Raw genomic sequence first — 115,343 nt, 5'->3', positions numbered from 1 at the left:
TATAGACCAACTCATCATCGGACCATAGGTCCTTTCCTTTTAAATACTCAATGAACAAGCCCGAATAATAATCCGTTTTATGTTGCCCTCTGGCCAGGTCTTTTTCCGATATAATATAAAGCGCCTTCTCCGCCCTTGTTAAGGCTACATATAATAGGTTAAGCGCATCCAATTCCATTTTATGCTCCTCCTCAGAATAAATTTGAGCCGCTTCCTCCCCATAATTCTCTACTTCCTTTTTTTCGGTGATTAGAATTTCTTCAAATCCGTTAAACGCATCGGCATTTAGAGGAAGCCACATTTTTTTGTCCATCCTTTTATAGATATGTTCATTGGCAAAAGGAAAAATAACAATGGAAAACTCAAGGCCTTTAGACTTATGAACGGTCATAATTCGCACGGCATCTATATTATCAGGAGCGGAAATACTCAGTTTGCCCTTTTTCTTTTCCCAGAGGTTCAAGAACGCCTGAATCCCCGTACCTTCTTTCTGTTCCGTTTCAAGCACAAAATCCATAAAAAAAGTAACATAGGCATCTGAACCTTCAACCAGGTTACATTGACGAATAGCTCTTTCCATACCATCGTAAACGGATAGTTGTTTTAGCTCCTCAACGTCTAGTTGATATTCCTTTAATAAAAGATGTTCTACATTTTTTAAGTTCTCATATATATATTGATGTCTATTCTCCCCGCCCTTAGAAAGATAAGTCAGCAACTCATAGGCTATCTGTAAATTAGTAGGATTACCAATGTATGCCATAAGATTTGCCAGAAACCGAACCTTATCACTACTGTTCAGCAATAAACTTTCAGATGAAATGGTTGGAATTTCCTGTTGTGTAAGAAAATCAGCTAATAAAACTCCCTGCCTATTTCCCCTAACCAAAATACAAATGTCTTCATAGCCGTAATCCTTTTCAATTACAGTTTGTATAGTGTTCAATACTTCCGTACAGTACTGCTCATCCCTACTTTTTTCTTCATCTTTTTCAATAAATTTGAGCTGTACGGTTCCGCCTTGTTTTGAATTATACCCTTGCCTGTTTCCTTCTACGAACATGTTATTGTACATGGCGTTATTCAGAAACGGACTGGTAGCGGTAAAAAAGTCGTTGTTGAACTTAATGACCTCATCATAGCTACGCCAATTGGTTGGCAGGGATTCTGTTTGGGCGGGAATTGCAAAGGGACTTTCAGATTCATTTACTAAATCTAAAAATTGTTCGGCACGACCACCTCGCCAACGATAAATAGCTTGCTTGGCATCGCCCACTAAAAAAAGAGATCCTCTGTTGCCTTGCAAATCTTCCCCCTCTAAAGCATGTCCAATAAGTGGTATTAGGTTATTCCACTGCAGTGTAGATGTATCCTGAAATTCATCCACAAAATAATGACGATACTTCTCGCCTAAACGTTCATATATAAAAGGTGCCGGCTGGTTTTTTATTTCTTTGGATATGATGGTGTTGAACTCTGCAATAGAAAGCTGATCACGTTCATTCTGCAGATTCTTTACTTCTCTTTGAATTGCATTAAGAACCGTTAACGGCACTAAATTAGCATATGTATTCTTCAAAAAAGAAAGCTCATAAAAAGCCTGTTTTATCTTATTGAAAATTTCAGAAAATTGCGGGTGTAACTCGTTTAAAGTTGCCTTTGTAGCATCTGCTGTGGATTTATTATAAAGAACGGTATCATCAAAATTTTGCTTCCACCCGGCCTTAAAATCGATTGCCATATCTCCAGCTGAAATTTTTTCCATGAATTTTGGAAAATACCCCCTCGTAAAATCTGAAAATTCAAGTCCATTTTGTTCTATCAATTGCAACGCAAGTGTTGCAAAGCCAATAAGACTTTCCTCCGTAGCTGTAATCCGAGAGCGCACGGTTTTCTTCAGCTCTACAAAATCTGATATATTCTTATCCTTTAAGTTTTGTAGGTGTTCTGCATGGTTTTCCCTAAAAAGCAACTTGCCCATATTACCTAGATCATAGGCAATGTCCCAACTTTTATCATCATCAATTTTTTCAAGGGCAAACTCCAGCAATACCTGAGTAAGCTGCTTGTCCGTTCCTGCCTTATGGACCAATTTGGCAACAGCTTCATCTAGTAACAAATCAGTATCTAGAACAACTTCAAAATTTTGAGGTAGCTTTAAATCTTTTGCGAATGTCCTAATTAGGCGATGCGTAAACTTATCAATTGTAGAAATATCAAAAAAAGCATAATTATGCAGAATTTCCTTTAAAGTTTGCTTAGAGCGTTGCCGTAATGTGGCCGCGTCTACACCAAGCTCCTTCATTAAATCTAAAAAAAGTGGAGGAGCGGTGGCTTCATTTTCAACTTTACCAAATTTTGAAAGGCTTTCCAAAATACGATGCTTCATTTCGTTTACCGCCTTGTTGGTAAATGTAATGGCCAAAATTTTACTGAAACGATTGCTTGATGAAAGAACTATTTTAAGGTATTCTTTCGTTAAGGTATGTGTCTTTCCTGAGCCGGCAGAAGCGTTATATATTTTAAAAGTGCTGTGTTGCAAGTGCTTTTTTATGCAAAATACTAATTCTAAAAAGGTTCTTAACAAATTATTTAGTGAATTTGTATGTTAAAAAATGTAAATTTGACTTCACTAAGTTTTAATCTAAAAACACACAGAAAATGGCTTTTGAACTACCAAAATTACCTTATGCATATGATGCATTGGAACCACATATTGATGCTAGAACAATGGAAATTCACCATACAAAACACCATAATGGTTACACAACCAAATTAAATGGCGCTATTGAAGGTACTTCCTTGGAAGGCAAATCTATAGAAGATATATTAGAGAACTTGGACATGTCCAACGGTGCTGTTAGAAACAATGGAGGCGGTTTTTACAACCACTCTCTTTTTTGGGAAATTATGTCTCCTAATGGAGGAGGAACCCCATCTGGCGAACTTGCGACTGCAATAGACAGCGCTTTTGGTTCTTTTGAAGCATTTAAAGAGAAATTTAGCGGTGCTGCCGGTACTCGTTTTGGTTCTGGTTGGGCGTGGCTTTGCGTTCATAAAGGAGGTAAAGTAGAAGTTTGTTCTACACCTAACCAAGACAACCCATTAATGCCAGAAACTGGTTGCGAAGGTTTTCCTATTTTAGGTCTTGATGTTTGGGAACATGCCTACTACCTAAACTATCAAAACAAGAGACCTGATTACATTAATGCATTTTTTAATGTAATCAATTGGGGTAAAGTTTCTGAACTATATGCTGCCAATAAATAAGGCGACCTATATTTCTAAATTAAATTTAAAAAAGCCCGCTCAGAACTAGTTCTGAGCGGGCTTTTTTATACCTTTTTAAAATAGAAAAGGGCGGAGAAATCTCCACCCTTTTCGTCCCAAATCTTACCATAAACTTAACCTACTTATGCTATGGCGATACTAAAATACTGGTATTGTGTTAAATAAAAAAGAAATATGTAGGGTTTTTTTTTAACGAGATTGTTGATAAAAACAGTTGAACATGCCGTAAACCCGCGTGTTTGCGAGGATTTTGCCAATAAAAAAGGCGGAGCATAGCTCCACCTTTTTTCCCCAAATCTTACCATGAACTTAACCTACTTATGCTATGGTCCTCCAAAAGTAGAGTAACATGGCTCTTAAAAAAAAGGTTTTGGACAAACGAACAAAACACTAGTTGAAATACAATTTGGATGGGTATAACGTCTTTCTTAAATTAAAAAATAAGGATTGGAAATATCAGAGGTATTTGTACCGAAGAGACCTATTGGATTTGAAATTATGGCAAATAAAAAGGCGGAGTTAAACTCCGCCTTTTTCCCCAAATCTTACCATGAACTTAACCTACTTATGCTATGGTCCTCCAAATATACAGCAGCATTAAGCCTTACGAAAACATCTTTGCCAAACCGTATAAAAATCGGTTAAAAGGGTTCCAGTTTATAGAATACATATGAAAATAGGGAACAACAAAAATGACTACAGGAGAATACTTATATATTGTGAAGCGCAATAAACAAAGAGAATACTTCTAAAAGTATTAAAAAATAAAAAGGTGGAGTAAACTCCACCTTTTTGCCCCAAATCTTACCATGAACTTAACCTACTTATGCTATGGCAAGACCAAATGTAACCTCACCTTCGTCCAAGCGGTCAAAAAAACGCTAAATAGCGCATATTATCGATGAAATACATATTTCATGCATTTCATCGATAAGCTCAATTAATACGCACGTTCATTCTTACCTTCATAAAAATTGATAAAAGCCTTATTCACCACTCTATTCCCTCCTGGGGTTGGATAATCTCCTGTAAAGTACCAATCTCCTAAATTCTTAGGACAAGCTTCATGAAGTGCCTCTACGCTTTGATAAATGATCTCTACCTCGGCCTTAATTTCTTCCGGACTAAGCAGTTCGCCTATTTTGGCGGATATCTCTTCAGCCGTAAAAGGTGCGTAGAATTCCCTTACGTAATTGACTACATCTTTATCCTTATTATTAACCTGCTCCAAACACTTGTCATAAATGTCATCAACCACATTCATTGTCAAACGCTCTTCATGCAATGCAAGTGCAGCTCTAAATGCGATAAAATCTTCCAATTTGGCCATATCTATACCATAACAATCAGGATATCTAATTTGTGGTGCAGATGATACAACTATTATTTTTTTAGGGGACAGCCGGTCTAAAATACGAAGTATACTTTTCTTTAACGTAGTTCCCCTAACGATACTATCATCAATAATAACCAAGTTATCTCCCTTCTTAACCGAACCATAGGAAATATCATAAACGTGGGTCACCAAATCGTCGCGGCTACTATCTTGTGTAATAAAAGTTCGTAGCTTGGCATCTTTAATAGCTACTTTCTCAATTCGTGGGCGAACTTCTAAAATTTCATGAAGCTCTTCACTGGTGATTTTTGAACCGATGGAAAGTATTTGCTCTTCTTTTCTTTTGTTCAAATAATTTTGAGCCTCTTTCACCATTCCAAAGAAAGACGTTTCTGCCGTATTTGGGATATAGGAGAAGACAGTGTTCTTTATGTCATGATCTATAGACTTAAGTATTTGCGGAAAAAGAAGTCTACCCAGCATCTTTCGTTCTTGGTAAATTTCCTTATCGCTTCCCCTAGAAAAATAAATACGTTCAAAAGAGCATGCTTTTCGCTCTGCGGGCTCTAAAATTTGATTTATAGAAGACGTTCCATCCTTTTTAATAATGATGGCGCTACCTGGATCAAGTTCCTTTACTTCTTCGTAAGGCACATTGAAAACAGTTTGTATAGCCGGTCTTTCAGAAGCTACGACTACAACCTCATCATCTTGATAATAATATGTTGGCCTAATACCCGCAGGATCTCTAAGAACAAAGGCGTCTCCATGCCCTAAAAGACCCGCCATAGCGTAACCACCATCCCAGTTTTTAGCGGCTCTTCTTAATATCTTATGGACTTTAAGACGCTCAGCTATAATAGGCGAAGCTTCTTGTTTTGTATATCCTTCTTTCTTAATCTGCTTATACAGTTTAGCAACGGCATCATCTAAAAAATGACCTATTTTCTCCATTACGGTTACCGTATCCGCCATTTCTTTGGGGTGCTGTCCAATCTGAATTAAATTATCAAACAACTCATGAACATTGGTCATATTAAAGTTACCTGCAACAATAATATTACGGTGCATCCAGTTATTCTGCCTTAAGAAAGGGTGAACACTCTCAATACTATTCTTACCAAATGTACCATAACGCACGTGACCTAAAAGTACTTCCCCTATATAAGGAATGTTCTTTTTTTGTGCAGCAACATCATCTACATACTCCGGGTGTTGTTGTAACGTGGTGTTGATGCGATCATTAATCTGAGCAAAAATATCCTGTATAGGCTGTTGGGCAATTGACCGCACCCTACTCATATAACGCTCTCCGGGAGCCACATCTAGTTTAATACTTGCAAAGCCCGCACCGTCTTGGCCGCGATTGTGCTGCTTTTCCATCATTAAGTACATCTTATTTACCCCGTAAAAGGCTGTACCGTACTTCTCTTTGTAATACTCCAACGGTTTCAACAACCGTATTACCGAAATACCACATTCATGTTTGATCGCGTCACTCATTATAAATCTAGGTATTAAAAAAGCCCCTAATATAGGGGCGTGTCATTATTTTAATTCTATATCAAACTGGGTCAAGGCTTTAAATTGATGCAACCTTTTATTGACCTCTTCCTTTTTTAAGTTTTGCATACGCTCGGTTCCAAACCGTTCTACACAGAACGATGCTAAATTAGAACCGTGTATGACCGCATTCTTCATATTATTGAACGAAAGGTCATTGCTCGCAGCCAAATACCCTGCAAACCCACCTGCAAACGTATCTCCAGCTCCCGTTGGGTCAAAAACCTCTTCCAATGGTAAAGCAGGTGCAAAAAAGATTTTCTCTTCATGAAACAAAAGCGCCCCATTCTCACCTTTCTTTATCACCAAATACTTAGGGCCCATTTCCCGAATAGCTTTCGCCGCCTTTACCAATGAATACTCATTAGTTAACTGCCTTGCTTCTTCATCATTAATAGTAAGAACATCTATATGCTTAATAACCTCCATCAACTCAGGTAAAGCATTATCCATCCAAAAATTCATAGTATCCAATACTATCAACTTTGGTCGTTTTTCCATCTGATTGATTACACTCAATTGCGTACTTGGATGAAGATTTCCAAGCATTACCACATCCGCATCTTTAAACCCTTCTGACACCTCTGGGCTAAAGTCCGCAAGTGTATTGAGCTCAGTTGCTAAGGTATCTCTTGAATTAAGGTCGTTATGGTACTTTCCTTTCCAGTAAAAAGTTTTTCCTCCTTTAACGATTTCCAAAGAACTAAGATCAATGTTCTTATCCTTTAAAATATCTATATACGCTTGTGGAAGGTCTTCACCCACTATAGAAACGATTCCAGATTCTACGTTGTTATATTGGGAGGCTGCCAAACCAATAAAGGTAGCTGCACCACCCAAAATCTTATCGGTTTTCCCGAAAGGAGTTTCAATTTCGTCAAAGGCAACCGTGCCTACGATTAGAAGTTTACCCATGCAATTTTTAGTTTAAGCTGCAAATATACGTTTTTGTAACGCTATTACATGCAAATATACCCTTACAAAAAAAGCCTAGGAATATTACCTTTCCAAATTTTTAAGACGCTTATAAAACAGTTTTCTGAAAAGCAATGTGTTATACCAATAGGAATATAGACTGTAAAGAATTATAAGAAAACGCGCCGGGCCTGTATAACATTACTTACGACCAAAATCTGCAGGAATCTCGCCCCAAACTTTGGTTTCCCATTTAACGATCGGAGTGCTGTAAGAATTATTTTTCAACCATATTAAGGCCCTGCGTATCAAATCAAAAACTTCCTTGTTCTTAGCAGTCTCCTGAAGTTTAGTATTACAGTTTTTTTTACGCACCCAACTCATTGCGGTTCGTGAATCCGTATAAATTACTCTATCACTTTTGTTATTCTTCAAAAAGGCAAGACCGTGCACAATAGCCAAAAACTCACCAATATTATTGGTGCCTTGAGCAAATGGACCCTGTTTAAAAAGCTTTTTGCCTGTTTTTGTATCCACGCCTTGATACTCCATAATTCCGGGATTTCCACTAGATGCCGCATCAACCGAAATAGAATGGTAATTTGGTGTTCCGAATCTTTGTATTTGTTCCGCGGTTAGTACTGGCTTTCCTTTTTTCTTCCCTTTAAAGTCATCATAGTTGCCATTAAATGCTTTCTTGGCTTGAGCAAAAGTTTCAAAAGATTTATACTGAGCCCCTTTGTACCCTGTAATAGCCGCTTTACAAGCCGACCAAGAATCATATATTCCAGGTTTTTTGCCCTTCCAAACCGTATAAAATTTTCCTTTTTTTGCCATTACTACACTTCTAATAATTGCGCAATTACCTTGGGAAAGTATTCGTATTCAAGTGCATGCACTTTTTTTGCAATATCGTCGGAAGAATCTTCGGAAGAAACAGCTGTTTTTACCTGCCGAATTACCGCTCCTTCGTCATAATTCTCATTAATATAATGGATAGTAATACCGGTTTCGGTCTCATTATTCGCCCGCACAGCTTCATGGACTTTATTACCGTACATACCTTTGCCACCATATTTTGGCAAAAGTGCGGGGTGAATATTTACAATTTTATCAGGAAAATTCGCAACCAAATTTTCAGGCACTTTCCATAGAAAGCCCGCCAACACAATAAGGTCCGGTTTTAAAGATTTTAGAATATTCAACACACAATCAGTCTCGTAGAAGGCATTTCTATTAAAGTATAATCCGTTAATCTTAAGCCTATTACACCTATCCAAAACTTTAGCCTGGGTTTTATTGGACAATACCGCAGAAATATGGACTTCAGGATTTCCTTGAAAGTACTCAACAATATTTTCAACATTAGACCCTGAACCGGAAGCAAATAATACAATGTTTTTCATGTGGCTTTAAACGTTACTGACTGCAAAATATTTAGGCCAAAAATACCGCTCTTATCCTGAAATTTTATAAATTACAAGACATTTTAACGACAAATAGTGGATTTAGTCCAAAGTTTTTTATTTTTGCAACCAATTTAATTTTTTAAAAACAATATTATTATGTCAGACATTGCATCAAGAGTAAAAGCTATCATCGTTGATAAATTAGGTGTGGATGAGAACGAAGTAGTAACGGAAGCTAGCTTTACTAACGACCTAGGCGCAGATTCATTGGATACCGTGGAGTTGATCATGGAATTCGAGAAGGAATTTGATATTCAGATTCCAGACGATCAAGCTGAGAACATCGCAACAGTTGGCCAAGCCATTAGCTATATAGAAGAAGCGAAGTAATCTTTATGATTTCTTGAACGAGATTCAAAATTATCCATGTGGTAACCATTATCGCATGGATAATTTTTTTAATTTACGCTTGACTTACTAAGTAAACCAAAAATTTAGGTTCAATGCAATTAAAGCGAGTTGTAGTTACGGGGTTGGGTGCGTTGACACCCATAGGTAACAATATTGATGAATATTGGGAAGGTCTTAAAAACGGAAAGAGCGGTTCTGCTCCCGTGACCTATTACGATACTGAAAAATTTAAGGTGAAATTTGCCTGTGAGCTGAAAAATTTCGACCCTCTTGAGCATTTTGACCGCAAAGAGGCTAGAAAACTAGATAAGTTTGCACAATACGCCATGGTTTCTTCCGATGAAGCAATTGTGGACTCTGGGCTTAACCTAGAGGAAGTAGACAAATTTCGTGTTGGAGTTATCTGGGGCGCCGGTATTGGTGGTCTAGAGACTTTTCAAAACGAGGTTATGAACTTTGCCGAAGGCGATGGCACACCAAGATTCAACCCTTTCTTTATACCCAAAATGATTGCAGATATCGCCCCTGGGCATATCTCTATCAAACATGGTTTTATGGGACCCAATTATACCACGGTTTCCGCCTGTGCATCTTCTGCAAACGCTATGATCGATGCTTTAAACTATATTCGTTTAGGCCATTGTGACGTAGTCGTTACCGGAGGTAGCGAAGCGGCCGTAACCATTGCCGGTATGGGTGGTTTTGGTGCTATGCATGCCCTATCTACTAGAAATGATAGTCCAGAAACTGCATCTAGACCTTTTGATGCAACCCGTGATGGATTTGTATTGGGCGAAGGAGCTGGAGCTTTAATATTGGAAGAATACGAACACGCCAAAGCGCGTGGTGCAAAAATATATGCCGAAGTTGCCGGTGGCGGACTTTCGAGCGATGCTTACCACATGACTGCTCCCCATCCAGATGGAATTGGAGTGGTACAAGTAATGAAGAACTGTTTAAGGGATGCCGGACTAAAACCGGAAGATGTAGATACCATAAATACCCATGGAACTTCTACTCCCCTAGGAGATGTGGCAGAGCTAAAGGCTATTAGTGAAGTCTTTGGAGACCACGCCCCAAATATCAATATCAATTCTACAAAGTCAATGACCGGTCACTTATTAGGTGCTGCCGGAGCTATTGAAGCTATCGCTTCAATTTTAGCTATGCAACATAGTTTGGTTCCGCCAACTATTAACCATACGACTGTAGATGAGAATATAGATCCTAAACTAAACCTTACCCTGAACAAAGCTCAAAAACGCGATGTAAATGTTGCATTGAGCAATACTTTTGGGTTTGGCGGTCACAATGCCTGCGTAATTTTCAAAAAATTTAGCGAGTAATACAATATGGGTTTTCCATCCAATATATTCAATTCCCATCCTAAAGAGGATGGGGATTTTTTTGGAGGAATGACTTCTATTTTAGGTTTTAAGCCCAAAAGCCTAACTATTTACAAAAAAGCTTTCGTACACCGTTCAGCAAACGAAAAGGATAAAGATGGAAATCCTTTAAACTATGAGCGCCTTGAGTTTTTAGGAGACTCTATGTTAGGAACCATAATCTCCAAACATTTGTATGACCAGGTTCCGGAAGGGGATGAAGGTTATCTTACCAAGATGCGTTCTAAGATAGTAAGCAGAAAACACCTCAACCAACTTGGTAAGGATCTAGGTCTCATTAATTATGTGAAAAGCCGCATACCAAAATCGCACTTTGGTGAAAACATACATGGCAACGTTTTTGAGGCATTGGTAGGCGCAATTTATCTAGATCGCGGCTACAAGTATTGTGAAAAATTTATCAGTCAAAAAGTTATAGAGCCTTACGTAGATATAGAACAATTAGAAGGTAAGGTCATAAGTTATAAGAGCCTTGTAATTGAATGGTGCCAAAAGCAGAAAAAAACGTTTGACTATGACGTTTATGATGACACGGGCAACGATGCACTAAAACATTTTGCAGTAAAGCTAACTATTGCAGATACTGTTGTGGCAAAAGCCAGGGCCACATCTAAAAAGAAAGCAGAAGAACGAGCTTCCAAAAGGGCATATTATGCGCTTCAAGACAAAATGGATAAGTCTTAAATCGTAATTTTATGTAACCAAAATGTTATAGTTTGTTCTAAAATAGTATTAGCCTTGTCTAATCTAGGCGTTGTACGGTATTAATATTATCTTTACCACTTTGTGCCCCTATGGTAGCAGTACATAAAATTACGAACGACTTTTACGAAGATCCATTCGATTTAGTTGCATTGCATAGTAGCCTTGAAGATTATGCCATAGCCTACGCTCTCAATCTTCATTTAAAATCGAACTTTAAAAGGTCTGAAATAGACCTTGACCTTACCGGTCATATTACTGTTCCTATTTTTGAATGGAAGGATGATATTAACGATAGGTACTGGACCTTATTTACCAACAATGGTTTAGTGGAGGACACTATGAGCCGAAAAGGGCTATTTAAGGATGAGCCGTCATTCACAACATTTCACATGGTGCCCGAACACCGAGATGTGGATTATTTTTTAAAAATAGAACAAGATGGCTTCATAAATATGGAAAACCTTGTAAAAACACTACAAAACATACCCAAAATTATAACGGCTTACGCCATAGAAACTGACAAACTCAAATCTAAGAACAATTTAATTTTTTGATAAATGCCGATTAATAAAAAGACAAAAATTGTAGCCACCCTAGGGCCGGCCACAAGTAAAAAGGAAGTGCTTAAGGATATGATGGAAGCTGGTGTGGATGTCTTTCGCATCAACTTTTCACATGCAGATTACAGTGATGTTACAGAGCGCGTAGAAATGATACGGGAACTTAACGAAGAAACCGGTCGGAATACCTCTATCCTTGCAGATTTGCAAGGTCCTAAACTAAGGGTTGGTGTTATGGCAAGTGAAGTAGTTGTTGCCCCTGGTGATGAAATTACCTTTGTTACAGGTGAACCTTTTGAAGGAACTGCCGAAAGGGTATATATGAATTATGACGCATTCCCTCAAGATGTTAAGCCTGGTGAGCGCATTTTGCTAGATGATGGAAAATTAATGTTCGAAGTAGTTGAGACTAACGGTACAACCGAAGTTAAGACCAAAGTAATACAAGGTGGACCGCTACGCTCCAAGAAAGGAGTTAACCTTCCAAATACAAACATCTCGTTACCTGCATTAACGGAAAAAGATGTAAAAGATGCTATTTTTGCAATTTCCTTAAAGGTAGATTGGATCGCTCTTTCATTTGTTCGTTTTAGCCAAGATCTTATTGATCTTCAAGCCATTATTAAAGAACATGCAGAAGATAAAATTCCGATTATCGCAAAAATAGAAAAGCCGGAAGCTGTAGAAAATATAGATAAAATTGTTGCTTATTGTGACGGGCTAATGGTTGCCCGTGGCGACTTAGGTGTTGAAGTTCCGGCACAGGAAGTTCCGTTAATTCAAAAACAATTGGTTCTTAGAGCCAAGAAAGCTCGTATACCGGTAATTATCGCTACACAAATGATGGAAACGATGATCACCAGCCTTACACCAACACGTGCAGAGGTAAACGACGTGGCCAACTCGGTTATGGACGGTGCTGATGCCGTTATGCTTTCTGGAGAGACTTCCGTGGGTAACTACCCAGTACAAGTAATTGAAAAGATGTCCAGTATTCTGCGAAGCGTAGAGGGGTCAGAGCTAATTCAAGTACCACATGACCCACCACACATTCGTACTAAAAGATATATTACCAAATCTATTTGTTACCATGCGGCCATCATGGCCAATGAAATTAAAGCGAAAGCTATTTCCACATTGACCAATAGTGGGTATACTGCATTTCAGATTTCCGCTTGGCGACCAAGTGCACACATTTTAGTATTTACCTCAAACAGACGCATTTTAACCCAGTTGAATCTGCTTTGGGGAGTTCAAGCATTTCACTACGATAAAAATGTTTCTACCGATGAAACTATTGATGACGTAAATAAAATGGCTTGTGACAAAGGCCTTTTAGAGGAAGGTGATATGCTTATCAGTTTAGCGGCCATGCCTATGAAAGAAAAAGGTATGGTAAACACTTTACGTGTAACCGAAATTGAAAACAAATAATATTATTGTAGATATGTCTTAAAAGAAGTGGTCTTAGGCCACTTCTTTTTCAAAGGCAATAAAGTTGACGAGTTGTCCTCGATTATTAAATATGGGCTCTGCCTTTATTTGACAATTATAGGTACTCCCGTCCTTTTTATAATTAATAAGAACGGCCTCAAAAGGAATTTTTCTTTCGATGGCCGTTCTTATTTTTACCAGTGTTTCTTGGCTGGTTTTCTTTCCTTGAAATATTTTAGGAGATTTCCCTATCACTTCTTCGGATTTATATCCTGTCATGGAAACAATATTGCTTGTAGCGTGAACAATAGTCAATTTTATATCGGTAATAACAACAACGCCGGTATCTTGTGCGGATAAACTATCCAGTTTGTCATAAACCCATCTATTACGCTGGGCTATATTCTGAATAGAAATTACATCTTTGCTATTCATACAGAGTTCCTGAAAATTAAGACTATAAATATCCCAGGAAACCAACGGAACCGGAACTATATCCAATTTACCTAAAAACTCACCTGCTGCCTCATCGTACGCCTTCATACCATTATAGTTAAGAGAACTAACTCTTCTGATTTTCTTTGTCAATAGTACAAAAAGACTTCTTGCCTGACAAACAGTTAGAATCGTTTAACACTAAGCATTCATCTTTCTTAATCTCACATAAGGTAAGGTTACCGCTTCTAAAGAGACTAAACAGACCAAAACAATCCAACCAGTTACAGATGAAATTTGAGTTCAATGATGCAAAACTAGGCTCTCATTTAGGGTTTACAAATGATATTAAAACGTATAAGAATCAATTTTCAGTAAGTTCGGGAAATATTTGCATGCTCTGGAACCGAAATACGGATCCCCTTGAATTATATATTGATGGTATGTCCGTAACGCTGTTACCGGATCAATTGGTCACAACTACCTACCTCCAAAACGTTTCATACGAAAAGACCATTTTGCCATTAACAGCATTTCACTTTAATAGAGAATTTTACTGTATAAAAGATCATGATCACGAAGTATCCTGTAACGGCATCTTATTTTTTGGCACTCAAGACTTGCCCATCATATCCATTCCGCCAGAGCAAAAACGTAAGTTTGAAACACTTTACGAGGTCTTCCAAGATGAATTCTCCACGCCTGACGGTATACAAGGAGATATGCTCCAAATGTTATTAAAACGACTGATAATCATCTGCACTCGTCTGGCCAAGGAGCAGCTTATCGTCAAAAAGCTAGATAATGAACAAGTTGAAATTATAAGAAAGTTCAATGTTCTTGTAGATACGCACTACAAAACAAAAAGGAAGGTAAGCGACTATGCAGAGCTCTTATTTAAGAGTCCAAAAACACTCTCCAATCTTTTTTCCATATACAACCAAAAATCTCCACAGCAGATTATTTTAGATCGCTTGGCTCTTGAAGCAAAGCGATTGATAAATTTCACGGACAAACAAAACCAAGAAATTGCATACGAGCTAGGTTTTAACGACCCCGCACATTTTAGTCGGTTTTTCAAAAAAATGACGGGTACTTCTCCCTCACAATACCGCGAAATAGCCCCAATTTCTTCGTAACGGGAAATTTCTACAAGCGGTCGGGCAATCGCGCCTAACAAACAAGCTTACTTCATTCGCATCTTTGCATTGTAATTAAAACACAACGCAAGATGAACTTAAAACATATATCCCTTTTTAACCTTATAGAGATATTCTCTCGCCCAACTAGGCAATTACAAACTGTAGATGCCGAAACCCATTGTGAGCAAAAACATCATCATGATTTTTATTGTGATGCTGAAAAACCTCACGTAGAATTTTAAAATAATAACAAATTAATAACGGTCAAAGAACTGATGTAGCCTACACAGTTGTATGACATAAAACTTAGAAATCATGAGCAAATTTAATGTACCCAAAAGAGAAGAAGTAAGCACAAGCAATCAAGCAATTTTTGACAACTTGGAAAAAGCAGTAGGTTTTGTACCTAACCTTTATGCAACATATGCCTATTCTGAAAACGCCTTAGCGAACTATTTAGCTTTGAGCAGTGCAAATACATCTTTGACCGCCAAACAAAAAGAAGTAGTGAACCTAGCAGTTAGTCAGGTAAACGAATGTACTTACTGTCTTTCCGCCCATACAGCTATTGGTAAAATGAACGGTTTTAACGACTCAGAAATTCTAGAGCTTAGAGCCGGCAAAGCCTCATTTGACCCAAAATTAGATGCACTTGCCGCTCTTGCAAAAAACATTACAGAAAATCGTGGTGCAACAGATGAAGCAGTAATTGAAAGATTTTTTAACGCAGGATGGACCAAGGAAAACCTAATTGATACCATTGTGCTAGTGGGAGACAAAACAATCTCTAACTACATTCACAAAACCACCGATGTTCCCGTAGATTTTCCTGTTGCAGCACCATTACAAAGCGTAGAGGCATAGAACTTATCCTATGTAATCTAAGGTTGTACAGGCCCGTTAATACAATTTAATAGTTAACCCTTTAATAATCCGTCTTTTCAAAATAAACAAAAGACACAAACTAAAAATTATGAAAAATATATTAGCAGCAGTAGTATTGATTTTTACAGTAGCATTTTCAGCAAATGCCCAAGACAAGATGGTAAAAAAAGAAGTAAGAACAATTGCATTAGTTCAAACACCCGGTGAGTTTACTCAAAAATCATTGACAGTTTCTCCCGGTACTTACGTTTTTGATATTGAGAATAAAGGAGTGGGCCATGATGTTGGTTTTGTTCTTGTAAAAAAGGGTGAAGACATTAGCAAACCTGAAAACCACATCCAGACTGCCTATGTGACAGAAGTAGTTGCCACTGGTAAAACACAATCATCCAAACCAACCGTATTGGAGGCTGGGGAGTATGTATATTTTTGCCCTATGAACCCTACAGCTACTGATAATACTATACTAGTGCAGTAGTTAGTTTATACAATTTCTAAATTGTACATCATAAAAAAAGGGAACCTTAAAAGGTTCCCTTTTCTGTATTTAAAAGACCTGAACTACTTGTTGTCTTCTAGTTTGATGACTTCAGTTCGTGCATCATTGTTGTTTTCTTCCTCTAGCTCATCAGCAATATCTTCCAATTCAGATTTTACGCTGCATGAAAAAGCTGTCACTGACACAAAAGCAAATAAAAATAGTTTAGCAAATAAAGATTTCATAGGTTAAAAGTTTTGGTTGTTAAATATGTATAGTCTAAAACTCAGATAGATAGATAATATTGCACCACTCAACGAATAGTTAAAAAGTGTTAAAAGGAACAACGTACTTTTGAGCGGCACAATTTTTGGAATTATTTATGAGTTCAGATGGTGCTTAAACCCCATGTATTAGTAGTTTAGCCCTTCCAAAAAAATAACTGTGATTATAGATTTTATTATTGCCATTTTATGGAGCCTTTCTCCCTTTGGAGAAGCTAAGGTGGGTATTCCCTATGGGTTGCTAAATGGTCTTAATATATATTTGGTGTTTGTTCTATGTTTTGCGGCAAACGTGTTGGTATTCCCTTTGATGATTTTCTTTTTGGAAAAAGTTAATCGGTATTTCCTGAAGTGGGGCTTCTACAAGAAATCTGCCATATTTGTTGCCCGCAGGGCCAAAACGGGCTCCGGAGATAAAATAAAACGCTATGGCTTTTGGGGACTCATATTTTTTGTAATGTTACCTGTACCGGGCACGGGTGTTTATGCCGGTAGTATTGCGTCTTATCTCTTTAAAATTGAAAAGACAAAAGCCTTTTGGGCCAATACCATTGGTATTTTTCTTTCATCTTTAATCGTTTGGTCGGCAACCTTGGCTTCAATGAAAGGAATTGGATAGTAATTACTTCTATTTTATTTCAATAATTTTTATTTCTTGGTTATTAAAACTAACCGTATCCCCTACCTTTTTGGCAAATAATAATTTGGCTATGGGTGTTGCTGCAGATATGCAATAAACACTTCTATCCATCTCTTTGAATTCACCTGCGGAAATAGCCAGAAAATATTCGGCTTTTGAAGTAATGACCCAACTACCAAGACCAATCACCTTATTAGATGCCTCCTTAGGCACTTTAGACAGTACTTGCTTCATCTTTTCGGCCTCGGCCAACTGTTGTCCTAATTTCTCCCGCTCAAGCTGTAACATAGCCCTACCTGTTTCGTGCTTATCACCTGCACTACTTTTTGTTTCTGAGGATAATGAGGTTTGAACATCTTCAATATTCTTATGAATTCTTGAAATCCGTTCCGTAACGAATGTCAAACAAAACTGATGCAACTCTTCTTTTTCTATCATGCTACTAATGCAAATCTCTATCTACCTTAGATCCTGAACCACCTACCAAAAAATCCAAATCAGCTCCTTTATGCGCTTGCTCTACATGATCTATGTACATTTTTACATATCCTCTATCCGCCAAGGGTTTGGGAGCAATCCAAGCATTTTTCCGTCTTATAAGCTCCTCTTCCGAAACCTCTAAATGAAGGCTTCTATTCTCAACATCCAAGGTAATTAGATCATTGTTTTGAACTAAAGCCAAAGTACCGCCTACGGTTGATTCCGGGGAAACATGTAAAATTACGGTGCCTGCAGCCGTACCGCTCATACGACCATCAGAAATCCGAACCATATCCGTAACCCCTTGCAATAATAATTTCTTCGGAAGGTCTACGTTGCCCACTTCTGGCATACCCGGATACCCTTTTGGCCCCACACCTTTTAAAACAATAACGCTATTCTTGTCTATATCTAAATCCGGAGCGTCAATTCGGGTATGATAATCTTCCATACTTTCAAAAACAACAGCTTTACCCGTATGCTTCATTAGCTTTTTTGACGCCGCCGAAGGTTTTATTACCGCTCCGTTTTCACAAAGATTCCCCTTAAGTACGGCAATACCGGCATTCTGCTGAACAGGTTGTTTTATGGAAGCTATGACATCGTTATCATAACAGACCGCTTCAGAATAATTTTCTGTGATAAATTTTCCGTTTACCGTAAGGGCATCGCCATGAAGTTTGGGTTTTAATTCTTTCATAACAACAGGAAGTCCACCCGCATAGAAAAAATCTTCCATTAGATGTTTTCCGGAAGGTTTTAGGTTTACCAATAGCGGCACTTTGCTTCCTAAAGTATCAAAATCTTCTAAGTTCAATTCTACTCCTATTCTACCTGCAATGGCAGTCAAATGAATAATGAGATTGGTTGAACCTCCAACAGCCGCATTAGTAATAATGGCATTCTCAAAGGCTTGACGCGTTAATACTTTTGATAGTTTTAAATCTTCTTTTACCATTTCCACAATACGTCTTCCCGAAAGTTGTGCGAACAATTTCTTACGCGAATCTACTGCGGGAATAGATGAAAACCCCGGTAAAGTAAGACCTAAAGCTTCCACCATGGTGGCCATTGTTGAAGCCGTACCCATGGTGTTGCAATGCCCGATGCTTCTGGCAACACAGACTTCCGCTTCGGTAAAATCGGCATCACTAAAACCGTCTACGTTTCGTTTCTCCTTAATCAACCAGTTCATAGAGCCGGAGCCCATTTTTTCTCCTCTAAACCTCCCACTCAACATGGGACCGCCGGGAACAACAATAGTGGGTAAATCTACGCTACAGGCCCCCATTACCGTACTAGGTGTAGTCTTATCACAACCTGTCAATAGAACAATGCCGTCCAGTGGATTGGCGCGTATGGACTCTTCCGTATCCATACTCGCCAAATTGCGAAAAAGCATGGATGTGGGCCTCATAATAGTTTCGCCCAAAGACATCACCGGAAACTCCATGGGAAAACCGCCAGCTTCCAAAATACCCCGTTTTACCACCTCGGCAAAATCACGTAAATGACCATTACAGGGCGTTAATTCCGACCATGTGTTACAAATGCCAATAACGGGTTTACCAGTAAAGTAATCATCCGGATATCCTTGGTTTCTTAGCCATGAACGGTGTACAAAACCCATTTTATCTTTGCCACCAAACCATTCACTACTGCGCAGGTGTTTCTTGTCTTTCATAAATTGAAAAGAAATATATTCAAAGTAGTTAAAGTAGCGAATATAGCCCAGTTAGCAAAAATCCACGAAACAAAGACTATGTTAGGTCTGCGAGATTATGGCCCACAATGCTTCCTATTGCAATTCCCATACCTCCTAAGCGCACACCACAATAGACATGATTGGAGGTTTGCCTGATAATGGGTTTCTTATGCTCGCCAGTTCCCATTATGCCACTCCATTTATGTTCAATTTTATGAGGCGTTCTAGGTAAGATTACCTCTTTTAGTAATTTCTCCAAATGTTTTTGAATGTGATGAGAACACCCAAATTCGCTAGTTTCTTCACCTTTAAAATCAAGATTTCTACCTCCTCCGAACAATATGCGGTTATTTATATTTCTAAAATAGTAATAGCCTTCATCAAAATGGAAAGTTCCTTTTATGGATAAATTTTCAATTGGTTCGGTAATCAGAACTTGCGCTCTGGCCGGTTTAACCTTTTCATTAATTAAATCTGTGGCAAAACCGTTGGTAGCAATCAGTAATTTTTTAGTTTTAAATTCAAATCGATTTGTTTTTACTTCTACCTGTGTCCCAATTTCAGTAAAGTTTTCAACTGTTATGGAGTTCAGGATGGTGATACCTGCATCCTGAACTAATTTCAATAGCGAATTCATCATTTTACCGGTATCCAATTGTCCTTCAAAAACATTGGTAATGTAATTTTCCTTCACTCCATCAAAACCAAAAGTATTAGGGCTCATGCTAAATGCATCCCCACTATAAACAGATTGCAATAGCTTGTTAACTTCAGATAGCTGATCTAAACATTTCTCATATAGTTTTTGGGCGGAACCTAGAAACAATTCGTGTCCGCCATTTTCTTGAAAATCGAAGTTTGCATCACCAACTTTCTGCCGGAGCAATTTTATTCCCTGCCAACGCTGAGCTACCAAATCCAACACCTCCTGCTCAGTGTGGCGCTCTAAATCTGCCAAAACCTCTGAAATGCTTCCAAAACACGCAAAACCGGCATTTTTGGTACTAGCTCCTTGAGGTAAAAATCCTTTTTCTAGAATAAGGATTCTAGCTTTTGGAAAGCACTCATGTAACCGCAAGGCACAGTTAAGTCCTACGATGCCACTGCCAACAATAGTAAAATCGATGTTTGACAACCAAGTTTTATATTCCCAATAACTTAAGTTCATATTCTTCCATAAAAAAACCCCAATACAAATTGGGGTTTTATTCTTATTCCGCTGGCGGAGGATCCATTTTAAAGTCTTCCATAAACTTGGTAGTATAATTACCTGCCAAATAATCTGGATGATCCATTAACTGCCTGTGAAACGGAATCGTAGTTTTAATACCTTCGATTACGAATTCATCTAGCGCTCTTTTCATCTTATTAATAGCCTCTTCTCGTGTTTGCGCAGTTGTAATCAACTTGGCAATCATAGAGTCGTAATTAGGTGGAATACTGTATCCACTATATACGTGAGTGTCCATACGAACTCCGTGACCACCTGGTGTATGCAAAGTAGTAATTCTACCCGGTGAAGGTCTAAAGTTATTGTAAGGGTCTTCGGCGTTTATTCTACATTCAATAGAGTGTAGTTTTGGCAAATAGTTCTTTCCTGAAATGGGAACACCACCTGCTACCAATATTTGCTCACGTATTAAATCATAATCAATTACCTGTTCTGTAATTGGGTGCTCTACCTGAATACGGGTATTCATTTCCATAAAGTAGAAATTTCGGTGTTTATCTACCAAAAACTCTATAGTACCGGCTCCTTCATATTTTATGTACTCAGCAGCTTTTACCGCGGCCGCACCCATTTCCTCACGAAGCTTATCTGTCATGAACGGAGATGGTGTTTCTTCCGTAAGTTTTTGATGTCTACGTTGAACGGAACAATCTCTTTCTGAAAGGTGACATGCCTTACCATATTGGTCACCAACAACTTGGATTTCAATATGTCTTGGCTCCTCGATTAACTTTTCCATATACATACCACCGTTGCCAAAGGCTGCAGTAGCTTCTTGTACGGCACTTTCGAAAAGGTCTTCCATTTCCTCTTCTTTCCAAACAGCGCGCATACCTTTACCACCACCACCGGCAGTTGCTTTTATCATAACGGGGTAGCCCATTTTCTTCGCTGTCTTGATAGCATCGGCCACATCTTTCAACAAACCATCTGAGCCAGGAACGGTAGGAACACCGGCCTCTTTCATTGTTTTCTTAGCGGAAGCTTTATCTCCCATACGGTCTATATGCTCGCCAGATGCACCTATAAATTTAATGTCGTGCTCTGCACAGATTTTAGAGAATTTAGAATTCTCTGAAAGAAATCCATAACCTGGGTGAATAGCATCTGCATTTGTAATCTCTGCAGCAGCAATAATATTGGGTATTTTTAGGTACGACTCGCTACTGGGTGCCGGACCAATACAGACAGCTTCATCGGCAAAACGAACATGCAAACTCTCTTCATCTGCCTTAGAATAGACGGCTACGGTTTTTATACCCATTTCTTTACAGGTGCGTATAACACGAAGCGCAATCTCTCCTCTATTTGCAATTAATATTTTCTTGAACATACGTTTTTCAATTTAAATTCTAAAATCCAAGTACCAAACATTATTCCCGTTACCGGAAATTTATTTGAGATTCAGAATTTACATTTATGATGGATCTACCAAAAATAAAGGCTGATCAAACTCTACAGGAGAAGAATCCTCAACTAAAATCTTAACGATTTTACCAGAAACCTCAGACTCAATATCATTAAAAAGTTTCATGGCTTCAATAACACAAAGCACATCTCCTTTTCCGATAGAGGTACCAACTTCTACGAACGCACTCTTATCTGGAGAGGGTTTTCTATAGAAAGTACCAATAATAGGTGACTTAATGGTAATATATTTAGAGTCATCTTCTTTCTTTTCTGCTTTTGCGGCATCACCTGCGGCCGTTTCAACAGTCTGCGGTGGTGCCTGAGAAGGCATCATCTGAGCTTGCGGCATTGGGATCTGCTGCACGTAGGTCGTTTCGTTTCCAGAGTCTGAGGTACCTGTTTTAATGGTGATTTTTAAATCCTCCATTTCCAACTTTACTTCACTGGCACCTGATTTTGCTACAAACTTAATCAGGGTTTGAATTTCTTTAATATCCATGGAATGTTATTTATTTAAGTAATCGGTATTTAATTAGTACGCCCATTTTAGGTAAATGGAACCCCAGGTAAAACCTCCGCCAAAAGCGGCAAAAACTAGGTTATCACCCTTTTTCAATTGGCCCTCAAAATCGGCCAATAACAACGGTAATGTTGCCGATGTGGTGTTACCGTATCTTTCTATGTTCATTAAAACCTTAGAGCTGTCCAGACCCATTCTATTGGCCGTAGCATCTATGATTCTTTTATTGGCTTGGTGTGGCACCAACCATGAAACATCAGTGTCTTTAAGGTCGTTACGTTGCATAATTTTTTCAGCCACGTCTGCCATGTTAGACACAGCAAATTTAAACACTGTTCTACCATCTTGGTAAATAAAGTGTTTCCTGTTTTTAACCGTTTCTTCGGTTGCGGGCATTAAAGAGCCACCTGCATCCATGCCTAAAAACTGTCTTCCAGCCCCATCTGCCCGTAGGTATTCATCTTGTAGGCCCAAACCTTCTTCATTAGGCTCGAACAATGCCGCACCTGCACCATCACCAAAAATAATGCAAGTAGTACGATCTGTATAATCTATTATTGAAGACATTTTATCCGCCCCGATCAATAGTACTTTTTTATACCTGCCAGATTCTATATAACTGGCCGCGGTAGACATTCCGAACAAAAAACTAGAACATGCCGCCAAAAGATCATAGGCAAATGCATTTACCGCTCCTATTTCAGACGCTACAAAAGCCGCTGTTGAGGCCACCATGCTATCTGGTGTAGCCGTAGCGATCATTATAAGATCTATTTCTTTTGGGTCTATATTTTTCTTTTGGATAAGGTCTTGTGCCGCCTTTATAGCCAAGTACGAAGTACCTTCTCCTTCTTCAGGTTTCAACACCCGTCTTTCTTTAATTCCTGTTCTAGAGACGATCCATTCATCATTTGTCTCTACCATATCCTCCAGCATGTTGTTGGTTAGAACAAATTCTGGAACATAGCCTCCTACAGCTGTAATTGCTGCTGTTGTTTTACTCATCTTAAAGTCGATTTGATATCAGAAACCTTCAAAAATGCCTCAAAATTGGTGAAAATTAATCAATTTTTACCAATTTTTCCTGTAAAACTATGCGTTTTTGAGATTTGAGTACTAGAAATAAAAAACTCCCGTCAATATATACGGGAGTCGTGAATTCATTATAAGATAACCGATACGTTTATGCTTCGGCTTCTTCAGTCTTGTCGATCAAAATCTGACCTTTATAGTAAAGTTTACCTTCATGCCAATGTGCTCTGTGGAACAAGTGCATTTCACCAGTAGTTGGGTCAGTAGCCAAAGTTGGTGCTACCGCTTTGTAATGTGTTCTTCTTTTATCCCTTCTGGTTTTCGATATTTTTCTCTTAGGATGTGCCATTTAAAACTTATTTATCCGTTAACAGTTTCTTTAATTCGTCCCATCTGGGATCACTTTCTTTTTTCTCTTTTTTGGGCTGCAATTCTTCAAGCTTTTTTAATGCCTCAGATTGCAACGTACCGTCTAAAACCCCTGGGTGAATCCTTTTTTGCGGTACGGCCAACACCAACATTTCGTATACGTATTGTGCAATATTGACCTGATGTTCTCCGTGGGGAATTATCAGAATCTCATCATCTTCATCATTAAACTCTTCCCCAAACTTGACCACTAACTCCAATTCTGCCTCAATAGGCAAATCAAAAGGTTCGCTGGTCAGGTCGCAATTTACGTTAACCGTGCCCTGGGCTTTCATCTCTAACTCGAGCATTGTGCTCATTTTATTCAAAACTACATGCAACTTAACGTCTGCAGCATTGAACTCGTCATACCCAAAAGATTCAAAGAACGGGTTATTAATCGTATACTCAAATTCGTGTTTTCCTTGTCCTAATCCAGAGAAAGGAATGTTAAACTCCTTTTGCTTCATCATTTCAACACTATTTTAATACACCGCCCGATTAAAGGCGGGTGCAAAGATACTATTATTTAATAAACTTACAACCCTTTTTTAATTGGAATTCAATAAGTTCGACTATCTTTTAGACCAATTCTCAAAAATAACACGTTTCAGCACCCCAAAAACGCCCCTCTAACGCCTTACACGCTGCTTCTGTAAAGGGTTTTCAGTAAGTTCTTGGTATTCTTTTCTATTCTTAAAAATATGCAATGCCGTAAAGACCGCTTCTTTAAAAGAACTATGATCTGCCTTGCCTTTTCCTGCTATTTCATAAGCTGTTCCATGGTCTGGGGATGTTCTCACTTTAGATAACCCTGCGGTATAGTTAACACCTTTACCAAATGAAAGGGTCTTAAAAGGTATAAGCCCTTGATCGTGATAAGCGGCTAAAATAGCATCGAAATTTTTATAGGCATCAGAACCAAAAAAGCTATCTGCGGAATAAGGCCCAAAAACCAAATGACCGGCCTCTGACATTTCTTTGATAACAGGTTTTAAAATCTCATCATCTTCCTTGCCTATAATACCATTATCTCCGCTATGCGGATTAATACCCAACAATGCTACTTTGGGGGCACGTATACCAAAATCCATTTGTAAGGATTTTTCTATGGTCCGTACTTTGTTTCTGATCAATATTGCATTTATGGCTGCCGGAGCATCTTTTACCGCAACGTGATCAGTTAACAAGCCCACTTTAAGGTCATCCGTAACCATGAACATTAGACTTTCTCCCTCTAGTTCTTGCGCCAAGAAATCCGTGTGGCCCGGAAATTTAAAATCTTCCGCCTGAATGTTATTTTTATTGATAGGTGCCGTTACCAAAGCATCTATGGTATCATTTTTAAGAGCATCAACGGCAGCTCTTAGCGATTTTATCGCATATTTTCCGCCTTCTTCAGTAGCTTCTCCAAACTTGGTCTTGGGAATTTCTTTCCAAACATTAACCACGTTTATTTTACCGTCTACCGCTTTTGAAGCATCTGTAATACCATGGTAATTGATATCTAGACCCAATTCCTTTTTTTGAAAAGAAATAGTTTTGTTGGATGCAAATATAATCGGCGTACAAAAATCTAGCATGCGAGCATCTTCAAAGGTTTTGAGAACAACCTCGCAACCTATTCCGTTTAAATCGCCTATTGAAATACCTAGTTTAATTTTTCCTTCTTCCTGCATCTTATTCTTTACCTTTGCCCTAGAGATATTGTCAAAACAATCTCTATCAATCTAAGGTACAAAACTACTTAAATTTAACGGAACATGTTTACGGGCATTATCGAAACTTTGGGCGAAATACAGCAATTAGAACAAGATGGTAGCAACCTTCATATTACAGTGAAATCCTCGCTAACGCCAGAATTAAAAATCGATCAGAGCGTATCGCACAATGGTGTTTGCCTTACCGTGGTTTCATTAGATGAAGACACCTATACGGTAACGGCCATTGACGAAACTTTACAGAAGACCAATCTAGATGAACTAAAAGAAGGTGAAAGCGTAAACTTGGAGCGCGCCATGATTCTTGGTTCCCGCTTAGATGGGCATATTGTTCAAGGCCATGTGGACCAAACAGGAGTTTGCAAAGCTATTGAGGAAAAAGACGGCAGCTGGTTTTTCACCTTTAAATATGATGCGGGCACCGGAAATCCTACTATTGAAAAAGGTTCTATAACTATAGATGGTACAAGCCTTACGGTAGTAAATTCAGAAAAGAATAGCTTCAGCGTTGCCATTATTCCATACACCTACGAACACACACGTTTTAAATCATACCAAATTGGTACAACGGTAAACCTTGAGTTTGATGTTATTGGCAAATATGTAGCAAAGTTAATGTCTTACCAGAATAAGGCGTAAATCACTTTTTGCCTGAAAAGCTAACTTTAGTTTCTTTTTTCTTTTTCTTAAAACCGATTAGCTGTTGCTTAGCATCTAGGGCTGCTTTTACATATGCTTTAAAACCGTTGTAATCTTCTGCGGCGATACGTTCTTTTGAAGTTTTCGCTACAATTTTAATATGCAACTCATTTTCTTTTGCCAACTCATAATCAATCTTAAAAGAATGTTTATTGAAGCTGTAATCAGCACTTTCAGGAATTTCAACAAAACGCTCTCCTTCTTTTAATTTGATAACATAGCTAGACTTATAGACATCTGCATTTTCGTATAACAAATAATCAATTGGGTAGGCACGTTCATCATCTTGAATGATTGATGTGTTATATGCATTGTTTACCGCTGGAATACGGAATACCCGCATGCTTCCAATCTCGTCTAACTTTTCGTTTACGGTTAAATCTGATGTGTATTTTAGGACGGGCGAACGAAGTTCGTATTCAATATTGCGAATACTGTCAAAAGTAAAATCCTCAGAAATTCTACTTTTAAAATCGTCCGTAATGCTCTTTTTTACCACCTCATAATTGTTCTCCTTAAAAATAGCTGCGTAATGAGAATTGATACTTCCGCTTAAAACAGACTCTATTTGTAACTGATGTGAACCTTCTCCAATAACATACTCCATATTGCTTTCCAAGACGGTGGCGGTATGATCTATATCCTTTAATTTATAAATACCTTTTTGAACGCCTTTCAACCATTTGTTAGGGATATCCAGAGCGGTAGCACTTTCCAAACTTGTAGGTATGGATTTGTATGGCATATTATTATCCGTTAATTCCAAATACTGGGGTTTGCCATCTATGAATACTTTGGCAATACAATGATTAAAATCTTGACTAGGAAGTACCATTGTACTTTCGCCATAATCTGAAGTAAGCACTAAAACCAAATGCGATTTTAAACCGGCCATTTGAGCTAAGGTTACATACAAGGTTGAAAAATCTTTACAATCGCCCAATTTGGATTTTATGGTTTTTGATGGTCTTTGCGGAACAAAACCACTTTGCCTAAAGCCTACATGGCTATAGCTAAAGTTCTCCATGATATAATAATAGATTTTGGATGCTTTCTCGTCTTCTGAAAATGCATCGCTCCCCAAAGGAAAAATTGATTTGAACGCTTCCTGAACATCCGAATTAATGACAATCTGCGGGCGTACCAAATCTGAATACCAATTGGCAATATCATCCCAAGAACCTATGGTGCTCACATGCACATAACTGGCCACATCACTAAGGCTTGGCATATAGTTTTCTTCTGGGGTCATTTCTTTTTGGTCAATGCTTTCCCACTGGTGATATACATAATCATCTATGTTTCGCTTTTGATACTTCACCTCACCGTTGAGCGTTTTAGTGGTGAATTCCTTACCATTGGGCACTAAAATTTTTAATGTGTTTTTGTGTATAGGGTGAAAAGAATCAAACTGAAAATAGTCTACATGGTCCTTGTAAAATCGTCCGCTACTAGAATAACTGCTTTCGTAGTCCACATATATAATATCACCTATTTCTAAATTATTGAAAACGATACTGGAACCACTTTTAGAAGCAGGAACTATCTTTTTATTAGGCTTGACAATTTCAGATTTTCTAATGTGATAGTTGCCACTAAGGCCCAGATTTACTTCCTTTAAAGATTCTATACCACTATCGCTAGTAATTTCAACCACGTAACGCGTCCGAGATTTTCCACCACCTTCTGGATACAGTTGAAGCAAACTTTCATCTAAAAAATAATTATACCCATAGTTGCCCTTCACGCCTTTATTACGGGTTTTGGCCATAAACTCATATATATCCGGTGTTGCCAAATCTTCTAGATAATCCTTACCTTTGGATAAATCGTCTATTTTTTTTCGCAAAGCGGAATTAGCCCCATTGTGCTTCAATGATTTTTCATACCAAACCAAGGCCTCTTTTTTACGTCCGGATTGCTCAAGAGCAGTACCTTTTAATTCCATAGCCACAAACGAATAGGGGAAGTTCTTAAGCATCTCATCTATATATGGCAGAGACTCTTCATACTTTTTATATTCATGTTGGTACGCTATATAATCTGATAGGTAGATGTTATCATGGTCCACTAAATTATACCGCTTTTCAAAAAGCGCCAGAGCTTCTTCCTTCCTATCCTGTTTGTTATAGAAACTAGCAAGCGACTTTAACGCACTGTAATCAAAATAGTTTTTATCTATATCCTCTAGGATTGCAATAGCCCTATCATCCTCATTTAAATAGGCCGAATAAATATTAAGGTATACTTTGAGAATACTCAGTTGGTCCTTGTACTCTTCTGTAATTATGCGCAACGTTTCCTTTACGGCCGACTTATCTTCTTGTCTTATATGAAGTAGTAATTTTGCCGATTGTTTTAGAATATCCATATCCGTCGAAGCTGAAAATTCTTCTACAAAAGCTTCAAACTCCGGTAATGGCAGTTTAAAAAGTTCTCTTGAATCTTCAAAGCGATAGATGTATGATAAATAGTATTTCTCATCATCACTTTCAATATTCTTTTGCAATTCTTTTGCCGACGTATAATCCTTTTCTTTGGTGTAGCACTCAATAAGATATTTTCTCAAAAAGGAACTTTCAGGATAGACTTCTATCCAAGGCTGTAAAATTGCTTTGGCCTCGTTAAATTTTGAATTTCTTAAATAGGCACTTACCAAACAAACCGTATTAAAGAAGTTGTTTGGATCTTGCTTTAATTTGTTCTGAAAAAATGCCTCAACAGCATGTGGAAGTTCCTTAGGAGCAATCTTTGCCAAAGAACTTTTTTGATATGTACTTGGCGCTGCGCTATATTTTAAGTCGTTAAAAGCATTGCCTTCTTCGTCAGTAATTCTGACAATAAAATAGGCTATTCCGCTTTGATCGGCACTTTTAACCAAAAGCCTGTTAGTTCCGGCAGGAAGATTTACAAGTACGTTATACGCATCTAAATCGGTTATGCCATCGTTTGTGTTTTCATAAATCAACACATCGTTTAACCAAACTTTAGCAAAAGAAGAACTTCCTAAACGCACAACCGCTTTTCTTGCCGTTGGATTGGTGATAAAAGTCTGCGCGTAATTAACGCCACCACCATATTCTGAATGGTTGGAATAGTATTGATATGCTTCCGTCTCTCTTCCTTTCTGTTCGTACCAATTAATAAATCCATTACTGTTGGCGTTAAAATTAGTTTTAGAAGCTACATTCTTCTCCGGAGCATATTCAGTAGCCAAACCACTACCATTTAAGTTCTCAAAACTACCACAGAATTGCCATGCTTTAATGGCTGGAATAGCGTTATTAAGTTGATTATACGTTTTCCAATCATCTGAGTGTTGGGCTACCGCTGATTTTAAATACCGAAGCGATTCTTTTACCGTTGTATTCTTAATTGAGGCGAGAGGTATACTATTAACGTTTGCTATATTTTTTTTGTTGAATCCCGAACTGAGATAAGAATCAAAAAAGAAACTATTGTTCCACAAAGCATACAAGTAATACTCAAAATCTTTCTGAGAAATTACATCGTTGACAAACCCTTCCGGAGAGTTGAACATTCCGTTCTCATTGGCAATGATTTCTGCGGTTAGTAAGCCTGACAAACCTCCTTTGTTTTTTTTCTGAAATTTAGCTTGCGCCTCTTGTCTCTGGTTCTTTAAAAGAAGTTGCCAATAGGGGTCAATTTTCTTGTTTTCTTGTGCTTGGACACATAACGCCGAAAAGACAAAAGCCACTAATAGAAGACGATAAAATCTCATGTGTAGGTCAATTTGAAAAAGGTTTGGATAATTTATAACGTAGGTTTTCTCTAATTGGTATGCTCTACTTTGTAGAACTTTCCCTTTCTCAATATTGACTACCGAACAACGATTTAATACAATAACCCAACCTAACAGACGTTGATTCATAAGGTGTTAGGAAACTACACTTTCCCAAATCAGGAGATCCCAAATCCTCCTAAAAAAATTGAGTTATGAAAAAACACATTGTATACCTACTTTGCAGTGTAGCCCTGATAGTTTCAGTGAGCTGTTCAAAAGACGAAGAAGAGACAACCCTAGTGAGCGGTGAAGCACAAATTTCTACCGATACCGGAATTTCTTTTGCCAATTCAACCGGATTTTCAGCAGACTATGTAACCTTTAAATTAAGACATGGTACGGGTTCAGAAAAGGAATATGGCCAGAGTCTAAACGGATACAGCCTAACGGAATTAGAACAAGGACCGCGTACTATCTATCAAATAGCAGTATTTGAGGATGGAGAACAAGTTTCGTTTAAATCCTACACGTATGATTCAGAGGGTAACAAAAACCAAGTTAAAGCAACTTCAATAGTTGAAATCAATGATAATGAGGTTTTACAAATTATTCTAGAACCCGGAGAATAAGAGTGCTTAACATGCTTATTTGCTATAAAATATTTTCTTTCATTTTATTCCAAGCTCGTATGAGAAGGAGACCTGAGACAATAGCTATTCCCGTAAGCAATAATGCCGCTTCGGTTCTGCCGTAAATCCAATATCCGGTAGCGAACATAATGGTATAAATAAGCACACAACCCAGAAGCATTGCGCTAATACCTTGCGGCACACTCCATTTTTCATCATCTTTCTTTATTTTTTCTCCGTCTGCACTGGCTTCATCAACCACTTTGGACCAACCAGGACCACCCGGTTGAATACGCTTATAAAAAGAACGGAGGGTCTCTTTAGATTCCGGTTGCGTCATGAATGTGGCCGTCAACCAAATTGCAGAAGTAAGTACTACTACAAAAGGATACTCTGACCAATCTGGAAAAACTCCTGTTGTTTCTGCAAAAAGAAAAGACCCTAAAGCTGTTGTTTTTAGTAAAATGGATATAACTCCTGAAGCGAACATAGCCGTAATTTCGCTCCATGCATTAATTCGCCACCAGAACCACCTTAAGATAAAAATGAGTCCGGTACCCGCACCAAAAGTCAACAGTATATCAAATATCTGAAGTGCATTTTCCAGTGCCAACGCCAAACCTGCACTTAAAATCATAAGCACTACCGTGGAAATTCTACCCACAGCAACCATTTGTTTTTCTGTAGCATTAGGGTTTACCTGTTGCTTATAAAAATCAAATACAATATAAGATGAACCCCAGTTCAATTGCGTTGAAATCGTACTCATATACGCAGCGATCAACGAAGCCAAAACAACGCCTAGAAGTCCGCTGGGCAATTTGGTCAACATAGCGGAATATGCCAGATCATGGCCTAATTTATCTTCCGCAATATTTGGGAAAGCCTCTTGAATACTAGCAATATCCGGGTATACCACCAATGATGCCAAGGCCACTAAAATCCATGGCCATGGTCTAAGTGCATAATGCATGATGTTAAAAAAGAAGGTTGCCCCAATAGCATGGTTTTCATCTTTTGCAGCCAACATTCGTTGTGCAATATAGCCACCACCACCTGGTTCGGCACCAGGATACCAAGAGCTCCACCATTGAACGGCCAACGGAATAATAAAAAGTGTAATCAGCGCTTTTCTATTGCTGAAATCAGGAACAATATCAAGTTTGTTCATCACATTATCATGTGCCATTAGGGATTCAATGCCACCTACTTCCGGAATATTCACCAAGTAATATGCAGCTCCTATTGCACCGGCCATAGCTACAAAAAACAAAAGAAAATCAGTGTAGACCACCCCTTTAAATCCACCTAAAGCACTAAACGTAACCGTAATCAGCCCTGCACCAACCACAGTTTCCCAAGGCTCAAGGCCCAACATGATTCCGCCTATTTTAATTGCTGCCAAGGTTACGGAGGCCATGGTAATAATGTTGAAAAGCGCTCCTAAATAAATAGCCCTGAACTTTCTTAAAAAGCTAGCAGGAGCACCACCATAACGCATCTCATAAAACTCTAAATCTGTATTTACGTTAGATTTACGCCAAAGTTTAGCATAGACAAAAACGGTTAAAAGACCTGTTATTAAAAATGCCCACCAAACCCAGTTACCGGACACCCCATTGGTTCTAACAATATCCGTAACCAAATTAGGCGTATCCGTAGAAAAAGTTGTGGCTACCATAGAAAGTCCCAACAACCACCATGGCATAGTCCTCCCCGAAAGAAAAAATTCCGAGGAGTTCTTTCCAGACTTTTTAGAAACATAAAACCCTATACCTAGGACTATGGAGAAAAAAACAATGATAAAACTGTAATCTAGAGTAGATAATTCCATTAAGAGCCGTTGGTTTTGGGATTAGCCTTTAAAGATATTATTTTTTAGGATACTTTTGCTGTTTGACAACCAAACCTCTTTCTGTGTTTTTATCTACTTCTTTTGACATTACGCTTACCGCTTGGGCCCTTGCGTTTACGGCCGCTACAGTTATTGGACTCTCAAAGGCTGGTATTAAAGGAATTGCAATTGTGAACGTTACTCTTATGGCACTGGCTTTTACCGCAAAGGCATCTACGGGTATCGTTGTGCCGTTATTGGTCGTAGGCGACATTTTTGCAGTAATTTACTATAACCGTCATGCTAATTGGGCCCATATCGTAAAATTTTTACCGTGGATTTTAGTTGGGATTACCTGCGGTGTACTTATTGGAAATGATTTAGATGAAAGTGTGTTTAAAATTGCCATGGCCATTATAATTCTAGTTAGCGTGGTAATGATGTATTGGTGGGACAGACGAAAATCACAAGCTGTACCCACACATTGGTTGTTTGCGGGTCTGGTTGGCACCATTGCCGGTATCACTACCATGATTGGTAACCTAGGAGGTGCTTTTAGCAATATTTACTTCTTGGCCATGCGCGTTTCCAAAAATGAATTCATTGGAACTGCTGCTTGGTTGTTTCTGATTATTAATGTGCTAAAATTACCCTTACATATTTTTGTTTGGGAAACCATAACGGTTGAAACCCTTCTTTTTGATTTAAAGTTGATTCCCGGGATTATTCTTGGGGTTTTTCTAGGTATTCGCCTAGTAAAAATTATTAAAGAGGATTTTTATCGAAAGATGATTCTGGTGTTAACAGCACTCGGTGCTATTATGATTTTAATTAGATAATAAAATCACCGCTTTGCCGTAGGTTATTCTTACAAAGGATTTTGGTTTTCCTATTTTTTTCTTAATTGGTTGAATTAGAAACATCAGAATTGTATCTTAAACTCGTCTTTTTTGCTAAAACTGCCGTATATATCTATAATTACAGGCGTAAGCCACTAAAGGTCAGTACATTTTTTTTGTTAAAAACAAAGAAGACCCAGCCAAAACCATACTAAAGTAAGAACTGAGGCGTTCGCTAATTATACAAAGACCCATCACGGGTACATTTTAAGGGGCGAACACCGATAATCACCTGTAATCCCAAATTATAGGATCGGTAAATTTTATATCAATGAAACAACTTTTAACATATATAGGGTTGCTATTGTTGGCTGCATCTTGCAGTACAATTGGCATAGCCCGAAAATCGAACAAAAATGGCAAGGTCGAAAGTCTAGCATCAACCAGTGCAAAAGCGTATGACAGATTAATTACAAGCGAAGCCGTATCCAATAGCGGTCTTTTTGATGTTCATAAAATAGGAGATAAGTACTATTTTGAAATACCCGATAGCCTTTTCAATCGTGAAATGCTGGTAGTCACACGTTTTATAAAAACACCCTCCGGTGCTGGTAATTACGGTGGCGAAAAAATTTCGGAAAACACTATAACTTTTGAAAAAGGTCCCTCCAATAACATTTTTCTTCGCATTGCTACATTAGTGAGTTCAGCAAGTGAAGAAGACGCCATATCCAAAGCGGTCAACAATTCTAATATAACCCCTATTCTTGAAGCTTTTGAAATTAAAGCTACCAACGAGGACAAACAATCCCATGTTATAGAGGTTACTGATTTTATAAATGGAGAGAACCCGCTATTAGCTCTTAGTGGTGACCAAAAGAACGATTATAAACTAATCTCTTTAGAAAAGGACAAATCCTATATTAAGGAAATAAATTCCTTTCCTGTCAATACTGAAATAAAAACGGTAAAAACCTATAAAGCCCGGGCTAGTTCTGACAAAAGAAAAGAACTTCCCGCTGCTGTTTTAGCTGGTGTAGTTACGCTGGAAATTAATAATTCTTTTATTTTACTTCCGGAAGTGCCCATGCAAAAACGGCTATACGATGCCCGTGTAGGGTATTTTGCCAGTTCCTATTTGGAATATGGAGACGACCAACAGCAAGTAGACCGCAACACCTACATTCACCGGTGGCGCTTAGAACCGAAGGCCGAAGATTCCCTAAAATGGAAACGAGGCGAATTGGTGGAGCCTAAAAAACCAATTGTTTATTACATAGACCCTGCTACTCCCAAAAAATGGAGGCCCTATCTTATACAGGGTATAAATGATTGGCAAGTGGCTTTTGAACAAGCAGGATTCAAAAATGCCATCATAGGTAAGCCGTGGCCCGAAAATGATAAATCCATGAGTCTTGAAGATTCTCGTTTTTCCGTTTTACGCTATTTTGCCTCACCCTCAAAAAATGCATACGGTCCCAATATTGTAGATCCAAGAAGTGGAGAGATACTAGAAAGTCATATTGGCTGGTACCATAATCTTATGAGCCTGTTACACAGTTGGTACATGATTCAAGCAGGTGCGGTTGATGAGCGTGCAAGAAAAATGGAATATGACACTGAACTTATGGGAAACCTTATTCGCTTTGTGGCTTCTCATGAAGTTGGTCATACGCTAGGCTTAAGGCACAACATGGGTGCCAGTTCTGCAACTCCCGTTGAAAAACTACGGGATGCTGAATTTCTAGAAAAGAATGGCCATACCAGTTCTATTATGGATTATGCCCGATTTAATTACGTAGCGCAACCTGAGGACAGTATTCCTGCCGAGGATTTAATGCCACGCATTGGCGATTATGACAAATGGGCCATTCAATGGGGCTACGCAAGATATGCCGATGATATGTCGGTGAATGAAGAAAAAGAAATGCTGAGCCAAATGGTTGTGGATAGTGTTTCTGCCAATCCCAGACTTTGGTTTGGAGGTGAAGGCCGTGATTTTGACCCAAGGTCCCAGACGGAAGATTTAGGTGATGACGCCATGCAGGCCAGTATGTACGGTATTCTCAATCTACAGCGAATAGCTCCGTATCTAAAAAAATGGACACAACAGAAAAGCAGCGATGATTATGCAAACCTAGACCAAATTTATAAAGATTTGGTGGGGCAGTACAGTGACTATATTTTTCACGTTGCTAAAAATGTAGGCGGAATTTATGTTACTCCAAAAACTATGGGCGAGGAGGGTGAAGTGTATCGCCCGGTAGATAAGCAGAAACAAAAGCAGGCATTGGTATTTTTGAACGATTACATTTTTAAAGAACCAAAGTGGTTGCTACGAAATGATATTTTGAACGCCATACAATCTCCGCAATCAAAAGAGTCGGTTACCAAGACTATGGAAAGCGTTATGATGAACCTTTTGGGAGGTAGCCGTTTAAGCCGTATGACCTTTATAGCTGAGCGTTATGAAAATGAAGACCCTTATCTTCCTGAAGATTATATGGATGATTTGAATCAGTTGGTCTGGGGAGATATGAACGTATTTTATCAAACAAATGCGTATCGAAGAAAATTACAAAAATCATACGTGTCAAACCTAATAACGCTCTACAAACCAGATGAAGCCGAAGGTTTGGTAGAAGGTATATTGGCAAAACTTTCTAAGGGGTACACCTCAAATACGGATGTTCGTTCATTGGCATTGGACAACCTGATAAGCCTACAGGGAAAAATTAAAAGAACTATTCCTGTAATGACCGATAGGTTGACCATTGCCCACTTAAACTACCTGAAAAGAGAAATTGAATCCGTAGTTGGTGAGACTAAAGAAGTTGACCCATTGTTCATACCTTTCCGCAGAGAAGTATCTATAAAGAACAATGAGGATAAATAAATTTTAAAAGTTTATTTTTCCCAAACCAGGAGCATCTGATGGGTATAATATTCCTTTTTCTAGTTTGAATAAATCTTTGAACGGGTCTTTCATCACCTCTAGATGTCCGTCTAAATCTGCATAATTGATATTGGGTCTTGAGAGCGCAAAGTGAAGCCCGGCAGAAATACCTAATGCACATTCATCGTTGCAACCTACCATGGTTTCAATATTAGCGGACTTTGCCACGGAATTGATTCGCGTGCCTTCAAAAATACCGCCTACTTTCATCAGTTTAATATTAACCATATCAACCCTTTCGTTTTGTGCCAATCTAAAAACGTCCGTCAACGTTTTTAAGCTCTCGTCTGCCATTAACGGAATATCGATCTGATCTATGACCTCGCCTAATCGTTCTTCCTTTTCCTGCTTTGTTGGTTGTTCAAAAATCTCGATTCCAATTTGACTGGTAGCCTTAACGAAAGCTACAGAATCTACTACCGAATATCCTTGGTTACCATCAAAACGAAAGGTAACCTCCGGAAATTTCTCATGTAGCAAGGTCATTTTTTCAATGTCCTCTGCAAGGTTATGTCCGCCTTTAATTTTAAGAATTGTAAATCCTTGATCAACAAAGTCACGAGCCTGTTTTAGGGTTTCTTCCAATGGCAAAATCCCGATGGTGATGCTCGTTGGTATGCTTAATCTATATCCTCCTAAAAATCGATACAGAGGCACATCCGCTTTCTTTGAAATTAGGTCATGTAACGCCATATCTACCATCGCCAAGGATGCTGACTTTTTAGGCAATGCCGCTTTAATTTCCATCAATACCCGTGCATAGGTAAAGGGGTCTTTTCCCTTTAAATGGGGAATAATAATATCTTTTAGTGCACTTTCCACTTCGGCGGGGTGCTCTCCAGTCACCAGTTTATCCGGTGCTGCACATCCGTAGCCAACTAGGGCGCTATCAGTTTCTATTTTTAAAATAAAATTTACCGTGCTATCTATAGTTTCGTACGCTATGGTATACGGCGATGAGAGTTTTAGGTCCAGCCTCTCGTAGGATACATTGGTTATTTTCATTAAATTTTTTCCTTTAACAACGCTATCAAATCTTTGGTGCCATATTTTAAAACATCAAATGCAGGCAACTTGGTTTCCAATGTAATTTGTTTACAAGCCTCTAGTATTTCATCTTCTTTCATTTCTTCATGGTTCACGGTAATAGCGATTACTTTTTTTCCGGAAATCACTTCAATGGCATTTATCTGTTCTGCCAAAGAATGCATTTTGTAACCGGGAAACCCATCATATTCCATTCGTTTTGGGGCGTGTTGCAAAACCACATAATCAGGTCTACCAGCTGCCAAAATCTCAAAACCACCAGGATAGGCAGGATTCATCAGACTACCTTGACCTTCAATTACAATGACATCTGGACTTTCATTTTTGTACGCACTTACCACAGCATGTTCAATCTCTCCCGAAACAAAGTCGTTGATACAGCTGTCCATTACCATACTATATTTTGCACCTTGCATCCAAGCCGTCTGGCCCGTACCAATTATTTCCGCTTTTTTACCAGCTTCTCTAAAACCATGTACAAGCAACCAGGCCGTAGTTCGTTTTCCCAGAGCGGAATCCGTTCCTAGAACAGCAAGTTTCAGGCAATCTACTTTTTCTATTTCGCCAGTAAAAAAATGGAGTTTATCCCTGTCCGGAGTTTTACGAACGTCACGAATACGACAGCCATTTTTTGTAGCAATCTGCATCAGCGTTTCATCGTTGGTCAAGAAATCATGCAAGCCACTATCTACGTTCCACCCCATTTCCAAAGCCTTTGCAATTGTAGCCTTAGCCTCTTGCGGTAATCTACCACCATCCGGCGCCAACCCGATTACAAGGGACTTAGGCGTATTACCTGATACATTTAATGTCTCAACGGCCTGGTCCATATTTGCAAAAACGGGAATTCCATTGGGCTTTCCGTCTAGCACCTCCCCAGCATCCCTCCCTGCATAATTTTCATCTATAACACCCACCACATCATAACGTTCCGTAAAACGTACGAGACCGTGTGCAGTTTTGCCATTAGGCGTATTAAAAGCCCCTTGGCAATAGACAAGGGCATTACCATCAATTGAATTTTTCATTTTGTAAATGTTAGTTTTTTGCTGTCAGTACCGCCACGAAACGGTCTGGTTCAAAATTCATTTTTTCGTCTAACTCAAGAAGTGCAATAAGTCCGGCGGTTGAGGCCGGTAAAATGCGAAAACCCTCCTTTTTAGCTAATAAGGCGGTCATATCTTTCAGCTTTCTATCACTAATATTATAGGCTTCCCCATCCGACTCTTTTAAAGCATACAGAGCTTCTTCCCCGTCAAAACTATGCCAGTTAATGAGTGGCTCGTTATACTTTGTTTCTTTAATGATTTCAGGATTTAAATCTTTACAATAGTCCAGCCCCTGTATAAAAGATTGGATAATAGGATTCTTTTTGGAGGAAGATGCCGCTATCATTTTCGGTATTCGCGATGTTTTTCCTCTTTTGTACAGATTAACAAATCCACGGTAAATCCCCGCGAAAAGGGTACCGTTGGAAACCGGAACTGCACAATATTTAGGAGCATCGCCTAAATCTTCAAAAATCTCGGTGGCTATCTGTGAATACGCGCTGATTTGTAAAGCCGTATTAGCCCCACCGGGATTGGCGTCATACCAATCATTATTTTTTGCGAGTTCGCTACTTTCTTTGACCACATCTTCATAACTGCCCGGCTTACGAATTATTTCGGCACCCAATAACTCCATCTCAACTATGCGGTCTGTATGAAAACTCTCTGGAATGTATATCTTACAAGCAATACCTGCCAAATTAGCTGCTAGGGCAACCGCTACTCCATAATTACCGCAAGTAGCCAAAGACACCACTTGAAACTCTCTTCTTAACGCATCGTATATTTGGGCAAAAGCTATACGGTCTTTTTGGGTCCCAGTAGGGTTATCACCTTCATATTTGATGTAGAGCTGGCGAATATCAAACTCTCGCTCCATAGTCTTGGCCCGGTGCAAGCCCGTGTCACCCACCTCAAGGTTAATAATATCTTCATACGACTCTAAACGATCTACCAGGGACTTACTTCTGTCCCTAACAAATTCGCTCAGCTTTTTGGTCTCGGAAGACACCTTGTTATCTGCGGTCTTGACACCGTCTCTTAAATCCATTTTTACAGTTTGATGTGGGGGGAATATCCTATCAAATGTACATTGTTTTTAAGTTCGTTCGTAAGGTGAAAGAAAATAATTTTGACGCTATAAAATCACTCTACAGCTCCATACTTTTCCATTGAAGTCAGCTCAGGTGATCCACCTCTATTTCCACATCCGGAAGCAATATAAAGGTCATTCTCAAATAGAACCAAACCGCTGCCATGTCTACCTTCAACCATATTTGGAAGGGTATGCCACTTATGAGTGTTCAAATCCAAAACCTCAACTTCGGAATGTGCCTTCTCTTGGGTGGTAGATTCACCTCCTACAACAATTAACTCATCATTAAATAGAGCTGCGGCATTACCAGCACGTTCTGTCGGAATATTATTTGGCAATGTTTGCCAAGTATAATTTTTTATATCATATACATCAACCTCTGCGATAGTTCCTCCAAAAACAGAATTAGGGTCAATACCAGAATTGCGGCCCGCAGGAGCATAAATTTTACCATCTGCTAAAACCGCTTGAAAATGGTCTCTTGCACGTGGGGCGTCTGCCAGAACTTCCCACTCACCCGTACTTGGGTCATAACGATCTAGCCACTTTTTATAATCTCCTATATGTCCGTTTTTAATTCCGCATGCAATATACACCTTGCCCTCATGAAGAATATTTCCCGTGGACCCACGTCTTCTTTCCGCCGGGATTTCGTCTCCCTTTGACCATTCATCACTAGCAGGGTCATAAATATAGATGTGCTCTGTTGGGATTTCGGCAGGATATTTCCCCGTTAAGGCGGCAATAAGATAGATTTTCTTCTCAAAAACTATGGGTTGAAAATGGTGCATTTCAATTGGTGGTTTTTCACCTTCCGACCATTTTTGTGTCTTCGTATCATAAATGCTTACTGGCCGTATGCCTCTTCCGCCCAGCAAATAGAATTTCTCATCTACTCTAACGAATGCGGCTTCATGGCGCGCTACAGGTTTACTGTCATCTGCAGATGCAACCGACTCCCATTTCATTGTTGGTTTTTGAATGGTTATCGTGTCTACAGGATTATCTACTTTCGTATTTTTATCAGAATTATCTTTGCAAGCCGTGAATAGTAGAATACCACTTACTAAGCCTAAGTACTTTGTGTTCATTTGGAAGGTATTTTTGGTACTATCCAAATGTAGCAAAAATCAACTCGAAAAATTCAGTTCCGCTTTTTTAAACTGCGACTTAGGGGCTTCACATACTGCACAAACATAAGTGTCCGGCACATCTTCAAAAGCAGTACCTTTAGAAATATTGGCCGTTAAGTCGCCATACGAGGGGTCATATACCGTAAAGCAAGATTGACATTGATGAATGGTTTTTGTCTCTTGTTCTACTATTTTTTTGGGAGCTTCACTTTTTTCCACTTCTCTGCCCAACTGATCAAAATACTTTTTACTGAGCTCCATTAATAGACCTGGTAACTCAATTTTATCTACATCTTGGGCATAAGCCAAATATTTCTGGGTGTTCGGGTCAAAATTTTCAAAATGAAGCACATTGTACGTTGGTCGCACTTCAAAATCTTTAACAATTGTAGGAGAACTGTTCTTCTCGATAATCACGGAAGCAAAATGCGATCGTTTGCCCACATCATTGCTAATACCAAATGTGAGTCCGTAAGTACTAATATCGTTTTGGTCGAAACTACGGACCAAGAATTTTTTAAGTTCAAGTGCTTCGTTATCGTCTACGGGCAGGTGCCAATTCATTTCTAGTTGGGAATGTCTAACATTGATACCCCATTGCCCTAAAAAGCGTTCCAGCGCAGGCCTGCTCTTTTTCTGTATTCCTTTTACAACAAAAGACTTCCAAGGGGTAATACAGATTTTACCAATACTGTTATCCAAACAAAATCCGCAGAATTCCTTTAAAAAAGAAAGGTCATACCTATTGTTCCGCCAATACAGACCCAACCAATATTGATCCAGCCCCATGCGATTCATACCTTCATAATAGGGAAAAGTAAGGTAAGGCACTTTTAATTCCTTTTCAATAGTCTTGTTATTGGTGTCCAAATTTTTATTCAGAATAAAAAATAACTCTTCAACATCTTGAACGTCTTCATAAATATCCTCGATTGCTTTGGAAATAGTACTAATGTCCCAGCTGTAGATCAGAACAGGATAGTATGTAGCATTCTTCCAATGTGGTAGTTTAACGTTCAGGTACCAATAATCCTCATTTTCAGAGGCAATAAAATTTAAATTTCCGCTGAAAAGAGGCACCAATCTTTGCTTAGGGTCAGTAATGTTGACTTTTAGTTTTGGTAGAAAGCCAAATCCTTCTAGAATATAAAGATACGTAGAGCCTTTGAGCCAATGGGTCATCTCAAAAATATCAGCAGTAACGTACGAACTAACTATATTCTGATAGGCTCTATCTGCAATAACATTGGTATTAAATTTTGATATTTTCTCAAGGTGGGCTTCTTCTGCCCCCTTTAATGGGAAAAGCAAATCTTGTCTTGAACCAAAATAGACCTCATTTAACCCTGCTGCTTCCAACAAGCCTATAACATCTTTAAGTTCACCTGGTGAGGTAACCCCTCCTTTTATCAATATACGGTGCAGATCATCATTCATAATACCGATTTTTAATTTGCTAATTGTAATTGTTTGTTCAATAAGGCCTTTACCTCTGGTTTGCAACTACCACAGCCTAATCCTGCTCCGGTCTGAGAACAGAGCTCATTAAAATCCGAACATCCTCCAGCAATGGCATCGGTAACATTTCCTTCTCCTACTTGACTACAAGAGCACACTAGTTTACCCTTTAACGGAGCAGTGTTTGTCGCGCCCCTCAGTAGTTCGTTTCGCTTCTCGGAAAGTTCAATTTCTTCTTCGATCAAGCGCTTAAACTCTGCGAACTCATTTTTATCGCCCATTAGAATAGCACCTTTTAGGGTATCATCCTTTACGATGCATTTTTTGTAAAAACGCTTGCTGACATCCATTAAAATAATCTCTTCATAACTGCTATCGCCAGAAGGTGCGTTTACCATTCCGACACTGCACAGATCAAGATTCTCGAACTTAAGAATATTCATAAGAACAGAGCCATAGTATATACTGCTATAATCGCCTAAAATAAAATTGGCGGCTATATCCGCTTGCTGCTCCGCTGCAGAGGTAATTCCGAAAAGCGCATTGTTGAATTCTGCAATTTCGCCCAAAGCAAAAACAGATGGGTCATTGGTCTGTAAATACGAATTGACGCGTACACCTCTCCTAGTAACTAGATTGGCTTTTTTTGCCAATTCTATATTGGGTCGAGTACCAATGGCATATACAATAGCGTTACATTGTATGGTACGCCCCGTCTTTAAGTTCACTAAAAGCTGAAACGGATTCTCTTTTTCTTCAAAAACGGTACTTACTTCATTATCAAAATACAGGTTGATATTTCTTTCCGTAACGTCTTCGGCAAGTAATCGGCTAGCTACACGATCTAACTGGCGCTCCATAAGACGTGGTGCCCGTTGTACTATACTAATATTAATATGTATTTTTTTGAGTGCGGCCGCAAGCTCCAAGCCTAAAAGACCACCACCTACGATTACCACATGCTGTTCCGTTGCTGGAAGTCCGGTTTCCTCAAGATATTTTTTAAGTTTATCGGCATCGCCACGTTCCCTCATGGTAAATCGGCCCGGGAGATTTATCTGAACCTCACTGGGTACAAAAGCACGACTACCCGTTGCCATAATAAGCAGGTCATAAGAATGAATCAACCCGGCACTATCTGTCACTTGTTTCAATGACGTATTGATATCATTAACCCCAATTCCAGAATGTAGGGTAACATTTAGTTTTTTTAGCTCTCCAACCTTTAATTTTTCCAGAGCTTCCCACGAAAGTTCATCACTCACATATTCCGGTAAAAGTACCCTGTTGTAGAAAGGGTCTTTTTCTTTTGAAAATACATGTAGTTCGTCTTTTTTATTCTTCTCTCGGTACGATTGTATAAAACGATATGCCGCTGCGCCAGCCCCAATAACAACTACTTTCTGAGCAGGTTTTACATATTTTTCTACCTGCACCGCACAATATTTAAAATCGGGCTCTTTAGAAACTGGGTCAACCAAATCATTGGTAAGGTTATTTGCCCTTCCAAAATCATTATTTAAGATTCTACCCCAGTGCATCGGAAGAAAAACGACCCGTTCACGAATATCAAAATTGATTTTCACCTTCACCTGAACCTCCCCTCTTCTGCTTTTAATAACAGCTATATCACCTTCTTTCAACTTGCGCAGATAAGCATCTACTTTGTTCATTTCTAGATACGGCTGTGGAATATGGGTGAGCAGACGCTTCACCTTTCCGGTCTTGGTCCGTGTATGCCACTGATCTCTTACCCGCCCCGTGTTCAAGACCAAAGGAAAATCTATATCTGTTTCTTCAGACTTATTATAGAGGCTCTGCGGTGCATTAAAATGCGCCTTTTTATCGTTGGTGTAAAAGCTAAAATCTTCAAACAAACGTGGTGTTCCAGGATGTGTATTATGTGGAACCGGCCATTGAAAACTTCCTTCATTTTTTAGACGTTCGTAGGATAGGCCCGTAATATCTATATTGGTGCCTTTGGTCAAAAGACAGTGTTCATCATATACTTCGCTGGCATTGTTATAATCAAAACCTTCAAAACCCATTGCCTGTGCAAAACGCCATAGAATTTCTGCATCTGGCAAAGCTTCCGCTGGCGGGTCAATAACTTTGGGCAAATAACTAATTCGTCTTTCGGAATTCGTCATTGTACCTTCCTTCTCTAACCAGCCAGCCGCAGGTAATAAAAGATCTGCAAATTTTGTGGTTTCAGAATTATGGCTGATGTCCTGAACAACTACGAAGGCCGCATTTTTCAAAGCTTTTTCAACCTTTTTAACGTTTGGCATACTCACCGCAGGGTTAGTACAGATTATCCAAATTGCCTTTAGTTTTCCGCTTTCAAGCGCGTCGAACATTTCCGTTGCCGTATAACCTGGTTCCGAATTAATTTCCTTACCTCCCCAAAAATCGGACACCTCTTTTCTATGCTGTGGATTTCCCAAATCTTTATGCGCTGCCAAAAGACTGGCCATACCGCCTACTTCTCTACCGCCCATGGCATTGGGTTGTCCTGTCAATGAAAACGGACCGCAACCAGGTTTGCCAATCTGGCCCGTTAACAATGAGAGATTTAACAACGAAACATTTTTAGAAACACCTATCACACTTTGGTTGAGACCCATGGTCCACATACTTATGAACTTATTGGCATCACCAATGTACTGTGCAGCTTTACGGATATCAGAAACGGGAACATCACATTTCTCAGCTGCTTGGCGCAAGGAAAGCGAAAAAGCACTCTCTTTACAAGCCTCAAAATTTGAGGTATGTTTTTTAATGAAATTTTTATCTATTTTTTTCTTTTCAATAAGCAATCTAGCTATAGCGTTAAAAAGAATTACATCGGTACCCGGAAGTATCTGTAAGTGCAAATCTGCCGAGGCACAGGTTTGCGTCTTTCGTGGATCAACCACTATTATCTTTACATTGGGGTTATCTTCCTTATGCTGCTCCAAACGTCTGTACAAAATGGGGTGGCACCATGCAGGGTTAGCTCCGGCGATTAAAAAACAATCTGCCAATTCAATGTCTTCATAGGAAATAGGTACCGAATCTTCTCCCAAGGTTTTTTTGTACCCCACCACGGCAGAACTCATACACAAACGGCTGTTGGTGTCTATATTGTTCGTTCCGATAAAGCCTTTTGTAATCTTATTTACCAGATAATATTCTTCGGTAAGACATTGTCCGGAAACGTAGAAACCTACGCTATCAGGACCGTGTTTTGCAATAATACTTTTAAAAACTGCAGCAGCACGCTCAAAAGCTGCATCCCAACTTACTTTTTGCAATGGGTGGTTTCTGCTCCATCGCATTTCAGGGTGCAAAATTCTGTCCGACGTGTCTTGCGCTACGTAATTCAGGTTTCTCCCCTTGGAGCACAGCATCCCCTTATTGGAAGGGTAATCTGGGTCTCCATCTACCTCAATCTTCCCTTTATTATCTATATCTACCAGTATGCCGCAACCTACGCCACAGTAGGAACAAACGGTTTTGTGTGTTTTCTTTTTCAACATTGCATTTTCCTTTTTGATGATAGACACCAAAATTAGATACAGCAAGTTATAAAATTACGTATATATACGTAGTATTTTATCCGTAATAGTTTGATGATTTTCTAATACATCGACAAAAAAAACACCGATTAACTCGTTTTCGATCAATGGCTTAAGATGCGGCCCCAACAAGATGGCACTTCTACAGAGAGCCCATTTTTGCCTGAAGTTACAGTATATCCGCTATTTAAAAGGTCTAGGAACTTTTCTCCGGATGAATTTTTTAGAGGAATATTGACCATAACCGATTTGTGTGAGGAATTCACAATTATGATTACCGTTTTACCCTTAAAAATTCTGGAGAATGCCACTTGCTTCTTCCTAACCAATAACGTTGCATAAATACCGTTTGCAAGTGCCTCACAGTTTTTTCTAATGGAAATAAACCGTTCTACTGCATTGAACAACTTGGGGTGTTTTGCCTGTTTTTCTATGGAATTAAGTGCCACTTGCGGACGTAATACATCATCACTATGGGCCGTTTTCTTTCCTTCAAAACCCCATTCACTGCCATAATAGATGGCCGGTATCCCAGGAAGGGTAAATAAAAGAAGGTATAGCGGGAATAGATGTTCCGGTTTGTTGAGCGTACTTGCAGCACGGTTTACATCATGATTATCTACAAAACTATAGAGAGACAAATTGTTATACACTCCTTTTGGACCAAACTGCCGTTTTAAAATTACTGCAATCTTACTAAAATCATCCAAATTGAAACTTTCGTAAATAGGAGTGTGGTACTCATAATTGGTAACAGAGTCAAGATAGGCATTGGTAATCCAACGGTTATAATTCCCATGAACTACTTCTCCCATAAGCCAAAAATTAGGATTATGACTTTTACAGAAGAAAGAGAGTTCTTTCATAAAATCAAAATCAAGAACATCCGCAGTATCTAAACGCAGACCATCTATTTTATAGGTTTCTATCCATTTGGCAACGGCACCCAAAAGATAATCACGGACCTTCTTATTTTTAAGGTTGAGTTTTACCAGTTGATAATAACCACTCCAGGTATCATAATCAAAAGAATCTTTAAGAGGACTTCTTTTTTTAAAATCCACATTCACGAACCATTCAATATATTTTGAATTCCTCCCGTGTTTCTGTAGATCTTTAAAAGCGAAGAAATCTCTACTTACGTGATTGAAAACCCCATCTAAAACAACCTTAATGCCCTTCTCATGGGCATTTTTTATAAAATTGATTAAAGAAGTATCATCACCCAACCGCCTATCCACTGAATAATAGTCAATAGTATCATATCCATGACTAGTAGATTCAAAAACTGGTCCAAGATAAAGTGCATTACAGCCCAGATCTTTTATATATTTAAACCAAGAACTAAGTTCTGAAAAACGATTAACTGGTTCAGAAACCAAGTCATTGGTTCTTTTTGTCCCTAAAAGACCTAATGGATAGATGTGATAAAAAATGGCTTGTTTCATGTACAGTTGCCGTACTGAATTAGAGCAATTTTAGTTGTGCTTCATAGTCCTAGACCAAATTAAACTGTTGTGCTTTTTTTGAAAGGTCTATTAAATTCTTGACTTCCATTTTACGCATCAAATTAAAGCGGTGTGTTTCTACTGTACGCTTGCTATTCTGAAGTTTTTCGGAAATCTGCTTATTTGTCAACCCAGATAAAACCAATTCCAAAACCTGAAGTTCTTTATTGGTCAAATCAAAAGGATTACTCGTGGGAACAGTTTTTTTAGGGGCTTCTACGGCTTTAGAACCGTTAGAATTGAGCAGGTTGTTCACTAAGACGTTAGAAATATCGCCACTATAGTACTTACCTCCTTCACGAACCGCATGAATGGCTTTAATAAACTCGGTTTTTCCGGTGTCTTTCAACAAATAACCACGTGCACCTGCGCTTACCGATTGTAGAATGTATTCTTCCGAATCGTGCATAGATAGAATGATGCATTTTACGGGTGAGTTTTGGGCGCTTAGTTTTTCAACCGCTTCAATACCGGTCATTCTTGGCATTCTTATATCAATAATCAATAGATCAGGAGACTTTTCGTTCACCATTTCAATAGCCTCCAAACCGTCTGAAGCTTCGCCAATAACTTTTAAATCGGATTCACTTTCCAATAAAGCCCTAATGCCGTCGCGAACCAAAGAATGATCGTCCGCTAAAATAATACTTGTTGTTTGATCCAAAATATGCGTAATTATACGTACAAATATAATCGATTTTTATAAAGGGAGTTGAACAAACCACTAAACCGATTCACCATCCGTTTAAAACAAAAAGAACCGCTACAACAAACAGGTTGTAACGGCCCTATCGAAGCATCTTAAAATAACTTATTGCTTGGCGGTATTTAAAAATTTAGGTTTCATCGTTAATTGTACCCAGGCCCAGTTCTGACTACTTGCCGCAGCGTCTTCCGTTACTCCTTTTAGTTCGTACATACCATCACTGGCAAACATTTGGGAATACCCTATGGCCAACCCATAACCTTTGAAGCTTTTGGTAAATACCAAATCTACTTCCGTTCCCAAGGATTTTTCTCCACTCGCCAATTCTTGCTCACCGCTAAAGTTTAAGACCTTTACCAGTAGGCTAGAAGTTTCGCCCAAAGCGAACTTAGCACTTGCATGTATATCCGTTAGACCAACAGAATTAGCATGGTTACCTACGTAGAAATAATCCATAAAACCATTGAATTTGTGGTTGGTACCGTAAAGCGGGAAGAAAGCCTCGGTCTTGTCAGCTGTACCAGTATCGTTTCCGCTAATGATTTCTGCCCCTAATCCCAGAGATATACCTTTTGATACTTTGTAGCTAAGGTCCAACCCTAAAAGATATGCCCCGCTAACTTCTACGCTGTTTTGACGCTCACCAGTCTGCAAATACGCATTAAGTGCAGCTCCAAAACTCCCTTTTTTATAATTTAAATGCGTTCCCAGCGTAACCAAATTGCTTACACCGTCTGCAACTTGGGCATCTGCGTCTCCTGTAAAGTTTTGGAAACCGTTGTTCATTACCAATCCGCTTGCGGAAAATGCCTCTCCTTTGTGTCTCAAATAGAGGTATTGCATGCTTTTGTACGAAAAGAACCCTGTAGTGTTATAGGCAGTACCTACGGATTGAAACCCTCCTGGATTTGCGGTGGTTGCCGTAAAATCCTGATTAAAGGCAAGACCTAGATCCATCATAAATTTCCCCTTTTTGTATTGCAGTAAGGCAGCATCATGGTTACGTGCCTGCATGGCCCAATCAACTCCACCAAGGATACGCTGGTCATCGTATACCAGCATCTGGCGACCTATTTTTGTGGAAAAACCCTCAGCTAATTTAATGTCCGCCCATGCTTGAAATACAGAAAATGAATTGTTACTGTCCTCTGGTTTTAATTGTCTGTTCTCTCCCCAAACCATCACATCTTGTAGGCTCATATAAAACTTAAAGGCTTCAGTTTGGTAGCCCGCATTTAAACGTAAACGGGTAGAAATGCCAAAACCTGGATCCGCGGCATCTGGAATAATACTTCCGAAACCATTTCGGTATTCGGTACGTGGCTTAAATTCTCCATCAAGGACAAATTGCGCAGTAGCAAATTGAATCGATAGGACAAATAGGGTTATAAATGTGTACTGTTTTTTCATCGGTGTCTATTTTATCTTTATTTAAAATTCATATGTTATTCGCCAAAACTTAATATTGGTCGGTGTTAGGTAGTATTGTGACTTACAACATATGCGAGGTTTAATTGAAAGTTTGGTTAATAATCAATGCTCTAAAAAGTCAATCAAATGTTTTCTGTACGTGTAGTAATCATCATGTTCTAAAACGGATTTACGGGTACGTGGTCTTTCAAAATCGATGTTGAGCACGTCTCCTATTTTTGCCCTTGGACCACTCGTCATCATTACAACCCTATCTGCCAAGAATATGGCCTCATCCACATCATGGGTTATCATTACCGCGGTTATTTTTTCTTTATTCCATATTTCGATAAGGATATCCTGTAGTTCGCCTCTCGTTAATGAATCTAGCATACCAAAAGGTTCATCTAGAAGCAATACTTTGGGTTTGATTGCGAAAGCTCTTGCAATACCTACCCTTTGCTGCATACCTTGAGAAAGCTCAGATGCCTTTTTATAAAAAGCGCCGTCAAGACCCACTTTGTTTAGATAGTATTTGGCAATATCCTGTCTTTGCGTTTTCGTGGCGTGCGGAAAAACTTGATTCACCCCCAATAGAACATTTTCCAAAGCGGTCATCCAAGGCATTAAACTTGGGGATTGAAAGATGACACCCCTGTCCGGACCAGGTCCTTTTACAGGATTTCCTAAAACGGAAATGTTACCCCCGGAAATTGGGTTTAGCCCTGCAATCATGGAGAGCATGGTTGTTTTTCCACAACCGGAATGGCCAATAATGGTTACGAACTCTTCCTTCATAATCTGAAGGTTTAGATGTTCAAGAACAACATAATCGCCTTTTGGCGTTGGGTACACCTTTTTAAGATCATGTAAATCCAACATGACCGGAGAAGGATAAAGTATACCATTCTCCATGGTTCCCAATTCGTTTTTTTCTTTTATCTCTGGCATAATGTTCGTTTTAGGCTACAAAGCTTTTTGGTGCTATTTCAGGCAAAACATATTCTGTCTCAGAAACTGATTTTCGTTGGTCTCCGATGTCCATTAAATATTCAATAATCGCATTTCTGGTTTTTTTGAAGTTTGGATTATCGTTTAGAGCCGTTTTATCCCTTGGGCGGTCAATTTCTATTTTAAACTCCGGACCCAACGTGGCATTAGGACCTGGTTTTAAAGGAATGATTCTATCTGCCATATAAATTCCCTCATCAACATCATTGGTAATCAATAGGGCGGTACGTTTGTCCTTGCTCCAAATATTCAATATTTCATCCTGTAAATTTCCTCGTGTTAACGCATCTAAGGCCCCTAACGGCTCATCCATAATTATCATTTCCGGATTCATGGCCAGTGCCCTTGCAACCGATACCCGCTGGCGCATACCCCCGGACAGCTCCTTAGGTCTTTTGTGAATTGCAGGGCTAAGACTAACCATTTCTACATAGTCTTTTACCCTTTGTTTTAGGACTGCTTTGCTCTCTTTTGGAAAAGCCTCCTTCACGGCCATATACACATTTTGTTCTACTGTTAACCATGGCAGCAAAGAGTAGTTTTGAAAAATCACGCCCCGTTCATGACTGGTGTCCACAACCGGTTCGCCCTTAAACAAAACCTCGCCACTGGTCGGTTCTAAAAGTCCGTTGATAAGATTCACCAACGTAGTTTTTCCACTACCAGTAAACCCAACTATAGCAACAAACTCGCCTTCTTCAATTTGTAAATTGATATCTGAAAGTACGTTGGTAGCATTCTCGCCCTTCCCGTAACTTTTATATACATTATTCAGTTCTAGATATGCCATTTGCTTTTTTTTAGGATTACGCCATTTCATTTTTGTTGAACGAAACCAAGTTTTGTACCGATAACATTAGCCTATCCAAAAGAAACCCGATGATACCGATTACGAACATTGCCACAATAATCTTAGCATTTGAATCATTGGCACCATTTTGAAATTCCTCCCAAACGAACAAGCCCAACCCTTGGCTCTGTGCCAAAAGTTCAATAGCGATCAATACCATCCATGCTACGGAAAGTGTAATTCGTAATCCCGTAAAAATCAAGGGTAGAGAGGACGGTAAAATCACTTTAAAAACTTTCTGAAAAGTGCCCAACTTTAAAACTTTGGCCACGTTTATGTAATCTTTATCAACCGAAGCAACACCCATGGCGGTATTAACAAGTGTAGCCCACATGGCACACAAGCCTACACTTATAAAAGAAATCACAAAAGCATTGTCCGAACTATCGCCAATATATAGGGTCTTCACTATCATAAAAACCAGCAAGTACCACACTACAGGAGATACCGGTTTAAAAATTTGAATAAACCAGTTGAAAGCACTGCGCAAAGACGGACTCAACCCTATTATTATACCGATAGGCACCGCAATTAAAAGTGCTAGCAAGAAGCCCGCAAAAACCGTTTTAATACTGGTTAGCACGATATCCACAAAAGAAGCTCTGCCCGTGTAAACAATAGCATCTTTACCTTGTGCAACCAACTTTGCATTGGTTGCCGCCATTTTTTGTACAAAAGCGGCTTTATCCGCAGTAATTACTTTATGGTCCGCAATTAATGATTGCAACGAATTCCATACCTGAGATGGGGAAGGCAGTGTATTTGGCTGACAACTGCTATCACCGGATTCAATACAAGCCCGTTCCGCATCAGCAGCCTCTTGACCTCTTTCAGTAAGTGCCTTCTCAATTTTATAATCGGCCTCCTTATTGTAAAGCGCTTTAGAACCCAATTGCCATAGACCTATAAACAGAAGCACGGATAGTACGGTAATTCCCGTATTTTTCAATGATGAGAATATTTTTCCCTTTTGGAATTTAGGTGTCAGTTTTGCCACAAGCGGCTTCAAAAATGCGAAACCCTGCCCTTCTTTCTTTAATGTGATATCTTGTTCCATAATCCTATAATTTTGCTTCGATTTTCACTAAAACTTAATCTTTGTTTCCTATGGAGAAACTATTGATATACCCAATAGGGTCTTTCGCGTCAAACGATGTACCATCAATAAAATCAGTAGTTGTTCTTTTATATCCATCCGTTTCGGGAACATCGGCTGCAGGAATTTGACCTTCGGCCACTAGCAGGTTCGCTGCTTTTTTCCAAATATCAGGTCGGTAAATATCTTTGATGGTTTCTCCATACCATTCAGCTGATTTGGTTTCAGGAATTTGACCCCATCTGCGCATCTGAGTTAAGAACCAAATACCGTCGGAATAGAAAGGGTAGGTAGCGTTATACTTGTAGAATACATTAAAGTCCGGCATTTTACGCTTATCCCCTTTTTCAAATTCGAACGTACCGGTCATGGAGTTGGCCAACACTTCTTCCGGGGCACCTACATATTGGGACATAGATAATATTTTAACGGCTTCCGGTCTATTAGCAGGTTCATCTAACCATTTACCCGCACGTATTAAAGCTTTGGTAACCGCGATGGCAGTATTTGGATTATCGGCAACGAACTTTTCGGTCATTACAAATACTTTCTCCGGATTGTTTTTCCAGATATCATAATTGGTAGTAACAGGAACCCCGATACCTTTAAAAACTGCTTGTTGGTTCCAAGGCTCACCTACACAATAGCCATAAATAGTACCAGATTCCAGCGTGGCCGGCATTTGTGGTGGAGGCGTAACAGAAAGTAATACTTCCGCATCAATTTGACCTTGTACGTTATCAGCAGTATACATCCCTGGATGGATACCTGCAGCGGCCAACCAATAGCGTATTTCGTAATTATGCGTGGAAACAGGAAACACCATTCCCATTTTAAAAGGTTTTCCACTGTTCTTGTATTCGGTAATAACAGGTTTTAAGGCATCGGCTTTGATGGGATGTATTGGTTTTCCTTCAGAATCTGCCGGCACATTCGGTTTCATTTTAGACCAAACGTCGTTGGAAACAGTAATACCATTTCCGTTTAAATCCATAGAAAAAGGAGTAACCAGTTTGGCCTGTCTACCAAATCCAGCACCTGCAGCAATAGGCTGACCCGCTAACATATGAGAACCATCTAACTGACCGTCTATAACACGATCTAAAACGTTTTTCCAGTTTGATTGTGCTTCAACGGAAACAAACAATCCTTCGTCTTCAAAAAATCCTTTCTCTTTAGCAATGGCCAAAGGGGCCATATCCGTCAATTTTATAAAACCGAAGGTAAGTTGTGGCTTTTCTATGTCTAACATCTTGGTCTTAGATGCCACAGTTTCTTCCGTTGCGGCTGCTTCGGTCTTTTTTGTTTCTTTTCCTCCACAAGCCATAACTACTGCAGCTATAGTTGCCAGTAATGATGCTTTTGTTAAAATGGTTTTCATAATAGTATGGTTTTTATATTAACTACGTATTAATACTTATTTTAAGCAAATGTATACGTATTTTACTTTTCGTCATATGGAATAAGACAGGTTAAACTCTCTTTTTACACCATATATAAACCTGCTAAAAATCATGCATTCGACATAAACAACTAATAATCAAAATATTAACCTATAGCATCCATGCGCACATAGATACGTAGTAGTACTTAACGATAAAATTTATGATTGTAAAGCGATGTTGAGACTAACTATCCAGATAAAAGTTGTGCTCTGATATTTCATCTTTTAAAAGAGAAATTTCACTAATTCCTATCCGTTTTCCTTTAGCAGTAATGAGACCTTCTTTCTTCAAGGCGGAGAAAACGCGAATGACTTGCTCTTCGGTAGTACCAGTATAATTGGCGTATTCACGTCTACTGAGAACGATATCAATAAAATTATTTCTTTGGCCAAACTTTCGTTCTACATAGATCAATGTATCAATAACACGTTCTCTAACCGTCATTTGGGAAATAGATTTTACCTTGGCCTCGCTTCTGTTCAATTCATTGGCATAAAACAACATTAAATCAAAAGTGAAGCTTGGCGCCATCAGTAGCACTTCTTGTAAATTATCCTTTGAGAAATAGCAAAGTTTGGTATCTTCTAGAGCCATGGCACCAATAGGGTAGTATTCTTGGGTGCCAAAACCTCTGTGCCCGATTATTTCACCAGAATTGGCAAAGCGAACGATTTGCTCCCTACCATTAATACCCGTTCTAAAAACCTTTACTTTCCCGGAGAGCACAAAGAACAAGCCATTAACCGGAGCACCCTCAATTATAAACTGCTGCCCTTTCTTACAAGTGAACTCTTTTCTTTCTTGTGTAAACAGAGAAACCGTTTTATTTTGCTTTAAGTTGTTCTTTATCAAGCAATTTTCATTTGAACAAATAGCGCATGCCGTATTAACCGTACTTTCGTCGGCACTGGCCATATTGTTATTTGTCAGGGTAGAAATCAAAATCGCATCTTATTTGTTACCTAAAGCGTAATCAGGAGTTTTAGTTCTTTTCATTTCTCGTGCAGTTGCTTCCTCGTCTTCAGTAGAAAATTTTATGGCCAACGATAATCCAGCGGTAAGAACCACACATAAACCAATAACCAAGTACCCAGCGGATACGGCAGTAGATGCTGCTGCTGCTTGAGCTGTTCTAACCGCCTCTTCTCCTAAAGCCGTATTTTCCGCTATGGCCTGGGTCTCGGCCAATGCCGACTTGGATTTAAGGAACATAGCAGCCACAAAAGCCCCTACATTACCACCCGCACCCACAATACCAGAGATAGAACCAATAGCTTTTTTGTTTATAAACGGTACTACTGAAAAAGTAGCTCCTTCAGCCATTTGAACAGACAAACTAAAGGCAATCAAAAATAAGATACCGAACGCAATACTTGTTGTTGTTGAAAAAATGGTCAACATACAGCCCTCAATAGCAAGAATAAGAGCTAAAAACATAACTCTTCCTCTTAGGCCTTTTAACTTCCCAAATCTATCCCCAAAAAAGCCTCCCAATGTTCTGGCAAAAATATTCATCAATGCAAACGAGAGTACCAGATTTCCTGCCGTGGTTCGGGTGAGTCCAAATGTATTCTGTAAGTAATCGTCCATCGTTCCATAGACGGTAAGCTCCATTCCAAATGAAGCTGCATAAATGACGAACAAAATCCACACTCTATAATCTTTTAATACGCTTGCAAAGCTTTCCTCATCTTTTTTAAGTGTCGGCATTTTACCTTCCTTCTTGAGTTGGGCAAAATTACCTTCTGGGGTGTCTTGTGTAAAAAAGTAGTACACTAGCCCCATAAGCATAGCAATTACACCCGCAATCATCATTGAATATCTCCAAGCAACCTCATCGGCAACTCCAAAACTCACCACCGCAGCGGCAATCAACGGCATACCTAAACGGTTTGCTCCACCACCTAAATTTCCCCATCCGGCAGATGTTGCATTTGCTGTACCCACAATATTAGATGCAAACATGATTGAAGTATGAAACTGAGTAATTACAAACGATGCCCCAATAAAACCTATAAACAAACGACAGATTAAAAACTGTGTCGGGGTTTGCACAAACCCAAGTAGAATTACAGGTATAGCGCCCAAAATCAATAAATAGGTGTAACATATTCTTGGGCCGTACTTATCACATAATTTACCAATTAGCAACCTTGCGAATACCGTTCCTGTTACTGCCAAAATAATGGAATTCCATTTTTGTTCAGGGGTCAGCCCTAAGTCCTTTACAACGTCCGGCATAAATGGCACAATACCGAACCAAGCAAAAAAGCAAATAAAGAACGCTATTGAAGTAATCCAAAATGTACGAATTGGCACACTTTTAATATCGGTCAGTTTTAAGCTGGTCGCTTTTTTAGATTGAGTTTCCATAATACTGATGTTTAAAGTTTAACGATACTCAAAACTACGTATATTTATACGTATTACTACGTATTATCTAAAATATCGCCTAAATTCTAAGTATTTTTACGAGGATAGAAGGTGGAAGCGGAGAAAAATCAGTTATTCCAAAAAAAGACTAGGAAAATTTGATAATATCGAATTATATCTAAAAAAATCGCTGTATACACTGCCTGTAATAAGCAATATATGCAGCGATTTTAGCGAATTATGTACTATATGTATCGCGCTCTGAACCGTATCATTTTACATACCCGAATGCAGTACGCGCTGTACCTCTTCCTCAAAAAAAGATGGATGTTCCGCGACTACATTTCCTATTACAATAATACCGGGCTTAGATAAATCTATATCCGAAATCTCAGAATTTATACTGCCCAAAGTTCCTACCTTACAAGTCTCATTACGCATTGTACCATTTTGAATAACAGCCATAGGAGTTAATGAACCTTTATATTTACTGACTTCAGCTGATATTTCTTTTAACTTTCTTACTCCCATCAAAATCACCATAGTTGCAGAAGACTGGGAGGCATACTTTAAATCTTCCGAAAAGGAGCCATCACGTTTTGTTGCAGTCATTACCCAAAAGCTACTACTTACACCTCTGCGCGTCATGGGTATACCCTGACTGGAAGGCACCGCTATTGCACTTGACACTCCGGGAACGACCGTTACCGGAATACCAAAAGATTCTACATAATCAATTTCTTCATGAGCCCTACCGAATACAAAAGGGTCTCCCCCTTTTAAACGAACCACATGACCGTATTCAAACGCTTTTTCAACTATGAGCATGTTAATATCATCTTGTGTGAACGAATGTTTACCGCATCGTTTGCCTACGTATATCTTAGGTATACTTTCATCAATCTGTAATAATAGGTCCTCATCAATTAATGCGTCATACAACACTACATCCGCAGCCTTTAAAGCCACCAAACCCCTAACTGTTATAAGGTCTGCGCTTCCTGGGCCTGCTCCTATTAAGGTAACTATTGGTTCTCTAACTGTTTCCATACCTAACATTATTAAAGGGTTGTATTAGTAATTCCTCAACAAAACTACGTAATTATTTTCATAAAAACAGTAAATATATACGTATTAATACGTAATATTGCTAAGTAGTTTAAAATCGAAGCCTATGAAAACTATTATTGTTGTCGGTAACGGCATGGTCGGATATAAGTTCTGTGAGAAAATCGCAGCTAAAGAAGAATCAGAAAATTTTAAGATTATTGTTTTCGGAGAGGAGCCCCGTGCCGCATACGATCGCGTACACCTCAGCGAGTTTTTTGGAAACAGAGATGCAAAAGCATTGGAACTAGCTCCCGCTAGTTGGTATGCCGAAAACAATATAGAACTTGTGGTAAACGAACGTGTTACGGATATACACCGTAAAACAAAAACCATAACCACGGGAAGTGATAAAGAATATAAATATGACTACCTAGTCCTGGCTACAGGTTCAAGTCCGTTTGTCCCTCCTATAAACGGAGTGGAAAAAGAGGGCGTATTTGTATACCGTACCATAGAGGATTTAGAAGCTATGCTAGGGTATGCCGAAAAAATAAAAGCAGCGAAACCCAATGGCCGTGCAGCCATATTGGGCGGTGGTCTTTTAGGTTTAGAGGCAGGAAAAGCTGTAATGGATATGGGTCTAGAACCTCACGTAGTGGAGTTCGCGCCCAAATTAATGCCCAGACAATTAGATTCCAGAAGTAGCAATGTTCTACAGCTAACCCTAGAAAACATAGGCATCAACATTCATTTAGGAAAGGCTACCAATAGAATTTTAGGTGATGGGGCCATTACAGGAATGGACTTTGGAGAGGATGATTCCCTTGAAGTTGATATGCTAGTAGTTTCTGCCGGGATCCGTCCACGAGATGAACTTGGCAAAACCTGTAACCTGGCAATGGGCGTCCGTGGCGGTATTGTGGTAAATGACAGAATGCAAACTTCAGACCCCAATATATACGCTATTGGAGAAGTTGCTCTTTATAATCAAATGATATACGGCCTGGTTGCTCCGGGTTATGAAATGGCAGAAGTAGCCGTGAACCAGATTATAGAAAACAATGAAGTTTTAATGAGTTCGGAAATAGATATGTCTACCAAGCTGAAACTAATTGGGGTAGATGTTGCAAGTTTTGGTGTTCCTTATATGCCTGCGGAAAAAGGACTTTCCATTATTTACGAAAACAAGACCAAAGGACTCTACAAGCGTATAAATGTAAGCCTAGATGGCAAAACACTGTTAGGTGGTATTATGGTAGGCGATGCCGAAGATTATAGCATCCTACACCAAATGTACCTGAACAATATTCCATTACCGGATAATGCCGAAGAGCTCATTGTTGGCACCAGAGGCGAAGGTGGTTCGGCTTTTGGTAGTGCCATGGATTTACCGGATACGGCCGTAATCTGTTCTTGCGAAGCTGTTACCAAAGGTGCCGTTTGTTGTTCCGTTATTGATGACGGTAACGAAACCGTTAAAGATGTAGCAAAAGCCACTAAAGCCACTACCGGTTGCGGGGGTTGTAAACCTATGGTTGCAGATTTGGTGAAGGAAAGTCTAAAAACACTAGGAAAAACCGTTAAGGAAAGTATTTGTGAGCATTTTGACTATTCGCGTCAAGAACTATTTGATATCGTAAAACTTAAAGGTATTCAAGATTACGACCAATTGCTAGATGAAGTGGGCAAGGGTCACGGCTGCGAAGTTTGTAAACCAGCCGCCGCTTCAATTTTTGCCAGTATCTATAATGAAACGGCAAACCGACAAGAAACCATTCAGGATAGTAACGACCGTTATTTGGCCAATATACAACGAAACGGAACCTACTCTGTTGTACCACGGGTTGCCGGGGGAGAAATCTCGCCTAAACAATTAATGGCTTTGGGTAGAATTGCCAAGAAATACGACCTGTACACTAAAATTACAGGGGGGCAACGAATAGATATGTTCGGGGCAAAACTGCACGAGCTTCCACTTATTTGGGAAGAACTCATAGCCGAAGGATTTGAAACGGGACAAGCCTATGGAAAATCACTGCGTACGGTAAAAAGTTGTGTAGGCTCCACATGGTGCCGCTATGGAATGGACGAAAGCGTAAGTTTTGCCATTGAAATTGAAAACAGGTACAAAGGCATTCGTTCTCCACACAAATTTAAAGGAGGAGTTTCTGGATGTATCCGTGAATGTGCTGAAGCACGTTGCAAAGATTTCGGTTTTATAGCCGTTGAAGGCGGATGGAACGTCTACGTAGGTGGAAATGGCGGAGCCACTCCAAGACATGCCGAATTACTAGCTGAAAAAGTAGATAAAGAAACCGCCATAAAATACGTAGATCGCTTCATGATGTTCTACATAAAAACTGCTCCACCACTTACGCGAACGGCAGCGTGGTTAGAAAAGCTGGAAGGTGGCATAACCTACCTAAAAAATGTGGTAATTAATGATTCTCTAGGGATTGTAGATGAATTGGACACGGACATGCAGAATTTTGTTAACACCTATAAGTGCGAATGGAAAGAAGCCGTAGAGACACCAGAGATAAGGGAGCGTTATACGCATTTCATTAATTCGGACGAGCCGGACGATAACATTGAATTTGTATCACTTCGGGAACAAAAAATGCCTAAAGAGTGGGCGTAATCCTTTGAAATTATTTTCCGTTCAGTGAAATCTCAAACTTAAAACACAAAATTATGATTGCAAATTTAAGCACATACGAAACGGTACAAGCAGCTCATGTAAAAGTCTGGTTCAAAGCAGGACCAGCACTAAAATTTCCGAAAAACGGTGGAGCTTGCATAAAGTATAAGGACAAACAGATTGCCGTTTTCAATTTTACGCGCCAAGGCACATGGTACGCATGCCAAAATCTATGTCCGCATAAAATGGAGATGGTACTCTCTAGAGGTATGATCGGAGAGGAAGATATGCAGCCCAAAGTTGCATGTCCGCTTCATAAAAACACCTTTTCGCTTAAAACAGGCGAAAATCTAAACGGAAGCCTTGATGCTATTGCCACCTATCCCGTTAAGATAGAGGACGATTTTGTGTATGTTGGTTTTGCAGACTAGTACGTAAGCAGGTAAATAAGAAAAGTGTAAAATCACCCGAAAATAGCCTTAATTCTTAAGAGTTGAACAAAGTGATTTCATAGAACTGTACTAGGTTTCACGGTATTCGTATATTAGGGCCAAAATTTACGCTATGACATCGCCCGATAAATTACAGCAAGCCTTTTCATTGTTTGATAAGGCGAATGAAAAAGACCCACATACAGAAACCGTTCCCTCTGGGAAAACCTACCCAAAAGAATTGCTTTATGCTCTTCGGATGACGGAAAAATTGAACGATTTTGCACCCAACGCCTCGGAAGCTTTACAACTAACGGCAAGGTGCCAACACATCTGTCGCTGGGAAATTCCTCGGGAATCCTATGAAATGAACCGTACAGGATATCTAAAATGGCGCCAGGACCTAAAAAAATTCCATGCGAAAAAAGCAGCTTCCATATTAGAGGAAGTAGGTTACAACAAGGAAACTATTGATAAAGTGGCCTTTTTACTAGAGAAAAAGCAACTGAAGAAAAATGAGGATACCCAAACATTGGAGGATGTTATTTGTTTGGTGTTTTTAGAGCATTATTTTGAACCATTTGCTTCTGAACATGAAGATGCCAAAGTAATAGATATTCTACAGAAAACTTGGAGAAAAATGTCTGAAGATGGCCATAATGCTGCATTGCAACTGCCACTTTCACAAAAATCGTTAGAACTAGTTTCAAAGGCTATAGCTGAGTAAACGTTTCCTGACGCTTAAATACATTCTATGCCAATAAACAAAAATCGGTTACCGCTAGATTCCGAAACTTTTCTGAGTATCAGAAAATGGTACTTATTGGCATTGGCAGGTATTGCGCTTACGATTATTGTGGCACAAATTCTTATACAATCCCACCTAGACTCCCAACTTAGCGATTCTAGGGTAATTAATGTAGCAGGGTTTCAAAGGGCCTACAGTCAAAAGCTGACCAAAGAATTGTTGCTGATTAAGAACGCCTTTCCCAATGGAGAAATCAAGCCCAAAATCAACGCACTTTCCAAAACCATCTCTATATGGAAACACTCGCATTTAGCACTTCAAAACGGTGACGAAGCAATAGGTATTCCTGCCGAGAGAGACCCTGAAATACTGATGTTGTTCAAAAAACTTGAACCCCATCATTCCGTTATGGTACAAGCTGCGGAAACCATAATTACATCCTTTAACAACCAGAGTCTCAACACGGCTGGGCTGGAACATAATGTTGACGTAGTTCTAAAAAATGAAAATAACTTTCTTCAGTTAATGGATGATATTGTGAATCAATATGATGAACGTAGCAAGGCCCAACTTAAAAACCTGAAGCGAAAAGAATATCTGCTACTCGTAATTTCACTACTCATATTACTACTTGAAATTGTGTTCATTTTTAGACCTCTTTCCATACAAATAAGAAAAACCATTGCCAATTTAATAGAAAGTAGGGCCCAGTCCGAGCATCAGGCAAAGGAAACCCTAAGCCTATACACGGAGAAAGAAAAATCATTGCAGGAGCTACAAGAATTAAACTTTGTTATTGATAATGCCGCTCTGTTTGCAAGTGCCAGAAAAGATGGTAGCGTTGTTTTTATAAGTAAAAAATTTCTGGACCTACTAGGTATTACCGAAAATCAACTGAACAAGCCGTTGTCCGAAATTCTAACCGCTGATCCCGGCCAACAAGAATATCTTAGAGAGGTTTTAAAAAACAACAGAAAAAATGTAATCCGTACGGAAGAAATAAAGATAACCACTCCAAAAGGAAAAAGTTTTTGGCTAGATATGTCTATCGTTCCCATGCATAAATCCAGCCGGCAACAGAGTATACTTATCCTATGCTCGGACGTAACGGAACGCAAGGAGAACAGCATAAAGGTTGAGCAACTTACACAACAGAATTTTGAAGCTCGTATGCTTCAGAAAAAAGTGCAGGCTAGCCAAATTGTAGAAGGCCAAGAAGAAGAGCGTAAGCGTATTGCCAAAGACATTCATGACGGAATTGGGCAAATGCTGACCGCACTAAAATTCAATATTGAATCTATTGATCCTCAGAACCAAGAAAAAACGGAAGAAAAAATAGCGTATCTAAAATCCTTGACATCAGATTTGATCAAGGGGGTACGTACTGCCACTTTTAACCTAACTCCCCCCGAGCTTAGTGATCACGGTATTTTTCCTGCGCTTCAAAAAATGACGGCAGAACTTTCAAAACTGACAGGAAAAACGGTTTTATTCGACAATAAGACCGATGAACACCTACGGTTTGATTCACTGGCAGAAACCAATATGTATCGTGTGGTGCAGGAAGCGGTGAATAACGCCATTAAATATGCCGAAGCAAATTATATTTTGGTAACCATTAGATTTCAGGACGAAATTTTAAGTATAGTTATTGATGACGATGGCAAAGGTTTTGATGACTCTATATTAGGAAAAGTACCAAAGAACAACAGCGAAGGTGGAATGGGCCTCTTTTTCATGAAAGAACGTATAGATTATATAAACGGAAGGTTGTTTATAAATTCCATTCCTGGCGAAGGAACACGTGTCACCATCAATTACAAAACAGAAAAACAAGCAGAAGAACATGGAGCGGAATGAACTGTACCCGGTATTTCTTAAAGTATCGAATCTAAATATTTTAATCATAGGCGGCGGAAACGTGGCGTTGGAAAAGTTAACGTTTTTGCTAAAGTCAAGCCCTAGTGCACAAGTTGAAATGGTATCGCCCATGTTCAGGGAAGAAACCATTGCCCTAGCTAAAAAGTTTGATATTACGATGCATACTAGCGACTATGACAAAACTTTTTTAGAAGGGAAACACATGGTAGTGGCTACAACGGACAAGGTTGAAGTTAACGAGCAAGTTTATCATGATTGCAGGGCACAGAGTATATTGGTAAATGTGGCGGACAACCCACCTTTCTGCGATTTTTATATGGGCGGAATCGTCACCAAGGGAAATGTAAAAGTGGCTATTTCCACAAACGGAAAATCCCCAACGACCGCAAAGCGTTTACGTCAGTTTTTTGAAGATGTCATTCCTGAAAATATAGATGATCTAGTACAAAACCTTAACGAGTTTAGAAAAACCATCAAAGGGGATTTTGAGGAAAAAGTGGAAACCTTAAACGAATTCACAAAAGGTCTAGTCAACAAAAAAGATAAGGACAGATAGCTATTGCCTACATCACAGTACATGCCTCCCAAAATCTGAACACCAAAGTTGCTCCTAAGCCAAAAACAACATGTGCTCCCACGAGTTGCAAAAGAAAAAGTTGAAGGTTCATTTTAGGAGGAGAGCTATGAAGGCGGATCATAATTACCCAACCCAAAACTCCAAAAAGCCCCAAAATACAGCCCAAAATAACCGCTAGACCATATGTAGGGTGGTTTTCGGTCAGGTTAAAATAAAGGGATATAGCATTGGCAAAAAGGAATCCCGTCAAGTAATGAAACAGCCATCCCAACATACTTTCGTCGCCTACTTCAATATCTAGACGTTTTGAGCCATTCAAAAACCTATTGAGCAATTTAGGCTCTCCAAGTTCAGAATCGCAAACGTGGCCAACCAAATAACTGAAAGCAGTCATTAGGGAGGTTCCTACGAGTCCGGCTAAAAGAATCTTCGACAACTCCATTTTTGGTTGGTTTACAACAGTCAAAGAAAGATAATCAATTCTATTTTTATTAATTCAAACGATTAAAAACCTTTCTTTATCAGTATTGTATGGTCAAAAATAAACCCTAAGAACTTTACTGTTGTTACAGCTCTTTCATAACCTCAGAAAAAAGTCGGAATGAATTGATACGGTCTTCCTGATTATAAATATGTGAAACCGCAATGACTTCGTTTACACCGGTCTGTTTAATAAATTCCTCCGTTTGCTGTTTTACGGTAGTCTTATTCCCTACAAAAGCATATTTCAACATCCGTTGAAAAGCAGGGTCTACCGAAATTTGTTTAAGCTCAGCTGTCATCTTTACCGGTGGCTGCATATAATCAATCTTACCGGTCAATACACCTAATATTAAACGTAACATAGAAGTTGAAATGGTCTCGGCCTCCGCATCGGTTTCGGCAGCAATTACATTTATGCCCGCCATAGTATAAGGCTCTTCTAGATATTTAGAAGGCTGAAAACTATTATAGTAAATATTCAGCGCCTCCATAAGATGAGCGGGTGCAAAATGACTTGCGAACACATAAGGCAAACCTTCTTTTGCCGCCAAATGTGCGCTGTCCGTACTAGAACCCAAAATATACATAGGCACATCGACCCCTTCCGCTAAAGGCACCCTAACTTTTGCATGCTGATTCTCTTTAGAAAAGTATTTTTGAATATTGTGCAATTCTTCGGGAAAACGGTATACCGCCTGCATTCTATCCGGTCGAATAGCACTTGCAGTGGTTTGATCTGTTCCAGGTGCCCTCCCTAACCCTAAATCTATTCTATTGGGGTATAAGGATGCCAAAGTACCAAACTGCTCAGCAATGAGCAAAGACGAATGGTTGGGTAACATAATCCCTCCAGAACCCACTCTTATTTTTTGTGTTCCACCGGCAATATGTCCCATAAGCACTGAGGTGGCAGAACTGGCTATGCTCAACATGTTATGATGTTCTGCCAACCAAAAGCGGTTGTAACCGAACTCCTCGGCCTTTTGTGCCAATTCTAGACTATTGTCAAAAACTTCTTTTGGCTTAAAACCTGCACCGACGGTTGCTAATTCTAATATGGAATATGGTGTTTTCATTTCTTTCATGTCTTCTTATCTTCAAAATTAAAGAATAAATCACCTTTAAAACCTAAAACCCTCATGCCAATGAACTAAATCCATGTAGTTCAGCACACTAAAGAAATTTTAAATTTAAAGGGAAATATTGGTCGTTCTTAAGGTGGTTTTCTTACAGTGAAAATACGGCAAGTATTTACATGAATCCATCAATAATAATGAAGACGAAAAGCGATATAATCTAGATTTTTACCGGGACTCCATTTTTACTGGATTCGTAGATTTTTTCCAGTATCAAAATGTTGGGAATATAATTGGCAACATCGGTTTCAAAAGGAGTTTCAGAAATGAGATTCAATACAAAATGTTGTTGCGTGGCAAAAACACAATCCCCCGAAAAATTCTGATTATTAAAGCTATATTCATACTCCTTTTCATTCTCCCCAAGAAGCTGAATCGTAATCTTTCCATCATCGTAAAGTCTCAAGCTGCCTTTATCTCCTTCAATAAGCACGGCACCAAAAGTTAACCTTGGATCTTCGGAAGTATTTTCATTGTACCTGTTGGCATCTAAAAACCCTAATCCCCCATTTTCAAAATCAAAATGTACCCAAGCAAAATCTTCACCCTTTATGTTGCTGTTTAGCGTCCTCAATTTTGCATAGACTTCGGTAATTTCCCCTGCCAAATATCGGAACACATCAATAAAATGAATTCCTGTTTCATAAATAAGCAAGCGCTCCATTTCCCTAAAATAAGGTTGACGGTTCATGTAAGCGTCCGTTTGCCAACCATCGCCCATACGCATACGCAAGTTTATGGTGTGCAATTTGTCGCCTATTACATTAGTTTCCAGTAATTTTTTAAGTTCACGGTGCCAAGGTTGAAACCGGAAATTTTCGTGCACCATCATTCTAACGTTAGATGCAGCAATAAGGGATTCTATCTCGCGGGCTTCTTCTAATGTGGGTGCCAAAGGTTTTTGACAAATAATATCAATAGTATGTGCCACTGCCAATTTACAGAGTTCCAAATGGCTTTCAGGAGGTGTAATGATATCTACAAAGTCCGGCTTTTCTAGGCGGAACATTTCTTCAACATCGGCATAGGCCCTTTTAAACCCATACATCTTTACGATTTCTTCCGCACGTTCTTTGACGGCATCACAAACCCCTACAATTTCTACCTGATCTATTCTTTGCCATGCTTCAAAATGAAACTGACTAAAGTAACCCGCTCCTATACAAACGCCTTTTAATTTTGCCATGTTTCCTGTTTAGTAGGTAGTAAAATGTCTTTGGGGTTTCATGTTGTACCACATTACGATTGCAATAGTATTCAATAATGCGCCCACCACAAAAAATGGAGTTGTAGATTCCGTCCAAGATTGTAGATACGGAAATGCCAAAGCGGTCAAAAAAGCACCAATATTTCCCGCCATATTCATCGTTCCCGATACGGCACCTGAATGTTCTTTTCCGATATCCACACAAAAGGCCCATGAGGATGGTAAGGTCATATCGGCACCAAAAATCGCAAGGCTCAAGCATAAGATTGCACCTTCCACGGAATCCATATAAATACTTCCTACTAGTCCGAGTGCAGCAAGAAAAAAACCAATAGATGCCGGGAGGATTCGCGACTTATCCCAATTTCCTTTCTTGTAGATACGATCACTCAGTGCGCCGGAGGTCCAGTTACCAAAAGCACCAAATATTAATGGAATCGCGGTATAAAAACCGGCTTCCATAGTATTGAGCCCGTACTCACTTTTCACATGCGGGAACAGCCAGGTCAAGGCAAAGAAAAAAGTAAAATTGCTGCAGAAATACTGCCCCATGGCCAACCATATATTTTTTGATTTTAGCAGGTCGCCCATATTTATTTTTTCGGCCTTTACACTAGCATCTTGCTGTTGTCTTGTAGATAAAATAAACTCTTTTTCATGTTCGGAAACGCCGGAATGCTCCTCTGGAGTATCCCTAAAAAACAGAAACCAAGCGGCCGCCCAAACTACGCCCACAACCCCGAGAATAACAAAAGAAGTCCTCCATCCGAAGCTATCGATCAACCATGCTACCGCAGGAAGCGCAAATGCCGCTCCCAATCGAGAACCAGAAAAATTAATGCCAGTAACTAGGCCCCTTTCCTGTAAAGGAATCCACGTATAAATTGCTCTTGACATTCCAGGAAAAGCACCCGCTTCTCCCGCTCCAAAAAGAAACCGCACCACCAAAAGCGATATAAAATTGAAGGCTGCACCTGTTAAAGCCGTAAAAACGGACCAAATGGCCACGATGGCCGAAAGCACTTTTCGTGGTCCCAAAGCATCTGACAGCATGCCTGCCGGAGTTTGGAAAAGGGCGTATCCCAAGGAAAATGCTGCTAGCACCCAACCCATCTGTTTATCGCTCAAACTGAGCATATCAGAAATTGGGTCTTTTGCCACTGAGATACAAACACGGTCTACATAAAGCAGTAAGGCCAATAAAAATGTGCCTAAAACCATAAAATACCGCTTTGGAAAATAGCCCTGAGTCTTCATATTTTTTTATTTCAATACCGTGATTAATTCATACAACGCCTTATCATCTCCCACGTTCCCTGGAAACACGATGTAAGGCATATCTGGAAATTTTGACTTCTGGTCCAATTGCCAAACCGGCACACCTTTAAGCACTTGCCCAAGAACATTTGCACGACGTACATTGAGACCTTTTGTAGCTACATCACTTGATGTGATCCCTCCCTTTGCCAGAATATATTTGGGCCTAATCCTTATCTTTTTTACAATGGAGATAAGAGCGTTGGAAACCCGATTTACAATTTCCAGGCTTTCTTGTTTTGTGGCTCCTTTTACTACTTTTCTACTAGTAAAAACAACTACGTCCCGACCGGACTTAATATTAAAATTTATCTTATCCACCAACAGCACCAATTCTTTACAGAAAAGGTCAATATTAAAAACATTGGTTACATCTAACTCTAGAAATTTGGCATCGCCATATTCTTTAATGTAAGCCAGTTGAGCTGTAGTCTTAGGCACATAGGAACCCACCACGATTAACGCACCATTTGAAGATGGATCAATTAAAATTTCATCTTTCTTCAAACACGGTTTTATGTCAATACCAGAAATGGCATTTACAAATGAGGCCGCCGTTCTAAAAAGTAAGGGTGCATTGCATTGTAAAGCAGCAAGTGCCATCACCTGCAAATCTGCATAAGACGTGGCATTTATCACCAAGTGTGTGGTATTTGGCTGTTCAATTCTTGTTTTTATTTCTTCGGATGATATAGTTCGCAATTCTTTCACCGAAATACTATCGATAGTATTTCGGTCTATTTTCCCTTCTGATTTTTCTACTATCCAGTCTTTTAAATTGGATGACGTATAACCGAATGTATTGTCTTTTGCAAAAGGAGTTTCCGCTGCAGGGATAAAATCGTTCCCTTCTTTTACATAATGAATATCATCATACGTATAGCGACCACCTTCAAAAAAAGCAGGAACCAATAACTGCTTTGAATGCCTAAGGCCCATTCCTTTTTCCAGCGCATCGACCTCATCAGGATAATGCCCTCTGAGCGTGGAATCACTTCGGCTGATAATAATTAGTTTCTTTTGATGCTTCTCCGCCAATTTCTGCAATCTACTTCCCAGTAGTTCCCCAAGTGCATTGGCTTCATTAACTTGTAAACTTCTAGAATTGGTGAGTATAAAAAAAACAGGACTGGCCAAAAGTTCTCTTTCCAATATATCCTCCGTCCATTCTGTAATCACCGGAACATCGTACACCGTTTGTGTTCCTGTTGGGTCATCATCTAAAACAACGATCAATTTTGGGTTTTTTGCTAGCTCAGCACGTACCTCAGACTCATGGCCACGCAAGCCTTCCCCATCTTTAATCGATTCTAAAAGTGTTTGGTGAGACATTGCGAATTAGTTTTGAATGGCAATTATACGGGCAGGTGCCCCGTCACCATTTTTTACCTTCAACGGAAGGGCCACAAGGGTGATTTTAGACTGTGAAATTGACTCTAGATTTGTTAAACCCTCAACAATAATTATATCGTTTTTCATTAAAATGGTATGCACCTCGGTCACTTCTTGAATATTATTGACATCCGCCACAGAAGGGGGTTCAACACCCAGAATATTCACCTTTTTTTCTCCCAACCAATGCGCCAATTCAGGGCTGATTCTAGGGAGGGCGTCACGATATTCTTCTGTCCCTACTTTTTTACTCCATCCTGTATGCAAGAGAATGCTTTGGCCATTTACGAGCTTTTCTGCCACCGATCCCAAATGCGCTACGGTAATGGATTCCTTAGGCTGAATACCCAAAAGGTTTACTACCCATGCCTCAGAAACAAACCGGTCAACCGGAATTTCATCTATCGTTTGATCATTGACCTCAAAATGCAACGGAGCGTCCATATGGGTACCACTATGCGAATACAAGTGTAAAGTGGTGGCATTCCACCCGTCTTCGGCCAAGGTTTTGGCCTTATCGATGGTCACGCCTTTATCCCCGGATTGAATGGGCAAAGTAAGGTCAATAATTTTTTTATCCGTCATTCTGATTATATGCTTGACAATTTTGTAGCATTAATATACTCCACTACGCTGGCGGCCACTTCAGACGTTGATGCCGTACCGCGAAGGTCTTTTGTTAGATTTCCTTTTGCCGTTGTAGCTTCTATACCTGCCATAATATCTTTTGCCGCTTCGGTTTCTCCCAAATGATCTAACATTATGGCTGCAGACCAAATCTGGCCGATAGGATTGGCTATATTCTGACCCGCAATATCGGGAGCAGAACCGTGAATAGGCTCGAACATAGAAGGAAAATCCTTTTCTGGATTGATATTTCCACTTCCACCGAGACCCAAACTACCCATAACGGCTCCTCCTAAATCAGAAAGGATATCTCCAAAAAGGTTGGTTGTCAAAATAACATCAAAAATCTCTGGACGCAAAACAAAACTCGCCGATGCATTGTCAATATACATTTTATTGTATTCAACATCTGGGTATTCTTGTGCCACCTCCGCAATTACACTGTCCCAATAGGCAAGGCTATTGATAAGTGTGTTGGACTTGGTTACATTGGTAACCTTATTATTACGTTTACGTGCCAATTTGAAAGAATAATGCGCAATACGTTCAATACCGAATCTAGTGAAAATACTGGTATCCATTGCCATTCCGCCCGGTTTGTCGCCATGCATGATTTTTCCACTCTGAACAAACTCGCCTTCATTGTTTTCGCGCACTACAACAAAGTCAATATCCTTTTCCGTTTTGTAGCGCAACGGACTTTCAACTCCCGGAAATAACTTCACGGGGCGGTAATTCACATATTGTTGAAAAGAGGTCCTTACGCGAAATGTATAATCTCTTGCCGGAAGGGTATCATCAACATCCGTTAAGCCTACGGCGCCGAAATATATAGCATCAAATTCCTTTAAAGTTTCAAGAGCATCGTCTGACATAAACTTGCCGTGCTCCTTAAAATAACCTGCTCCAAAAGGAAACTCCTGTTTATCTAAATTAAATCCGAATTTCTTTGCTACCGCATCTAGCACGGAAACTCCGGCAGGAACTATTTCAGCCCCAATGCCGTCGCCATTAACAACAGCGATGTTGTACGTTTTTCCCATTTTATTTTTTGTAATTGTAGTTGAATTATGTTTTGCGCAAAAATTGCACAAAACATCACTTTATTTCAGATATATAATGAATTTTCGATAAATATATATAAAATACTGAACAAAACGCTATATAATTACCTAAAGAAAGTTACATTTATGCGCAAAATTTTGTTCTAAATCAAAAAAGATATTTGACCAAGAAATTATTTCACTTGATTCCTGCGAAAAGACAGATTAATGAAAATAAATACGGAAAAGTATTGAAAGGCTAGGAAGCTATGATCTATTCTTGTTCGTAGAATTACGAATCACCAATTCTGATTTTAAGACCTTACGTGAATCTTCCTTTTCGTAGTTTTCGATTCTATCTAGAATTAGTTTTGCAGATTCTACACCCATTTCATAACTGGGCTGATCTATACTGGTAAGAGAGGGTTCCAAAAGCTCATCTATAGGCTCATTATTGAAGCCGATAATCGCAATATCTTCGGCCATTTTCAAGCCTCGCTCTTTTGCGGCGAGCATTACCCCTATTGCTACTTGATCACTAAATGCCAGCACCCCGTCTGCATGTTCCGGGGAGTACAATAGTTTTCTGGCCGTACTTAGATTTCCTTCTCGCGTAAAATTGGTGTTTTCAATAAACTTATCATCTACAGGAATATCGGCATCTATCAATGCCTTTTTATAACCCAAAAGACGGGTAGAGCTTATCTGTAGCATTTCTGGTCCTCCAATATAGGCAATGCGTTTACACCCTACTGATATTAAATGTTGGGTTGCATCGTAGGCCGCTTTAAAATTATCGATGATTACCTTGTCCGATTCGACCTCATCGCAAAGGCGGTTAAAAAACACCAATGGTATTTTTCTTTTTTTAGCTTCCAGAAAATGGTCGAACTCTTTGGTTTCGCTTGCCAGAGAAACTATGAGTCCAGACACTCCTATGTCCATCAATTCTTTGACCAATATTTTTTCTCGCTCGTACGACTCGTTCGATTGACAGATGATTATCTGCATCTGGTGTTTTTCCAGTACTTCCTCAATACCTGAAATGGCCATGGCATAGAGGTGATACTTTATACTCGGTACAATAACCCCTACCGCTTGTATCTTCTTTTTAGAAAAGGGGTTGATATGCTTGGTCTGAAAATAATTGTACTCTTGCGCCAGTTCAAGAACTTTTTCCCGGGTTTGTGCGCTGATGCGGGTATTGCCCTGTAATGCTCTAGAAACGGTAGAAATAGAAACATTAAGTTTCGCGGCAATATCCTTTAAGGTCGTTTGTTTTTTATCCAAATCACTAGAAATGAGTGCGACAAATATAACTTAAATATACTTCCTTATGGCTTATAGGGCAAATTCTGTTGTTGCAAATCAATATTTATTTGGCATAAAAGAGAACCCCTACAGACAATTTTATATCATTTGCATGTAAGCGCTCTCTTCTTTAAAACAATTCTAAGGGATTTATCTAGACGCAACTTTAAACCAGGACCATTATCAACTATCTATTTTTACTGTTCTTAGCCTCAATGCATTCGCAATTACAGAAACGGAACTAAAACTCATGGCAAGAGCAGCTATCATTGGTGATAATAAAAGACCGAATACAGGAAACAAAACTCCTGCGGCAATAGGAATACCAACGGTGTTATAGATTAAGGCAAAAAACAGGTTTTGCTTGATGTTCTTCATTACGGCCTCACTTAAATTTCTTGCTTTTACAATACCGTGCAAATCGCCTTTTACCAAAGTTATCATCGCACTTTCTATAGCCACATCGGTTCCGGTTCCCATAGCTATACCCACATCGCTTTTTGCCAACGCTGGGGCATCGTTTATTCCATCACCTGCCATAGCGACTACCTTACCTTGTTCTTGCAACCTTTTTACCTCGTTCAACTTGTCCTCAGGAAGCATTCCTGCTTTAAAATCCGCAAGCTTAAGTTCTTTGGCAACTGCTTTGGCGGTATCATGATTATCTCCTGTTAGCATTACCACAGCTATACCCTTCTCCTGAAGAGCCTGAATTGCTTGAGCACTTGTTTCTTTGATTTTATCGCCAATAACAACATAACCCACCACCTGCTCACCTACGGATAAATACGATACCGTTTTGCCTTTTTTCTGTTGCTCGTTGGCTTCATGCTTCAGGTTTGCTCCTAAAGAGGCCTTTGCATGCTCCATCATTTTTAAATTGCCCAAAGCAACTTTCTTCCCTTCTATTTTACCTTCTACCCCTTTTCCGGTTACGGCATTAAAACTATCGGTCTTCAAGATTTCTACGCCTTGTTCTTTCCCGTATGTTACGGTAGCTTCCGCAAGAGGATGTTCACTGGAACTGTTCAAAGAAGCTATTAACTGCAATATTTCTTTTTCGGAATATTCGCCTTTAGACGTGCCAATGGCTTCCACGGTGGGCTTTCCTTCGGTAATCGTTCCCGTTTTATCAACAATCAGCATATCTACTTTGTACATTTTTTCCAAAGCTTCGGCATTTTTGACCAGTACCCCATTCTGAGCTCCTTTGCCCACACCCACCATAACGGACATTGGCGTTGCCAAACCTAGAGCACAAGGGCAAGCGATTATCAAAACTGCAATTGCGTTCACCAAAGCATATACATACGCAGGTTCAGGACCCCAAATGGCCCATACCACAAATGTAATTATAGAAATAAGCACCACAGCAGGTACAAAATAACTGGACACCGTATCTGCCAATTTCTGAATGGGAGCGCGGCTTCGGCTAGCATCGTTAACCATATGAACGATTTGAGATAACAGCGTCTCACTCCCCACTTTTTCCGCCTTCATTAAAAAGGATTGGTTGCCATTTATGGTACCGCTGCTGACCTCATCTTTCTCCGCCTTATTTACGGGAAGCGGTTCTCCAGAAATCATAGATTCATCTACAGTGGTCGTTCCCTCAACAATAAAACCATCTACCGGGATTTTCTCTCCTGGTTTTACACGAAGCACATCGCCTTTTTGGATTTGGTCTATAGCAACTTCTTCCTCTTTTCCATCAACAACGCGTACCGCTTTATTGGGTGCTAACTTCAACAATTCTTTTACGGCGGAATTGGTTTTGCTATGTGCCCTTGCCTCCAACACTTGGCCCATCAACACTAAAGTAAGTATGACCGTTGCCGCCTCAAAATAGACGTGCACCGCACCTGTTTCCGTTTTGAACTGTGGTGGGAAAAAGTCCGGAAACAACATTCCGAATACACTAAAAAGCCATGCCACCCCGGCACCAATACCGATAAGGGTAAACATATTCAGGTTCCATGTTTTTATACTTCGGTAGGCGCGTTCAAAAAACATCCACGTGGCATAGAACACAACGGGAATAGAAAGTCCCAACTGTATCCAGTTCCACCATTTTTGTTCCATAATGGCATATAGCGGATTGTTCGGAATCATCTCGCTCATAGCAATGATAAAGATGGGTAGCGTAAAGCCGAGTGCCAGCCAGAATTTGTTTATGAGCTTTTTATACGTTTTCTCTTCTGCGGAAAGGTCGGGTTCCATAGGTACCAAGTCCATACCGCAAATAGGGCAACTTCCCGGTTCATCACGGATAACTTCTGGGTGCATGGGGCACGTCCATTTCTCGGAAGATGTCGCATTTAAATTTTGCTCTTCCACTAAATCCATTCCACAAACGGGACAATCACCTGCTTCATCATAGGTCTTATCACCTTCACAATGCATGGGGCAATAGAAAGTGCCGGTACCCTTGCCCTGCAGTTTGGGTTTTTCAGCTGCCTCATGGTGTGGACCTTCCCCTAGATCATGAATGCTGTATGAACCGCCATCATCTTTTAGCGCCTGTTGAAAAGTATCTAAAGTAATATGAGATTCCATCTCAATGACGGCTTCTTCTTTCTCCAAATTTACAGAAGCACTTGTCACCCCAGCGACCTTGGAGAGCGTTTGCTCCACATGGCCGCGACATCCGTTACAAGTCATTCCGTGTATATGATAGGTATGTGTCATTCCTCTTAATTTTAAAATGTAAAATTACTAAGAGGTAGCGCGAATCGTTTACACAATTACGATTCTTATTTATACAATTTGGTCCAAGGTCTTTCTATTCCAGCTTTCTAAGTTTTTGTATGCGCTCATGGACATTCCGGTGGAATTTTTGAACTGTCGTGCCAAGTGGCTACTGGTTTTATAGTTTAGAGTATAGGCTATTTCGGAGAAATTAAGCTGTCCCAACTGAATGTATTCTTTTACTTTTTCAATTTTTAGGTTGATAGTGTATTTTTCTAAGGTTACGCCCTCAGATTTGCTGAACAATTTGCTCAAAGCTGTTTCGGTCTTGCCAAATTCTTCCGCTAACGATTGAAAGAGGTGTTCCGTTTCCCCGGATTCTATTTTACTTATCAATTTTACTTTTATCTGCTCAACAAGTGTTTCAGTTTCATTATCGATAAGCTCAAATCCTGTTTCCTTCAAATCATTGGCCAAATTGGCCTTACTACTTTTATTGTCTGCAACGGCGTTTACCTTGCCTAATTCTATGGATTCCACCGTGTAGTTTTCCTTAGCAAAAATATCCAAAACTGAGGCTATGCAGCGGTTACAGACCATGTTCTTTATGTAAAATGTTTCACTCATTGTTTTTACAAGGTAGATTTTGTTTTGTAGTTTGTCGGGTTTTGGGGCGAAAAATTTCAGACGAACCATGTGACAAAAGTAATCAGATTGTCCATAAAAACTTTTTATTATTGATTATCGCTAAAATTTAAAACCTTGCTGCTTTTCTTATGATTTTTGCGAATGACTATGGGTTACAAAAAAAGTAGAGTGATAAATCAAAGATTTACTCTTGGCGATTTTATCGTCATATTATTGATTAGTTTTCTGGAACACTATAAATTATACTTTATCCATTCTATTGCTTTTGACAAACTCTCTGTGCTGTCACATTGCACATCAGGGAGAATTCCTGACGTGACCTTAATGCTATCTTCATCACAATAATATTCTTGGGCCAATAGCAACTTTGCATTACTTCTAAATTCAATAAAATTAAGGATTGAAGTTTTACCCATTGTTTTTGAGCCAAAAGTTTTGGTTCCATCTTGAAATTTAAACGCAAGAGCAAGAAATTCACTTGCACTTGCCGTATGGTTACTTATTAATACCGCAATTTTTTTATTCTTATTTCTTAAAGTTGATTCATAAATTAAACTATCCATTTTAAAATCACCAAAATAAAAATCACCATCACTACAGCACACCTTTGTAAGCCTTTCTTGATTGTCGCAAGAAATTCCTATCAATGGTTGATTGAACAATGGCGATAATCCTAAGGATTCACTTGGTATTTTGCCTCCTGAATTTTTTCTCAAATCAATTACCCAACCTTTTAATTTTTCTGAAGTATCCAACTTTAATAAGGCTTTTCTAACCTTTAAGGCATATAAATTTGATAGACTATCATTTCCAAAAAATCCTGGCAATTTCATATACGCTATATCGTCCTCTATGATTTTCGCATGAATGCCCGGAACTGTCAATGTATCCATTAAAAGCCGATTTTCATATATACTGTCAGGATTTTCTGGAGCAAAAAAAACACTATGTCCATCATCTACCAGTTCTAAAGCATAATCAATAGCATTATAGACGTCTTCATTTGTGGAAAACTGTTTAATTGAATCTTTAACAGTCTGTTTTAAACTTATCCAGTCTACCTCATTACGTTTGATTGACTTTTCTTCAATTATTCTCATCACTTGATTGTAGAAAGCCTCCTCGTTCCATTCTTCTTTTCTTTTACAAGAGTGAGAAATCAATAAAAGAGTGATGCATAAAACTGCTATTCTCATTCGTTAATTTTAATTTGACTAAATTTTTATTGGTTTGAGATGCTTTAACCAGTGTTACACTTTTGTCGCTGTAAAATAGACTAATATTTTACCTGCGACTTTAAATATCGTTATTTGTAGTAAAATTCAACGCTTTTCAGGTTGATTTTAACGTTAATAATAAGTGGAAAAAGGAAAAGTCTGGATTAATTAAATGAACAAGAATTTCTTCGCCAGCTATTAAAAATCTTAATCTATTTCTTTTGCAACCCATCACAGAGCCGTTATCTGCCGCTATGTTCATAGTCCTGTCCATTCTTTAAATCACTAAAATATATTGTTTCCATGGGCGCTTATCAAACCATTACACGTCCCATTTCTTAGAACTATTCTAATTAGTAACAATTACCCTTAGCATTTTAACTTTTAGTTATAACAAGCATAACTAGTTGTATAACAGCAGGGTTATTAAATGCCATTAGTTTTATCTCTCAATATAAACCTCTAAAACTTAAGTAAAATGAGAACACGTTATGCTTTGTTGTATTGCTCTGCAATTGCAATGTTCAGTTCATGTGAAAAACTAGATGACTTTCTTGGTCATCCAAACACGGATGGTGAAGACACCGCAAAAACCGTAGAATTAAAAAACCATTCTAAGACTCCTACTTTCGCCAAAGTAGCTCCTGAGTTCAGTGATATAGAAATCTATTCTTTATTAAGCTCAGAAGATAAATTAGCAGGTTCTCCAGACTTTATCTACGGATCTATGGCCGATGGTACAGGTCTTTTAAAAGAAGCCGATGGAACGTACACGCTAATCAACAATATTGAAGCTGATTACGCCATCGCGAGAATAAAATTAGATGAAACCTTTAAGCCTGTTAGCGGAGAATACATTCTTAATGCAGAAGCTACTGCCGAAACCGCACAATGTTCCGGTACCTTGGTTACCCCAGAAGAGCATGGTTTTGGCCCAATCTACCTTTCAGGTGGTGAGTGGAACGGTTCTTTAAACGGTGTTTTTGCCGTAGACCCTTATAAATCTGCCGAAAATGCATCTGTTGCTACTATTTTACCAGCAATGGGCAAGTTCATTACTGAGCAAGCTGTACCATTGAGCAAGGAAGCCTACCCAGGGAAAACAGTTGTATTAATTGGAGATGACCATTCTGATAACGACATCCCTTCTGGACAATTAGGCATGTACGTAGGCCCAAGAGGAGACTTGAACAGCGGTTCTCTTTACGGTTTAAAAGTTTTGAACGACAGCATTATGTACGAAATGGACATGGCCGAAGGTGAGTCTTATGAGGCTGAGTTTGTAGAATTGAACGAAGTGGGTTCTACTGACCTTTTGGATGCCGAAGCTAAAGAAAAAGGGGTTATGGGCTTTTCTAGAGTTGAAGATATAGACTGGAGAAGAGGCGTAGTTAGCAACCATCGTGAAATTTACTTCTGTGTTACGGGAAGAAAAACAGACGCCCTTTTAGGTAAGGGTACTGCCTTTGGTAGAATCTATAAAGTAGTACTAGATGAAAACGACCCTTTAAAAGGTACGATTACTTGTGTTCTTGATGGTGATAAACTTGATGGTATGGCCAAAAACTTCTTGAGCCCAGATAACATTACGGTTACCAAAAACTACGCCTACATACAAGAGGATCCTGCTGCTACACCGGATTCTCCGGAAAAAACACACTATGCAAGATTGTACCAGTATAACTTGAACACCGGTGAACTAAAAACAGTTTTAGAATGTGATCAGGCCAGCGCTGTTGCACAAGGATACGGAAACCTGGATACTACTTGGGAAATTGAAGGTATGATCGACGTATCCGATATTATTGGTGTTGAAGATTCTTTTGTTATCTGCTTTCAAAACCACGGTTGGGTACCTGCAGATGGATCCGCCTTTACAGATCCAAAAGCCAATATGGACCCAAATAGCAATAAAGAAGGAAGTCAGTTATTCGTAATCAAGGGACTTGGTAGATAGTATAATTACAAAATATGCAAATAAGAATTAAAAATAACAAGGGGGTTTATGCTATCATAAGCCTCTTTGTTTTCTTCATCTCGTGTAAAGAAAATAAGGAATTAGCTAAGTTGGCAGAACCAGATTTAGCACAACTACTTACCACAAATTTTAAAAATAATTTGGGACAATGCTCCATGGCTTTGGATAGTATGCAAGGTTCAATGGATGATACTACACATTTAAAGACCCAATTTATTGAGGCGAGAAACGCGTTTAAGCGTCTTGAGCCTACGCTGGCGTTTATAGAACCTGGCACTTACAATGTGCTAAACGCCCCCAACATACTTAAGGTTGAGGAGGAGGATGTCAATGGCATCAAAATTAAGATGCCTTCTGGTTTTCAAGTTTTAGAGGAAAATCTATATGCTGATTCTTTGGACATGCAAAAGATTGAAAGCACCATTTCCTTTATAAAAAACCGCTTGACCTTGCTAGACCACAATATAGATTATGGCTTTGCCAAACCTCATCATGTCTTATGGATGGTTAGGGATGGTTTTATTAGAGTATCCCTTACGGGGATAACAGGGTTTGATTCGCCCGTACTCGAAAGGTCGCTTCCGGAAGCAATAGAGGTTTACGGAACTCTAAAAGAACTGCTGATTGCTACGGAGTATTTATTTACCGATACAGAGCTATACAACAATTGGATCAATGAAATTGATGATACGATTGCATACTTGTCCGATGCCAATTTTGAGACGTTTGACCGCTATCATTTTATAAAGAAACACACACATAAGCAAATGGAGATGTTTAACACCACGGTAAAGGATTGGAATGTTAGCTTTCCGTTTACCATGGCCGTGAACAATAATGCAGCATCACTTTTTGAAAACGACACCTTCAACAACGATTTTTTTACCGACCATAAATCGGGCGGTCAAAACCCTGATAAAATAGCCTTGGGCAAACTATTGTTTAATGACACCAGCTTGTCTACAAACGGAACCATTAGTTGCAATACCTGTCACTTAGAAGATAAGGCATTCACAGACGGACTTGCAAAATCTGCCGGACAAACCCGTAACAGCCCCACCCTTACCTACGCCGGCCTACAACAAGATTTTTTCTACGATAAGCGCTCCGGCAGCCTTGAAGGGCAAATCATTTCTGTAGTTGAAAATGAAACTGAATTTCACTCAGACCTTCATAATCTGACCGAGAGAGTAAAAGCAAGTGCCGATTATAACGAGAAATTTGAGAAGCTTTTCACAAAAGGAACTACTGACTATAATATACGCAATGCCATTGCACAGTACATTCGCAGTCTTTCCCCTTTCGATTCTAAATTCGATAAGAACATCAAAGGAAAAGAAGAAACCCTTACCGCTTCAGAAATTAATGGTTTTAATCTTTTCATGGGAAAAGCAAAATGTGCCACCTGCCATTTCGCTCCCGTATTTAATGGAACCGTACCCGTAGCTTTTAAAGAAACAGAAATGGAGGTGATAGGTGTTCCTACAAAAAACGATACGGTAAACGCTTTAATCGACCCGGATTTGGGGAGGTTTAATTTCTTCGGTACCGAAGAGCGCAAACACTTTTTTAAAACGCCAACTGTACGTAATATCGAAAAAACAGGCCCATATATGCATAATGGTGTATACAACACTTTGGAGGAAGTTATGGACTTCTATAACCGAGGTGGAGGTGCCGGAATTGGCATTGAGGCCGAATATCAAACCTTACCGCCAGATCCGCTTAACCTTACCGAAGAAGAACAGCAAGATATTATTGCATTTATGCGAACGTTAACGGATACTAGATTCTTAACCTCCGCAAACAATACAGATATTGCTCGTAATTAAAAGATAAATATATAGTGGTTTCCACCCATAAAAAAACCTCTCAAGAACGATTGTTCTGAGAGGTTTTTTATGTGGTCCCACCTGGACCACTAATTATTTTACTTCAATTAATCTAATTTTATCAAAACCCCTTATAACCCTTGTTTATACTAACTAATGTAAAAAACAAGTTAATTAAAGTTAAGTCTGATTTCAGTTAATTCATCGAAAAAAGCACCCTTAATAACACCCTACAGCTCTTTATTCCTATCTTTATAAAAAAATTAACCATGGCTATAATTCAAAGAGCAAAGGGTAAAATTAGATTTGCATTCAAAGATACCTTAAAAGAATTGTCTAAAAACCCAAATAAAGAATCTTTAATTATGTTACACTTTAGCTATGGTAAAATGAGGTTCAAATATTCTACTGGTTATTATTCACGATACAATGACTGGGACTACACCAATCAACGCTTAAAAAATAAAGCAACTATACTTAACAGAGCATTTGTAAATGATTTCTTGAATTCTTTAAAAACCGAGTTATATAAAGAAGTTAGCCATTTAGAGTCCGTACAGAGTCCTATTACAAAAGATGCCTTAAGAAGTAAGTTAGATATGCTAACTAATAAGGACCTACCTGGCGAGCATAAAACGCAGGACTTTAATTTCTACCAGTACTTTGATAATTTTTTAAACCTGAGAAAAAGTAATTTGAAAAAAATAACAATTCGCTCCTATAATCAGACTAAAAGATTGTTGCGAGAGTTCAACAGCCATATAGATTTTGATGAGATTGATTTGAGCTTTTACTATGGTTTTATTGAATTTTTAGAAGAAGATGATAAGTCTGTTAATACCATTGGTAAGCATATTAAAAATTTAAAGGCAGTTTTAGCAAGTGCCACACAAGACGGGGTAAACTCTAATTTAGATTATAGTAAACGGGAGTTTAAGGTGCTAAAAGAGCAGACAACAGCTATTTATTTAGATGAAAAAGAATTAAAAAGTATACAGAAATACGACTTTACTGCCTATCCAAAATTAGATATAGCAAGAGATATATTTCTTATCGGTTGCTATACTGGTCAGCGTGTGAGTGACTACAACGGTTTAACTCAAAACAACTTTTACGAGAAAGATGGTGTTCAATTTTTTAAAATCAAACAGAAGAAAACTAACAAAGAAGTTTTCTGCCCAATAACATTAGAGGTTAAAGATATTCTAGCTAAATACAATAATGTTCCTCCTAAAAAAATGAACGAACAAGATATTAATGAATACATAAAGGAGGTTGGTAGAAAGGCAGGATTAACACATACGGTCATAAACAACTACACTAAAGGAGGTCATGAACGTGCCGAAGAAATACCAAAATATAAAATGATTAGTTCTCATACTGCTAGGCGTTCTTTCTGCACAAATATGTACAAGAAGGGTATGCCTATTTATGATATTATGCATTTTTCTGGTCATGCCTCCGAGAAAGAGTTTTATAACTATATTAGAATAGAAAAAGAGCAAAGAGCCATCAAAATTGCTCAAAGTGGTTTTTTCAATTTGTCGGATTAAATTACTCTTTAACGAAAAAATCCATTTTTCCTCTTGTTAAATATTTGTTAAAGTCAGACTTATATTAACTTATATAACCTCAACTTTTTGATTAGTAGACTATTATGAAAATTCAGTCCTGATTTTTATATTGGTTTATATAACACATTGACTTCCAAAGATATAGATTGTAACTATGCATTATAATATTAAAATAATGTACTATGAAACAACAATTTTTGAGTCGACAAGAGGTCGCAAAGATGCTAGGCATCTCTTTGGTTACCTTACACAACCACAACAAGAAGGGAATCTTAAAACCCTCACACAAAATCGGAAGGAAACCTTTATATCTATATGAGGATATAATGGAACAAATTCAATTGTCTAACTATAAAACCTCAACGATATGATAGATTTCGTAAAGTTCTATCCGTTGGACAAAGAAAGGTTTGACACTTTTCTCCAGGATAACGGTGTGATAGATTTAAACAGTAGATTTAACATAAATACAGGGACCGTGGACGAATACCCTAAAATTGGTAAATTGGAAAACCTGGAAGTAAGGCTTCAAGAAAATGCAAGTTTCATTAAAGGGAGCTTGCATAAGTTTCACAATATGACTTTTTATGGTATGGAACATAATCATAATGATTTTTCTTTTTGTGAGTGCCAGAATACCATAGAAGTTATCTGTAATAATTTCGATATACTCTCAAATAAAACCAAATTAACAAATTTAGAATTTGGGTTGAATATAACTCTACCTAAAGACCCTAAATTGATTATTGAGGATAATATTTTAATGTACGATTTCTCAGACCATACTGTTCATGAAAAATTTAATGGTAAAGGCGATTACAAAGAATTTAAAAAGTATGATTATTCCTTAAAAGTTTACAATAAATCGAAACACTACCAAATTGGGGGTAACATCCTTAGAATTGAGGTGAAAATTATTAGTAAAAGGAAGCTCCATCAACTTGGTATTTTCAATTTGCGAGACATTACTCAAAAAAGAACGTTTTTAACCCTATTCCAGTTTCTTTTAGAGCAGTTCAACAAACTCATGGTAATAGATTCGGAAATGATGCTTAAAGCGCTTAAACGACCTCAAAACGACTCTTTTAAAGACTACTGCAACCCCCATTACTGGAGACTTTTAAAACAGGATGTTTCTGACAAGGTGTATTCTAGAAATAAACGTGATTTTTATGACTATTGTCATGATATGGGAATAGAACAAACCAAGAATCAAATCAGGGAATTATTAAAAGCCAAATTCTACCATTTGATGAATTGTTATCCTACAACCTATTACCAAAAAGTAGCTTGATGGGGGTAAATGCAAGATATAATACCCCTTGCATAATTCTTGACAAGAGTATTTTGCGATACGCTTATGTGTAATAAAATTCTTAAAAAACTAATTACTTTTACGTAATACGTATCACTTAAACGATTTCTAGATAAATTACTTACAATTATGGAGAAGCCAATAAAAAACCCAAGTGAAGTAGTAAAAAAATTTGAGTCTCTTTCTCCTAAACAAATTGATTCAGAATCGATTTCCATTTATTTAAGTTCTTTAAAAGAAGGTTTAGATGATATGGATGTCAAAAACTTTGCATTGACAGGGTCGTACGGTTCTGGAAAGAGTAGTATTATTCGTTCATTTCAAGCGAAATATAAGGGTCATTACAATTTTTTAAATATATCCCTGGCAGAATTTAAATGGGAGTCCAATAATAGCCCTCAAAAATTCAGAGAAAATAATGAAAATTTAGACAAACTAATTGAACTAAGCATACTACAACAGATATTTTATAAGGTAAAGCCAATTGATGTTCCTGACTCAAGACTAAAAAGAATTAAGAATATCTCAAACAAAGAAATTATAGGTGTTTCAATAGCCATAATATTTTGGTTGCTATCTACTTTTGCCTTAATAAGTTTTAATTACGTAAATAGTCTAAATCCTTCAAATTGGTCCACTTCATATGACCCAGACTGGACTGCACTTATCTTTTTTTTTATCTCCTTGGTAGGTTTATACTTCTTACTTAAAAAAGTGGTTAGGTTATTATATAATTCTAGAATAAATAAAATCAATGTCAAAGGTATCGAGTTAGGTAAGGAATTAGATGAGTCTATATTAAACAAGCATCTGGATGAGATTCTATATTTTTTTGAGAGAACTTCATTTAATGTTGTAATAATAGAAGATTTAGACAGACAAGACGAACTTAATATTTTCACTAAGCTTCGTGAAATAAATGGTCTAATAAATAATTCTAACCAAGTAATTAGTGATACTAGGAGAAAAGTTACATTTATTTATGCCGTCAGAGACGAGATACTTCAAGAAAAAGATAGGACCAAATTTTTTGACCTTGTCATACCCGTTATACCATTTATTAATAATCACAATTCTAACGAAAAGCTTAGAGAGAAATTATTAGATAAATCAAACAGCAAATTGATTAATCCTCTCACAGAAGAATTTATTGATGATGTGTCTCTGTTTATTGACGATATGAGACTATTAACTAATATTTGTAATGAATATACAATTTATAAAGAACAACTAAATAAGAAGCTAAAACAAAACAATCTATTAGCTACTATAGTTTACAAAAATATGAGACCCCTAGATTTTGTTAGTCTTCATAATAAAGAAGGGAAGATTTACTCTTTACTTAGTAGAGCTAGGAAGTCAGAAATTTTAAAATTAGTTATTAGTACAATTGAAAACGAACAAAATTGTTTAAAGAAAGAAATTGAAAAAATAGGAAATGAAAAACGTACTGATATAAAGGAAATAAATGCGATATACTTAAATGAGATACGAAAATCAGTTAGACATGACCTTAAAGCAATTTTGATTGAGAGCGAATACATTTCTTTTCAAAATCTGGAACAGGAACCTCATTTCCTCAAGTTAGATAAATCTAAAAAAATAAGCTACTCTTATGGTTCAAATTTCAATGCTAGTACTAACATCACATTCTCTGACATAGAAAATTCACTTTCATCTAATCTTACCTATGAAGAACGAATCCAAAATATTAAGGACAAAGAAAATGATGTGGTTAGTCAAAAACAATACCAAATAGATTTACTTGAGGATAAAAAAAATAGAACAAAAGCTTTAAGTATAAAATCAATTTTAAAAGAATATAAGTCTGAAGATTTTTTAAGGGAAGAAGAGAAATCTGATAAACTGATGCTGTTTTTTCTACGAAATGGTTTTATAGATGAAAACTATTATGACTACATATCATATTTTCATGGAGTGAGCTTAACTCCTGAAGATAATGAATACTTAATTAGTGTAAAAAGCGAGTCACCTTTAGGGCACGATTTTCGTTTAAAAAACATCAAGACTATTATTAAAAGAATCCAACCGAGATATTTTGAAAATAAAACAATTCTGAATCAAGACTTGATAACATTTATCTTAAAGAACAAAGGTACATACACTACACAATATAATTCGATTTTCAACATGCTCACTCGAAATCAGGATGCATCAGATGAATCAAGAGAGTTGATGGGTTTTATAAATTCATATTTAAAATCTTACCCATTAGAATCCAAATTATTGCCTAAACAAAATATTGGCAGAACAGATATTTTTCTCAACGAAATTTGTAAAAGATGGCTTAATATTTGGTCTTTTATAAATAGTTCTTCAGGCTTGTCTAAAAAAGATACAACAGAAATCTTGAGATATATTCTTTCAGTTGTAGATGACAAAATCATTTTAGGTTTAAATTCAGAAGGATATCTTGCAAACTACATTTCCTCCCAACCTGACTTCTTGTCTATTCCTTTCGAGTCATATCAGCAAAAGTTTGGGAATGTTATTCAGAAACTTACGATTAAATTTAAAATATTGAATGAGCCAACTGAACAAACGAAAAAACTATTCGATTTTGTATATGAAAATAACTATTATCAATTAAATGACAAGAACATTGTTTTAATGATGAATAAGTATGGATTAAGTAAAGATAAAAAAGTCAAAGAGAGGTATAATTTTACTGATATAGTTAGCTCCCAAAGCAAGCATCTAAAAAACTATGTAGAGAAAGAAATAAATGATTACCTACGGTATACGAACAGCGTTAAGGATGCCTATATTGAAGAAAATGAGGAGTCAATAATTAGAATCTACAATAATAAAAGATTAAAAGAAGATATTAAGTTTGATTTTCTTAAAAAGGAAACAATACAGATATCCGACTTGTCAGAAATAAATGAAGAGCGTGATTATCCAAGCTTTTTTAAACATGGAAAAATAGTTCCGAATTGGAACAATGTAAGTCTTTATTTTTCACTCAGTGAGAATTCTATTGATGATATACTAATCGAATTTCTTAATGATACTGAAAACCATTCTACTTTATCTTCGGATAAAATTTATGCTTTTAAAAAAAATGATGATGATTTAGTTGAAAAATTATCTGTAGCCATAATAATAAAAGAGGAACTAACTTTAGCTACATATGCAAAACTTCTAAAGTCTATACCTCGATTGTATAGCAGATGGAAAAAGATTGAATTTGAAAAACTGTCTCAAGAAAAAGTACAGGAGCTAATTTCTTTACAATTTTTAGGATTTAGTGAATCTAATTTCAGTAAAATTGTTAAAAATTATCCAAAATTATTGATTAAGTATTTAGTTATTCATCAGCACACTTTTTCTACAAAATATGATGAGAAAACTTATCCTTTGACAATTAGTCAGAAAGAAGAATTTTTCGAATCTTCGCTCATATCAAAAGAACATAAAATATTAGTTTTTGAGAAACTAGAAAAATCTGAAGTTATTTCTAACGTCAACCTATCAGAAAAGATTGGTGATGTTTTAAGCTTATACGGATATGCAAAACTTGATTTTGAATACCTTAAAAGCTTCTTTTTGAATTCCAAATCTATAGAAAACAGAATCAAACTTTTTAATTCCAATCATCATAGATTAGAAGATGCTAATTCAATTAAACTTATTCAGTTATTGCCAAACCCGTTTAAAAAGATTTCAGAAAAACAAAAGAAACCTACAATTAACAAGTCTACAACAAATATAGAGTTTGTGGAAATATTAAAAACTAAGAAGCTTATCTCTTCCTATAAAATTCTGGATGACAAGATTAGGGTTGTTGCCAAATACTAACTTCCCTAATCTTCGGCATAAATTCTTAGTTTATTTAGATTCAGACAAACTATAAATTTATATTAGACATAAATAGTACTTAGTTGCTCCAACCAGAACTCCCGTTGCAAAGGAATATATCTCTAATACCATTCTTTCTTGTATTAATGATATACGCAAATTCTGGTTTAGCTCTGTTGCCGTAAAATTCATACGTAGAGTGACCAATAACACATATTTCACATTTTCCTTTCCTCATAGTGATGTTAGTAGCTCCCCTGGCAATTGCCCAATCAAACTGCTGTTTCAAAGAAGCCAGAAACCTGTATTTATCCAACTCTTCGAAGTACTGGTCTTCATCTATCATAGGTTCCAATATGGAACAGTCTAAGTTAAGACAAGCCTCAATGAAGTGTGATGTGATTTTTTGTGCAGTTTTGCCAGTAGTGGCTTCACTCTTGATTTTAAGTTTAATTAGCTCAGACATATAATATTTGATTGTAACGGAGGCAATATTGAGTTTTAAATCCGATAAACCAAATAGATAGTACAAATGGTTTCCTAAATCGACCTACGGTCAGATGTGCTATTTTCAGGTGAAAATATGGTAATAAAAAAAATGTTAAATCTGTACTATGCGTGCGCTATTGCAGAAACTCAATATTTATAATAAGTGGGTATACGTCTATAAATCATAATTTATGAAAAGTGGGTATACGTCTATAAATCATACGCCCTTACTAAAAGCCCCCCATAATTTTAAGTAGAAGAGGATGTCCCCCCTTTCGAATTAACTCCAAAGCTTAAGCCTTTGAATTTTTTTTGATGGTTGCTGCTTAGATATAGTAATTTCTTGTAAAAAGCACCCTGGCGAGCACCCTTAAATTAAAAAACCCCTAAAAACATAGTGTTTCTAAGGGTTTTCCGTGGTCCCACCTGGACTCGAACCAGGGACCACCTGATTATGAGTCAGGTGCTCTAACCAGCTGAGCTATAGGACCGGTTATATAATTCAATATTTCAATTCTAATCCATCGTCCCCAAATAGCTATCGGGAAGCGTTAGGTACTACAAGCAGCTGAACCGCAGGAGCAAAAATTGGACTGCAATATTACTACTTATTTTTTGGTGGTGCAAGCTATTTTATTCGCTACTTAATTATTTCTTGACATAATTCTATCAAAACCCCGTTACTGCTCTTGGGATGTAGAAAAGCAACTAGTTTATTATCAGCTCCTTTTTTTGGTTTTTCGTTGATTAAAGTAAAACCTTCTGCCTTTAACCTTTTCATTTCTTTTTCAATATCGTCTACAGCAAAAGCTATGTGATGCATGCCCTCGCCGTTTTTATTCAAAAATTTAGCAATGGGTCCCGATGGCTCTGTTGCTTCTAAAAGTTCTATTTTACTTTCCCCAGTTTTGAAAAATGAGGTACGGACGCCTTCACTGGGCACTTCTTCAATCTTATAGTGCGATTGTCCTAAAAGCTTTCCGAAGCGTTCATTGGCCGCTTCTAAGTCGTGTACGGCTATGCCTATATGCTCTATTTTTTCCAAATGAAAGATGAATTTTATCCGTATTGGTGTTTATCCCCCTAAATTACGCTATTTCTCCGTATTTTTGCGGTATGGAAACACAACGACAGAAAAAGATTGCGGGGGTCATACAAGAAGATATCGTAGATATTCTACAGCGTGCCGCCATTGATGGTGGGTTGAAAGGTACGTTGATTTCGGTTTCAAAAGTTTCGGTAACGACCGACCTTTCTATTGCCAAAGTATATATCAGTATTTTCCCGAACAAAGATGCAAGTGAGCTTATGGAAGGAATAAAGTCCAATCAGCCGCTTATTAAGCATGAATTGGCGCAGCGCACCAAAAACCAATTGCGAAGGGTTCCTGAGCTCTTGTTCTTTTTAGATGATTCTTTGGATTATATCGAAAATATTGAGAAATCACTGAAACGAGAAGAGAACCCAATAGAGAATAGAGACCTTTTGGACAAAAGAAAAAAGATGTAAGGTTGAATTTTCCATTCTACATTGCCAAGCGCTATGTTCGCTCTAAAAGCAGTCAAAATGCGGTAAACGTCATTAACTTTATTACCTTTTTGGTAACGGTTATTGGCTCTGCTGCCCTTTTTGTAGTGCTTTCTGGCTTTGCAGGACTAAAAACTTTCAGCTTATCTTTCAGTAATACTTTTGATCCTGATTTAAAGGCTTTGCCGGCCACTGGGAAATTTTTTTCTATTTCTCCCGATCAAGAAGAAAAACTCCAACAAATTGAAGGGCTTGCCTACTACTCAAAAGAGCTTGAGGAAAAAGTATATCTAAAGCATCGCGAAAAAGGCCATATTGCTTTTATAAAAGGTATTGACACCAATTACACCAATGTTATGGGTGTTGACAGTATGCTTTTGTACGGCACTTGGCGAATCAATAGCCAAGAAGCTGTTGCCGGTATTGGTGTGACAAATATTCTAGGGGTTACCATTAATCAGTACAGAAACCCTTTGGTGGTGCTTGCCCTAAAGCCGGGCAAAGGCTCGCTTACCCAGAAATCGCTTAAAACCAAATCCCTTGTACTTAGTGGTGTCTATTCAGTAGAAGAAAATCTGGATAAAAAATATGTTTTTGCAGAACTGCCAGAGGTGCAACTGTTGTTGGAAAAGAAACCCAACGAAGTATCTGGTGTAAACTTCAAAGTCACGAATGTTGAGCAGCTTTCGGCCGTTAAAAATCAGATAGCCACAGTTCTTGGAGATACCGTATTATTAAAAGACCGGCAAGAACTAAACAGTACGTTGCACCGTATGCTCAACACGGAAAATTTAGCTACGTACCTCATCTTTACCCTGGTTTTGGTCATTGCGCTTTTTAATGTGGTGGGAGCAATAATTATGATGATCCTAGATAAGCTACAAAATCTTAAAACCCTGTATAGCCTTGGTACTACGCTTAAAGAGTTGCGACGAATTTATTTTGTTCAAGGAATATTGGTTACCAGTTTAGGCGGAATAATCGGGGTTGTATCCGCATCACTCTTAATATGGTCGCAAATCGCATTCGAATGGTTGAAAATAACACCTTCTCTTGCCTACCCAGTGGAGTATCAGTTTATAAACGTCCTTATTGTTTTCGGAACTATTTTTATTCTGGGAATCATCGCCTCAAAAATTGCGAGTAGCAGAATTACCAAGAAAATGATTTCAATTTAAAGTTTCGGATTTATTAGGAAATAAGCTACATCCGGGCAAGCCCGCGAGGCATTAAAAGGAATACCCCCTTGATTTGGAAGGCGAGACTCGTGGCATTTAATCTTGATTATCGAGTAAATTGATAATCGCCAAACTTCTGAAGCACCTCATCAAAAGCAGCAAATACATCTACCGAATCATCACTGGTCACCATTTTCATACGGTGTTCCTTAAAATTAGGTATGCCTTTAAAGTAATTGGTATAGTGCCTACGGGTTTCAAAAACACCTAGTTTTTCTCCTTTCCAATCAATAGACATTTTCAAATGACGTCTTGCGGCCTCAACACGTTCTGGCATGGTTGGCGGTGCTTTGTGTGTTCCGGTTTCAAAAAAGTGCTTTACCTCATTGAAAAACCACGGATATCCAATACTGGCACGACCGATCATAGCACCGTCCAAGCCGTATTCATCGCGCATTTTTACAGCGGCTTCAGGTGTGTCTACATCGCCATTTCCGAAAACAGGAATGTGCATGCGCTGGTTGTTCTTTACTTGGGCAATAGGTTTCCAATCGGCTTCGCCTTTATACATCTGTACTCGGGTTCTACCGTGAATGGCAATCGCTTTACAGCCTACATCTTGCAAACGTTCGGCAACCTCAACTATTTTTATGGAATCACTGTCCCACCCCAAACGGGTTTTTACGGTAATCGGTAACTTGGTATGTTCCACCATTGCTTTGGTGAGCGAAACCATTAAATCAATATCTTTTAATATTCCGGCACCGGCACCTTTACTGACCACTTTTTTAACGGGACAGCCAAAATTAATATCGATAATATCCGGTTTGGACTTCTCTACAATTTCTACCGATTGCAGCATAGAGTCCAGATTAGCACCGAAAATCTGAATGCCCACAGGCCTCTCCTTTTCGTAAATATCCAACTTCATTACGCTTTTGGCAGCATCACGAATCAATCCTTCCGAAGAAATAAATTCGGTGTACACCACATCGGCACCCTGTTCTTTGCATAATGCACGAAAAGGTGGGTCGCTTACATCTTCCATTGGTGCAAGAAGCAACGGAAAGTCAGGTAGTTGTATGTCTCCTATTTTTGGCATGGCCGCAAATTTACAACTAATCTGCAACCCGTTAAAATGTTGAACCTAACTATCTTTGTTGAAAGCTATGAATATAACCCTGCCTTTTGAGCCTATACTTTTCGGTATAAAATGGAACATACACCTAATTCTAGAGTATTTGGCATTTTTTATCGCTTTTAGGTATTATGTCTTTCTACGAAAGCGAAGTGCCGATTCCATTACTTCCGCCAATCGGCTTTCTATAATCATTGGTGCAATTTTTGGTGCTTTACTGCTCTCTAGAGCTGTAGCTTTTTTAGAGAACCCGGTAATTCATTCCCAAGAAGAGTGGATGGCCTTAATGAACAATAAAACTATAATGGGCGGACTTTTTGGAGGCTTGTTGGGTGTAGAGTTAGCAAAGGTGATAATCGGCGAAAAACAGTCTTCAGGAGACCTTTTTACATTTCCAATAATTCTTGGAATCATCATAGGAAGAGTTGGGTGCTTTTTAGCGGGAACAAACGAATTTACTTATGGTAAAAAGACCTCATTTTTTATGGGAATGAATTTAGGCGATGGTCTAAACAGACACCCTGTGGCACTGTATGAAGTGTTTTTTCTATTACTGTTGTTCATTCTTTTAACAAAGATTCAAAGAAATTCAAAGTCTTTAGAGAGCGGAATGCTTTTCAAATTTTTCATGATCTCATACTTTACGTTTCGATTCCTTATTGAGTTCTTGAAACCGAATACCTTTTTTACTTTAGGTTTAAGCAGCATTCAGATATTATGCTTAATTTGTCTTTTCTACTACCAAAAAACCATTCGCCAAGCCACTGCCTATGCCCTCAAAAAACTACACCTATTATGATTTTACGCTTAGTCTTTGCCCGGAATGTTTACGACGTGTAGATGCTAAAATCGTTTTTGAGAACGATAAGGTATATATGCTCAAAAACTGTAAAGAGCATGGCAAAAGCAAGGTGCTTATTGCAGATGATATAGAATATTACAAGAATATCAGAAACTACAACAAGGCTTCTGAATACCCAAAGACTTTTAATACCAAAACCCATTATGGTTGCCCTTATGATTGTGGCCTTTGCCCAGATCATGAGCAACATTCCTGCCTAACCGTGGTTGAGCTAACCGATCGGTGCAATCTTACGTGCCCTACGTGTTACGCCTCCTCTTCACCCACCTACGGCAGACATCGTTCTGTAGAGGAAATCAAAAAAATGCTAGATGTAATCGTTAAGAACGAAGGCGAACCCGATGTTGTACAGTTAAGTGGTGGCGAACCTACGATACATCCGCAGTTTTTTGAAATAATGGATTATGCCAAAACATTGCCCATTAGGCATTTAATGGTCAACACCAACGGTATTAAAATTGCCAAAGATTTTGCTTTTGCCGAAAGATTAGCAACGTACGCTCCCGATTTTGAAATATACCTACAGTTCGACTCTTTGGATAATACGGTGCTACAAACACTAAGAGGAGCGGATCTGGCAGAAACCCGTTTAAAAGCATTAGAACACCTTAATAAACTCAACCTTTCCACAACACTTGTGGTCACCTTACAAAAAGGATTGAACGACCACGAAATGGGAGAAACCATAGACTTTGCCGTAAAACAAAAATGTGTTCGAGGGGTAACCTTTCAACCTACTCAAGTTGCCGGTCGTTTAGAAAATTTTGAAGTTGATGACAATAGAATAACCCTAACAGAAGTCCGGAGAAAAATTTTGGAGCAATCACCCATTTTTGAGAGTGATGACCTTATTCCCGTGCCCTGCAATCCTGATGCACTGGTAATGGCCTATGCCCTAAAAGTAGGAGATGAGGTGAGTCCGCTTACGCGATACATTAATCCAGACGATTTATTGAACGAAGGAAAAAACACTATTATCTATGAACAAGACGAGGCATTGCATGGTAAGATGATAGAACTATTCAGCACTGGAAACTCAGTTGAAAAGGCATCGGAAAACCTGAAAAGCATCATGTGCTGTTTGCCGGAAATTGATGCACCAGAACTAGGGTATGACAATCTATTTCGCATTATCATCATGCAATTTATAGACGCTCATAATTTTGATGTCCGTGCTATTAAAAAGTCATGCGTATACATTGTGAACAAAGATTATAAGATTATTCCTTTTGAAACTATGAACTTGTTTTATAGAGATGATAAAGTAAAGTACTTAGAGCAACTGCAAAATGAAATGGTATGATCGGACTTGTATTTTTAATGATTGGCCCACCTATTATTTTTTTCATTCTTGCTATTGTAGGATTGATTAAGAAAAACAGTAAAATGGCCAAGATTTTCTTTATTCTTACCGGTGTCTACCTGCTCATTAGCTTTGGGACTTGTGGAATTATGCTGAGTAATTTTACGTTAGATACAAAATAGAGTGTAGAGAGCATACCTAAATACGATTACGTTCATCCACTCTCTTGGATTTCTGATTATCCCGCATTTTAGAATTGCCAAATTTGTAACGTAGCCCCATGACGAGCAAACGGTTTTCCCCTTTTTTAAGGGAGGTCCCGTTTTGATCCTGATAATTTCGCTGCTTAAACTGGTTGCCTTGGTTGAAAATATCTTCTATGCCCAAGGAAAGGCTCAAGTTTCTATCATACAAGGTTTTTCGTACCATAAGGTTCAAAGCCCCAAAAGCATCCACTTTAGTGTTTCCTGAAAGCATGGCTGTGGTATAAATCAAATTAAGGTCAACCGTCAATGATCTATCGCTCAGAAAACTAAAACTGTTGCTATTACGTACAAACCAACCCAATTGATCAAGTTCTACCAAGCTATTGGTACTAATATTGGTGAATCTAAAGGTTTCGCTATAAAAACTAGTGAGCAAGTAACAATTATAGAAATTGGTAAAATCTTTGCTTATAGAAAAGTCAATGCCATACGAAGATTCTTGGTTCACGTTAGACGAAATAAACTGTAACAGATTATTGTCGTTGTTTTGAAAAATTAGCTCGGACAGTACATTTTTGGCTTTTTTATAGAACAACTCTACGGTATAGCTTTTATCATAGGTGTAACCGCCAGCTATATAATAGCGAGTAGAGGGCTTCAGTTCTGGGTTTCCTTCAATAGTAGAGAAGGTGCTTTGAAAGGTCTGAAACGGATTTATATCATTATATCTAGGTCTCGTAATCTTTCTAAAATAATAAAGGTCAAAATTGTGCTTCTTGTTAGGTAGATATTGAATGGAAAAAGAAGGAAACAACTGAAAATTATTCCGTTCGTTAGATGTATTCTCTGTTTCCAATTCACCTTCTGTTTCGGCATATTCGGCCCGAAGACCTGTTTTCGCTTTCCATTTATCCCATTTTCCCGAATAGGAGACATAAGCGGCATAAATAGACTCGTCATAATCAAAAGCCCCGGCCTCAGAAGGGTCAATACCGGGCTGGTCCCGATCAAATCCTTGTTGGTCAATAGTGCTCTTTGAGGATATTCCCGCGTAGCGTAAGCCCGTTCCAAAGCTCCCTGACTTGCCTATGGGCGATTCATAATCTCCCTGAACGCTATATAAATTGATTTCCTGTTCCGAATCGGTCGTAAAATCGTTATTCCCAAAAAGTACTCCATCTGTGTTATAAAAAGTGGACTCTATTAATTGGTCCTTATTCTCATCATAATAGGTGTAGTGGGCATTAAACGAGAGCTGTGCTCCCTTTTCGTTCAGGTCATGTATATAATCTATATAGTAAGAAGTATTCAGATTTTGAATTTCGGAGTTATTTAGGGTAAGAAAACGGGAAAATTGGTCATCGCCTGCAACATCGGTTTCCGTATCATAGGTTCGGTGTCTGTTAGGTTGCCAGAGCGTTATAGTAGTAAAGCTCAATCTTGTTTTTTCACTAATATCATAATCAAAGAAAAGGGAAAGATTATGTTGTTTTTTATTGTTTAAATACTCTTGCTCTTCCGTCCAAGTAGAAACATTATCATCTTCAACAAAATTGGTGATGTCCGTATAATAAATTACATCTCTATCACGCTGAAAACTATAGTTAAGCGATAACTGTGTTTTCTTTCCTTTAAAAAAGTGGTTCGTACCTACCGTATGCTTTGGTAGCACGCCTTGAACATATTTATTATAGACTGCACCGTTATAGCCGGCAACTATATTTTTCTTCATCACAATATTGATGAGCGCATCATTTTCGGCGCTATACTTAGCGGGTGGATTAGTTATCACCTCAATATTCTGCACATTAGCGGCCGATGTGCCCGAGAGTAAGTTTACAATATCATCATAAGGAATATTCACCTTGCGACCATTGATAAGCACACCAATTTCACTGCTCCCTTTAATGGTCAATTTATTGTTTATGACCATAACACTTGGAGTAATTTTAAGTACGTCCCAAACGTCACCATCTGCGTAGGCGGTGTTTTCAATATTAAAGACCAATCGGTCTATTTTCTTTTCAAGTCTGGGTTTAGAAGAGGTAACAACCACCTCATCTAACCTTTGGTCCGTATCATTCAAAATTAAGGAACCTATCTCCGTATCGGACTCAAGTTGAAACGCTTTCATAGCGCTCTCGTTACCAATAAAGCTGGCTTTAATTAGATAATTTCCTGCAATAATGCCTTTTATTTTAAACGTACCATCTTCGTCCGTAGAAGTCCCGTTAACCAAGGAAGAATCTGTTGCCTTTAGTAGTAGTACATTGGCGAAAGAAACAGCAACATCTTCCCTACTTTTTACAGTTCCCGAAATGACGTAATCTTGGGAATAGAGTAGGCTGTTAAACGATAGTAGAAAAAGTAAGGGGCAAATTAATTTTTTCACTAAAAGTTAGATTGTGTCCCAAATCTAATATTTTTTAGGTAAAATCCTACACATATAGTTGTATTATTATGCGCGCATAGCTTTTAAATGGTTTAGACCCCGCGTTTTTATTGGGTTTCTATCTATTTTTATTTTTTTTCATTAAGATTTCATGGTTTTCATGAGACTCCTTGGTTTGCTCTGTATTTGATTCTACAATAACATACTTGACTTTTAAACCATTTTGATAATCCACTTTAATAATACTGTTTTGGTTGGTATGTGTAATGCTATATTCTTTGGTTTCACCAAAGAATTCCAACCAATTTAATTTCTGTGTAAACTCCATATATTCTCGTACTACAATAATAATTGAAAAGTCAGGAAGAATTATGTCATCGGTTTTTTTGGTATGGTCCGTATACATCAATAAGCATATGTCATGATTTAATTCTCCCCATTTCCTCACTTTATACAGGAATTTATCACTGTTGTAGTCTGGAATTATCATAAAATTGCTTGTTTGTCTTTCAAAATAGACCTAAATTTAATAGCCTATGCTATCGCAGCTGTTACGATTTCAGTAATTGTAACATTCCCATCGCCATGACCGTAACCTCAACTTATGCTACCAGATATTCTGCAATTTATTGGAGTACTATTTTGTCTGTTTACGGCGTTTCTTATTCGCTTTCGACTGAATAAGAACAATTCTTTTTCGGGTCATCTGCTGGCGGTTCTTCTTTTTTTGATTGCCATTTGTAATAGCTTTTACCTATTTATCGTATATGGTGTAATTAATTACTTCCCGTATCTCTACAAAGTACCGGCACCCATAACCTTCTTGATATTTCCTCTTTCCTATTTGTATGTTCGCGCTGTTTTGTACGAAGAAAATTCATTTAAAAAAATAGATACTATTCACCTTATTCCATTTCTATTTTTTTTGGTAAACTATTTTCCGTTCTATTTTATGGATCTTAATGAAAAGTCTGAAATGGTTTTTGAGATAACCCAAGACTTTTCTAAAACCTATAAAGGCCAGGATGGTTTACTTCCAGAATGGGTAAATATTGTTTGTAGGTCCTTGTCGTCAATTGTATATTTAATTCTTCAATGGCACCTGATCATCTCCTTTTTTAAGAACAAAGAGCACATTGCCTCAAAACAATTTGCCTTGGTTAAAAAGTGGGTCTATGATCTAACCATAATACAAACGGTCCATAGTCTATCTCTTGTGGCTTTATATATAGCCAATGCATTAATAGTAGTTAAAGCAATACCTACTACACCCTTCATTCATCTTGTTCTTGGTCTATTGGTGTGTGGTAGTTTTCTATTTGTTTCATGCTACTTGCTATGGAATCCTAAGTTATTGATAGGCCTACCCAACTTGCGCATAAAAAACCCTGAAAACTACACCCTATCCTCAAAATCTGACATACATATTGAATCGGTATTTTCAGAACTCAACAACCATTTGCAGAAAACAAAGTCTTTTTTGGACCCCAACTTAAAAGTAGATACACTTTCCAGGGCCACCAACATAGCGTCCAGAAAGATCACCTATACCATAAGCGAATCTGACTACGACAATTTTAACGATTATATAAACCAAATGCGCATTGCCTATGCCGTAGAAAAAATAGAAGACAATTACCTGGATACGTATTCCGTGGAGGCACTCTCGCTCACCTGTGGCTTTAATTCAAAAAATGCATTCTATAGAGCTTTTAAAAAAGCCTACGGTTGCACTCCTGGCCAATATGGATCAAATAATTTTGACCCGGATAATTCTAGAATTAGCTCATAAAGTAGTTTGCCCCTACGCTGATTGATGAAACAGGATTAAAATAACGTATCTTTGCCCACTTAATGTAAAAGGATTTGCTAGCCGAAATGAGCTCACCATCAATGAAGAACATTAGAAACTTTTGTATCATCGCCCATATTGACCACGGTAAAAGTACCTTGGCAGACCGTTTATTAGACTTTACAGGATCTGTAACAGACCGTGAAAAGAAAGAACAGTTATTAGATAGTATGGACTTGGAGCGTGAACGTGGTATTACCATAAAGAGCCATGCTATACAAATGGACTATACCTATAAAGGGGAACAATATGTTTTAAACTTAATTGACACACCGGGCCACGTAGATTTCTCATACGAAGTATCTAGATCCATTGCTGCATGTGAAGGTGCGTTATTAGTCGTAGATGCTGCCCAGAGTATTCAGGCTCAAACTATATCTAACCTTTACCTTGCTTTAGAGAATGATTTAGAAATTATTCCTGTTTTGAACAAGGTAGACTTACCGAGCGCAAACCCGGAAGAAGTTACCGATGATATTGTAGACCTCTTGGGCTGCAAGGCCGAAGACGTAATACCTGCCAGTGCAAAAACGGGTATAGGTATTGAAGAAATTCTTGCTGCTATAATTGAACATGTACCTGCACCAAAGGGCACACCGGATGAAGCTTTACAGGCATTGGTATTTGACTCGGTTTACAACCCTTTTCGTGGTGTTGAGACCTATTTTAGGGTGATTAACGGAGAAATTAAAAAAGGACAAAAGATAAAATTTGTAGCAACGGACAAAGACTATTTTGCAGATGAAGTAGGAACTTTAAAGTTGACACAGCACCCCAAGCAATCTATTAAAACGGGAGATGTAGGCTATCTGATCACAGGGATAAAAGATGCGCGTGAAGTTAAAGTTGGTGATACCATTACCGATGCTGTAAACCCTACTAAAAACCCAATTGGAGGTTTTGAAGATGTAAAACCCATGGTTTTTGCAGGTATCTACCCTGTAGATACGGATGAATTTGAAGAATTACGTTCTTCAATGGAAAAACTACAACTTAATGACGCGTCATTGGTATTTGCTCCTGAAAGCAGTGCAGCCCTTGGTTTTGGATTTAGATGTGGTTTCTTGGGAATGCTTCATATGGAAATCATTCAAGAACGTTTGGAACGGGAGTTTAATATGACCGTTATTACTACGGTACCCAACGTAAGCTACCATGCATTTACCCGTAAAGACCCAGACAAGGCATTAATTGTTAATAACCCTACGGATCTTCCGGATCCTTCTACCATAGACCGTGTTGAGGAACCTTATATTAAGGCAACAATCATAACAAAGGCAGACTTTGTTGGTAACGTAATGTCTTTGTGTATTGAAAAAAGAGGACAGATTACCAATCAAACGTATTTAACTACAGAGCGTGTTGAGCTAAATTTTGATATGCCTCTGGCCGAAATTGTTTTTGATTTCTATGATCGATTAAAAACGGTTTCTAAAGGATATGCTTCTTTTGACTATGCACCTATTGGCATGCGAACCTCTAAACTGGTTCGTGTAGACATTTTATTAAACTCACAACCTGTAGATGCTCTGTCCGCCCTAATTCATGCGGATAACGCTGTGACTATTGGGAAGAAGATGTGTGAAAAACTGAAAGAATTGATACCAAGACAACAATTTGATATTCCAATTCAAGCTGCTATTGGTGCAAAAATAATATCTAGGGAAACTACAAAAGCCTTGCGTAAGGATGTAACCGCTAAATGTTACGGAGGTGATATTTCGCGTAAACGTAAACTTTTGGAGAAACAAAAGAAAGGTAAAAAACGGATGCGTCAAGTAGGTAATGTAGAAGTGCCTCAAGAGGCATTTATGGCGGTCTTAAAATTGAACGATTAAAAAAATCCCCTTATGTAGCTACATAAGGGGATTTTTTTGGACCATAATGTTTGTACTATTCTTTCAGAGCTATGGCATAACCATCTTCCTCTAATGTAGGTGTACCTAATAAATCTCCAATAGTATATGTATCAATACTTGCATCGTCATCAGAATACTCAACTATATATGAGCCCTCTGATTTAGACCAGGTAAAACTAGTTTCATAATCTATTTCTCCATTTAAAGCCTCTGTATAATCGCCTGATAAATCCGACTTGAAAACCCACTTATCCTCATAAGATGAGGTTGATTCACCATTATAGGTGGTGCTTGCTTCCATAACCCAAGTGCCAACAATTGCATCAGTATCATCCTCGTCTTTTGAACAACTGGTAAAAGCTACTGTACTGGCTAGTGCTAAAAATAAAAATAGTTTTTTCATAAAAATGGTGGTTAAGATTAAAAATGTTTTTGGTTGGAAAGAAAACGGAGCATATGTTAAAATATTGTGAACTTAAAAATCCGAGTAGTTGAACGTGATGTATTTCTATTAACCCTCTGCGTATAAGTGATTAAAATTCAATATCTCCGTACTTATTAAAGGACACCCAAACCTTTTCCTACAGATTTTTATTAACAATAAACAATTTTTAGGGTTCCTTTCAGTTTTAGTATCGATAACTATTGCACTTAGAAAATGACCACTTATATAGCCCATTTTACCGCAAAACATAACTTTATAGCTACCGAACAGAACTCAATATTCATATGGCAACGAGAAAGTGGCGAGGTAGATGTAAAACTACTGGAGGACAAGATTAAAAGGGAGTCTGCAATACACTTTTACAGCCTAGTGACAGACGAGCAGGTAGAAATAAAACAAGAGGATATCAGCATTACTGTTTTAAAAACAATGCCGTTTTCAGGTTAGTTATGAGGGGAGTACTTTCTAGGCCAAGACTTACGACCACAGCAGAGTCTTAGTAAATAACCAGACAAATATTCAGTTATTCTTCGTCCTTTTGATCTATTTCAATTTCATCTTCGGTTTCATCGACATCAAGAATTTTACCTAAATAAACTAATCGGTATTTATCTGTAATGTCCTCAAAATCTGTGCTGAAACTTGATATAATCTGTAAGTCTCCTTCTGGAGTTTTCAGAAAGATGGGTACAATATTTTCATCGGCTTTGGTGATTTCTATTAACGCATCATAATGCTCCTTGTCTTTCAATTCAATCTCATGCACTGACGGATACTTTCGAGCTGTTTCCGTTAGTTTAATGAAGTCATCCGTATGAGAGAACAGCCCTTCTTTAGGATTGTTTTCAGGGTTGCTCATTTCATCGGCATTTACCAGCCTAAAAGAGCCATTGGTTCCAAACTGTTTACCAAAGTTATTTACGGCATATTTATTAATATCTGAGTTTCCGGTGAGCGCCATAAGGTAACCAACGTCATTCAACTCTATATTATCCGTTAGTGAATCTGAATAAATATTAGCTGTAAACGCCTCCAATCCCAAACCTTTAGCCTTACTAATATTTGTCTGGTTATTGTCTATTAAGACCACATGACGGTTGTTTTTGTTCAAATATTCCGCAATAAGCCGCGATGCCTTTGAGGCACCAATAATTAGTATACCCTCCGACTTAGTTAAAAAGACACCCACTGCTTTGGCAAAGATACGTGCGGTAGTAGCATTTAGAAGTACTGTTCCCAATACGATCATAAATACTAATGGCGTAATGAACTCGGCACCGGGCTCACCTTTAGCCAATAATTTTGACCCAAACAGGGAAGCAATCCCCGCGGCAACAATACCTCGGGGCCCTACCCAACCAATGAATAATTTCTCATTGAATTTTAGGTTAGACCCAGCAGAACTTAAAAACACACCAAGCGGCCTGATTACAAAAACAATTATGGCAAAAAGTACAACGGTATTCCAGTTGTAAATTAGTTGAAGGTCTGCCATATTGATATTGGCCGATAAAAGGATAAACAGAATGGATATCAACAGTACACTCAACGATTCTTTAAAATAAAGAAGCTCTTTTATATTTGGCAAATCTGTATTACCCATCACCATACCCATAACAACCACGGCCAAAAGACCTGATTCATGTGCAAATACATCAGACATTACAAAAACCAACAACACAGCCGAGAGTGACACCACATTCAACAAATAATGTGGAATAAAATTCTTTTTTATGACAAAGGTAAGCGCATGGGCAAACGTAAAACCGAACGTAAAACCAAACAATAAAATTTTTCCAAACTCTATCAAAGCCGTTAATGTATAGGCTTGTCCTTCACCCACACTTATAAATTCAAAGACTAAAACCGCTGCTAAAGCCCCTATGGGATCAATTAAAATACCCTCCCACTTTAAAACGGCGGAAATATCATTTTTTAAAGGGATGTTTCTAAGAATGGGGGTAATTACCGTTGGGCCGGTAACAATGATAAGCGCGGAGAACAAAAAGGAAACCTGCCAACTTAAATCAAAAATAAAGTGTGCGGACATTGCCGCCGCAAAAAAGGTTACTAAACTTCCTACGGTAATAAGTTTGGTTATAACTGGCCCTACATTCCGTATCTCTGAACGTTTAAGCGTTAAACCACCTTCAAAAAGAATTATACTTATAGCTAGAGAAACAAAGTAATACAGGCTGTCTCCTGGAAAAAGTCCTTTGGTCCCGTTCCAAATGGGTTCAATTAGTTTTTGACCATCTTCCGTGTAAAGGCTAGCAACTGGCCCTACTAAAAGGCCTATTAAAATTAATGGAAGAATGGCGGGCAGTTTAAATCGCCATGCTACCCACTGCGCAATAATTCCCAATATAACAATACCGGCAAGCTCTACCATATGATTTAGGTTTTGACCAAAAATAGTAATTTTAATATCAGTAACTAGATGGCAAATACTGATTTTACCAGTTATTTAGCAGACAATCTCTGGTTGTGGATACCTCTGTCACAAAAAGGAGCATTTCCTAACGTCTCAAAAGACATTACAAGTGCCTACAACCTTGTTAAAAAACACCAAAGGCACATAGCATTGCCTATCCATTTTCTTAATTTGCACTTATACTTAATACTCTAAGATGAAACTATACCCAGTAGAAACCGGTAATTTTAAGTTGGATGGTGGCGCAATGTTCGGAGTTGTGCCAAAAGGTATTTGGCAACGTACGAATCCAGCAGATGCCAATAACCAAATAGATATTGCCGCAAGAAGCCTGCTTATTGAGGATGGCGATAAGCTAATTTTGATTGATACCGGAATGGGTGATAAGCAATCGGATAAGTTCTTTGGGTATTACAATCGTTGGGGAGGCCATTCCACGGACGACTCCTTGAAAAAATTGGGGTTTCACCGTGATGATATTACCGATGTTTTCTTAACACACCTACATTTTGACCACTGTGGTGGATGCATTCAATGGAATAAGGACAGAACCGGCTACGAACCTGCTTTTAAAAATGCTAAATTTTGGACGAACGAAGACCATTGGAAATGGGCAACCCAGCCTAACGCAAGAGAAAAAGCTTCCTTTTTAAAGGAAAACTTATTACCCATGGAAGAAAGCGGACAATTAAATTTTATAGAAAAAAAGTCAAATGGATTCCAAAATGATTCCGAATTAGGGTTTGGCATTCATTTTGTTGATGGTCATACGGATAAACAGATGCTGCCCCATATTTCATATAAAGGAAAGCAACTTGTATTCGTTGCAGATTTATTGCCCACGGTTGGGCATATTTCTTTACCCTATGTAATGGGTTACGATACGCGTCCTCTTCTGACATTGGCGGAGAAAGAATTATTTCTAAATAAAGCTATTTCAGAAGAATACTACCTGTTTTTTGAGCATGATGCGCATAATGAGATATGCACACTAAAAGAAACCGAAAAAGGGGCCAGACTGAACGACCTTTTTACTTTTGACCAACTTTTTAATTCTTAAAGTAGGTTGTAAAGCCTCAAATAGGGTAGAATTATGAATCGGATTATCGTATACGAAAAGAGGTGTATATTACTATTTTATGAGGATTTCATACACTAAATCATCTAAAAATAATTAAATCATTCTATATCCTTACAATTGGTATTTATGGGATGCTTTAAGATTACACTAAAACCTGATTTTGAGTAACCGATCAAGTAAAGACTTGAATATTCAGATAAAAAAATCATAAAAACTTTACGATTTGGTTAAAAAATTGTGCCAAATCTTACCTTTGCAGGCATTTATGTTAAACTATTGAGTTGGTTCAGTGTAAAATTAAATCACATTTGAGCCTTTTACTCGCTATAATTTATACTCTAAAATCAAATACTAAATTCTATTTAACTATATGACTTCATTTTTTTCAAAACCTTTAATAGGTTTATCCGCTGGCCTTATTCTAATGGGCTGTGGCTCTACGGCATTGGTATCAACACCAATCGAAAATATTGATACTACTCCACTAAAAATATCCGACCTCACAGATACCGAAAAGCAAAACTGGGGTCATCTAGATCTTGTTACGGATACCATTCCCGGAATGAGTATAGATAAGGCCTATGATGAGATCATAAAAAATAAAAAAGGAGAAACGGTTATCGTTGCAGTACTAGATTCAGGTATGGACTTAGATCATGAGGATTTAAAAAATGTGCTTTGGACCAATAAAGATGAAAAAGCTGGAGACGGTATAGATAATGACAAGAATGGTTATGTTGATGATATTCACGGCTATAACTTTTTAGGCGAATCTTATAATGAGCAATTAGAAGCAACCCGTATTGTTCGATTAAAATTGGGTGATGCTTCGCTTCAAGCCAAGGCTAAAACAAAAGTTGATACGGAATACGCAAAAGCAACGCAACAAAAAGCACAATACGAGCAAATCTTTCAAACCGTAAAGAATGCGGATGAAGCGGTTAAAAAGGAGTTAGGAAAAGACACCTACACCAAAAAAGACCTGGCCAGTATTGAGCCAAAGGACGAGGCCATGCAACAAAACGTTGGCATTTTAACCCAAATGTTGACGTATGAAGATTCTATTCCAGAAGTATTGGAACAAGTTGAGGGAGGTATCAAATATTTCAGCGATCAATTGAACTACAATTATAATGTAGATTTTAACGGCAGAAAAGACGTTGGCGATGATCCTTATGACATCAATGACCTTGGTTATGGAAATGGGAATCCACAGAACAGAGAAGAAGATGAAAGCCACGGTACGCACGTTGCAGGAATCATTGGTGCGGAAAGAAACAACGGCAAAGGGGCAAATGGCGTTGCCAATAATGTTGAAATTATGAGTATTCGTGCCGTTCCAAATGGCGATGAATATGACAAAGACATTGCTTTGGGTATTCGCTATGCCGTAGATAATGGAGCTAAGATTATTAATGGTAGTTTCGGAAAGGCATTTTCTCCAAACGCGCAGTGGGTTTATGAAGCTATTAAATATGCAGAAGAAAAAGATGTACTTTTTGTGCATGCCGCTGGTAATGAAGGTGCTGACTTAGATAGTCCTGCCAATCCTAATTTTCCTAATGACCAAGTAGATAACGGTCCAGAAATTGCGGACAATGTTCTTACGGTAGGTGCTTTGGCTTCTAAATACGGTTCAGAAATGGTAGCTACTTTCTCTAATTACGGAGCTATTAATGTAGACGTTTTTGCCCCTGGCGATGAAATATACTCGTCTATGCCCGGTAACGAGTATGAATATCAAGGAGGTACTTCCATGGCTGCTCCTGCAGTTGCCGGTGTTGCTGCTTTAATTCGTTCATATCACCCTAAATTAACGGCTTCGCAGGTAAAGCATATCATTATGGAATCCGGCCTTGCGCCAAGGGCTAAGGTCATTTTAGGAGGAAATACAGCCAAAACCGCTACGTTGGACGAAGTTTCAACTTCGGGAAAAATCGTAAATGCCTACAACGCCTTGATAATGGCGGACAATGTATCTAGAGGAAAAATAAAATTATAATATACCATGAAGTATTTTATTAAATCAATCGCTGTCGTTATTGTCCTAATGGGGCAAGTGGCAGTTGCTCAAAACACCTCGTATTGGCAACAGCATGTAGATTATACAATGGAGGTAGATATGGATGTGGAGAGTTTTCAGTACACCGGTACTCAGAAGCTGGTATACACCAACAATTCTCCAGATGAGTTAACTCGAGTATACTATCATTTGTTTTTCAATGCTTTTCAACCGGGCAGTGAAATGGATATGCGCCTACAGAGTATTCCGGATCCAGACGGAAGGATGACGGACGAGCAGAAAAACAGTCGTATCGCAGCACTCAAAGAAAATGAAATCGGTTATTTGCATGCTACCTCGCTTACGCAGGATGGTGCTAAAGTGAATTTCGTTGAAGAAGGAACTATTTTAGTTGTAGAACTGGCAAAGCCTATTCCTTCCGGAGGAAAGACAACTTTTGAAATGGAATTTAAAGGTCAAGTGCCGGTACAAGTACGTCGATCGGGAAGAAACAGTGCCGAAGGTGTTGCTCTTTCTATGAGCCAATGGTACCCAAAACTTGCGGAATATGATTTTGAAGGTTGGCATGCCGACCCATATATTGCTCGAGAATTTCAGGGCGTATGGGGCGATTTTGATGTAAAATTGACTATTGATAAGGATTATACCGTAGGAGGCTCTGGTTATCTTCAAAACCCTCAGGAAATCGGTCATGGTTATGAAGCTCCGGGCAGCAAAGTAAAAAAACAAAAAGGCAAGACGCTTACATGGCATTTTAAAGCACCTATGGTTCATGATTTTATGTGGGCTGCTGATCCTGAATATTTACATGATACCCTTCAGGTAGAAAACGGACCTATGCTACACTTCCTTTACAAGGACAACAAGGAAATCATAGAAAATTGGAAAAAACTTCAGCCTAAGACTGCGGAGTTCATGGAGTTCTTCAGCAAAAATATTGGTAAATATCCTTATGATCAATATTCAGTTATTCAAGGTGGAGATGGAGGTATGGAGTATGCCATGGCCACTTTAATCACAGGAAAGCGTAAATTCGGAAGCCTTGCAGGTGTAACGGCACACGAGCTTGCCCATTCTTGGTTTCAACACATTTTGGCAACCAACGAATCTAAGCACGAGTGGATGGATGAAGGTTTTACTACCTTTATTTCAACCTTGGCCATGAACGAGGTCATGCAAGAGAACAAAGAGAATCCACTTGAAGGCACGTACAAGGGATATTTTAATTTGGTAAACTCAGGTAAAGAACAACCGCAAACTACCCATGCAGACCGTTACGATCTTAATTTTGCATACGGTATTGCCGCTTATAGCAAAGGTTCTATATTCCTATCGCAGTTGGGTTATATCATTGGGCAGGATAAGTTGATGGAAACTATTCGCAAATATTACGAAGACTTCAAGTTCAAGCATCCTATTCCAAATGATATTAAGCGTACCGCTGAGAAGGTTTCCGGCATGGAGCTGGATTGGTACTTGACCGATTGGACACAAACTACAAATACTATAGATTACGGTATTACCGATGTTAAGGACAATGCTGGTAAAACAGAAGTTTCCATGGTACGTACCGGTGCAATGCCAATGCCCTTAGATATTTTAGTAATTTATGAGGATGGTACAAAAGAAACTTTTTACGCTCCTTTACGCATGATGAGAGGCGAAAAAGAGAATCCTTACGAAGATATAAACCGAACGGTATTAAAAGATTGGCCATGGGCACAATCTAACTACAGCTTTACTATTAACAAACCTGTGGCCCGTATTAAAGCGGTAGTTATAGACCCTTCACAGTTGATGGCAGATGTCAATCAAGAAGATAATGTTTGGCAGAATACAGCGGAATAGACCATTAAAAAGTCATTCTTTTTTATTCAATGATTAGATTTGTAATTGCCCCCGTTTAGCGGGGGCAATTTTTTAAATAACGTTTATGTCCGACTTCACTTTCCCGAAAAAAGAAAAGCTAAAAAGCAAAAAGCTTATAGAGCAATTGTTTGCCGAAGGGAAGTCCGTTTCTTTATTCCCTATCAAATTAATTTACCTTCCTGTTGAGTTTTCGGAAGATACACGTATAAAGGCGGGAGTTACTGCCCCAAAAAAGAGTTTTAAAAGTGCTGTAAAACGAAATCGTATTAAACGCTTAATGCGAGAAAGTTATAGATGTAACAAACACCTAGTTTTTAACAATAGTGAAGGCTCTTTTGCGTTTCTATTTTTATACCTTGGTAGAGACATGCCTTCTCAGAGCAAAGTTGAAAAAACAATGAAAGAGGTAATAAAGCGTTTTTTAGAAAAAAATACTTCAAATACAGGCATATCAAATTAAAAAGTTAAGTGTGGTCCAAGGCCAAAAAACCAATAAAATAATACAATAAGATGAAAAAAATGCTCGGCGAAAAAATACTGATTCCAGCTTTTGCTATAGTCGTTTTAATAGCTGGCAGTAGTTTTGTAAAAAGCGATTTCTTTGAAATTGCCAAGCAGATAGAAATCTTTACCACCTTGTTCAAGGAATTGAACATGAATTATGTAGATGAGACCAACCCGGCAGAACTTATGGATACCGCCATAAAAAATATGTTGGATGATCTTGACCCGTACACTAAGTTCCTAAATGAACAAGACGTAGAAACCTATCGGATAAACAATGCCGGGGAGTACTCGGGTATTGGTGCGTTGGTACGTTCCTTCAAAGACCGATTGTTGATTGTAGAACCGTACAAGGATTACCCTGCGGATAAAGCCGGACTAAAAGCCGGGGATGAAATTATTAAAATTGGCGCCATTAATGTTTCCGATTTTGATAACAATGCCAGTGAACTTTTAAAAGGAGCCAATAATACTGCTGTTGAGGTCACCTTTAAAAGACAGGGTGAAACCAAAGTTGCCACAATTACCCGTGCTGCCGTAGAAGTAGATGCGGTACCATTTTACAAGATGGCCGATGACAAAACAGGCTACATTGTTCTTTCTAGGTTTAATGCCAAAGCTTCTGCGCAAACCAAAGAGGCGCTTATAGATTTAAAAGGGAAGGGTGCCGAAAAAATTATATTGGATTTAAGGGATAACCCGGGCGGCTTGCTATCAGAGGCCATAAATGTTACCAACTTATTTGTTGACAAGGGCGAGTTGATCGTAACCACAAAATCCAAGGTAAAAAAATTCAATACCGAGTACAAGACTAGAAACAAACCGCTGGATATGGAAATTCCATTAGTAGTTTTAGTAAATGGAAGCAGTGCATCTGCCAGTGAAATTGTTTCTGGCGGATTGCAAGATTTAGACCGTGCCGTAGTAATGGGTGCGCGTAGCTTCGGGAAAGGGCTTGTACAGCGACCTTTAAAGCTTACTTATGGTACGCAACTAAAAGTAACCATAAGTCGCTATTACACCCCTTCTGGAAGGTGTATTCAGTCCTTGGACTACTGGAACCGGGATGAAGATGGAAATGCAGTGCAAAAGACCGCTTTTAAGGACTTTAAAACACGAAACGGTAGAAAAGTTCAAGATGGTGGCGGTGTGTTGCCAGATATTGAGGTAGCCTCGGCAAAAGCGAACGAACTTACCACTGCCCTTTTGAACAATAACGTGATTTTTGATTACGCTACAAACTACTTTTATAACCATCAGGTACAAGATGTTTCTAACTTTAAATTCTCTGATAACGATTATAAAGAGTTTAAGACCTTTGTTTCAAAAAGTGATTTCTCATACGAGACAAAAACAGAAAAGACACTTAAGGCGGCTATGACAGACCGTGAGGAAGTGATTTTTAATGATGCCATAGAAAATGACTTCAGAACCTTACTGTTGGATATTGAAAAGAGTAAAATTGCCGCTTTGGACGATTACCAAAGAGAAATAAAAAGTAAACTAGAAGATGAAATCGTAAAGCGCTATTTCTATCGCGAAGGTCTTTATGACTACTATCTTAAAAATGATGATGCCATTTTAGCGGCTACCGAACTTTTGGGCAACGAAAACAAATACTGGAGTATTCTAAAATAAGAGTTTTCACTTTAATTATGGCCTTCAATAAAATTCATCATATTGCCATTATTTGCTCAGACTATCAAAAGTCCAAGCACTTTTATGTTGAAATTCTGGGCTTGGAGATATTGAATGAAGTGTTCAGAAAAGAACGAGATTCATATAAATTAGATCTTGCTCTTAACGGAGAATATATCATAGAGCTTTTTTCGTTTCCTAATCCACCGCAACGTCCTTCACGGCCAGAAGCTCAAGGTCTGCGCCATTTAGCCTTTGAAGTGGATAATGTTTCAGAAGAAAGAGAAAGACTTATTAAAAAAGGTGTGGATGTTGAACCCATCAGAACCGATGAATTCACGGGCCGTAAATTTACTTTCTTTGCGGACCCAGATGACCTTCCTCTTGAACTCTACGAAAAATAGAGGTTTCTTAAGGTTCTAAATTTTTGACTTTCACATTTCTAAAGTCGATAGGCTGCCCTTCGCTCTGTAAAGCGATCATACCTTCTTTCAACAGTTTGCCATCTTCTTTTTGTTTGGGATCATAACCAACAACGGTGCCTCCGCCTACTTGGGGTTTAGTGTATTCCAAAACCACTTCCCCATTAATAATTTGCGTTACCAAAGAATCTCCTCTAACAATCAATTCGGCTTTTACCCATTGGTCGCCATAATAGGTTTTGGAAGAAGATCGTAAACAATGGCTTGGGTATATCTTGCCCTCATATTCAATTTCAGTTCCTGGGGAGCACATATTACCTGTAGGCCTAGCTTCGCCTTCTTTTATTCCGCCAAGAAACTGCATTTCTACGGAAATGGGCCAGTTCTGCTCTTTCAACATGGTTCTTGGGTCTTGAGAATGGTACATGACACCACTGTTCATTTCCGTAAAAACCGGTGCACCAGGATGCAGATCTCCCACAAATCTGTATTCCATGGACAAATGGAAACTAGAGTACGGCTTATCAAAATATAAATGTCCAAATCTGTCGTTGAAATCGCCTTCATATTGATCATAACGCACTTTGATCATACCATCTTCAGCACGGAAGGTATCCCCAAAATTATCTCCGGTTTCGTAATGATGAATTTTTGTGGTCCATCCGTCTAAGTTTTTGCCATTGAACATATCCTCCCAACCGGATTCAGCAACCGTAGTTTTAGTTGAATTACAAGCCACAAGGGCGATGGAAGAAATAAAAAGGACAATTTTTGAGAATTTCATAGTATGCGTGTTGAGAGAAATATGATTGAGTATGATATTTTAAACTTTGAAATACACTTTGTGTTTATCTAAAAAGTAAGTGATATACCAAAAGATGAAAAGTACGAACAAAGCGTTAATAACCATAATTAGTTTTTCCGGAATACCAAGTGGAGACAAAAGTCCTTCGGTCCAAATTTGGCCAAAACCCCTAAACCATTGTACTCCTACAGTCTCAGCAAACAGATAAATAAAAATAGAATTGGTACCAACAACGGAAAAAATCTTCAACCAATTTTTGTGGTTTCCTTTTACGTCAATTGCCCAATAGAAAAGCGTCAGCGTCAAAATAGCCAATCCGCCAGAGGCCAAAGTAAAGGAGCTGGTTGCAATACGTTTTATTATAGGTGTGATTCCTGCAAAATCCATAACAATACCCAGTACAAGTAAAACAGTCCCATAAATTAGAAAAGGTTTAAGTTTTTCTTTTACCGCTATATGAGATAGTAAAATCCGTCCACAGACAACACCCCAAATGGTATGGGCCGCTGTTGGAATAAAGTTTACAAAGACCCAATACCCATCATTTACCTGCCCCATGACCAACATATCTATATACGAACCGAAACTTTCGTGACCTTGTGCATAAGGTGCTTCCGGATTGTATGCAAGATACAATATCTCCGTAAGCACAAGCAAACCTAATGATATACCGATTTGTATTTTATTCGGTAAATTCATAATTGCATAGGCTATGAGAATAGTAAAAGCTAATTGTACCAGTACGTTCCAAAGCTCCCAAACTAGTGCGTGACTATAAACACAATGCAACAATACACCAAACGCGAACAATAAAAAGCATCTGCGTAAAATATGTTTGGTGACTCCTTTTCTGTCTCCCGAAGCTAAACGCTTTCGTAAAGAAAAAGGCATTGCTACACCAACAATGAACATAAAGAAGGGCTGAATCAAATCCCAAAACCAGAGTCCGTTCCACGGGTGATGATGTAACTGATGTGCAAGACCGGAGAACATAGTTCCTTCCGTCAATTCCGAAAAATTATGATGAAAGCCTGCGGCTTCGGCAATGAGTAAAAACATGGTAAGACCTCTGAAAACATCCAAAGAAAAAAGACGTTTCGAGACATTTTCGGCTAGTTGAGACATTTTCGGTAATACGTTGGTTGATCCTTCTAAAGTAGCAAAAATATTAGAGTAATTGGCACCCCGTTATTTTCGGCCATTATGGCTATATTGGTTATATGGATAGTAACCTGAAGAAACATATTGAATACTTACTTTGTATCAAGATTGAAACAACTCAATCGGTTTCCGGCGGTGATATTTCGGAGGCTTACTTTTTGTATTCAGAAACAGAGCGATTCTTCTGTAAAGTGAATTACCAAAACAATGCACATGCTCTATTTTTGGCCGAAAAGGCCGGCCTTGTTGCCATTGCCAATACTAAAACTATTGCGGTGCCTAAAGTGTTGCTATGTGAGGCGCTTGATACAGGTGCCTTTTTAGTTATGGAATATATTGAGCCCAAACGACCCTTGGAAGCAGATTTTGAACAATTGGGTCACCAACTAGCAGGTTTACATCTGCATAGCACCTCCGATGTTTTTGGTTTTTCTGTCCCTAATTTTATTGGTAGCCTTCCACAATCAAACTCTGCTCATTCCAATTGGCCCGAATTTTATGTTCAAGAGCGACTTATACCCCAGCTTAAATTGGCAAAAGAATCTGGAAAGCTAGACGATAGTGAAATTCCTGTAGAAGACAAACTTTTGAAAACTTGCCAAAATCTATTTCCAAATAGCAATCCTTCTTTACTACATGGCGATTTATGGAGTGGAAACTATTTGATATCATCAAATGGCACTCCCTATTTAATAGACCCAGCAGTGTATTATGGTCATCACGAAGTTGATTTGGCCATGACCCGTCTTTTTGGTGGTTTCGGAAACTCTTTCTATGATGCCTACCGGGATCATTTCCCGCCAATTGGTAACGAAAAAGAAAGAATGGATATCTACCAACTTTACTATCTCTTAGCACATTTAAATATGTTCGGAAGCTCCTACAAAGCTTCTGTTATCGAAATATTACAGCGCTATTTTTAAGGTTTTACTTATATTTAAAGAAGTTTATTTTCTCTTCCATGCAGTTTAAAAAATTAGTTATAGCCGTGTTGTATATAATTCTGGGCTCAGCATTTTTTAGTTGTGAATCAGATACTACAAAAAAACAAGGTAATGATGCCTATACCTCATGGTCTACCTACTTGGGCGACCCTGGCCGAAGTCATTATTCAACGCTCTCTGAATTTACTAAGGAAAACGTCAAAAACCTAAAAGTAGCTTGGACGTATAAGGCCAAAGATTGGGGGCAGATGCAGATGAACCCTTTGGTGGTTGACACCATTCTATACGGTGTTACCGCAGCACTGCGCGTTGTGGCGCTCAATGCTGAAACTGGAAAAGAGATTTGGCAATTTGGAGATTCCATTCAGGTTTGGCATTCTACAAGTAGGGGTGTTTCGTATTGGGAAGAAGGCATTGACAAACGAATTCTCTGCACACGAGGACCTTATCTCTTCGCTTTAGATGCTTTAACAGGAAAACCCATTCCCACTTTTGGTGAAAACGGACAAATTGATTTACGTTCAGGAATGCCTGAATCTGCACGAGAAAAATTCGTGATATCAAACACACCTGGCACTATTTACAAAAACCTGATTGTAATGCCGCTTCGGCTCTCTGAAGGTTCTGGTGCGGCTCCTGGAAACGTTATGGCTTTTAATGTGATTACCGGCGTTGTAGAATGGGTTTTTCATACGATTCCACATCCCAGTGAGGAAGGTTATGATACGTGGGAAGAAAATGCTTATTTAAGCGATGAAGTGGGTGCTGCTAACAATTGGGCGGGAATGGCGGTAGACGAAGTAGCGGGAATTATCTATATACCCATAGGCTCGGCGGCTCCCGATTTTTATGGGGGAGCCAGAAAAGGAAGTAACCTTTATTCCGATTGTCTTTTAGCTTTGGATGCCAATACAGGCGAACATATCTGGCATTTTCAATTTACGCATCACGACCTTTGGGACCGTGACCCTCCTGCTCCACCCAACCTTTTGACGGTAGAACGAGATGGCAAAAAAATACCTTCCGTGGCACAGGTGACGAAACAAGGTTATGTATATGTCTTTGACCGAAAAACGGGTAAACCTCTTTTTCATATTGAAGAAGTACCGGTACCATCATCTACACTGGATGGCGAAAAGGCTTGGCCTACCCAACCTATTCCTATAAAACCAAAACCTTTTGCTCGGCAATCCACAGAAATTACAGAAGATAATGTGAGTCCGTATGCTGAAAACCCTGATTCGCTCAGAGCGATTTTACGAAGTATAGAAAAGCAGATATATACTCCACCGGGTTTAGAACCCTTATTACTTCTACCGGGTTATGACGGAGCGGCAGAATGGGGAGGTACGGCCGCCGACCCTGAAGAAGGTATTATTTATGTGAATTCCAACGAGATGCCTTGGATCATGCAAATGGAGGAAAATGATACAAATCTAGAGGCACTACCTTTAGGTGAAGCTACGTATACCAAAAACTGTGTAAGCTGTCATCAAGCGGATAGAACGGGTTTGGCGGCAAGCGGATTTCCCTCGCTAATTGACCTAGAACTGCGAAAGTCAAAAGAAGAAGTCTCATCCATTATCACGAACGGTAAAGGTATGATGACGGGTTTTCCACAATTGAAGAAAACGGAAAAAGAGGCGCTCTTGCGCTTTTTGTTCAATCAGGAAATAAAACATAATGTAACCGAAAAAACAGGAGCTGAAAAGCCTTATAAAATTCCCTACAAACATTTAGGTTATAACAAATTTCTGGATAAAAACGGTCTCCCAGCTATTGACCCGCCATGGGGAACACTGCATGCGATTGATTTAAATACTGGAGACTATGTATGGTCTATTACCCTTGGGGAATCTCCTGAATTATTAGAAAAAGGAGTTACCGGAACAGGAACCGAAAACTACGGTGGTCCCGTAATTACTGAAAATGGTCTCCTATTTATTGCTGCTACTAGAGATGGTTTTTTTAGGGTTTTTGACAAACATACCGGAGCAAAGTTATGGGAATATAAACTGCCGGCACCCGCTTTTGCAACACCTGCGATGTATGAAATAAACGGAAAGCAATTTATTGCTATAGCCTGTGGTGGCGAGAAACTAGGGACAGAAAAAGGAAATAAGATTATCGCCTTTGCTTTGGAATAGTGATGCCTTCACGAGGGCGAGCGTTAATCCTTAAAAACAGGATTTTTAACCAAACTGATCAAGGCATCATCATTTTCCTTTAAGATGCGTTTTGAGCGTAGGTAACGGTTATGGTTGTGCTCATCATAATTATCCGCATTTTTGTCCATGCTGCTTATGCGTACCATTTCTGAGGCGTGTATAAATTCATTGTTCCCGATCCACATTCCTACGTGTACCACTTTTTCTGCGGTAGAGTCCGTGGCTTTTCTTCCAAAGAACAACAAATCTCCTTTTTGTAATTTATCAAAATTCTTCACAG

96 protein-coding genes and 1 tRNA gene (2 of these 97 cut by a window edge) are annotated in these 115,343 nt (G+C 38.5%); 41 read left to right on the top strand and 56 right to left on the bottom strand.

All coding sequences use genetic code 11. The features are described from left to right. A protein-coding gene (locus P0077_RS08790) for a UvrD-helicase domain-containing protein (RefSeq protein WP_276168753.1) crosses the window boundary here: on the bottom strand, positions 1-2,542 show its 5' portion. The gene continues 566 nt to the left of window position 1, outside the view; only the first 2,542 of its 3,108 coding nucleotides appear in the window; it begins with the start codon at positions 2,540-2,542; its stop codon lies off the left edge, out of view. 119 nt (positions 2,543-2,661) lie between these two features. On the opposite strand from P0077_RS08790, the gene P0077_RS08785 reads away from it, so the two are divergent. Beyond that, positions 2,662-3,270, top strand: coding sequence for a superoxide dismutase (locus P0077_RS08785; RefSeq protein WP_276168752.1), 609 nt, complete (start codon positions 2,662-2,664; stop codon positions 3,268-3,270). 961 nt (positions 3,271-4,231) lie between these two features. On the opposite strand, the gene P0077_RS08780 is transcribed toward P0077_RS08785, so the two are convergent. The 4 genes from P0077_RS08780 to purN form a co-directional block, all read right to left on the bottom strand. Further along, the gene (locus P0077_RS08780; protein WP_276168750.1) at positions 4,232-6,130 is read right to left on the bottom strand and encodes an amidophosphoribosyltransferase; all 1,899 of its coding nucleotides are present in this window, start codon (positions 6,128-6,130) and stop codon (positions 4,232-4,234) included. A 45-nt stretch (positions 6,131-6,175) separates the two neighbouring features. Beyond that, positions 6,176-7,105 carry a PfkB family carbohydrate kinase gene (locus tag P0077_RS08775; protein ID WP_276168748.1) on the bottom strand — a complete coding sequence of 310 codons (930 nt, stop codon included), beginning with the start codon at positions 7,103-7,105 and terminating at the stop codon, positions 6,176-6,178. 201 nt (positions 7,106-7,306) lie between these two features. Next, the gene (locus tag P0077_RS08770; protein ID WP_276168746.1) at positions 7,307-7,942 is read right to left on the bottom strand and encodes a ribonuclease H family protein; all 636 of its coding nucleotides are present in this window, start codon (positions 7,940-7,942) and stop codon (positions 7,307-7,309) included. 2 nt (positions 7,943-7,944) lie between these two features. Beyond that, on the bottom strand, positions 7,945-8,511 hold the full coding sequence (purN, locus tag P0077_RS08765) for a phosphoribosylglycinamide formyltransferase (RefSeq protein ID WP_276168744.1): 567 nt from the start codon (positions 8,509-8,511) through the stop codon (positions 7,945-7,947). 159 nt (positions 8,512-8,670) lie between these two features. Here purN and P0077_RS08760 point away from each other — a divergent pair, with 159 nt between their 5' ends. From P0077_RS08760 to pyk, 5 genes are all read left to right on the top strand, one after another. After that, the gene (locus P0077_RS08760; protein ID WP_008269813.1) at positions 8,671-8,904 is read left to right on the top strand and encodes an acyl carrier protein; all 234 of its coding nucleotides are present in this window, start codon (positions 8,671-8,673) and stop codon (positions 8,902-8,904) included. A gap of 113 nt (positions 8,905-9,017) precedes the next feature. Then, positions 9,018-10,271 carry a beta-ketoacyl-ACP synthase II gene (fabF, locus tag P0077_RS08755; protein ID WP_276168732.1) on the top strand — a complete coding sequence of 418 codons (1,254 nt, stop codon included), beginning with the start codon at positions 9,018-9,020 and terminating at the stop codon, positions 10,269-10,271. 6 nt (positions 10,272-10,277) lie between these two features. Continuing rightward, entirely contained in the window at positions 10,278-11,015 is a 738-nt protein-coding gene (rnc, locus tag P0077_RS08750; RefSeq protein WP_276168731.1) for a ribonuclease III, read from the top strand. A 110-nt stretch (positions 11,016-11,125) separates the two neighbouring features. Next, positions 11,126-11,590, top strand: coding sequence for an IPExxxVDY family protein (locus P0077_RS08745; protein ID WP_276168729.1), 465 nt, complete (start codon positions 11,126-11,128; stop codon positions 11,588-11,590). A gap of 3 nt (positions 11,591-11,593) precedes the next feature. Beyond that, positions 11,594-13,030: a pyruvate kinase gene (gene pyk / locus P0077_RS08740; protein WP_276168728.1), complete on the top strand. Its 1,437-nt coding sequence runs from the start codon at positions 11,594-11,596 to the stop codon at positions 13,028-13,030. Positions 13,031-13,063: 33 nt separating this feature from the next. Here the strand turns inward: pyk and P0077_RS08735 are convergent, their stop codons facing one another. Further along, on the bottom strand, positions 13,064-13,573 hold the full coding sequence (locus tag P0077_RS08735) for a PAS domain-containing protein (protein ID WP_276168727.1): 510 nt from the start codon (positions 13,571-13,573) through the stop codon (positions 13,064-13,066). 182 nt (positions 13,574-13,755) lie between these two features. Between P0077_RS08735 and P0077_RS08730 the strand changes: the two genes are divergently transcribed. The 4 genes from P0077_RS08730 (at position 13,756) to P0077_RS08715 (ending at position 15,970) form a co-directional block, all read left to right on the top strand. After that, positions 13,756-14,604: a helix-turn-helix domain-containing protein gene (locus P0077_RS08730; protein ID WP_276168726.1), complete on the top strand. Its 849-nt coding sequence runs from the start codon at positions 13,756-13,758 to the stop codon at positions 14,602-14,604. A 92-nt stretch (positions 14,605-14,696) separates the two neighbouring features. Continuing rightward, positions 14,697-14,849, top strand: a complete 153-nt coding sequence (locus tag P0077_RS08725) for a hypothetical protein (RefSeq protein ID WP_194525424.1) — start codon at positions 14,697-14,699, stop codon at positions 14,847-14,849. Positions 14,850-14,922: 73 nt separating this feature from the next. Further along, the gene (locus P0077_RS08720) at positions 14,923-15,471 is read left to right on the top strand and encodes a carboxymuconolactone decarboxylase family protein (RefSeq protein WP_276168725.1); all 549 of its coding nucleotides are present in this window, start codon (positions 14,923-14,925) and stop codon (positions 15,469-15,471) included. Between the two features lie 109 nt (positions 15,472-15,580). Further along, positions 15,581-15,970 carry a cupredoxin domain-containing protein gene (locus P0077_RS08715; protein WP_276168724.1) on the top strand — a complete coding sequence of 130 codons (390 nt, stop codon included), beginning with the start codon at positions 15,581-15,583 and terminating at the stop codon, positions 15,968-15,970. Positions 15,971-16,053: 83 nt separating this feature from the next. On the opposite strand, the gene P0077_RS08710 is transcribed toward P0077_RS08715, so the two are convergent. Continuing rightward, positions 16,054-16,215, bottom strand: coding sequence for a hypothetical protein (locus tag P0077_RS08710; protein WP_276168723.1), 162 nt, complete (start codon positions 16,213-16,215; stop codon positions 16,054-16,056). A 199-nt stretch (positions 16,216-16,414) separates the two neighbouring features. On the opposite strand from P0077_RS08710, the gene P0077_RS08705 reads away from it, so the two are divergent. After that, positions 16,415-16,873 (top strand): COG2426 family protein, encoded by a 459-nt coding sequence (locus P0077_RS08705; protein ID WP_276168721.1) that lies wholly within the window; start codon positions 16,415-16,417, stop codon positions 16,871-16,873. Between the two features lie 9 nt (positions 16,874-16,882). Here P0077_RS08705 and P0077_RS08700 read toward each other — a convergent pair whose 3' ends face one another. From P0077_RS08700 to pdxA, 9 genes are all read right to left on the bottom strand, one after another. Continuing rightward, on the bottom strand, positions 16,883-17,332 hold the full coding sequence (locus P0077_RS08700) for a 3-oxoacyl-ACP synthase (protein ID WP_276168719.1): 450 nt from the start codon (positions 17,330-17,332) through the stop codon (positions 16,883-16,885). A gap of 4 nt (positions 17,333-17,336) precedes the next feature. Beyond that, positions 17,337-19,058 carry an IlvD/Edd family dehydratase gene (locus P0077_RS08695; protein WP_276168717.1) on the bottom strand — a complete coding sequence of 574 codons (1,722 nt, stop codon included), beginning with the start codon at positions 19,056-19,058 and terminating at the stop codon, positions 17,337-17,339. A gap of 76 nt (positions 19,059-19,134) precedes the next feature. After that, the gene (locus P0077_RS08690) at positions 19,135-20,247 is read right to left on the bottom strand and encodes an NAD(P)/FAD-dependent oxidoreductase (RefSeq protein WP_276168716.1); all 1,113 of its coding nucleotides are present in this window, start codon (positions 20,245-20,247) and stop codon (positions 19,135-19,137) included. 43 nt (positions 20,248-20,290) lie between these two features. Then, on the bottom strand, positions 20,291-21,643 hold the full coding sequence (gene accC / locus P0077_RS08685) for an acetyl-CoA carboxylase biotin carboxylase subunit (RefSeq protein WP_194525416.1): 1,353 nt from the start codon (positions 21,641-21,643) through the stop codon (positions 20,291-20,293). A gap of 84 nt (positions 21,644-21,727) precedes the next feature. Further along, complete coding sequence (gene accB / locus P0077_RS08680; RefSeq protein WP_276168715.1) at positions 21,728-22,219, bottom strand: acetyl-CoA carboxylase biotin carboxyl carrier protein; 492 nt, start codon at positions 22,217-22,219, stop codon at positions 21,728-21,730. A 33-nt stretch (positions 22,220-22,252) separates the two neighbouring features. Continuing rightward, positions 22,253-23,245, bottom strand: a complete 993-nt coding sequence (locus P0077_RS08675) for a beta-ketoacyl-ACP synthase III (RefSeq protein WP_276168714.1) — start codon at positions 23,243-23,245, stop codon at positions 22,253-22,255. Between the two features lie 178 nt (positions 23,246-23,423). Further along, positions 23,424-23,621 carry a 50S ribosomal protein L32 gene (rpmF, locus tag P0077_RS08670; protein ID WP_194525413.1) on the bottom strand — a complete coding sequence of 66 codons (198 nt, stop codon included), beginning with the start codon at positions 23,619-23,621 and terminating at the stop codon, positions 23,424-23,426. Between the two features lie 7 nt (positions 23,622-23,628). Continuing rightward, positions 23,629-24,153, bottom strand: coding sequence for a YceD family protein (locus P0077_RS08665; protein WP_276168713.1), 525 nt, complete (start codon positions 24,151-24,153; stop codon positions 23,629-23,631). 159 nt (positions 24,154-24,312) lie between these two features. Continuing rightward, positions 24,313-25,359 carry a 4-hydroxythreonine-4-phosphate dehydrogenase PdxA gene (pdxA, locus tag P0077_RS08660; RefSeq protein ID WP_276168712.1) on the bottom strand — a complete coding sequence of 349 codons (1,047 nt, stop codon included), beginning with the start codon at positions 25,357-25,359 and terminating at the stop codon, positions 24,313-24,315. 84 nt (positions 25,360-25,443) lie between these two features. Here pdxA and P0077_RS08655 point away from each other — a divergent pair, with 84 nt between their 5' ends. Continuing rightward, a complete protein-coding gene (locus P0077_RS08655; RefSeq protein WP_276168711.1) occupies positions 25,444-26,040 on the top strand; it encodes a riboflavin synthase in 597 nt (198 codons plus the stop codon). A gap of 1 nt (position 26,041) precedes the next feature. On the opposite strand, the gene P0077_RS08650 is transcribed toward P0077_RS08655, so the two are convergent. Further along, positions 26,042-29,842: a transglutaminase domain-containing protein gene (locus tag P0077_RS08650; RefSeq protein ID WP_276168710.1), complete on the bottom strand. Its 3,801-nt coding sequence runs from the start codon at positions 29,840-29,842 to the stop codon at positions 26,042-26,044. 215 nt (positions 29,843-30,057) lie between these two features. On the opposite strand from P0077_RS08650, the gene P0077_RS08645 reads away from it, so the two are divergent. Then, positions 30,058-30,474, top strand: coding sequence for a hypothetical protein (locus tag P0077_RS08645; protein WP_276168709.1), 417 nt, complete (start codon positions 30,058-30,060; stop codon positions 30,472-30,474). A 22-nt stretch (positions 30,475-30,496) separates the two neighbouring features. On the opposite strand, the gene P0077_RS08640 is transcribed toward P0077_RS08645, so the two are convergent. Further along, the gene (locus P0077_RS08640) at positions 30,497-32,308 is read right to left on the bottom strand and encodes a sodium:solute symporter family protein (protein ID WP_276168708.1); all 1,812 of its coding nucleotides are present in this window, start codon (positions 32,306-32,308) and stop codon (positions 30,497-30,499) included. An 83-nt stretch (positions 32,309-32,391) separates the two neighbouring features. Between P0077_RS08640 and P0077_RS08635 the strand changes: the two genes are divergently transcribed. Continuing rightward, a complete protein-coding gene (locus P0077_RS08635; RefSeq protein ID WP_276168707.1) occupies positions 32,392-33,147 on the top strand; it encodes a sulfite exporter TauE/SafE family protein in 756 nt (251 codons plus the stop codon). Positions 33,148-33,478: 331 nt separating this feature from the next. Continuing rightward, positions 33,479-36,043, top strand: a complete 2,565-nt coding sequence (locus tag P0077_RS08630) for a zinc-dependent metalloprotease (RefSeq protein ID WP_276168706.1) — start codon at positions 33,479-33,481, stop codon at positions 36,041-36,043. A 3-nt stretch (positions 36,044-36,046) separates the two neighbouring features. Here P0077_RS08630 and P0077_RS08625 read toward each other — a convergent pair whose 3' ends face one another. From P0077_RS08625 to cobA, 16 genes are all read right to left on the bottom strand, one after another. Beyond that, positions 36,047-37,108 carry a mandelate racemase/muconate lactonizing enzyme family protein gene (locus P0077_RS08625; RefSeq protein ID WP_194529255.1) on the bottom strand — a complete coding sequence of 354 codons (1,062 nt, stop codon included), beginning with the start codon at positions 37,106-37,108 and terminating at the stop codon, positions 36,047-36,049. Further along, entirely contained in the window at positions 37,108-38,178 is a 1,071-nt protein-coding gene (locus P0077_RS08620; protein ID WP_276168705.1) for an N-acetyltransferase DgcN family protein, read from the bottom strand. The genes P0077_RS08625 and P0077_RS08620 overlap by 1 nt, the downstream gene beginning before the upstream one ends. 10 nt (positions 38,179-38,188) lie before the next feature. After that, positions 38,189-39,250 (bottom strand): pyridoxal-phosphate dependent enzyme, encoded by a 1,062-nt coding sequence (locus P0077_RS08615; protein WP_276168704.1) that lies wholly within the window; start codon positions 39,248-39,250, stop codon positions 38,189-38,191. A 95-nt stretch (positions 39,251-39,345) separates the two neighbouring features. Continuing rightward, on the bottom strand, positions 39,346-40,386 hold the full coding sequence (locus P0077_RS08610) for a Kelch repeat-containing protein (protein WP_276168703.1): 1,041 nt from the start codon (positions 40,384-40,386) through the stop codon (positions 39,346-39,348). A 39-nt stretch (positions 40,387-40,425) separates the two neighbouring features. Then, positions 40,426-41,865: a rubredoxin gene (locus P0077_RS08605; protein WP_276168702.1), complete on the bottom strand. Its 1,440-nt coding sequence runs from the start codon at positions 41,863-41,865 to the stop codon at positions 40,426-40,428. Between the two features lie 11 nt (positions 41,866-41,876). Beyond that, positions 41,877-45,407 (bottom strand): nitrate reductase, encoded by a 3,531-nt coding sequence (locus P0077_RS08600; protein WP_276168701.1) that lies wholly within the window; start codon positions 45,405-45,407, stop codon positions 41,877-41,879. 143 nt (positions 45,408-45,550) lie between these two features. Then, positions 45,551-46,894 (bottom strand): alpha-amylase family glycosyl hydrolase, encoded by a 1,344-nt coding sequence (locus P0077_RS08595; RefSeq protein ID WP_276168700.1) that lies wholly within the window; start codon positions 46,892-46,894, stop codon positions 45,551-45,553. A 49-nt stretch (positions 46,895-46,943) separates the two neighbouring features. Then, positions 46,944-47,618 (bottom strand): response regulator transcription factor, encoded by a 675-nt coding sequence (locus P0077_RS08590; RefSeq protein WP_276168699.1) that lies wholly within the window; start codon positions 47,616-47,618, stop codon positions 46,944-46,946. 147 nt (positions 47,619-47,765) lie between these two features. Beyond that, positions 47,766-49,070 carry an alginate export family protein gene (locus P0077_RS08585; RefSeq protein WP_276168698.1) on the bottom strand — a complete coding sequence of 435 codons (1,305 nt, stop codon included), beginning with the start codon at positions 49,068-49,070 and terminating at the stop codon, positions 47,766-47,768. Positions 49,071-49,193: 123 nt separating this feature from the next. Continuing rightward, positions 49,194-50,021: an ABC transporter ATP-binding protein gene (locus P0077_RS08580; protein ID WP_226967970.1), complete on the bottom strand. Its 828-nt coding sequence runs from the start codon at positions 50,019-50,021 to the stop codon at positions 49,194-49,196. 10 nt (positions 50,022-50,031) lie between these two features. Beyond that, positions 50,032-50,871 carry an ABC transporter ATP-binding protein gene (locus P0077_RS08575; RefSeq protein WP_276168697.1) on the bottom strand — a complete coding sequence of 280 codons (840 nt, stop codon included), beginning with the start codon at positions 50,869-50,871 and terminating at the stop codon, positions 50,032-50,034. A 16-nt stretch (positions 50,872-50,887) separates the two neighbouring features. After that, a complete protein-coding gene (locus P0077_RS08570; protein ID WP_276168696.1) occupies positions 50,888-51,988 on the bottom strand; it encodes an ABC transporter permease in 1,101 nt (366 codons plus the stop codon). 34 nt (positions 51,989-52,022) lie between these two features. Then, on the bottom strand, positions 52,023-53,408 hold the full coding sequence (locus P0077_RS08565; protein ID WP_276168695.1) for a CmpA/NrtA family ABC transporter substrate-binding protein: 1,386 nt from the start codon (positions 53,406-53,408) through the stop codon (positions 52,023-52,025). 247 nt (positions 53,409-53,655) lie between these two features. Beyond that, positions 53,656-54,387 (bottom strand): Crp/Fnr family transcriptional regulator, encoded by a 732-nt coding sequence (locus P0077_RS08560; RefSeq protein ID WP_276168694.1) that lies wholly within the window; start codon positions 54,385-54,387, stop codon positions 53,656-53,658. 36 nt (positions 54,388-54,423) lie between these two features. Further along, positions 54,424-55,845: an MFS transporter gene (locus P0077_RS08555; RefSeq protein WP_276168693.1), complete on the bottom strand. Its 1,422-nt coding sequence runs from the start codon at positions 55,843-55,845 to the stop codon at positions 54,424-54,426. Positions 55,846-56,121: 276 nt separating this feature from the next. Beyond that, on the bottom strand, positions 56,122-56,895 hold the full coding sequence (gene cobA, locus P0077_RS08550) for a uroporphyrinogen-III C-methyltransferase (protein WP_276168692.1): 774 nt from the start codon (positions 56,893-56,895) through the stop codon (positions 56,122-56,124). A gap of 124 nt (positions 56,896-57,019) precedes the next feature. Between cobA and nirB the strand changes: the two genes are divergently transcribed. From nirB to P0077_RS08525, 5 genes are all read left to right on the top strand, one after another. Next, positions 57,020-59,536, top strand: a complete 2,517-nt coding sequence (gene nirB / locus P0077_RS08545; protein WP_276168691.1) for a nitrite reductase large subunit NirB — start codon at positions 57,020-57,022, stop codon at positions 59,534-59,536. A gap of 53 nt (positions 59,537-59,589) precedes the next feature. Next, on the top strand, positions 59,590-59,967 hold the full coding sequence (gene nirD, locus P0077_RS08540) for a nitrite reductase small subunit NirD (protein WP_276168690.1): 378 nt from the start codon (positions 59,590-59,592) through the stop codon (positions 59,965-59,967). A gap of 133 nt (positions 59,968-60,100) precedes the next feature. Continuing rightward, positions 60,101-60,694 carry a DUF4202 domain-containing protein gene (locus tag P0077_RS08535; protein WP_276168689.1) on the top strand — a complete coding sequence of 198 codons (594 nt, stop codon included), beginning with the start codon at positions 60,101-60,103 and terminating at the stop codon, positions 60,692-60,694. A 27-nt stretch (positions 60,695-60,721) separates the two neighbouring features. After that, entirely contained in the window at positions 60,722-62,575 is a 1,854-nt protein-coding gene (locus P0077_RS08530; protein WP_276168688.1) for a sensor histidine kinase, read from the top strand. Beyond that, positions 62,562-63,152 carry a precorrin-2 dehydrogenase/sirohydrochlorin ferrochelatase family protein gene (locus P0077_RS08525; protein ID WP_276168687.1) on the top strand — a complete coding sequence of 197 codons (591 nt, stop codon included), beginning with the start codon at positions 62,562-62,564 and terminating at the stop codon, positions 63,150-63,152. Before P0077_RS08530 ends, P0077_RS08525 begins: the two co-directional genes overlap by 14 nt. Positions 63,153-63,159: 7 nt before the next feature. Here P0077_RS08525 and P0077_RS08520 read toward each other — a convergent pair whose 3' ends face one another. The 11 genes from P0077_RS08520 to P0077_RS08470 all read right to left on the bottom strand — a co-directional run bounded on the left by P0077_RS08520 (position 63,160) and on the right by P0077_RS08470 (position 76,221). Further along, complete coding sequence (locus P0077_RS08520; protein WP_276168686.1) at positions 63,160-63,615, bottom strand: hypothetical protein; 456 nt, start codon at positions 63,613-63,615, stop codon at positions 63,160-63,162. Positions 63,616-63,739: 124 nt separating this feature from the next. Then, positions 63,740-64,741 (bottom strand): LLM class flavin-dependent oxidoreductase, encoded by a 1,002-nt coding sequence (locus P0077_RS08515; protein ID WP_276168685.1) that lies wholly within the window; start codon positions 64,739-64,741, stop codon positions 63,740-63,742. Between the two features lie 211 nt (positions 64,742-64,952). Next, on the bottom strand, positions 64,953-65,978 hold the full coding sequence (locus P0077_RS08510; protein WP_276168684.1) for a Gfo/Idh/MocA family protein: 1,026 nt from the start codon (positions 65,976-65,978) through the stop codon (positions 64,953-64,955). A 9-nt stretch (positions 65,979-65,987) separates the two neighbouring features. Continuing rightward, positions 65,988-67,256 (bottom strand): MFS transporter, encoded by a 1,269-nt coding sequence (locus P0077_RS08505; protein WP_276168682.1) that lies wholly within the window; start codon positions 67,254-67,256, stop codon positions 65,988-65,990. Positions 67,257-67,262: 6 nt separating this feature from the next. Next, positions 67,263-68,648: a four-carbon acid sugar kinase family protein gene (locus P0077_RS08500; RefSeq protein ID WP_276168681.1), complete on the bottom strand. Its 1,386-nt coding sequence runs from the start codon at positions 68,646-68,648 to the stop codon at positions 67,263-67,265. A 6-nt stretch (positions 68,649-68,654) separates the two neighbouring features. Beyond that, positions 68,655-69,293, bottom strand: a complete 639-nt coding sequence (locus P0077_RS08495; RefSeq protein ID WP_276168680.1) for a cyclase family protein — start codon at positions 69,291-69,293, stop codon at positions 68,655-68,657. A 5-nt stretch (positions 69,294-69,298) separates the two neighbouring features. Continuing rightward, a complete protein-coding gene (locus P0077_RS08490) occupies positions 69,299-70,378 on the bottom strand; it encodes an isocitrate/isopropylmalate dehydrogenase family protein (protein ID WP_276168679.1) in 1,080 nt (359 codons plus the stop codon). Between the two features lie 267 nt (positions 70,379-70,645). Then, positions 70,646-71,668: a LacI family DNA-binding transcriptional regulator gene (locus tag P0077_RS08485; protein WP_276168678.1), complete on the bottom strand. Its 1,023-nt coding sequence runs from the start codon at positions 71,666-71,668 to the stop codon at positions 70,646-70,648. Positions 71,669-71,872: 204 nt separating this feature from the next. Beyond that, positions 71,873-74,377, bottom strand: coding sequence for a heavy metal translocating P-type ATPase (locus tag P0077_RS08480; RefSeq protein WP_276168677.1), 2,505 nt, complete (start codon positions 74,375-74,377; stop codon positions 71,873-71,875). 69 nt (positions 74,378-74,446) lie between these two features. Then, positions 74,447-75,004 carry a helix-turn-helix domain-containing protein gene (locus tag P0077_RS08475; RefSeq protein ID WP_276168676.1) on the bottom strand — a complete coding sequence of 186 codons (558 nt, stop codon included), beginning with the start codon at positions 75,002-75,004 and terminating at the stop codon, positions 74,447-74,449. A 254-nt stretch (positions 75,005-75,258) separates the two neighbouring features. Beyond that, a complete protein-coding gene (locus P0077_RS08470) occupies positions 75,259-76,221 on the bottom strand; it encodes a S41 family peptidase (RefSeq protein WP_276168675.1) in 963 nt (320 codons plus the stop codon). 499 nt (positions 76,222-76,720) lie between these two features. Between P0077_RS08470 and P0077_RS08465 the strand changes: the two genes are divergently transcribed. From P0077_RS08465 to P0077_RS08440, 6 genes are all read left to right on the top strand, one after another. Further along, complete coding sequence (locus tag P0077_RS08465) at positions 76,721-78,199, top strand: phosphatase (RefSeq protein WP_276168674.1); 1,479 nt, start codon at positions 76,721-76,723, stop codon at positions 78,197-78,199. Positions 78,200-78,213: 14 nt separating this feature from the next. Next, positions 78,214-80,052, top strand: a complete 1,839-nt coding sequence (locus tag P0077_RS08460; protein WP_276168673.1) for a cytochrome-c peroxidase — start codon at positions 78,214-78,216, stop codon at positions 80,050-80,052. A 269-nt stretch (positions 80,053-80,321) separates the two neighbouring features. Further along, positions 80,322-81,605, top strand: coding sequence for a site-specific integrase (locus P0077_RS08455; RefSeq protein ID WP_276168672.1), 1,284 nt, complete (start codon positions 80,322-80,324; stop codon positions 81,603-81,605). 203 nt (positions 81,606-81,808) lie between these two features. Next, positions 81,809-81,997 carry a helix-turn-helix transcriptional regulator gene (locus P0077_RS08450; RefSeq protein WP_276168671.1) on the top strand — a complete coding sequence of 63 codons (189 nt, stop codon included), beginning with the start codon at positions 81,809-81,811 and terminating at the stop codon, positions 81,995-81,997. Then, the gene (locus tag P0077_RS08445; RefSeq protein ID WP_276168670.1) at positions 81,994-82,920 is read left to right on the top strand and encodes a hypothetical protein; all 927 of its coding nucleotides are present in this window, start codon (positions 81,994-81,996) and stop codon (positions 82,918-82,920) included. Before P0077_RS08450 ends, P0077_RS08445 begins: the two co-directional genes overlap by 4 nt. A gap of 150 nt (positions 82,921-83,070) precedes the next feature. Continuing rightward, the gene (locus tag P0077_RS08440; protein ID WP_276168669.1) at positions 83,071-86,763 is read left to right on the top strand and encodes a YobI family P-loop NTPase; all 3,693 of its coding nucleotides are present in this window, start codon (positions 83,071-83,073) and stop codon (positions 86,761-86,763) included. Positions 86,764-86,842: 79 nt separating this feature from the next. Here P0077_RS08440 and P0077_RS08435 read toward each other — a convergent pair whose 3' ends face one another. From P0077_RS08435 to mce, 3 genes are all read right to left on the bottom strand, one after another. Next, positions 86,843-87,229, bottom strand: a complete 387-nt coding sequence (locus P0077_RS08435) for a hypothetical protein (RefSeq protein ID WP_276168668.1) — start codon at positions 87,227-87,229, stop codon at positions 86,843-86,845. A gap of 440 nt (positions 87,230-87,669) precedes the next feature. Then, positions 87,670-87,743: transfer RNA gene (locus tag P0077_RS08430), tRNA-Ile, on the bottom strand. 149 nt (positions 87,744-87,892) lie between these two features. Beyond that, positions 87,893-88,297 (bottom strand): methylmalonyl-CoA epimerase, encoded by a 405-nt coding sequence (gene mce / locus P0077_RS08425; protein ID WP_194529205.1) that lies wholly within the window; start codon positions 88,295-88,297, stop codon positions 87,893-87,895. A 71-nt stretch (positions 88,298-88,368) separates the two neighbouring features. Between mce and rbfA the strand changes: the two genes are divergently transcribed. Further along, complete coding sequence (rbfA, locus tag P0077_RS08420; RefSeq protein WP_194525372.1) at positions 88,369-88,761, top strand: 30S ribosome-binding factor RbfA; 393 nt, start codon at positions 88,369-88,371, stop codon at positions 88,759-88,761. Positions 88,762-88,763: 2 nt separating this feature from the next. Continuing rightward, positions 88,764-89,957 (top strand): ABC transporter permease, encoded by a 1,194-nt coding sequence (locus P0077_RS08415; protein WP_276168667.1) that lies wholly within the window; start codon positions 88,764-88,766, stop codon positions 89,955-89,957. Positions 89,958-90,063: 106 nt separating this feature from the next. Here the strand turns inward: P0077_RS08415 and dusB are convergent, their stop codons facing one another. After that, positions 90,064-91,059, bottom strand: coding sequence for a tRNA dihydrouridine synthase DusB (gene dusB / locus P0077_RS08410; protein WP_276168666.1), 996 nt, complete (start codon positions 91,057-91,059; stop codon positions 90,064-90,066). A gap of 67 nt (positions 91,060-91,126) precedes the next feature. On the opposite strand from dusB, the gene P0077_RS08405 reads away from it, so the two are divergent. Both P0077_RS08405 and P0077_RS08400 read left to right on the top strand, forming a co-directional pair. Then, positions 91,127-91,894 (top strand): prolipoprotein diacylglyceryl transferase family protein, encoded by a 768-nt coding sequence (locus tag P0077_RS08405; RefSeq protein WP_276168665.1) that lies wholly within the window; start codon positions 91,127-91,129, stop codon positions 91,892-91,894. Next, positions 91,866-93,260 carry a radical SAM protein gene (locus tag P0077_RS08400; protein WP_276168664.1) on the top strand — a complete coding sequence of 465 codons (1,395 nt, stop codon included), beginning with the start codon at positions 91,866-91,868 and terminating at the stop codon, positions 93,258-93,260. The genes P0077_RS08405 and P0077_RS08400 overlap by 29 nt, the downstream gene beginning before the upstream one ends. A 198-nt stretch (positions 93,261-93,458) precedes the next feature. Here P0077_RS08400 and P0077_RS08395 read toward each other — a convergent pair whose 3' ends face one another. Both P0077_RS08395 and P0077_RS08390 read right to left on the bottom strand, forming a co-directional pair. Then, positions 93,459-95,858 carry a TonB-dependent receptor gene (locus P0077_RS08395; RefSeq protein ID WP_276168663.1) on the bottom strand — a complete coding sequence of 800 codons (2,400 nt, stop codon included), beginning with the start codon at positions 95,856-95,858 and terminating at the stop codon, positions 93,459-93,461. Positions 95,859-95,976: 118 nt separating this feature from the next. Continuing rightward, on the bottom strand, positions 95,977-96,348 hold the full coding sequence (locus tag P0077_RS08390) for a hypothetical protein (protein ID WP_276168662.1): 372 nt from the start codon (positions 96,346-96,348) through the stop codon (positions 95,977-95,979). Between the two features lie 114 nt (positions 96,349-96,462). Between P0077_RS08390 and P0077_RS08385 the strand changes: the two genes are divergently transcribed. Continuing rightward, complete coding sequence (locus tag P0077_RS08385; protein ID WP_276168661.1) at positions 96,463-97,650, top strand: helix-turn-helix domain-containing protein; 1,188 nt, start codon at positions 96,463-96,465, stop codon at positions 97,648-97,650. 101 nt (positions 97,651-97,751) lie between these two features. After that, a complete protein-coding gene (gene lepA, locus P0077_RS08380) occupies positions 97,752-99,548 on the top strand; it encodes a translation elongation factor 4 (protein WP_276168660.1) in 1,797 nt (598 codons plus the stop codon). Between the two features lie 55 nt (positions 99,549-99,603). Here lepA and P0077_RS08375 read toward each other — a convergent pair whose 3' ends face one another. Further along, positions 99,604-99,972: a lipocalin family protein gene (locus tag P0077_RS08375; protein WP_276168659.1), complete on the bottom strand. Its 369-nt coding sequence runs from the start codon at positions 99,970-99,972 to the stop codon at positions 99,604-99,606. A 255-nt stretch (positions 99,973-100,227) separates the two neighbouring features. Here P0077_RS08375 and P0077_RS08370 point away from each other — a divergent pair, with 255 nt between their 5' ends. Further along, positions 100,228-100,461, top strand: coding sequence for a GTP-binding protein LepA (locus P0077_RS08370; protein WP_276168658.1), 234 nt, complete (start codon positions 100,228-100,230; stop codon positions 100,459-100,461). 76 nt (positions 100,462-100,537) lie between these two features. Here P0077_RS08370 and P0077_RS08365 read toward each other — a convergent pair whose 3' ends face one another. After that, positions 100,538-102,406 carry a cation:proton antiporter gene (locus P0077_RS08365; RefSeq protein ID WP_276168657.1) on the bottom strand — a complete coding sequence of 623 codons (1,869 nt, stop codon included), beginning with the start codon at positions 102,404-102,406 and terminating at the stop codon, positions 100,538-100,540. A gap of 238 nt (positions 102,407-102,644) precedes the next feature. Here P0077_RS08365 and P0077_RS08360 point away from each other — a divergent pair, with 238 nt between their 5' ends. The 6 genes from P0077_RS08360 (at position 102,645) to gloA2 (ending at position 109,967) form a co-directional block, all read left to right on the top strand. Then, complete coding sequence (locus P0077_RS08360; RefSeq protein WP_276168656.1) at positions 102,645-103,508, top strand: MBL fold metallo-hydrolase; 864 nt, start codon at positions 102,645-102,647, stop codon at positions 103,506-103,508. 391 nt (positions 103,509-103,899) lie between these two features. Beyond that, positions 103,900-105,531 carry a S8 family peptidase gene (locus P0077_RS08355; RefSeq protein ID WP_276168655.1) on the top strand — a complete coding sequence of 544 codons (1,632 nt, stop codon included), beginning with the start codon at positions 103,900-103,902 and terminating at the stop codon, positions 105,529-105,531. A gap of 6 nt (positions 105,532-105,537) precedes the next feature. Then, positions 105,538-107,400 (top strand): M1 family metallopeptidase, encoded by a 1,863-nt coding sequence (locus tag P0077_RS08350; RefSeq protein ID WP_276168654.1) that lies wholly within the window; start codon positions 105,538-105,540, stop codon positions 107,398-107,400. 85 nt (positions 107,401-107,485) lie between these two features. Beyond that, positions 107,486-107,881, top strand: a complete 396-nt coding sequence (gene rnpA / locus P0077_RS08345; protein ID WP_276168653.1) for a ribonuclease P protein component — start codon at positions 107,486-107,488, stop codon at positions 107,879-107,881. A 50-nt stretch (positions 107,882-107,931) separates the two neighbouring features. Then, positions 107,932-109,563, top strand: coding sequence for a S41 family peptidase (locus tag P0077_RS08340; protein WP_276168652.1), 1,632 nt, complete (start codon positions 107,932-107,934; stop codon positions 109,561-109,563). Between the two features lie 17 nt (positions 109,564-109,580). Next, positions 109,581-109,967 carry an SMU1112c/YaeR family gloxylase I-like metalloprotein gene (gene gloA2, locus P0077_RS08335; protein ID WP_432422805.1) on the top strand — a complete coding sequence of 129 codons (387 nt, stop codon included), beginning with the start codon at positions 109,581-109,583 and terminating at the stop codon, positions 109,965-109,967. Positions 109,968-109,974: 7 nt separating this feature from the next. Here the strand turns inward: gloA2 and P0077_RS08330 are convergent, their stop codons facing one another. Continuing rightward, a complete protein-coding gene (locus P0077_RS08330; protein ID WP_276168651.1) occupies positions 109,975-110,769 on the bottom strand; it encodes a 3-keto-disaccharide hydrolase in 795 nt (264 codons plus the stop codon). 39 nt (positions 110,770-110,808) lie between these two features. Beyond that, positions 110,809-111,915, bottom strand: a complete 1,107-nt coding sequence (locus tag P0077_RS08325; RefSeq protein WP_276168650.1) for an acyltransferase family protein — start codon at positions 111,913-111,915, stop codon at positions 110,809-110,811. Positions 111,916-112,010: 95 nt separating this feature from the next. Here P0077_RS08325 and P0077_RS08320 point away from each other — a divergent pair, with 95 nt between their 5' ends. Next, the gene (locus tag P0077_RS08320; RefSeq protein WP_276168649.1) at positions 112,011-112,874 is read left to right on the top strand and encodes a fructosamine kinase family protein; all 864 of its coding nucleotides are present in this window, start codon (positions 112,011-112,013) and stop codon (positions 112,872-112,874) included. A gap of 38 nt (positions 112,875-112,912) precedes the next feature. Next, positions 112,913-115,042, top strand: a complete 2,130-nt coding sequence (locus P0077_RS08315; RefSeq protein WP_276168648.1) for an outer membrane protein assembly factor BamB family protein — start codon at positions 112,913-112,915, stop codon at positions 115,040-115,042. A gap of 23 nt (positions 115,043-115,065) precedes the next feature. Here the strand turns inward: P0077_RS08315 and P0077_RS08310 are convergent, their stop codons facing one another. After that, positions 115,066-115,343, bottom strand: partial view of a C40 family peptidase gene (locus P0077_RS08310; RefSeq protein WP_276168647.1) — the end only. It continues 919 nt past the right edge of the window; only the last 278 of its 1,197 coding nucleotides appear in the window; the start codon falls outside the window, past its right edge — the gene reads right to left on this strand; it ends in the stop codon at positions 115,066-115,068.

The organism is Zobellia alginiliquefaciens (assembly GCF_029323795.1).
Taxonomy (GTDB): domain Bacteria; phylum Bacteroidota; class Bacteroidia; order Flavobacteriales; family Flavobacteriaceae; genus Zobellia; species Zobellia alginiliquefaciens.
The sequence above is the reverse complement of the archived record's forward strand: the minus strand, read 5'-3'. Positions and strand labels throughout refer to the sequence as shown.

Coding starts and splice junctions, on each gene's coding strand:
- P0077_RS08465 (WP_276168674.1), top strand. CDS start 76,721: ATGAGAACACGTTATGCTTTGTTGTATTGCTCTGCAATTGCAATGTTC.
- P0077_RS08495 (WP_276168680.1), bottom strand. CDS start 69,293: ATGACGGATAAAAAAATTATTGACCTTACTTTGCCCATTCAATCCGGG.
- P0077_RS08605 (WP_276168702.1), bottom strand. CDS start 41,865: ATGAATGATGATCTGCACCGTATATTGATAAAAGGAGGGGTTACCTCA.
- P0077_RS08440 (WP_276168669.1), top strand. CDS start 83,071: ATGGAGAAGCCAATAAAAAACCCAAGTGAAGTAGTAAAAAAATTTGAG.
- P0077_RS08560 (WP_276168694.1), bottom strand. CDS start 54,387: ATGGCCAGTGCCGACGAAAGTACGGTTAATACGGCATGCGCTATTTGT.
- P0077_RS08585 (WP_276168698.1), bottom strand. CDS start 49,070: ATGAAAAAACAGTACACATTTATAACCCTATTTGTCCTATCGATTCAA.
- P0077_RS08450 (WP_276168671.1), top strand. CDS start 81,809: ATGAAACAACAATTTTTGAGTCGACAAGAGGTCGCAAAGATGCTAGGC.
- P0077_RS08775 (WP_276168748.1), bottom strand. CDS start 7,105: ATGGGTAAACTTCTAATCGTAGGCACGGTTGCCTTTGACGAAATTGAA.
- rnc (WP_276168731.1), top strand. CDS start 10,278: ATGGGTTTTCCATCCAATATATTCAATTCCCATCCTAAAGAGGATGGG.
- P0077_RS08690 (WP_276168716.1), bottom strand. CDS start 20,247: ATGAACTTAAGTTATTGGGAATATAAAACTTGGTTGTCAAACATCGAT.
- P0077_RS08575 (WP_276168697.1), bottom strand. CDS start 50,871: ATGGCATATCTAGAACTGAATAATGTATATAAAAGTTACGGGAAGGGC.
- nirD (WP_276168690.1), top strand. CDS start 59,590: ATGATTGCAAATTTAAGCACATACGAAACGGTACAAGCAGCTCATGTA.
- P0077_RS08610 (WP_276168703.1), bottom strand. CDS start 40,386: ATGAACACAAAGTACTTAGGCTTAGTAAGTGGTATTCTACTATTCACG.
- P0077_RS08315 (WP_276168648.1), top strand. CDS start 112,913: ATGCAGTTTAAAAAATTAGTTATAGCCGTGTTGTATATAATTCTGGGC.
- rnpA (WP_276168653.1), top strand. CDS start 107,486: ATGTCCGACTTCACTTTCCCGAAAAAAGAAAAGCTAAAAAGCAAAAAG.
- P0077_RS08365 (WP_276168657.1), bottom strand. CDS start 102,406: ATGGTAGAGCTTGCCGGTATTGTTATATTGGGAATTATTGCGCAGTGG.
- purN (WP_276168744.1), bottom strand. CDS start 8,511: ATGAAAAACATTGTATTATTTGCTTCCGGTTCAGGGTCTAATGTTGAA.
- P0077_RS08455 (WP_276168672.1), top strand. CDS start 80,322: ATGGCTATAATTCAAAGAGCAAAGGGTAAAATTAGATTTGCATTCAAA.
- P0077_RS08405 (WP_276168665.1), top strand. CDS start 91,127: ATGAATATAACCCTGCCTTTTGAGCCTATACTTTTCGGTATAAAATGG.
- P0077_RS08645 (WP_276168709.1), top strand. CDS start 30,058: ATGAAAAAACACATTGTATACCTACTTTGCAGTGTAGCCCTGATAGTT.
- P0077_RS08510 (WP_276168684.1), bottom strand. CDS start 65,978: ATGGCAAAATTAAAAGGCGTTTGTATAGGAGCGGGTTACTTTAGTCAG.
- pyk (WP_276168728.1), top strand. CDS start 11,594: ATGCCGATTAATAAAAAGACAAAAATTGTAGCCACCCTAGGGCCGGCC.
- dusB (WP_276168666.1), bottom strand. CDS start 91,059: ATGCCAAAAATAGGAGACATACAACTACCTGACTTTCCGTTGCTTCTT.
- P0077_RS08615 (WP_276168704.1), bottom strand. CDS start 39,250: ATGGATTTAAGAGACGGTGTCAAGACCGCAGATAACAAGGTGTCTTCC.
- cobA (WP_276168692.1), bottom strand. CDS start 56,895: ATGGAAACAGTTAGAGAACCAATAGTTACCTTAATAGGAGCAGGCCCA.
- gloA2 (WP_432422805.1), top strand. CDS start 109,581: ATGGCCTTCAATAAAATTCATCATATTGCCATTATTTGCTCAGACTAT.
- P0077_RS08375 (WP_276168659.1), bottom strand. CDS start 99,972: ATGAAAAAACTATTTTTATTTTTAGCACTAGCCAGTACAGTAGCTTTT.
- P0077_RS08675 (WP_276168714.1), bottom strand. CDS start 23,245: ATGAGTAAAACAACAGCAGCAATTACAGCTGTAGGAGGCTATGTTCCA.
- P0077_RS08785 (WP_276168752.1), top strand. CDS start 2,662: ATGGCTTTTGAACTACCAAAATTACCTTATGCATATGATGCATTGGAA.
- accB (WP_276168715.1), bottom strand. CDS start 22,219: ATGGATATTAAAGAAATTCAAACCCTGATTAAGTTTGTAGCAAAATCA.
- P0077_RS08600 (WP_276168701.1), bottom strand. CDS start 45,407: ATGTTGAAAAAGAAAACACACAAAACCGTTTGTTCCTACTGTGGCGTA.
- nirB (WP_276168691.1), top strand. CDS start 57,020: ATGAAAACTATTATTGTTGTCGGTAACGGCATGGTCGGATATAAGTTC.
- fabF (WP_276168732.1), top strand. CDS start 9,018: ATGCAATTAAAGCGAGTTGTAGTTACGGGGTTGGGTGCGTTGACACCC.
- P0077_RS08570 (WP_276168696.1), bottom strand. CDS start 51,988: ATGGAACAAGATATCACATTAAAGAAAGAAGGGCAGGGTTTCGCATTT.
- P0077_RS08595 (WP_276168700.1), bottom strand. CDS start 46,894: ATGAAACAAGCCATTTTTTATCACATCTATCCATTAGGTCTTTTAGGG.
- P0077_RS08530 (WP_276168688.1), top strand. CDS start 60,722: ATGCCAATAAACAAAAATCGGTTACCGCTAGATTCCGAAACTTTTCTG.
- P0077_RS08700 (WP_276168719.1), bottom strand. CDS start 17,332: ATGATAGAAAAAGAAGAGTTGCATCAGTTTTGTTTGACATTCGTTACG.
- P0077_RS08625 (WP_194529255.1), bottom strand. CDS start 37,108: ATGAAAATAACCAATGTATCCTACGAGAGGCTGGACCTAAAACTCTCA.
- P0077_RS08390 (WP_276168662.1), bottom strand. CDS start 96,348: ATGATAATTCCAGACTACAACAGTGATAAATTCCTGTATAAAGTGAGG.
- P0077_RS08730 (WP_276168726.1), top strand. CDS start 13,756: ATGAAATTTGAGTTCAATGATGCAAAACTAGGCTCTCATTTAGGGTTT.
- P0077_RS08640 (WP_276168708.1), bottom strand. CDS start 32,308: ATGGAATTATCTACTCTAGATTACAGTTTTATCATTGTTTTTTTCTCC.
- P0077_RS08360 (WP_276168656.1), top strand. CDS start 102,645: ATGAAACTATACCCAGTAGAAACCGGTAATTTTAAGTTGGATGGTGGC.
- P0077_RS08355 (WP_276168655.1), top strand. CDS start 103,900: ATGACTTCATTTTTTTCAAAACCTTTAATAGGTTTATCCGCTGGCCTT.
- pdxA (WP_276168712.1), bottom strand. CDS start 25,359: ATGCAGGAAGAAGGAAAAATTAAACTAGGTATTTCAATAGGCGATTTA.
- P0077_RS08400 (WP_276168664.1), top strand. CDS start 91,866: ATGCCCTCAAAAAACTACACCTATTATGATTTTACGCTTAGTCTTTGC.
- P0077_RS08470 (WP_276168675.1), bottom strand. CDS start 76,221: ATGAGAATAGCAGTTTTATGCATCACTCTTTTATTGATTTCTCACTCT.
- P0077_RS08320 (WP_276168649.1), top strand. CDS start 112,011: ATGGATAGTAACCTGAAGAAACATATTGAATACTTACTTTGTATCAAG.
- P0077_RS08505 (WP_276168682.1), bottom strand. CDS start 67,256: ATGAAGACTCAGGGCTATTTTCCAAAGCGGTATTTTATGGTTTTAGGC.
- P0077_RS08370 (WP_276168658.1), top strand. CDS start 100,228: ATGACCACTTATATAGCCCATTTTACCGCAAAACATAACTTTATAGCT.
- lepA (WP_276168660.1), top strand. CDS start 97,752: ATGAAGAACATTAGAAACTTTTGTATCATCGCCCATATTGACCACGGT.
- P0077_RS08655 (WP_276168711.1), top strand. CDS start 25,444: ATGTTTACGGGCATTATCGAAACTTTGGGCGAAATACAGCAATTAGAA.
- P0077_RS08565 (WP_276168695.1), bottom strand. CDS start 53,408: ATGAAAACCATTTTAACAAAAGCATCATTACTGGCAACTATAGCTGCA.
- P0077_RS08490 (WP_276168679.1), bottom strand. CDS start 70,378: ATGGGAAAAACGTACAACATCGCTGTTGTTAATGGCGACGGCATTGGG.
- P0077_RS08500 (WP_276168681.1), bottom strand. CDS start 68,648: ATGTCTCACCAAACACTTTTAGAATCGATTAAAGATGGGGAAGGCTTG.
- P0077_RS08330 (WP_276168651.1), bottom strand. CDS start 110,769: ATGAAATTCTCAAAAATTGTCCTTTTTATTTCTTCCATCGCCCTTGTG.
- P0077_RS08650 (WP_276168710.1), bottom strand. CDS start 29,842: ATGAGATTTTATCGTCTTCTATTAGTGGCTTTTGTCTTTTCGGCGTTA.
- P0077_RS08350 (WP_276168654.1), top strand. CDS start 105,538: ATGAAGTATTTTATTAAATCAATCGCTGTCGTTATTGTCCTAATGGGG.
- P0077_RS08515 (WP_276168685.1), bottom strand. CDS start 64,741: ATGAAAGAAATGAAAACACCATATTCCATATTAGAATTAGCAACCGTC.
- P0077_RS08520 (WP_276168686.1), bottom strand. CDS start 63,615: ATGGAGTTGTCGAAGATTCTTTTAGCCGGACTCGTAGGAACCTCCCTA.
- P0077_RS08435 (WP_276168668.1), bottom strand. CDS start 87,229: ATGTCTGAGCTAATTAAACTTAAAATCAAGAGTGAAGCCACTACTGGC.
- P0077_RS08630 (WP_276168706.1), top strand. CDS start 33,479: ATGAAACAACTTTTAACATATATAGGGTTGCTATTGTTGGCTGCATCT.
- P0077_RS08525 (WP_276168687.1), top strand. CDS start 62,562: ATGGAGCGGAATGAACTGTACCCGGTATTTCTTAAAGTATCGAATCTA.
- P0077_RS08460 (WP_276168673.1), top strand. CDS start 78,214: ATGCAAATAAGAATTAAAAATAACAAGGGGGTTTATGCTATCATAAGC.
- P0077_RS08720 (WP_276168725.1), top strand. CDS start 14,923: ATGAGCAAATTTAATGTACCCAAAAGAGAAGAAGTAAGCACAAGCAAT.
- P0077_RS08535 (WP_276168689.1), top strand. CDS start 60,101: ATGACATCGCCCGATAAATTACAGCAAGCCTTTTCATTGTTTGATAAG.
- P0077_RS08745 (WP_276168729.1), top strand. CDS start 11,126: ATGGTAGCAGTACATAAAATTACGAACGACTTTTACGAAGATCCATTC.
- P0077_RS08735 (WP_276168727.1), bottom strand. CDS start 13,573: ATGAAGGCGTACGATGAGGCAGCAGGTGAGTTTTTAGGTAAATTGGAT.
- rpmF (WP_194525413.1), bottom strand. CDS start 23,621: ATGGCACATCCTAAGAGAAAAATATCGAAAACCAGAAGGGATAAAAGA.
- accC (WP_194525416.1), bottom strand. CDS start 21,643: ATGTTCAAGAAAATATTAATTGCAAATAGAGGAGAGATTGCGCTTCGT.
- P0077_RS08710 (WP_276168723.1), bottom strand. CDS start 16,215: ATGAAATCTTTATTTGCTAAACTATTTTTATTTGCTTTTGTGTCAGTG.
- P0077_RS08325 (WP_276168650.1), bottom strand. CDS start 111,915: ATGTCTCAACTAGCCGAAAATGTCTCGAAACGTCTTTTTTCTTTGGAT.
- P0077_RS08770 (WP_276168746.1), bottom strand. CDS start 7,942: ATGGCAAAAAAAGGAAAATTTTATACGGTTTGGAAGGGCAAAAAACCT.
- P0077_RS08715 (WP_276168724.1), top strand. CDS start 15,581: ATGAAAAATATATTAGCAGCAGTAGTATTGATTTTTACAGTAGCATTT.
- P0077_RS08725 (WP_194525424.1), top strand. CDS start 14,697: ATGAACTTAAAACATATATCCCTTTTTAACCTTATAGAGATATTCTCT.
- P0077_RS08665 (WP_276168713.1), bottom strand. CDS start 24,153: ATGATGAAGCAAAAGGAGTTTAACATTCCTTTCTCTGGATTAGGACAA.
- P0077_RS08445 (WP_276168670.1), top strand. CDS start 81,994: ATGATAGATTTCGTAAAGTTCTATCCGTTGGACAAAGAAAGGTTTGAC.
- P0077_RS08580 (WP_226967970.1), bottom strand. CDS start 50,021: ATGCCAGAGATAAAAGAAAAAAACGAATTGGGAACCATGGAGAATGGT.
- P0077_RS08480 (WP_276168677.1), bottom strand. CDS start 74,377: ATGACACATACCTATCATATACACGGAATGACTTGTAACGGATGTCGC.
- P0077_RS08695 (WP_276168717.1), bottom strand. CDS start 19,058: ATGAAAGACAAGAAACACCTGCGCAGTAGTGAATGGTTTGGTGGCAAA.
- P0077_RS08620 (WP_276168705.1), bottom strand. CDS start 38,178: ATGAAAAATTCAATTGATGGTAATGCCCTTGTCTATTGCCAAGGGGCT.
- P0077_RS08555 (WP_276168693.1), bottom strand. CDS start 55,845: ATGGAAACTCAATCTAAAAAAGCGACCAGCTTAAAACTGACCGATATT.
- P0077_RS08340 (WP_276168652.1), top strand. CDS start 107,932: ATGAAAAAAATGCTCGGCGAAAAAATACTGATTCCAGCTTTTGCTATA.
- rbfA (WP_194525372.1), top strand. CDS start 88,369: ATGGAAACACAACGACAGAAAAAGATTGCGGGGGTCATACAAGAAGAT.
- P0077_RS08475 (WP_276168676.1), bottom strand. CDS start 75,004: ATGAGTGAAACATTTTACATAAAGAACATGGTCTGTAACCGCTGCATA.
- P0077_RS08780 (WP_276168750.1), bottom strand. CDS start 6,130: ATGAGTGACGCGATCAAACATGAATGTGGTATTTCGGTAATACGGTTG.
- P0077_RS08760 (WP_008269813.1), top strand. CDS start 8,671: ATGTCAGACATTGCATCAAGAGTAAAAGCTATCATCGTTGATAAATTA.
- P0077_RS08385 (WP_276168661.1), top strand. CDS start 96,463: ATGCTACCAGATATTCTGCAATTTATTGGAGTACTATTTTGTCTGTTT.